The organism is Streptomyces guryensis, assembly GCF_021261325.1.
Classification (GTDB): domain Bacteria; phylum Actinomycetota; class Actinomycetes; order Streptomycetales; family Streptomycetaceae; genus Streptomyces; species Streptomyces guryensis.
On the sequence record NZ_JAJSBI010000008.1, the window covers coordinates 1 to 113,086 of the forward strand.

General features: G+C 70.8%; 98 protein-coding genes, 1 tRNA gene, 3 pseudogenes and 1 riboswitch (1 of these 103 cut by a window edge). Of the genes and pseudogenes, 47 read left to right on the plus strand and 55 right to left on the minus strand.

The features are described 5' to 3' along the window. A partial coding sequence (locus LJ657_RS17550; protein WP_232649564.1) for a hypothetical protein occupies positions 1-358 on the plus strand: 358 nt, incomplete at its 5' end. Positions 359-463: 105 nt separating this feature from the next. Here LJ657_RS17550 and LJ657_RS17555 read toward each other — a convergent pair. Next, positions 464-1,471: a stage II sporulation protein M gene (locus tag LJ657_RS17555; protein WP_232649565.1), complete on the minus strand. Its 1,008-nt coding sequence runs from the start codon at positions 1,469-1,471 to the stop codon at positions 464-466. 128 nt (positions 1,472-1,599) lie between these two features. On the opposite strand from LJ657_RS17555, the gene LJ657_RS17560 reads away from it, so the two are divergent. Continuing rightward, a complete protein-coding gene (locus LJ657_RS17560; RefSeq protein WP_232649566.1) occupies positions 1,600-2,529 on the plus strand; it encodes an RDD family protein in 930 nt (309 codons plus the stop codon). Positions 2,530-2,621: 92 nt separating this feature from the next. On the opposite strand, the gene LJ657_RS17565 is transcribed toward LJ657_RS17560, so the two are convergent. Both LJ657_RS17565 and ahcY read right to left on the minus strand, forming a co-directional pair. Then, on the minus strand, positions 2,622-3,236 hold the full coding sequence (locus tag LJ657_RS17565; protein WP_232649567.1) for a hypothetical protein: 615 nt from the start codon (positions 3,234-3,236) through the stop codon (positions 2,622-2,624). A 157-nt stretch (positions 3,237-3,393) separates the two neighbouring features. Continuing rightward, positions 3,394-4,851 carry an adenosylhomocysteinase gene (gene ahcY, locus LJ657_RS17570; protein ID WP_232649568.1) on the minus strand — a complete coding sequence of 486 codons (1,458 nt, stop codon included), beginning with the start codon at positions 4,849-4,851 and terminating at the stop codon, positions 3,394-3,396. A 549-nt stretch (positions 4,852-5,400) separates the two neighbouring features. Between ahcY and LJ657_RS17575 the strand changes: the two genes are divergently transcribed. Both LJ657_RS17575 and LJ657_RS17580 read left to right on the plus strand, forming a co-directional pair. Next, positions 5,401-7,431 (plus strand): fructose-specific PTS transporter subunit EIIC, encoded by a 2,031-nt coding sequence (locus LJ657_RS17575; RefSeq protein WP_308117058.1) that lies wholly within the window; start codon positions 5,401-5,403, stop codon positions 7,429-7,431. An 80-nt stretch (positions 7,432-7,511) separates the two neighbouring features. After that, positions 7,512-7,925, plus strand: coding sequence for a S26 family signal peptidase (locus LJ657_RS17580; protein WP_308117059.1), 414 nt, complete (start codon positions 7,512-7,514; stop codon positions 7,923-7,925). Here the strand turns inward: LJ657_RS17580 and LJ657_RS17585 are convergent. From LJ657_RS17585 to LJ657_RS17615, 7 genes are all read right to left on the minus strand, one after another. Then, positions 7,822-8,802: a cation diffusion facilitator family transporter gene (locus LJ657_RS17585; RefSeq protein ID WP_232649569.1), complete on the minus strand. Its 981-nt coding sequence runs from the start codon at positions 8,800-8,802 to the stop codon at positions 7,822-7,824. The two genes, LJ657_RS17580 and LJ657_RS17585, sit on opposite strands and share 104 nt — an antisense overlap. 136 nt (positions 8,803-8,938) lie before the next feature. Next, positions 8,939-10,090: a mannose-6-phosphate isomerase, class I gene (gene manA, locus LJ657_RS17590; protein ID WP_232649570.1), complete on the minus strand. Its 1,152-nt coding sequence runs from the start codon at positions 10,088-10,090 to the stop codon at positions 8,939-8,941. A gap of 87 nt (positions 10,091-10,177) precedes the next feature. Continuing rightward, positions 10,178-11,311, minus strand: a complete 1,134-nt coding sequence (locus LJ657_RS17595) for an SIS domain-containing protein (RefSeq protein WP_232649571.1) — start codon at positions 11,309-11,311, stop codon at positions 10,178-10,180. Between the two features lie 139 nt (positions 11,312-11,450). Then, positions 11,451-11,636 carry a Trm112 family protein gene (locus tag LJ657_RS17600; RefSeq protein ID WP_232649572.1) on the minus strand — a complete coding sequence of 62 codons (186 nt, stop codon included), beginning with the start codon at positions 11,634-11,636 and terminating at the stop codon, positions 11,451-11,453. A gap of 302 nt (positions 11,637-11,938) precedes the next feature. Next, positions 11,939-13,303, minus strand: coding sequence for a phosphomannomutase/phosphoglucomutase (locus tag LJ657_RS17605; protein ID WP_232649573.1), 1,365 nt, complete (start codon positions 13,301-13,303; stop codon positions 11,939-11,941). Between the two features lie 170 nt (positions 13,304-13,473). Further along, positions 13,474-15,090, minus strand: a complete 1,617-nt coding sequence (locus LJ657_RS17610) for an L-lactate permease (RefSeq protein WP_232649840.1) — start codon at positions 15,088-15,090, stop codon at positions 13,474-13,476. 132 nt (positions 15,091-15,222) lie between these two features. Next, positions 15,223-15,600, minus strand: a complete 378-nt coding sequence (locus LJ657_RS17615) for a DUF3499 domain-containing protein (RefSeq protein WP_030941657.1) — start codon at positions 15,598-15,600, stop codon at positions 15,223-15,225. A 343-nt stretch (positions 15,601-15,943) separates the two neighbouring features. On the opposite strand from LJ657_RS17615, the gene LJ657_RS17620 reads away from it, so the two are divergent. After that, a complete protein-coding gene (locus LJ657_RS17620) occupies positions 15,944-16,393 on the plus strand; it encodes a metallopeptidase family protein (protein WP_232649841.1) in 450 nt (149 codons plus the stop codon). 115 nt (positions 16,394-16,508) lie between these two features. Here LJ657_RS17620 and LJ657_RS17625 read toward each other — a convergent pair whose 3' ends face one another. The 3 genes from LJ657_RS17625 to LJ657_RS17635 all read right to left on the minus strand — a co-directional run bounded on the left by LJ657_RS17625 (position 16,509) and on the right by LJ657_RS17635 (position 22,140). Next, positions 16,509-18,041, minus strand: coding sequence for a DUF5719 family protein (locus LJ657_RS17625; RefSeq protein WP_232649574.1), 1,533 nt, complete (start codon positions 18,039-18,041; stop codon positions 16,509-16,511). Next, the gene (locus tag LJ657_RS17630; protein WP_232649575.1) at positions 18,038-21,691 is read right to left on the minus strand and encodes a glycosyltransferase family 2 protein; all 3,654 of its coding nucleotides are present in this window, start codon (positions 21,689-21,691) and stop codon (positions 18,038-18,040) included. Before LJ657_RS17630 ends, LJ657_RS17625 begins: the two co-directional genes overlap by 4 nt. Positions 21,692-21,876: 185 nt before the next feature. Beyond that, a complete protein-coding gene (locus LJ657_RS17635) occupies positions 21,877-22,140 on the minus strand; it encodes a WhiB family transcriptional regulator (RefSeq protein ID WP_010986447.1) in 264 nt (87 codons plus the stop codon). Between the two features lie 638 nt (positions 22,141-22,778). Here LJ657_RS17635 and LJ657_RS17640 point away from each other — a divergent pair. The 4 genes from LJ657_RS17640 to LJ657_RS17655 all read left to right on the plus strand — a co-directional run bounded on the left by LJ657_RS17640 (position 22,779) and on the right by LJ657_RS17655 (position 26,907). Then, positions 22,779-23,291: a cysteine dioxygenase gene (locus LJ657_RS17640; protein ID WP_232649576.1), complete on the plus strand. Its 513-nt coding sequence runs from the start codon at positions 22,779-22,781 to the stop codon at positions 23,289-23,291. Between the two features lie 33 nt (positions 23,292-23,324). Further along, on the plus strand, positions 23,325-24,284 hold the full coding sequence (gene cofD, locus LJ657_RS17645; protein ID WP_232649577.1) for a 2-phospho-L-lactate transferase: 960 nt from the start codon (positions 23,325-23,327) through the stop codon (positions 24,282-24,284). Between the two features lie 140 nt (positions 24,285-24,424). After that, on the plus strand, positions 24,425-25,723 hold the full coding sequence (locus tag LJ657_RS17650) for a coenzyme F420-0:L-glutamate ligase (protein WP_232649842.1): 1,299 nt from the start codon (positions 24,425-24,427) through the stop codon (positions 25,721-25,723). Between the two features lie 173 nt (positions 25,724-25,896). Further along, on the plus strand, positions 25,897-26,907 hold the full coding sequence (locus tag LJ657_RS17655) for a DNA-3-methyladenine glycosylase family protein (protein ID WP_232649578.1): 1,011 nt from the start codon (positions 25,897-25,899) through the stop codon (positions 26,905-26,907). Positions 26,908-27,228: 321 nt separating this feature from the next. Here LJ657_RS17655 and manB read toward each other — a convergent pair whose 3' ends face one another. Together manB and LJ657_RS17665 are read right to left on the minus strand one after the other, a co-directional pair. Next, entirely contained in the window at positions 27,229-28,311 is a 1,083-nt protein-coding gene (gene manB, locus LJ657_RS17660; protein ID WP_232649579.1) for a mannose-1-phosphate guanylyltransferase, read from the minus strand. A 175-nt stretch (positions 28,312-28,486) separates the two neighbouring features. After that, positions 28,487-29,962 carry a peptidoglycan recognition protein family protein gene (locus tag LJ657_RS17665; protein ID WP_232649580.1) on the minus strand — a complete coding sequence of 492 codons (1,476 nt, stop codon included), beginning with the start codon at positions 29,960-29,962 and terminating at the stop codon, positions 28,487-28,489. A gap of 129 nt (positions 29,963-30,091) precedes the next feature. Between LJ657_RS17665 and LJ657_RS17670 the strand changes: the two genes are divergently transcribed. The 5 genes from LJ657_RS17670 (at position 30,092) to LJ657_RS17690 (ending at position 37,746) form a co-directional block, all read left to right on the plus strand. Continuing rightward, positions 30,092-30,847, plus strand: a complete 756-nt coding sequence (locus LJ657_RS17670) for a TIGR03089 family protein (protein WP_232649581.1) — start codon at positions 30,092-30,094, stop codon at positions 30,845-30,847. A 180-nt stretch (positions 30,848-31,027) separates the two neighbouring features. Next, a complete protein-coding gene (locus LJ657_RS17675; RefSeq protein ID WP_232649582.1) occupies positions 31,028-32,266 on the plus strand; it encodes an LCP family protein in 1,239 nt (412 codons plus the stop codon). A 241-nt stretch (positions 32,267-32,507) separates the two neighbouring features. Beyond that, positions 32,508-34,232: an LCP family protein gene (locus LJ657_RS17680; protein WP_232649583.1), complete on the plus strand. Its 1,725-nt coding sequence runs from the start codon at positions 32,508-32,510 to the stop codon at positions 34,230-34,232. Positions 34,233-34,312: 80 nt separating this feature from the next. Continuing rightward, a complete protein-coding gene (locus LJ657_RS17685) occupies positions 34,313-35,953 on the plus strand; it encodes an LCP family protein (RefSeq protein ID WP_232649584.1) in 1,641 nt (546 codons plus the stop codon). A gap of 206 nt (positions 35,954-36,159) precedes the next feature. After that, positions 36,160-37,746, plus strand: a complete 1,587-nt coding sequence (locus tag LJ657_RS17690; protein WP_232649585.1) for an LCP family protein — start codon at positions 36,160-36,162, stop codon at positions 37,744-37,746. Positions 37,747-37,782: 36 nt separating this feature from the next. Here the strand turns inward: LJ657_RS17690 and LJ657_RS17695 are convergent, their stop codons facing one another. Next, positions 37,783-38,811: a glycosyltransferase family 2 protein gene (locus LJ657_RS17695; protein WP_232649586.1), complete on the minus strand. Its 1,029-nt coding sequence runs from the start codon at positions 38,809-38,811 to the stop codon at positions 37,783-37,785. Positions 38,812-38,938: 127 nt separating this feature from the next. Between LJ657_RS17695 and LJ657_RS17700 the strand changes: the two genes are divergently transcribed. Both LJ657_RS17700 and LJ657_RS17705 read left to right on the plus strand, forming a co-directional pair. Then, positions 38,939-40,420, plus strand: a complete 1,482-nt coding sequence (locus LJ657_RS17700) for an LCP family protein (protein ID WP_443735558.1) — start codon at positions 38,939-38,941, stop codon at positions 40,418-40,420. A gap of 169 nt (positions 40,421-40,589) precedes the next feature. Beyond that, the gene (locus LJ657_RS17705; RefSeq protein WP_232649587.1) at positions 40,590-40,952 is read left to right on the plus strand and encodes a four-helix bundle copper-binding protein; all 363 of its coding nucleotides are present in this window, start codon (positions 40,590-40,592) and stop codon (positions 40,950-40,952) included. Between the two features lie 224 nt (positions 40,953-41,176). Here the strand turns inward: LJ657_RS17705 and LJ657_RS17710 are convergent, their stop codons facing one another. Together LJ657_RS17710 and LJ657_RS17715 are read right to left on the minus strand one after the other, a co-directional pair. Further along, positions 41,177-41,809, minus strand: coding sequence for an HAD family hydrolase (locus tag LJ657_RS17710; protein WP_232649588.1), 633 nt, complete (start codon positions 41,807-41,809; stop codon positions 41,177-41,179). Beyond that, positions 41,802-43,100, minus strand: a complete 1,299-nt coding sequence (locus LJ657_RS17715; protein WP_232649589.1) for an LCP family protein — start codon at positions 43,098-43,100, stop codon at positions 41,802-41,804. Before LJ657_RS17715 ends, LJ657_RS17710 begins: the two co-directional genes overlap by 8 nt. Before the next feature lie 119 nt (positions 43,101-43,219). Between LJ657_RS17715 and LJ657_RS17720 the strand changes: the two genes are divergently transcribed. After that, on the plus strand, positions 43,220-43,786 hold the full coding sequence (locus LJ657_RS17720) for an acyl-CoA thioesterase (protein WP_232649590.1): 567 nt from the start codon (positions 43,220-43,222) through the stop codon (positions 43,784-43,786). Positions 43,787-43,867: 81 nt separating this feature from the next. Here the strand turns inward: LJ657_RS17720 and LJ657_RS17725 are convergent, their stop codons facing one another. Next, complete coding sequence (locus LJ657_RS17725; protein ID WP_269786610.1) at positions 43,868-45,025, minus strand: acyl-CoA dehydrogenase; 1,158 nt, start codon at positions 45,023-45,025, stop codon at positions 43,868-43,870. Positions 45,026-45,214: 189 nt separating this feature from the next. Between LJ657_RS17725 and LJ657_RS17730 the strand changes: the two genes are divergently transcribed. Next, complete coding sequence (locus tag LJ657_RS17730) at positions 45,215-46,558, plus strand: UDP-glucose dehydrogenase family protein (RefSeq protein WP_232649591.1); 1,344 nt, start codon at positions 45,215-45,217, stop codon at positions 46,556-46,558. A 112-nt stretch (positions 46,559-46,670) separates the two neighbouring features. Here the strand turns inward: LJ657_RS17730 and LJ657_RS17735 are convergent, their stop codons facing one another. Continuing rightward, positions 46,671-47,171 carry a CGNR zinc finger domain-containing protein gene (locus LJ657_RS17735; RefSeq protein WP_232649592.1) on the minus strand — a complete coding sequence of 167 codons (501 nt, stop codon included), beginning with the start codon at positions 47,169-47,171 and terminating at the stop codon, positions 46,671-46,673. A gap of 105 nt (positions 47,172-47,276) precedes the next feature. Between LJ657_RS17735 and LJ657_RS17740 the strand changes: the two genes are divergently transcribed. Both LJ657_RS17740 and LJ657_RS17745 read left to right on the plus strand, forming a co-directional pair. Beyond that, positions 47,277-47,636 (plus strand): VOC family protein, encoded by a 360-nt coding sequence (locus LJ657_RS17740; RefSeq protein WP_232649593.1) that lies wholly within the window; start codon positions 47,277-47,279, stop codon positions 47,634-47,636. Between the two features lie 14 nt (positions 47,637-47,650). Further along, positions 47,651-48,040, plus strand: coding sequence for a VOC family protein (locus LJ657_RS17745; RefSeq protein ID WP_232649594.1), 390 nt, complete (start codon positions 47,651-47,653; stop codon positions 48,038-48,040). Here LJ657_RS17745 and LJ657_RS17750 read toward each other — a convergent pair. The 4 genes from LJ657_RS17750 to LJ657_RS17770 form a co-directional block, all read right to left on the minus strand. Continuing rightward, positions 48,027-49,157, minus strand: coding sequence for a dipeptidase (locus tag LJ657_RS17750; protein WP_232649595.1), 1,131 nt, complete (start codon positions 49,155-49,157; stop codon positions 48,027-48,029). The two genes, LJ657_RS17745 and LJ657_RS17750, sit on opposite strands and share 14 nt — an antisense overlap. Positions 49,158-49,463: 306 nt before the next feature. Further along, positions 49,464-50,645: a dipeptidase gene (locus tag LJ657_RS17755; protein ID WP_232649596.1), complete on the minus strand. Its 1,182-nt coding sequence runs from the start codon at positions 50,643-50,645 to the stop codon at positions 49,464-49,466. A gap of 5 nt (positions 50,646-50,650) precedes the next feature. Continuing rightward, positions 50,651-51,178 (minus strand): 5-(carboxyamino)imidazole ribonucleotide mutase, encoded by a 528-nt coding sequence (purE, locus tag LJ657_RS17760; protein ID WP_232649597.1) that lies wholly within the window; start codon positions 51,176-51,178, stop codon positions 50,651-50,653. 388 nt (positions 51,179-51,566) lie between these two features. Further along, complete coding sequence (locus tag LJ657_RS17770; RefSeq protein WP_232649598.1) at positions 51,567-52,706, minus strand: 5-(carboxyamino)imidazole ribonucleotide synthase; 1,140 nt, start codon at positions 52,704-52,706, stop codon at positions 51,567-51,569. Between the two features lie 196 nt (positions 52,707-52,902). Between LJ657_RS17770 and LJ657_RS17775 the strand changes: the two genes are divergently transcribed. After that, positions 52,903-53,418 (plus strand): GtrA family protein, encoded by a 516-nt coding sequence (locus LJ657_RS17775; RefSeq protein WP_232649599.1) that lies wholly within the window; start codon positions 52,903-52,905, stop codon positions 53,416-53,418. 305 nt (positions 53,419-53,723) lie between these two features. Here LJ657_RS17775 and LJ657_RS17780 read toward each other — a convergent pair whose 3' ends face one another. Together LJ657_RS17780 and LJ657_RS17785 are read right to left on the minus strand one after the other, a co-directional pair. Next, positions 53,724-54,998, minus strand: coding sequence for a sensor histidine kinase (locus LJ657_RS17780; protein WP_232649600.1), 1,275 nt, complete (start codon positions 54,996-54,998; stop codon positions 53,724-53,726). A 95-nt stretch (positions 54,999-55,093) separates the two neighbouring features. After that, complete coding sequence (locus LJ657_RS17785; protein WP_030941720.1) at positions 55,094-55,771, minus strand: response regulator transcription factor; 678 nt, start codon at positions 55,769-55,771, stop codon at positions 55,094-55,096. A gap of 301 nt (positions 55,772-56,072) precedes the next feature. Between LJ657_RS17785 and LJ657_RS17790 the strand changes: the two genes are divergently transcribed. After that, positions 56,073-57,578 (plus strand): peptide MFS transporter, encoded by a 1,506-nt coding sequence (locus LJ657_RS17790; protein ID WP_232649601.1) that lies wholly within the window; start codon positions 56,073-56,075, stop codon positions 57,576-57,578. Positions 57,579-57,713: 135 nt separating this feature from the next. Here LJ657_RS17790 and LJ657_RS17795 read toward each other — a convergent pair whose 3' ends face one another. The 6 genes from LJ657_RS17795 to LJ657_RS17820 all read right to left on the minus strand — a co-directional run bounded on the left by LJ657_RS17795 (position 57,714) and on the right by LJ657_RS17820 (position 63,352). Further along, on the minus strand, positions 57,714-59,024 hold the full coding sequence (locus LJ657_RS17795) for a hypothetical protein (RefSeq protein ID WP_232649602.1): 1,311 nt from the start codon (positions 59,022-59,024) through the stop codon (positions 57,714-57,716). Further along, positions 59,021-60,100 carry a hypothetical protein gene (locus LJ657_RS17800; protein WP_232649603.1) on the minus strand — a complete coding sequence of 360 codons (1,080 nt, stop codon included), beginning with the start codon at positions 60,098-60,100 and terminating at the stop codon, positions 59,021-59,023. The genes LJ657_RS17795 and LJ657_RS17800 overlap by 4 nt, the downstream gene beginning before the upstream one ends. Further along, a complete protein-coding gene (locus LJ657_RS17805) occupies positions 60,097-60,933 on the minus strand; it encodes a hypothetical protein (protein ID WP_232649604.1) in 837 nt (278 codons plus the stop codon). Before LJ657_RS17805 ends, LJ657_RS17800 begins: the two co-directional genes overlap by 4 nt. A 183-nt stretch (positions 60,934-61,116) precedes the next feature. After that, positions 61,117-61,800, minus strand: coding sequence for an LPXTG cell wall anchor domain-containing protein (locus LJ657_RS17810; RefSeq protein ID WP_232649605.1), 684 nt, complete (start codon positions 61,798-61,800; stop codon positions 61,117-61,119). Positions 61,801-62,180: 380 nt separating this feature from the next. Beyond that, positions 62,181-62,708: an ATP-binding protein gene (locus tag LJ657_RS17815; RefSeq protein ID WP_232649606.1), complete on the minus strand. Its 528-nt coding sequence runs from the start codon at positions 62,706-62,708 to the stop codon at positions 62,181-62,183. 266 nt (positions 62,709-62,974) lie between these two features. Then, positions 62,975-63,352 (minus strand): STAS domain-containing protein, encoded by a 378-nt coding sequence (locus LJ657_RS17820; RefSeq protein ID WP_232649845.1) that lies wholly within the window; start codon positions 63,350-63,352, stop codon positions 62,975-62,977. A gap of 237 nt (positions 63,353-63,589) precedes the next feature. Here LJ657_RS17820 and LJ657_RS17825 point away from each other — a divergent pair, with 237 nt between their 5' ends. Together LJ657_RS17825 and LJ657_RS17830 are read left to right on the plus strand one after the other, a co-directional pair. After that, positions 63,590-64,528 carry an RNA polymerase sigma factor SigF gene (locus tag LJ657_RS17825; protein WP_232649607.1) on the plus strand — a complete coding sequence of 313 codons (939 nt, stop codon included), beginning with the start codon at positions 63,590-63,592 and terminating at the stop codon, positions 64,526-64,528. Between the two features lie 181 nt (positions 64,529-64,709). Continuing rightward, complete coding sequence (locus LJ657_RS17830; RefSeq protein ID WP_232649608.1) at positions 64,710-66,341, plus strand: ricin-type beta-trefoil lectin domain protein; 1,632 nt, start codon at positions 64,710-64,712, stop codon at positions 66,339-66,341. A 13-nt stretch (positions 66,342-66,354) separates the two neighbouring features. Here the strand turns inward: LJ657_RS17830 and hutI are convergent, their stop codons facing one another. From hutI to hutU, 4 genes are all read right to left on the minus strand, one after another. After that, entirely contained in the window at positions 66,355-67,527 is a 1,173-nt protein-coding gene (gene hutI, locus LJ657_RS17835) for an imidazolonepropionase (protein ID WP_232649609.1), read from the minus strand. Between the two features lie 38 nt (positions 67,528-67,565). After that, positions 67,566-68,927 carry a formimidoylglutamate deiminase gene (locus LJ657_RS17840; RefSeq protein WP_232649610.1) on the minus strand — a complete coding sequence of 454 codons (1,362 nt, stop codon included), beginning with the start codon at positions 68,925-68,927 and terminating at the stop codon, positions 67,566-67,568. Beyond that, positions 68,924-70,150 (minus strand): allantoate amidohydrolase, encoded by a 1,227-nt coding sequence (locus tag LJ657_RS17845; RefSeq protein WP_232649611.1) that lies wholly within the window; start codon positions 70,148-70,150, stop codon positions 68,924-68,926. The genes LJ657_RS17840 and LJ657_RS17845 overlap by 4 nt, the downstream gene beginning before the upstream one ends. Before the next feature lie 158 nt (positions 70,151-70,308). Then, the gene (hutU, locus tag LJ657_RS17850; RefSeq protein ID WP_232649612.1) at positions 70,309-71,973 is read right to left on the minus strand and encodes a urocanate hydratase; all 1,665 of its coding nucleotides are present in this window, start codon (positions 71,971-71,973) and stop codon (positions 70,309-70,311) included. Positions 71,974-72,120: 147 nt separating this feature from the next. Between hutU and LJ657_RS17855 the strand changes: the two genes are divergently transcribed. From LJ657_RS17855 to LJ657_RS17875, 5 genes are all read left to right on the plus strand, one after another. Further along, positions 72,121-73,497 carry a type III PLP-dependent enzyme domain-containing protein gene (locus LJ657_RS17855; RefSeq protein WP_232649613.1) on the plus strand — a complete coding sequence of 459 codons (1,377 nt, stop codon included), beginning with the start codon at positions 72,121-72,123 and terminating at the stop codon, positions 73,495-73,497. Positions 73,498-73,666: 169 nt separating this feature from the next. After that, positions 73,667-74,074, plus strand: a complete 408-nt coding sequence (locus LJ657_RS17860; RefSeq protein WP_232649614.1) for a hypothetical protein — start codon at positions 73,667-73,669, stop codon at positions 74,072-74,074. Further along, positions 74,071-74,964 (plus strand): transcriptional regulator, encoded by an 894-nt coding sequence (locus tag LJ657_RS17865; RefSeq protein WP_232649615.1) that lies wholly within the window; start codon positions 74,071-74,073, stop codon positions 74,962-74,964. The genes LJ657_RS17860 and LJ657_RS17865 overlap by 4 nt, the downstream gene beginning before the upstream one ends. A 22-nt stretch (positions 74,965-74,986) precedes the next feature. After that, the gene (locus LJ657_RS17870) at positions 74,987-75,505 is read left to right on the plus strand and encodes a roadblock/LC7 domain-containing protein (RefSeq protein ID WP_232649616.1); all 519 of its coding nucleotides are present in this window, start codon (positions 74,987-74,989) and stop codon (positions 75,503-75,505) included. Between the two features lie 20 nt (positions 75,506-75,525). Further along, entirely contained in the window at positions 75,526-75,900 is a 375-nt protein-coding gene (locus LJ657_RS17875) for a roadblock/LC7 domain-containing protein (protein WP_232649617.1), read from the plus strand. A gap of 26 nt (positions 75,901-75,926) precedes the next feature. On the opposite strand, the pseudogene LJ657_RS17880 reads toward LJ657_RS17875, so the two are convergent. From LJ657_RS17880 to LJ657_RS17890, 3 genes and pseudogenes are all read right to left on the minus strand, one after another. Further along, a pseudogene (locus LJ657_RS17880) lies at positions 75,927-76,481 on the minus strand (hypothetical protein). Positions 76,482-76,605: 124 nt separating this feature from the next. Next, positions 76,606-77,466 (minus strand): MurR/RpiR family transcriptional regulator, encoded by an 861-nt coding sequence (locus tag LJ657_RS17885; RefSeq protein WP_232649618.1) that lies wholly within the window; start codon positions 77,464-77,466, stop codon positions 76,606-76,608. Continuing rightward, complete coding sequence (locus tag LJ657_RS17890; RefSeq protein ID WP_232649619.1) at positions 77,463-78,980, minus strand: aromatic amino acid ammonia-lyase; 1,518 nt, start codon at positions 78,978-78,980, stop codon at positions 77,463-77,465. The genes LJ657_RS17885 and LJ657_RS17890 overlap by 4 nt, the downstream gene beginning before the upstream one ends. Positions 78,981-79,121: 141 nt before the next feature. Here LJ657_RS17890 and LJ657_RS17895 point away from each other — a divergent pair. The 7 genes and pseudogenes from LJ657_RS17895 to LJ657_RS17925 all read left to right on the plus strand — a co-directional run bounded on the left by LJ657_RS17895 (position 79,122) and on the right by LJ657_RS17925 (position 85,356). Beyond that, positions 79,122-80,197 (plus strand): annotated as a pseudogene (locus tag LJ657_RS17895) (ABC transporter ATP-binding protein). Further along, positions 80,194-80,835 carry an ABC transporter permease gene (locus LJ657_RS17900; RefSeq protein WP_232649620.1) on the plus strand — a complete coding sequence of 214 codons (642 nt, stop codon included), beginning with the start codon at positions 80,194-80,196 and terminating at the stop codon, positions 80,833-80,835. Before LJ657_RS17895 ends, LJ657_RS17900 begins: the two are co-directional and overlap by 4 nt. A gap of 1 nt (position 80,836) precedes the next feature. Then, positions 80,837-81,499, plus strand: coding sequence for an ABC transporter permease (locus LJ657_RS17905; RefSeq protein ID WP_232649621.1), 663 nt, complete (start codon positions 80,837-80,839; stop codon positions 81,497-81,499). A gap of 10 nt (positions 81,500-81,509) precedes the next feature. Continuing rightward, complete coding sequence (locus LJ657_RS17910; RefSeq protein ID WP_232649622.1) at positions 81,510-82,439, plus strand: ABC transporter substrate-binding protein; 930 nt, start codon at positions 81,510-81,512, stop codon at positions 82,437-82,439. Between the two features lie 130 nt (positions 82,440-82,569). Beyond that, a complete protein-coding gene (locus tag LJ657_RS17915; protein WP_232649623.1) occupies positions 82,570-83,253 on the plus strand; it encodes a carbonic anhydrase in 684 nt (227 codons plus the stop codon). 28 nt (positions 83,254-83,281) lie between these two features. Continuing rightward, complete coding sequence (locus LJ657_RS17920) at positions 83,282-84,892, plus strand: SulP family inorganic anion transporter (RefSeq protein ID WP_232649624.1); 1,611 nt, start codon at positions 83,282-83,284, stop codon at positions 84,890-84,892. Positions 84,893-84,924: 32 nt separating this feature from the next. Beyond that, positions 84,925-85,356, plus strand: coding sequence for a hypothetical protein (locus LJ657_RS17925; RefSeq protein WP_232649846.1), 432 nt, complete (start codon positions 84,925-84,927; stop codon positions 85,354-85,356). A gap of 2 nt (positions 85,357-85,358) precedes the next feature. On the opposite strand, the gene LJ657_RS17930 is transcribed toward LJ657_RS17925, so the two are convergent. Next, positions 85,359-86,120, minus strand: coding sequence for an SDR family oxidoreductase (locus LJ657_RS17930; protein WP_232649625.1), 762 nt, complete (start codon positions 86,118-86,120; stop codon positions 85,359-85,361). 147 nt (positions 86,121-86,267) lie between these two features. On the opposite strand from LJ657_RS17930, the gene LJ657_RS17935 reads away from it, so the two are divergent. Then, positions 86,268-87,095 carry a helix-turn-helix transcriptional regulator gene (locus LJ657_RS17935; protein ID WP_232649626.1) on the plus strand — a complete coding sequence of 276 codons (828 nt, stop codon included), beginning with the start codon at positions 86,268-86,270 and terminating at the stop codon, positions 87,093-87,095. Between the two features lie 337 nt (positions 87,096-87,432). Here LJ657_RS17935 and LJ657_RS17940 read toward each other — a convergent pair whose 3' ends face one another. Beyond that, the gene (locus LJ657_RS17940; RefSeq protein ID WP_232649627.1) at positions 87,433-88,821 is read right to left on the minus strand and encodes a cystathionine beta-synthase; all 1,389 of its coding nucleotides are present in this window, start codon (positions 88,819-88,821) and stop codon (positions 87,433-87,435) included. Between the two features lie 146 nt (positions 88,822-88,967). Between LJ657_RS17940 and LJ657_RS17945 the strand changes: the two genes are divergently transcribed. The 3 genes from LJ657_RS17945 to LJ657_RS17955 all read left to right on the plus strand — a co-directional run bounded on the left by LJ657_RS17945 (position 88,968) and on the right by LJ657_RS17955 (position 92,651). After that, positions 88,968-89,996, plus strand: coding sequence for an SGNH/GDSL hydrolase family protein (locus tag LJ657_RS17945; RefSeq protein ID WP_232649628.1), 1,029 nt, complete (start codon positions 88,968-88,970; stop codon positions 89,994-89,996). 373 nt (positions 89,997-90,369) lie between these two features. Further along, positions 90,370-91,590, plus strand: a complete 1,221-nt coding sequence (locus LJ657_RS17950) for an acetyl-CoA C-acetyltransferase (RefSeq protein WP_232649629.1) — start codon at positions 90,370-90,372, stop codon at positions 91,588-91,590. A 284-nt stretch (positions 91,591-91,874) separates the two neighbouring features. Continuing rightward, positions 91,875-92,651: a hypothetical protein gene (locus tag LJ657_RS17955; RefSeq protein ID WP_232649630.1), complete on the plus strand. Its 777-nt coding sequence runs from the start codon at positions 91,875-91,877 to the stop codon at positions 92,649-92,651. A gap of 3 nt (positions 92,652-92,654) precedes the next feature. Here the strand turns inward: LJ657_RS17955 and LJ657_RS17960 are convergent, their stop codons facing one another. Continuing rightward, complete coding sequence (locus LJ657_RS17960; RefSeq protein WP_232649631.1) at positions 92,655-92,966, minus strand: hypothetical protein; 312 nt, start codon at positions 92,964-92,966, stop codon at positions 92,655-92,657. A gap of 105 nt (positions 92,967-93,071) precedes the next feature. Between LJ657_RS17960 and LJ657_RS17965 the strand changes: the two genes are divergently transcribed. Continuing rightward, positions 93,072-93,302, plus strand: coding sequence for a DUF4287 domain-containing protein (locus LJ657_RS17965; RefSeq protein ID WP_030941790.1), 231 nt, complete (start codon positions 93,072-93,074; stop codon positions 93,300-93,302). 80 nt (positions 93,303-93,382) lie between these two features. Here LJ657_RS17965 and LJ657_RS17970 read toward each other — a convergent pair whose 3' ends face one another. The 3 genes from LJ657_RS17970 to LJ657_RS17980 all read right to left on the minus strand — a co-directional run bounded on the left by LJ657_RS17970 (position 93,383) and on the right by LJ657_RS17980 (position 95,953). Next, positions 93,383-94,276 (minus strand): Bax inhibitor-1/YccA family protein, encoded by an 894-nt coding sequence (locus LJ657_RS17970; RefSeq protein WP_232649632.1) that lies wholly within the window; start codon positions 94,274-94,276, stop codon positions 93,383-93,385. Positions 94,277-94,506: 230 nt separating this feature from the next. Further along, complete coding sequence (locus tag LJ657_RS17975; protein WP_232649633.1) at positions 94,507-95,682, minus strand: 4-hydroxybenzoate 3-monooxygenase; 1,176 nt, start codon at positions 95,680-95,682, stop codon at positions 94,507-94,509. A gap of 184 nt (positions 95,683-95,866) precedes the next feature. Continuing rightward, a tRNA-Leu gene (locus LJ657_RS17980) sits at positions 95,867-95,953 on the minus strand. Positions 95,954-96,365: 412 nt separating this feature from the next. Here LJ657_RS17980 and LJ657_RS17985 point away from each other — a divergent pair. Both LJ657_RS17985 and LJ657_RS17990 read left to right on the plus strand, forming a co-directional pair. After that, positions 96,366-97,139 carry an ABC transporter ATP-binding protein gene (locus LJ657_RS17985; protein ID WP_232649634.1) on the plus strand — a complete coding sequence of 258 codons (774 nt, stop codon included), beginning with the start codon at positions 96,366-96,368 and terminating at the stop codon, positions 97,137-97,139. Continuing rightward, positions 97,139-99,667: an ABC transporter permease gene (locus tag LJ657_RS17990; RefSeq protein WP_232649635.1), complete on the plus strand. Its 2,529-nt coding sequence runs from the start codon at positions 97,139-97,141 to the stop codon at positions 99,665-99,667. The genes LJ657_RS17985 and LJ657_RS17990 overlap by 1 nt, the downstream gene beginning before the upstream one ends. Positions 99,668-99,727: 60 nt before the next feature. Here LJ657_RS17990 and LJ657_RS17995 read toward each other — a convergent pair whose 3' ends face one another. Both LJ657_RS17995 and LJ657_RS18000 read right to left on the minus strand, forming a co-directional pair. After that, positions 99,728-101,023: an SAM-dependent methyltransferase gene (locus LJ657_RS17995; protein WP_232649636.1), complete on the minus strand. Its 1,296-nt coding sequence runs from the start codon at positions 101,021-101,023 to the stop codon at positions 99,728-99,730. A gap of 270 nt (positions 101,024-101,293) precedes the next feature. After that, a complete protein-coding gene (locus LJ657_RS18000) occupies positions 101,294-102,676 on the minus strand; it encodes an NAD(P)/FAD-dependent oxidoreductase (RefSeq protein ID WP_232649637.1) in 1,383 nt (460 codons plus the stop codon). Between the two features lie 566 nt (positions 102,677-103,242). On the opposite strand from LJ657_RS18000, the gene LJ657_RS18005 reads away from it, so the two are divergent. From LJ657_RS18005 to LJ657_RS18015, 3 genes are all read left to right on the plus strand, one after another. Continuing rightward, positions 103,243-103,512, plus strand: coding sequence for a DUF3761 domain-containing protein (locus LJ657_RS18005; RefSeq protein ID WP_232649638.1), 270 nt, complete (start codon positions 103,243-103,245; stop codon positions 103,510-103,512). 118 nt (positions 103,513-103,630) lie between these two features. Beyond that, the gene (locus tag LJ657_RS18010) at positions 103,631-103,903 is read left to right on the plus strand and encodes a type II toxin-antitoxin system Phd/YefM family antitoxin (protein ID WP_232649639.1); all 273 of its coding nucleotides are present in this window, start codon (positions 103,631-103,633) and stop codon (positions 103,901-103,903) included. Then, complete coding sequence (locus LJ657_RS18015) at positions 103,900-104,169, plus strand: type II toxin-antitoxin system RelE family toxin (RefSeq protein ID WP_232649640.1); 270 nt, start codon at positions 103,900-103,902, stop codon at positions 104,167-104,169. Before LJ657_RS18010 ends, LJ657_RS18015 begins: the two co-directional genes overlap by 4 nt. 4 nt (positions 104,170-104,173) lie before the next feature. Here the strand turns inward: LJ657_RS18015 and LJ657_RS48620 are convergent, their stop codons facing one another. The 6 genes and pseudogenes from LJ657_RS48620 to LJ657_RS18045 all read right to left on the minus strand — a co-directional run bounded on the left by LJ657_RS48620 (position 104,174) and on the right by LJ657_RS18045 (position 110,093). Beyond that, positions 104,174-105,076: a Ppx/GppA phosphatase family protein gene (locus LJ657_RS48620; RefSeq protein ID WP_232649847.1), complete on the minus strand. Its 903-nt coding sequence runs from the start codon at positions 105,074-105,076 to the stop codon at positions 104,174-104,176. A gap of 333 nt (positions 105,077-105,409) precedes the next feature. Beyond that, a pseudogene (locus tag LJ657_RS48625) lies at positions 105,410-105,811 on the minus strand (DUF501 domain-containing protein); the annotation flags it as partial. Positions 105,812-105,857: 46 nt separating this feature from the next. Next, positions 105,858-106,334 (minus strand): FtsB family cell division protein, encoded by a 477-nt coding sequence (locus LJ657_RS18030; protein WP_232649641.1) that lies wholly within the window; start codon positions 106,332-106,334, stop codon positions 105,858-105,860. A gap of 118 nt (positions 106,335-106,452) precedes the next feature. Beyond that, a complete protein-coding gene (gene eno, locus LJ657_RS18035) occupies positions 106,453-107,739 on the minus strand; it encodes a phosphopyruvate hydratase (RefSeq protein ID WP_030941810.1) in 1,287 nt (428 codons plus the stop codon). Between the two features lie 294 nt (positions 107,740-108,033). Continuing rightward, positions 108,034-108,723, minus strand: a complete 690-nt coding sequence (locus LJ657_RS18040) for a LysM peptidoglycan-binding domain-containing protein (RefSeq protein WP_232649642.1) — start codon at positions 108,721-108,723, stop codon at positions 108,034-108,036. A 4-nt stretch (positions 108,724-108,727) separates the two neighbouring features. Continuing rightward, a riboswitch (cyclic di-AMP (ydaO/yuaA leader) is annotated at positions 108,728-108,896 on the minus strand. A 195-nt stretch (positions 108,897-109,091) separates the two neighbouring features. Further along, entirely contained in the window at positions 109,092-110,093 is a 1,002-nt protein-coding gene (locus LJ657_RS18045) for a LysM peptidoglycan-binding domain-containing protein (protein ID WP_232649643.1), read from the minus strand. A 218-nt stretch (positions 110,094-110,311) separates the two neighbouring features. Here LJ657_RS18045 and LJ657_RS18050 point away from each other — a divergent pair, with 218 nt between their 5' ends. Then, the gene (locus LJ657_RS18050; RefSeq protein WP_232649644.1) at positions 110,312-111,550 is read left to right on the plus strand and encodes a cytochrome P450 family protein; all 1,239 of its coding nucleotides are present in this window, start codon (positions 110,312-110,314) and stop codon (positions 111,548-111,550) included. On the opposite strand, the gene LJ657_RS18055 is transcribed toward LJ657_RS18050, so the two are convergent. Both LJ657_RS18055 and LJ657_RS18060 read right to left on the minus strand, forming a co-directional pair. Beyond that, entirely contained in the window at positions 111,515-112,525 is a 1,011-nt protein-coding gene (locus LJ657_RS18055; protein WP_232649645.1) for a nucleoside triphosphate pyrophosphohydrolase, read from the minus strand. The two genes, LJ657_RS18050 and LJ657_RS18055, sit on opposite strands and share 36 nt — an antisense overlap. A gap of 105 nt (positions 112,526-112,630) precedes the next feature. Next, positions 112,631-113,086 carry the 3' portion of a SurA N-terminal domain-containing protein gene (locus tag LJ657_RS18060; RefSeq protein ID WP_232649646.1) on the minus strand. The gene runs 192 nt beyond the window's last position, so only the last 456 of its 648 coding nucleotides appear in the window; its start codon lies off the right edge, out of view — the gene reads right to left on this strand; the stop codon is at positions 112,631-112,633.

Genomic DNA, 113,086 nt, shown 5'->3' on the forward strand with positions numbered 1-113,086 from the left:
CTCGCCCCGACCGAAACCGGCCGAGAACGGGGTATCAACATATCTGGCGTTGATTTTTGGCACGCTGTTGAGTTCTCAAGGAACGGACGCTTCCTTTGTACTCACCCTCTCGGGCTTTCCTCCGGGCAGTTTCCCTTCGGTCTTGCGTTTCCGACTCTATCAGACCGTTTCCCGATCCGATTTCCTCGGCGCTTTCCAGGTTCCCGCTTTCGCGTTTCCCTTTCCGGCGGCTCCGACTTTATCAGAAGTTTCGAGCCGGACTGGCCGGCCGCTCGTTTCCGATTCATCGGGAGTGGCTTCTTCTGAAATCGATGTTTCCGAGAAGCAGACAGATGCTCACCGCTGCCGACCGGACTAGATCCAGTTCCAGGCAACTGTTCGAATCTACCTCCCCGCTTGGTCCGTGTCAACGGCTCCTGTGGGGCGAAGGAGAGACTAACAGGTCAGGAGGTGTGGCCGCACATCAGGCAGCCGTGGGCACCGTGGCGCTGCGCTCAGCTGTCTCGACGTCACCCGTGGCTCCGGCACGGGCCGCTCGGCCGCCCAGGACGAAGACGTACACGAGGAAGGCGAGCTCTACGGCGACACCTATGCCTATTCGCGTCCAGGTGGGCAGGCCCGACGGGGTGACGAAGCCTTCGATGGCGCCTGAGACGAAGAGGACGAGCGCGAGACCGATCGCCATGCCCACAGCGGCACGGCCTTCCTCGGCTAGAGCCGTGCGACGGGCGCGCGGGCCAGGGTCTATGAGAGTCCAGCCGAGGCGGAGCCCGGTTCCGGCAGCCACGAAGACAGCGGTCAGTTCGAGAAGGCCGTGTGGGAGGACGAGGCCCAGGAAGGTGTCGAGCCTGCCGGCCGAGGACATGAGCCCGAAGCCGACCCCGAGGTTCAGCATGTTCTGGAGGAGGATCCAGAGGACGGGCAGTCCGAGGAAGATGCCGAGGATCAGGCACTGAGCGGCGGCCCAGGCGTTGTTCGTCCAGACCTGGGCCGCGAAGGACGCCGCAGGGTGGCTTGAGTAGTACGTCTCGTACTGTCCCCCGGGACGGGTGAGTTCTCGCAGCTGGCTGGGGGCGGCAATCGTGGCCTGCACCTCGGGGTGGGTGCCGATCCACCAGCCCAGGAGGACGGCGACAACGGTGGACAGAAGCGCGGTGGGGATCCACCAGTGCCGCGATCGGTAGACCGCGGCAGGGAAGCCCTGGGTCAGGAAGCGTGAGACGTCTCGCCAGGATGCGCGTCGGGTGCCTGTCACTGCGCCACGCGCGCGTGCCACGAGCTGGCTGAGGCGTCCGGTCAGCTGGGGGTCCGGGGCGCTGGACTGGATCAGAGAGAGGTGGGTGGCCGTGCGCTGGTAGAGCGCGACGAGTTCGTCGGCCTCGGTGCCGGTGAGGCGGCGTTGACCCTTGAGGAGGGCGTCGAGGCGATCCCATTCCGCTCGGTGGGCAGTGACGAAGACGTCGAGGTCCATGATTTGCCTGCTCCTCGGCTGTTCGTCGGCGGCTCGTCGCGGTGTCAGCTTTTCGTACTGCGGCGCGATGCGCCCTCAGCTTGGCAGACTGACCGTTCAAGGGGCAGGCCAGGGGAAGGACTACGGGCGTGAGTGAGCTTGTGACGGGCGAGGCGGTGGCGCTGGAGTTGCGCCCCGCGAGGCTGCCCAGCAGGGCTCTTGCATTGTTGCTCGACCTGGCCGTGGCCATGGTCGTCTACGTAGTCCTGACCATCGCTCTGGTCGCTGCCACGGCTTCGCTGGACGACGCGGCGCAGATCGCGGTGTCGATCGCGACGTTCGTTCTGGTGCTTGTGGGAGGGCCGATCGCGGTCGAGACGCTCAGCCATGGGCGGTCGCTCGGAAAGTTGGCGTGCGGGCTGCGGGTGGTGCGGGACGACGGAGGGCCGATCCGGTTCCGGCATGCGCTGGTTCGGGGTGCGATCGGTGTGGTCGAGATCCTCATGACGTTCGGGGTCGTCGCCTGCATCGCATCCCTTGTGTCGGCTCGGGGGCGGCGGCTCGGCGACGTGTTCGCCGGGACTCTCGTCGTTCGGGAAAGGGTTCCTGTGGTGCGGACGGGCTTTCTGCCTCCCCCACCGCCCTGGCTGGCCGGGAGGTTCTCGGGGCTGGATCTGTCGGCGGTTCCCGACGGGCTGTGGCTCGCCGTCCGTCAGTATCTGTCGCGGATGCAGCAGCTGGACCCTCAGGTCAGCTGGGCCATGGCGAAGCGGCTCGCCTCGGACCTCTCGGCTGGGACGGGGACGCCCGTTCCACAGGGGGTTTCTCCGGCAGCGTATCTGGCGGCTGTGCTGCAGGAGCGGCAGGCCCGGGAGGCACGACGGGCCTTCGGGAACGGACCTGCGGTCGGGCGGCAGGGTGAGGCACCGACGCAGGTGGCTCCGGCACACGAGACTCCACAGGCCGCGCAGGCATCCCAGGCCGCCGGGGCTGCCCGACCGGATGCCTCATCGAACGATGGTCCCGCCGGCAGCGTGAGCGGAGCCACCGAGTCCACCGGCTTCGTACCGCCGGCGTAACCCCGTCGCGGCCGCTGTCGGCCGCGACGAGCCGTGTCGTCCAGGCAGCCTGGCCCGCGCGTTCTCCCGCACTGCTTCGGCCAACGGCTCGCTCAGGTGAATGTGGACGGCGCCGATTCGAGGTCTTCCAGCTCGATGCCGGGCGCGGCGAGCACCACGTCGCCGGCGACGTGTACGGCGTGCTGCCCACCCGTGTCGAGCGCTGTGACCTGGTATTCGTCCACGGTGAGGGGGCCGTTGTCAGTGGCGTGTGTTTCTCTTTTCACCAAGGCCCAGGACTGGTCCACGGTGCGCGGGGCGAGGACGGGGTCGGTGAAGGCGACGAGGCGTACGCGGGTGGCTGTGGCGGAGGGGGTGAGGCGCAGGAGACGGGTGGTCGCGATGAGGAACGCGGGGGATGTGCCGGTGAAGGCATGGGCGCGGACGTTGCCTTCGGTGGCATGAGCTCCGGTGGGGTCCGTACGGACCCAGGTGACGCCGTCGAGGGCGGCACCGCGGACCTGCCAGCCCGCGGCGTGCAGTTCGAGGCGGATGGGGCGGCCCAGTTCGTCGAGGGCCAGATCGACGGAACCCCGGTGATCGCCCGAGGTGGTGGTGAGTTGGGAGACATAGCGCCAGCCGGAGGGGCCGGGGGCGCAGTGGAAGTGCTCTTCTGCGAGGGGGGTGTGATCGTGCGGATCGTGGAGCGAATAACGGCCGCGGGGCATGGGAGTCCTGGGTCTTGACGGGCTGGTCCGGCCAACGGGCCACAGAGCCAAAGGGGCAGGCCCCCGGCACGGGGGTGCGGGGGCCTGCCTCTGAGGAACTGCTGGTGGTGAGCGTGTCAGCGCACCGACGCGCTCACCGTGGGCTTCGCCGAGCCGCTCAGTAGCGGTAGTGGTCCGACTTGTACGGGCCCTCGACCGGGACGCCGATGTAGGAGGCCTGCTCGGGGCGGAGCGTGGTCAGCTTCACGCCGAGCGAGTCCAGGTGGAGACGGGCGACCTTCTCGTCGAGGTGCTTGGGCAGCGTGTACACGCCGGTCGGGTACTCCTCCTGCTTGGTGAACAGCTCGATCTGGGCCAGGGTCTGGTCCGCGAAGGAGTTGGACATCACGAAGGACGGGTGGCCGGTGGCGTTGCCCAGGTTCAGCAGGCGGCCCTCGGAGAGGACGATCAGCACCTTGCCGTCGGGGAAGGTCCACGTGTGGACCTGCGGCTTGACCTCGTCCTTGACGATGCCCGGGATCTTGGCCAGGCCGGCCATGTCGATCTCGTTGTCGAAGTGGCCGATGTTGCCGACGATCGCCTGGTGCTTCATCTTGGCCATGTCCGAGGCCATGATGATGTCCTTGTTGCCGGTCGTGGTGACGAAGATGTCGGCCTTGTCGATGACCTCGTCGAGGGTCGTGACCTGGTAGCCGTCCATCGCCGCCTGCAGCGCGCAGATCGGGTCGATCTCGGTGACGATCACGCGGGCGCCCTGGCCGCGCAGGGACTCCGCGCAGCCCTTGCCCACGTCGCCGTAGCCGCAGACGACCGCGGTCTTGCCGCCGATGAGGACGTCGGTGGCGCGGTTGATGCCGTCGATCAGGGAGTGGCGGCAGCCGTACTTGTTGTCGAACTTCGACTTGGTCACGGCGTCGTTCACGTTGATCGCCGGGAACAGGAGGACGCCGTCGCGCTGCATCTCGTACAGGCGGTGGACGCCGGTGGTGGTCTCCTCGGTCACGCCGCGGATCTCCGAGGCGAGCTGCGTCCACTTCTGCGAGCCGTTGGTGATGGTGCGGTGCAGGAGTTCGAGGATGACGCGGTGCTCGTCGGACTCGGCGGTGTCGACGGAGGGGACCTTGCCGTCCTTCTCGTACTCGACGCCCTTGTGGACGAGGAGGGTGGCGTCGCCGCCGTCGTCGAGGATCATGTTGGGGCCGCCGGTGGGGCTGTCCGGCCAGGTCAGCGCCTGCTCCGTGCACCACCAGTACTCCTCCAGGGTCTCGCCCTTCCAGGCGAAGACCGGGACGCCCTGCGGGTTCTCGGGCGTGCCCTTGGGGCCGACGGCGATGGCGGCGGCCGCGTGGTCCTGGGTGGAGAAGATGTTGCAGGACGCCCAGCGGACCTCGGCGCCCAGGGCGACCAGGGTCTCGATGAGGACGGCGGTCTGCACGGTCATGTGCAGGGAGCCGGTGACACGCGCGCCGGCCAGCGGCTGGGTCTCGGCGTATTCCTTGCGGATCGCCATCAGGCCGGGCATCTCGTGCTCGGCGAGAGTGATCTCCTTGCGGCCGAAGTCGGCCAGGGAGAGGTCGGCGACCTTGAAGTCCTGTCGGTTGTCGACAGTCGTCATTGCTAGCTGCTCCTCGGGGTTGGGGCGAGGTGGGTACGGCTGGTCTGCGCGGCGGCGGACACAGGGGTGCCCGAAGAGGACACGAACATGCCCGCGTACGCACAGCGCAGTCCGTCGGAGGCCCTCTCTCCCTCGGTCGGTCCGCGGTGGGACCGCCCGACCGCCATCAGCAGCGACGTCTGGCTCGGTTCCAAGCTACACCGGCCGCCCGGCGGCCCCCAGTCCGCCTTCGAACACATCGCGCCGATCGGGAGGTGCAGCGGGTGCCGGTTGGGAGGGCTGGGAGGGCAGTAACAGGACACCTACGAACGACAGGACGGGGGGACGGGAGGCGCCGGACCAGGGCGAACAGGGACTTTCGCAACTTTGAGTCGAGCTGCGGATGCTGCAGGATGCCAGAAGATCGGAAACCGCTGATCGATCTTGCGGGGCGTCCGGGACGGCGCTTCGTGCGACAAAGGCGTTAGGAGATCGATGTGACCAATCCGGCCGGCTCTCCCCCCCACGGGCGGCGGCAATGTCGAGCGGGGGCGGCTGAAGCTGCTCGCAGTGACCGCATGCCCGACCGGCATCGCACACACGTATATGGCTGCGGAGAGGCTCGCGCAGGCTGCCGAGAGCCGTGGCATCGACATGAAGGTGGAGACCCAGGGATCCATCGGGGCTGAAAATGTCCTCCAAGACAACGATGTCAGAACTGCGGACGGGATCATCGTGGCCGCGGACAAGGACGTGGATCTGAGTCGTTTCGCGGGCAAGCGGGTTCTCAAGGTCGGAGTGGCCGAGGGGATTCACCACCCCGAGCAGTTGATCGAGCAGGTGCGGTCGGCGCCGGTCCATGAGCCCGGTGGCGCCGCGGTGGCTTCGTCGGCGGGCGGTGGCAGGGAGCGGAGCGTCACGTACAAGGCGCTGATGAACGGGGTCAGTTACATGATCCCGTTCGTGGTGGTCGGCGGGTTGCTGATCGCTGTCTCGCTCTCGCTCGGCGGGCATACGGACCCTTCCGGGGGCCTGGTCATCCCGAAGGGCTCCTTCTGGATGGACGTGAACAACATCGGGGTCATCGGCTTCACGCTGATGGTGCCGATTCTGTCCGGGTACATCGCGTACGCCATCGCCGACCGGCCCGCGCTCGTGCCGGGCATGATCGGTGGCTGGATCGCGAACACCGGGTCGCTGTACGACTCCAAGGCGGGGGCGGGGTTCATCGGGGCGATCGTGACCGGGTTCCTCGCCGGGTATCTGGTGCTGTGGATCAAGAAGGTCCGGGTCCCCAGGTTCGTACAGCCGATCATGCCGATCATCGTGATCCCGATTGTCGCGACGACGGTGCTCGGGATGTGCTTCATCTACGTCATCGGGAAGCCGATCGCGTGGGTTTTCGAGCATCTGACCAGCTGGCTCGGTGGATTGACGGGCACGAGTGCGGTCCTGCTCGGCACGATTCTGGGACTCATGATCGCGTTCGACATGGGCGGGCCGGTGAACAAGACGGCGTTCCTGTTCGGCGCCGGGCTCATCGCGACCGGCAACCAGACGGTCATGGGTATGTGCGCCGCCGCGATCCCGGTCATGCCTCTGGGGCAGGGGCTGGCGACGCTGATGCGGAAGCGGCTCTACACCGGGCAGGAGCGGGAGACCGGGCTCGCCTCCCTGTTCATGGGCTGTTTCGGTATCTCCGAGGGTGCGATCCCGTTCGCGGCGGCGCGGCCCGCGCAGGTCATCCCGGCCAACATGCTCGGTGGCGCGGTGGCCGGCGCGGTCGCCGGGGTCGCGGGAGTGAAGGACGCGGTGCCGCACGGTGGACCGATCGTGGCCGTGCTGGGCGCGGTGAGCGGCGTACCGATGTTCTTCGTCGCGGTGGTGATCGGCACGGTCGTCACGGCGTTGACCACGGTGACGCTGGTCGACATCGCTGAGCGCAGGCGGCGCGGTGTGCCGGTGGTCGGTGCGGGTGTGGCGGACGCCGAGCCCGCGCTGGTCCCGGTGGGCGCCGGTGTGTCTTCGGGGTCGGGCGAGCACGCCGTCGTGGCGCCACGGGCCGAGCGTGGGTCCACGCCGCCCGCTTCCGGCTCGGCGGATGCGGGCCCTGCGCCCGAGGACGCCCCCGCCGATGCCGGTGCCGATATCCTCTCCGGCTACCTCACCGAGCGGACCGTCAAGATACGGCTCGACGCACCGGAGAAAGAGGCCGCCATCCGGGAGATGGCGGAGCTGCTGGCCCGGAGCGGTGAGGTGGCGGACGTGGACGAGCTCGTGCGGACGGCGCTGCGACGCGAGGGGCAGGGCACCACCGGGCTCGGCGAGGAGATCGCGATTCCGCATGCGAAGACGGATGCGGTGATGGCGCCGGTGGTCGGGTTCGCCCGCTCCGACGAGGGCGTCGAGTGGGGCTCCATGGACGGTACGAAGGCGCGGCTGGTGTTCATGATCGCCGTACCGCAGGCCGCCGCGGGCGATGAGCACCTGCGGATTCTGGCGCTGCTGTCGCGGAAGTTGATGGACGCCGGGTTCCGGGAGCGGCTGACGATGGCCGAGGACGAGCGGGCCGTCCTCGGGGTGCTGAGCGAGATCCGGTAGTCGGCCCAGGGCCCGCGCCGTCGAGGGCGCGGGCCCGCACAGCCGGTTCACAGCGGGCCGCTGCCCTCTGCACGGCGCGGATGTTCCGCGTCGGGCGGGTCGTCGAGGTGGGCGGCGATCACATCGCCTGCTGCGTGGGGGAGGCCGAGAAGGTGCCCGAGGGTCGGCTTTTCGTGCTCGGCGGTCGCCGGTCGAACTCGCGGGACTCACGGGCCTTCCCCGACGATCACGGAGGCACGGTGCCCGTGAGCGCGGTCCAGGGCCGTGGGACGGACGACTGCACCGGTCTGGCTCTACTCGGGGTGGCCGCGTTGATGGGTGGCGGTGCAGGTATGACGACGGGGCCCACCGAGCGTTCGGCGGGCCCCTTGGCCGTATGGCGAAGTGGTGTCAGTGACCGGCGGGGTGGGGTGCCGGTCCGCCGGGCGTGGCCTCGCGGTCGGGGCCCTTGGCGGCCTCGGCCTCGCTGTAGATGTCCGGTTCTAGGTAGATGACGCGGGCGATGGGGACGGCGGCGCGGATGCGGGCCTCTGCGGCGTTGATGGCGGAGGCGACCTCGGCGGCCGTGTCGTCGTGCTGGACGGCGATCTTCGCGGCGATCAGCAGTTCCTCGGGACCGAGGTGGAGGGTGCGCATGTGGATGATGCCGGTGACCGTGTCGCCGTCCACGATGGCCGCCTCGATCTGCTTGACCTCGTCGATCCCGGCGGCCTCGCCGAGCAGGAGCGACTTGGTCTCGGCGGCGAGGACGAGGGCGATCAGGACGAGCAGGACGCCGATGCAGACCGTGCCGATGCCGTCCCAGACGCCGTCGCCGGTGAGCAGGGCGAGGCCGACACCGCCGAGCGCGAGGACCAGACCGATCAGTGCGCCGAAGTCCTCCAGGAGGACCACGGGCAGCTCCGGCGCCTTGGCGCGGCGGATGAACTGCGACCAGGACAGCTTGCCGCGCAGCTCGTTCGACTCCTTGATGGCCGTCTTGAAGGAGTAGCCCTCGGCGATGACCGCGAAGACGAGGACGCCCACCGGCCAGTACCAGTGCTCCACCTCGTGCGGGTGGCGGATCTTCTCGTAGCCCTCGTAGATGGCGAACATGCCGCCGACCGAGAAGAGGACGATCGAGACGAGGAAGGCGTAGATGTACCGCTCGCGGCCGTAGCCGAAGGGGTGCTGCGGGGTCGCCTCGCGCTGGGCCTTCTTGCCGCCGATCAGCAGCAGGAACTGATTGCCCGAGTCGGCGAGCGAGTGGACGCCCTCGGCGAGCAACGACGAGGAACCGCTGAACGCGAACGCCACGAACTTCGATACCGCGATCGCGAGGTTGGCTCCGAGTGCCGCCACGATCGCCCTGGTGCCGCCTGACGCGCTCATGTGTCCGCGTTGTCCCTTCGCCTTCGTACGTACGCCGTCCGGGGTCCCGCCTCGTCGTGGCTTTGCCCGTCCTTTGCCGGTGGGCCATTCTTGCAGCCCTGCCCGGCGACAGCGCGTCAGGTATCCACAACCCCGGTCATACGATCACAGTGGCCCGGAAGACCGTACCCGCTCCGGACACTTCGGCCTTCTCGCCCGCCGGGACGAAGACCGACTGGCCGGGGCGCAGTTCGTGTTCGCCCGCCTGCACGGAACCGGCCGTGCAGAGCAGGATCTGCGGGGTGGCGCGGGTGAGGTCGTGGGCGGAGCCGCCCTCGGGCAGGACGTATCGCGACAGCCGGAACTCGTCGATCGGGGTCTCGTAGACCTGCTCGCCGTCCGGGGACGCCTCGGGGCGCAGCACTCCGGGGTCGCTCGCCTCGAAGCGGACGATGCGCAGGAGTTCGGGGACGTCGACGTGCTTGGGGGTCAGGCCGCAGCGCAGGACGTTGTCGGAGTTGGCCATGATCTCGACGCCGAGGCCGTTCAGGTACGCGTGCGGGATGCCCGCTCCGAGGAAGAGTGCCTCGCCGGGCTGCAGGCGCACGTAGTTGAGGAGCATGGCGGCGATGACGCCCGGGTCGCCCGGGTAGTGGTGGGCGATGTCGGCGTAGGGCGCGTACGCGCCGCCGAGACGCGTGCAGGCGGCCGTGGCCGCGGCGACCGTGTGGTGCATCTCCTCCGGGTCGGCGGTGAGTATCGCCGTGAGGACCTCGCGCAGGGCCGCGTCCTCGGGGTGGGCGTGCAGCAGGTCGACGTACGGCTTGAGGGAGTCGACGCCCAGGCCCGCCAGCAGGTCGGCGGCCTGGCGGGGGTCGCGGAAGCCGCACAGGCCGTCGAACTCGGTGAGCGCGCAGATCAGTTCGGGCTTGTGGTTGGCGTCCTTGTAGTTGCGGTGCGGGGCGTCGACCGGGATCTTCCGGCGTTCCTCGTCCTCGTAACCCTCCTTCGCCTGCGCCAGGTTGGGGTGCACTTGGAGGGAGAGCGGGGCGCCGGCGGCGAGGATCTTGAGGAGGAAGGGCAGGCGGGTGCCGAACCTGGCGACGGCGGCCGGGCCGAGTTCCTTCTCCGGGTCCGCGTCGACGACCTCGACGAGCGTGCCGCGTCCGGTGCGCGAGGGGGCGCCGGGGTGGGCGCCCATCCACATCTCCGCCTGGGGTTCACCGGTCGGTTCGACACCGAGCAGGTGCGGGATCGCGGTGGTCGAACCCCAGGCGTAGGGGCGGATGGTGTTGTCGAGGCGGTCCATGCGGTTGCGTTTCTTTCTGCCGGTTCTTCGGGCGTACGACTGCTCGTCTTCGCGTGGCGTACGGCGGTCAGGGCGTCGGCGTCAAGATCAGGCCCCCGAAGCGAGCGCCAGGTAAACGGCGGCGAAATCCGTGATGGCGATCAGTTCGGCGAGGGTCTCCAGTTCGCCGCCGGGTTCCGGTTCCAGTTCGCTGATCGGCGTGTCGTGGCTGAGGGCCAGATCACGAGCGGTGGGAGCGGCGGTGAGGCCTTCGCTCGGGCGGTCGCGGAGCAGCACCACGCGCGCGTGCAGGGCGGGTGCCTCCTCTACGCGGTCGCGGAAGAAGTCGTCCGGGTCGGCGCTGGCGGCGAGCGGGCCGGCCAGCAGGGCGCTGTGCGCGGCGAGTGCCTCGGGGAGTTCGGCGACGACCGCCGGGCGGCCGGCGAGTTCGGCGAGGGCTGCCGCGAAACGGCGGCCCGCGGGGCCTGCCGAGACGCCCTCGGTCCATACGACGGGCAGCGTGTCGGCGAGTTCGGCGGCGAGCGTCTTGGCGGGGTTGCTGTAGGTCGCGATGGCGGGGCCGCAGCGTTCGGCGATGAGGTCGAGACGGTCGGCGATCTTCTCGACGGCCTCCGGCGGGGCGGTGACCAGGCCGGTGCGGTCGAGGAGGGCGAGGAGGGGCGTGAGCAGCGCCCACAGGACGCCGGGGGCGGACGCGGCGAGTTCCTGCTCGTCCTGCTCCTCGTACGGGGCTGTCGCCATCGGCACGAAGAGGCCGTGAGCACCCTCCACCGCCTCGGTGAGCGGGGTGTGGGCGGGAGCGACGGCGACGACCGTGCAGCCGCGGCGGTAGGCCGCGTCGGCGAGCAGGGACAGGCCCGGTTCGGTGCCGTCGGGGGTGGTGATCAGGAGCAGGTCGACGCTCCCGGCCCAGCCCGGGAGTTCCCAGCGCAGGGCGCCCGCGGCTGGGGCGACGCCGGTGGGGGCGAGCCGGATGACGGGGCTGCCGGGGCCGGCGAGCGAGCCGAGGAGGTCGGCGGCACAGATGGCTGCGGCGCCGGGGCCCGCGATGAGGACCGCGCGGGGGCGGCCGTCGGGCTTGAGGTCACCCACGCCGGCCTCTGCGGCGTGCCGGGCGGCTGTGCGGACGCGGGCGCCTGCCTCGGCGGCGCCGCGGAGCAGGCCGCGGCGGTCGGCCTCCGAGAGGGCCTCGGGGGTGTCTAGCAGCGACTCGTCGAGCATGGGCGGCAGCCTCCGATCGCCGGGGTTCTTTGTGTGCGCGCCAGGGTCGTACGCGCGGCCGGGGCTTCTTGCGCGGGTGCCTTGGTGCGCGGGTGCCTTCCTGCGCGGTGCCTTTTCGCGCCGGGGGCGGGGCTCGGCGTTACGCGGGGCGGCGGGCCTCGTCGACGAGCAGGACGGGGATGCCGTCGCGGACGGGGTAGGCCAGGCCGCAGTCCTCGCCCGTGCAGATCAGCTCGGTTTCCTGCTCCTTCGTCTCCTGCTCCTTGAGCGGGGCGTGGCAGGCCGGGCAGGCGAGGATCTCCAGGAGGCCGGCTTCGAGCGGCATGGCTGTGTCCCTTCGGGGGCGGGTGCGTGTGCGTTTGTTCGGGCGGGCGTGTGCGGATGTGCCTGGTCAGCGTACCGCCGTGGGGGGCGGGGTGCCGGGGTTGGGGCGGGGTCGGGTCGGGTGGCTGCGGGAGGGGTTCGCCCCCGCCGCCCCCGCCCTTCCCATCCCCAGGGGCGCTGCCCCTTCGGCCCCGCCGGCAGGCTGTGCCCCCCAGGGCCCCACATCGGGGCCTGAACGGCCTCGTCCTCAAACGCCGGACGGGCTGCATTTCGCCGGCCGGGGCCCAAGAGGTGCAGCCCTGGTCAGGCTCGGATGATGGCCAGGGCCTCGTCGCGGATCTTCGTCATCGTCGCCTCGTCCCTCGCCTCCGCGTTGAGGCGGAGCAGGGGTTCCGTGTTGGAGGGGCGGACGTTGAACCACCAGTCGGTGGAGGTGACCGTCAGGCCGTCGAGTTCGTCCAGGGCCACGTCCTCGCGGGAGCCGTATGCCGCCTTGATGGCCGCCAGGCGGTCGGCCTGGTCGGCGACCGTGGAGTTGATCTCTCCGGAGCCGATGTAGCGGTCGTACTCGGCGACCAGCCCGGAGAGGGGGCCGTCCTGGCCGCCGAGGGCCGCGAGGACGTGGAGGGCGGCCAGCATGCCGGTGTCGGCGTTCCAGAAGTCCTTGAAGTAGTAGTGGGCCGAGTGTTCGCCGCCGAAGATCGCGCCCGACTTCGCCATCTCGGCCTTGATGAAGGAGTGGCCGACGCGGGTACGGGCCGGGGTGCCGCCGTGTTCGCGAACCACCTCGGGGACCGACCAGGAGGTGATCAGGTTGTGGATGATCACGCCCTTGCCGCCGTTCCTCGCCAGCTCGCGCGCGGCCACCAGCGCTGTGACGGCCGACGGCGAGACCGGGTCGCCGTGCTCGTCGACGACGAAGCAGCGGTCCGCGTCGCCGTCGAAGGCGATACCGAGGTCGGCGGACTCCTCGCGCACGCGCTGCTGCAGGTCGACGAGGTTCGCCGGGTCCAGCGGGTTCGCCTCGTGGTTCGGGAAGGTGCCGTCGAGTTCGAAGTACATCGGGACGAGGGTCAGGGGCAGGCCCGCGAAGACCGTGGGGACCGTGTGGCCGCCCATGCCGTTGCCCGCGTCGACGACGACCTTCAGGGGGCGGAGGGAGGTCAGGTCGACGAGGGAGCGGAGGTGGGCCGCGTAGTCCGACAACGTGTCGCGTGAGGTGATGGTTCCCGGCTCGGCGACCGGCTCGGGGGCGCCCGACTCGCTCCACCGCTCGGCCAGTTCACGGATCTGGGACAGGCCCGTGTCCTGGCCCACCGGAGCCGCGCCCGCGCGGCACAGCTTGATGCCGTTGTACTGCGCGGGGTTGTGCGAGGCCGTGAACATCGCGCCGGGCAGGTTCAGGGCACCCGAGGCGTAGTACAGCTGGTCGGTCGAGCACAGGCCGATCTCGGTCACGTCCACGCCCTGTGCGGCCGCCCCGCGCGCGAAGGCACGCGACAGACCCGGCGACGACGGCCGCATGTCGTGGCCGATCACGATCGCGTCCGCTCCGGTCACGTGGACGAAGGCCGCCCCGAAGAGTTCGGCCAGCGGCTCGTCCCACTGGTCCGGGACCACCCCGCGTACGTCGTACGCCTTCACGATCTGCGACAGATCAGCAGCCACGGCCAACCCTCCTGGAGTCCTATCGGTCGCCTCAAACTACCCGTAGCGTCCGGCCGTGCGCCCTGCGGACTCCGAGTGGACACCCAACCGTGGCCTCAGGTCGGAGTCGGGTGAGAAACCGGGAAGAACCGGGACAGGATCCGGGAAGAGCGGGCTGGTTTCGCGACGGGTCAGGGCAGCATCCAGTCCAGGACCGGTGAGCTCTGGCCCACCACGATCAGGCACATCACCAGCAGCAGGCCCACGCTCCAGGGCAGCACCTTGCGCAGCAGATCCCCCTCGCGGCCCGCGAGACCCACGGCCGCGCACGCGATGGTGAGGTTCTGCGGCGAGATCATCTTGCCCAGGACACCACCCGAACTGTTGGCGGCGGCCAGGAGTTCGGGCGACAGGCCGGACTGGCGGGCCGCAGTCACCTGCAGCGCCCCGAAGAGCGCGTTGGCCGATGTGTCCGAGCCGGAGACCGCCACCCCGAACCAGCCCAGGACGGGTGACAGGAAGCCCAGCCCGGCTCCCGCAGCCGCCACGAAGTGGCCGATCGTGCCCGCCTGCCCGGAGAGGTTCATGACGTACGCGAGTGCCAGCACGGACGTCACGGTCAGGATCGCGAACCTCAGCTCGTGCACGGTCGCGAGCCATTCCCTGACCGCCACGCGTGCGTGCACGCCGAGTACGACCGCCGTGCAGACTCCGGCGAGCAGCACGAGCGTGCCCCCGGTCGACACGACCGGCCAGGTGAAGACATTGCCGCCGACCGGCTTCCCGTCGGGCCCCGCGACATCCAGGAACGGCCAGTCGTACGTCTGGGTCGCCTCGGCCAGCCAGTCCTTGACCGCCGGGACCTGCGCTGCCGAGAAGATCGCGACGATGAGTGCGTAGGGGGCGTAGGCGCGCAGGACTTCGCGCCGCGGGTCCGCCTCGTCCAGTTCCTCGCTGCGTACGCCGGTCAGCACGGACGCGCGTACCGACTCGGTGGCGGGCACGCGCGCGTGCGGTACGGCGACCAGGGCGCCCGCGCCCGCCAGGGACGCGCCGATGTCCGCGAGTTGGGCGGAGACGTAGTTGGAGGCGGCGAACTGGACGACGGCGAAGGCGACTCCGCACACCAGGGCGGGCACCCAGGTCTCGCGCAGGCCGCGCCGCCCGTCCACCAGCCAGACCAGGAGGAGCGGCACCACCAGTGCCAGCAGCGGGGTTTGACGCCCCACCACGGAGGCCACGGAGTCCAACGGCAGCCCCGTCACCTGTGCGAGTGTCACGACCGGTGTGCCCATCGCCCCGAAGGCGACCGGTGCGGTGTTGGCGACGAGCGCGACGACCGCGGCGCGCACCGGGTCGAAGCCGAGGGCGACGAGCATGACCGAGCAGATCGCGACCGGCGCACCGAATCCGGCGAGGGCCTCCAGGAGCGCGCCGAAGCAGAAAGCGACCACGAGCGCCTGGATGCGCGGGTCGTCCGACAGGCGTCCGAAGGAGCGTCGCAGGATGTCGAAGTGCCGGGTGCGCACCGTCATCCGGTACACCCACAGGGCGTTGGCCACGATCCACAGGATGGGGAAGAGACCGAAGACGGCTCCCTGGGCGGCGCTGGAGAGCGTCTGGCCGAGCGGCATGCCGTAGGCGAGCCAGGCGACCAGAACGGCCGCCAGAAGCCCTGTCAGGCCCGCCAGGTGCGCTTTCATGCGCGCTCCGCCGAGGAGGATGAGAACGATCAGCAGGGGCAGGGCCGCGACGAGGGCGGACAGGCCGAGCGAGTGGGCGACGGGTTCCAGATCCTGGACGTACACGGGCGCCTCCCCGGATTCCGGCATGCGGAAAGCGATTTCCCGCCGGTTGCATCACCGGAATGATCGTGTCCGCAACAAGGGCCCGTCAATGGGCGTGCGTCGCCGGATGGAACGGGGGCGGGCGGGAGGTGCTCAGTTGTCCGGGGACCGCAGTACCCGCAGATGCCCGCGCCGCGCGACCTCCATCGGGTCCGCCGTACGCGCCCCGCCACCGCCCGCGCCTGCCGCCCGCTCCTGGGGGCGGGCCGCCTCGCGCACCGCGTTGGCAAGCGCTTCCAGATCGTCGCCGCTGGGGCGGGCCGGAGCGGAGCCGTCGAGCAGCCGGACGACCTCCCAGCCGCGCGGGGCGGTGAGGCGCTCGGAGTGCTCGGCGCACAGGTCGTAGCAGTGGGGTTCGGCGTAGGTGGCGAGCGGGCCGAGGACCGCGGTCGAGTCGGCGTAGACGTACGTCAGCGTCGCGACGGCGGGACGGCCGCAAGCGGTGCGCGAACAGCGACGTACAGGGCTCACGACGTTGGACGGTACCGCACTCTTGAGCGGGCCGCGACGACTCTCCCCCAGGTCACCCCACCGTGTCGTGCTGTGAAACACCCCACACACCTCCCGCGGAGCACCTCGCTGACCTGCACGGACGCACATTCACACGGCCTCGCGCACCTCTTCGCCCGATCAACACACCGTACAAACACCGTCAATTGCCCCACGATCGTCGGTCTCGGAGAGATACGGAAACGAGCCCAACCTTGGCTGGAATGGTCATCCTGCGACATGCCGTCCAGGGGGGTCCGAGGCGCTTCGGCCGGCCGCGTGGGGCACGGCGCGCGGTCCCGGCGGGGACTAGGCTTCACCAGTGATGGACAACCCCGTACCGCCCCGAGCCGCCCGCCCCGGGCCCCGCCGTCGTGATCGCCACGGCCGGGGCATGCGCGGCCCGATCGCGCCGCCCCAGGTACCGCTTGCCGCGAGCCGCGCCGAGGCGTTCGCGGATCTGGTGCAGGACTCCGTGGAGCGGCTGGAACGGCGGTGGCCGCAGCTCGCCGAGATCGATTTCCTCGTCCTCGAGGTGCCACGTCTGGACGGCCCCGCCGAGGCCTGGATCGACGAGGCGGTGCCGCTGGGCGGCACGATTCCCTCGCGGGAAGGGAGGCCGGCCCGGGTGGTCGTCTACCGGCGGCCGGTCGAGATCCGCACGAAGGGGCGCGACGAGCGGGCCGCGCTGGTGCACGAAGTTGTCGTCGAGCAGGTCGCCGAGTTGCTGGGGCTGACTCCGGAGACGGTGGATCCGCGGTACGGGGAGGACTGACCGCGGTTCCAGCGGCACCCGGCGCTGGTGCGGCCGTGCCGGGGGCAGCAGCCCCCAGACCCCCGCTGTCGGCCTGAACGGCCTCGTCCTCAAACGCCGGACGGGCTGAGAACAGCTACCGCTGCAGTACCGACAGGTCCTGGTCCGCCTCCGGTACCGCCACCGTCCCCCGGTCGTCCGGCAGTGTCTGGACCGTGAAGCCCGGGACTCCCTCCTCCGTCGCCGCCAGGGTGCGAGCCGCGTACACCGGACCGCCGGACAGTGGTTCGACCGTCAGTGCGTAAGTGCCGTTCAGGCCGTTCGGGACCGGGGCGGCGATGTCCTGGGTGGTGCCGGCCTTGATCGTGTACGTCCTCGAGACCTCGGTGCCGCCGTCGCTGCCCGCGGACGCGGTGACCTTGACCTGGGCGGTGCGGGTGGGGGCCGCGAGGGACAGCGTGGAGCCCTTCCCGCTGTTGTCGGCGGACGTCGCGCGTGTGCCCACCGGGCTGGTGGCCGGGATGAACGCAGTCTCCTGCTTGTCGCCCTTGCCCCGCACGACGCGCAGCGCGGCGACCACCGGCACGGACTTGTCGGTGGGCGTGAGGACAAGGGAGCCCGCCTCGCCGCGGGTGACCGGGCCGAGGTCGACGCCGGTGGTCATGCCGGCTTTCACGTGCAGCGTCTCGTTCCCGGCGGGAGTGATCTGGCCGGCCGGGGAGGCGAGCCGCACCTTCAGGTCGGCGTCCGCGTCACCGGGCGTGAAGGCGATCAGGCGCACGGACGTGGCGTCCTTGGGGATGCCGGGCAGCACGAGGCTGCCTGCCGGGTCCGTGGACGCGGCCAGCCAGTCCCCGCCGAGCTTGTCGTCGAGGGCCTGCACGGCGGCGCCGACGCGTCCGCTGCGGACGTTCACGTGCACGGTGAGGTCGGTCTGCTTCTCGTCGGTGAGCGTGGACAGCAGGACCGGGTCGCTGGAGTGCGGTGCGACCGTGATGCCCTCCCCCACGGTCGACTTGAGGGCGCCGTTCTTGCCGTAGAGCTCGATGTCGACGACGGCGGCGGAGTCGTCCGGGTTGGTGAGGTGGACGTAGTCGGTGCGGGCGGCGTCCGTGCTGGCGCCCGGGAACCAGAACTCGGTGTCCGGCGCGGTGCAGTTGACGCCCTGGAGGCCGCGGCCGGTGCCCGCGGCGACCTCGGTCGTCTCCTGCAGCGCCCAGCCGGGCGCGAACCTGCCCTCGGCGGTGCCGACGAGCGCGGGCGCGTCGGCACCGGAGGTGTCGCCCGTGACGGGCTTGCCGGGCTCCTTGGGTGTGAGGACCGGCTGGTCGGCCTTCTTCTTGTCCACCTTCTTCTTGCCGCTCTTCGTTCCGCCCGTCTTGCCGCTGCCGCTCGTCCCGTCGGCCGACTGCTCTGCGGCCGACTGGAGTTGGGCCGTGCCGTCGCTTCCCGTGCCCTTCGTGACGGGCGTGAAGGACGTGTACGACGTGTCGGCGAGGTCGGAGGTACTGGGCTGCGGGCACAGCAACGTCGTGCGTTCCACGGGCAGTTCAGCGGCGGCCTTGGCGGTGTCCGCGCCGGAGGTGCCCGGCGCGGTGAGCGAGGCGAAGCCCGTGATGGCGGCGAGCGCGGCCGTGCCGGCGATCAGGGAGATGGTGGTGCGGTTCACTGCTGACTCCCGTCGGGGCGCTCAGGGGCGGGCGGGGGCGGCTGCGCCGGGTCGTACGTCGGGTCGTAGCCCTGCTGGTACGAGGGGTCGTACGCGGTCTGGTCGTACGTCCCCTGGGAGGAGCCGCCGTACGCGTACGGGTCGTACTGGCCGCCCTGGTACGGGTCCGCCTGGTACGTCTGGTCGTACGTGCCCGCCGGGTACTGCTGGGTGCCCTGGTACTGCTCGTTGCCGTAGCTGCCGTACTCGGCGCCCTGGTAGCCGGCGGCATCCCAGTCGCCGTAGGACTGCTGATGGGGGACGGCGACCGGTGTCTCCTGCGGCGCGGGAGACGGGAACTCCTCGCTCTGGCCCGCCTCTTCGGCCTCGGACTCCGCCTGGGCGCGCAGACGGCGGGCGCGGCGGCCCTCGCCTGCGACGGCCTCGGCGGGCACGACCTGCTCCTCGGGGAGGTCGTCGTCCACGTCGCGGCGCCGGCCGGGCAGGGCCAGGACGACGAGGACGACGGCCAGGAAGCCCTGAGCCCACAGCCAGGCGGTGTGCGTGATCGGGTCGTCGTAGGTGACGTCCAGCCTGCCGCCGGAGGCGGGGAGTTGGAAGCCCTGGGCCCAGCCGTCGACCGTGGTGCGGGTGAGCGGTTTGCCGTCCAGGGTGGCCGTCCAGCCCTCGGCGGCGGTGTCGGCGAGGCGCAGGACGCGGCTGCCGGAGCCGGACGGGACCGTGGTGTGGATCTCGACGGGTCCGGCGGCGACGGGCTGCGCCGCACCGGAGCCGGACGCGGGGAGGATGGTGGCGCGTGCGACCTCCTGGTCGACCCGCCACAGGGCGCTGCCGCCCTGCTGGCTGAGGCGGGAGAGGCCGGGGGTGGCGTCCAGGACGCGGGTGACCTCGCGGGGCGCGCCCTTGTGGACGAGAACGTAGCGGACGGCGAACTTGCCGAGCTGGTCGGCCTGGTCGGCGCCGGAGCCGGCGACGAGGTTGGCGACGACCTTGTCGAGCCTGGCGTTCTCGCCGTCGGCCGCGGCGCTCTCGGCGTCGCCCAGGCGGGCGCCGGAGCCGCGGACCAGGGTGTAGCCGACGCGGGCCGTGGAGTCGCTGTCGAGCACGAGCGTGCGTGCCTGGTCGCGGGTTCCGCTCTCCTCGGCGACGAACGCGGGGACCTGTACGGGGTCCTGCCGCTCGACCGGTCCGTCGGCGCCGCGGATCATCCAGCCGAAGGCGATGACCAGCGGGCCCGCGAGGGCGGCGAAGGCTATGAGCGCGGCGAGCGGCTGGCGCCAGCCGAAACTCTGCTCGGCCACGCGCGCGCGTGCACCGTCGGCGCCGAGGACGGCGGCCGTCAGGAGAGCCAGGCCGTAGACCAAAGTCGCCGGGCCGGCCCACGTCGAGCCGTTGGACAGGACCGAGAAGACGAGGCCCACCAGGGCGACCGCCCAGGCCGTCCAGATTCCGAACTGACGCTCCGAGCGCAGCAGGGCGGCCAGCGCGGCCAGGACGACGCCGATGAGCATCAGCCCGCTGACCGTGCCCGGGCCGCCAGGGCTCACGCCGAGCAGGTCGAGGGCGGAGGCGGCCGAGGGGCCGTAGTCGAGCCCGGCCTCCTTGAAGAAGCCGAACGGGAGCAGCGACAGCGACCAGGGTGCGAGGACCAGCAGGGGCGTGCCGAGCTGGGCCAGGAAGCGCAGGCCGTGCGCGGTGATGTCGGTGCGCCGCACGGCGAGCGGCGTGAGGCCGAGGACCAGCGCGAGGGGCCACACGATGGGCGTGAACGCCGTGGTGATCGTCAACAGCAGCGTGTACGCCCAGGTGGCGCGCCAGCTGCCAGGTGCGCCCGAGGGGTTCGCGAGGCCGCCGGCCGCGATGCCCGCGCGCGCGATGAGCGGCAGCAGCACGGCCAGTACGGCGGTGCCGATGCGGCCGCCCGCGAGCGCGCCCGTGGCGGCGGGCAGGAAGGCGTAGACGACGGCCGCCCACGCCCTCAGGAGGCGCGACTCGACGAGCGGGCGGGAGGCGAAGTACGCGGTGACGCCGGCCAGCGGCACCGAGCACACGAGCAGGACCGTGACCGCGAGCCCGGTCGAGCCGAACAGCACGGAGGCCAGCATCGCCACGATCGCGAGGTACGGGGGCGCTGACGGGGTGCCGCCCGCGCCCACGGCGTGCCAGGAGTCGAGGTAGCGCGACCACAGCTCGCTGGAGTCGGCCGGGGCGGGCAGCAGGGCGCCGCCCGCGAGCGCGCCGCCGCCGAGCAGTGCGCGGCAGGCGACCAACGAGACGAACAGCAGCACCAGGAACAGCATCGGGCCGGGCTTGCGGCCGATGCGCTTGAGGCGGGCGAAGTGCTCGATCTCCAGGAAGTCGGCGTCGTCGCCGCCGGGCCCGGACTCGACCGCGCCGCCGTGCCGTCCGGCGCCCGAGGTCACCTCGGGGTCGGAGCTGCCGACGAGGTTGCCCGCGGCCTGCTCGACGGTGGCCCGTATGGTCGCGCCGGGCGGCGGAAACAGGGCGCGCAGTTCGCCCTTGTCGATCTGGGGGCTGCCGCGCCTGCGCCGGCCGGCGATGATCCGCTCGGGTCGCAGCAGCGTGCCCAGCAGACCGCGGATCTCGTCGAGGGCCTGCCCGGGGACCTTGCCGACGAGGTAGGCGACGGTCCGCAGGAGCGTGCCGAGCACGACCCGCACCAGCACCCAGGGCAGCGCGGCCGTACGCGTGTTGACCAGGAGGGTGTAGACGGCGCCGGCCTTGTCGACCTTGTGCGGGGAGGCGACGGTGCGGCCCGAGCAGTCGACGGTGCGGCGCTCGCGGGAGGCGGCCTCGGCGTGTCGTACGACCGCCTCGGGGGCGACGAGGACGCGGTGGCCGGCGGCGGTGGCGCGCCAGCACAGGTCGACGTCGTCACGCATCAGCGGCAGCCGGTTGTCGAAGCCGCCGAGCTGCTCGAAGACGTCGCGCCGGATCAGCATGCCGGCGGTGGACACGGACAGCACGGTCCGGACGTGGTCGTGCTGCCCCTGGTCCTGTTCGCGGCGGTCCAGGCCGGTCCAGCGACGGCCGGAGTGGGCGATGGTGACGCCGACCTCCAGCAGCTGTCGGCGGTCGTACCAGCCACGGAGCTTGGGGCCCACGACGGCCACGTCGTCGCGGCCGAGTTCGAGTTCGTTCTCCACGACGCGCAGCAGCTGGGCCAGGGCGTCGGGTTCGGGGGCGCAGTCGTCGTGCAGCAGCCACAGCCACTGGACCGGCTCGCCGTGCGGGAGTTCCGGCAGGTCGTACGCGTCGTCGCGCCAGCTGCGCGTGACCGGGTCCCAGCCGCTGGGCCGCTTCAGATAGGGCAGCTCGTCCGGGGTCAGGACAGGCGCGCTGCGTTCCGCCTCCTCGACGGCCTGGCCGAAGCCGGTGCGCCGGGCGAGGTGCAGCACGCGGTCGGCGCCGAGGGCGTCGGTGATCAGCTGGGCGGAGGCGTCCGCGCTGCCGGTGTCGGCGGCCACGGCGTACTGAACGGGGCGCTCCTGGCCGAGCAGCCCGGCGAGCGCGTCGGGCAGCCAGCGGGCGCCGTCGTGGGAGACGACAACCGCCGTCACCACGTGACGCGGAAACTCTGGCGTGGCAGCGAGGTCTTGGTGGGCTGCCGTGTGGCTGTGCACGGACATCGAGGTACGGGCCCCGGTTCGATGGACTGCGGTGGACGTCTGTGCCGCCTGGGGGCAGCGAGGCGTCTCGGACGAGCGACCACACTATCGGCTGGGCATCACGGCGGCCCGCCGCCTGTGGATAACTCCACCCGCGACGGGCCGTTCGAATCTGTTTCGGTTGTACGGGGGTGTCGGCCGCGTGGTCAGATCGCGGCCTTCTTCAGACGGCGTCGTTCACGCTCGGACAGGCCGCCCCAGATACCGAAGCGCTCGTCGTTGGCGAGGGCGTACTCGAGGCACTCGGAGCGGACTTCACAGGCCAGGCAGACCTTCTTGGCCTCACGGGTGGAGCCGCCCTTCTCGGGGAAGAAGGACTCGGGATCGGTCTGGGCGCACAGCGCGCGCTCCTGCCAGCCGAGTTCCTCGTCCGCGTCGTCGACCAGCAGTTGCTGCACCAGCTCGGTCATGTGCGCCCCTCGTCTGTCTTTCGCGTCCCCGTGATGTAGCCGTTACCGATTCCGGCTGAACGACACGAGTGAAATTACAAGTGTGCTGCTCCGGGCGAGTCAAGCCGAGATCTGCTATTGAGCCCCTTATTCACTCTGCGGAACCAAGGCCATGCGGAAAGTGTTCAAATCGGCATAAACCTTGACACGCAGACGAAGCCCGGACGGGCCTTCGCCCCCGCGCAGAGCCTGTACGGGGAAGGACGCCCGCAGATCCGATCTCGTTCCACGCGCACCTCGAAGCAAACCGGATCACAGTCGGATCACAGGACCGCAACGAGGTTTGAGCGCGATGTGTCCCGGACGGCGCCTGCACAAACCTTTCGCCTCCGACATGAACCGGATGAGGTGAACCATGTCCCACATACCGGGCGTCGAGTTGACAGTGAGGGTGTGAACCGCTGTCCTTGTGGGCATGCTCGCGAACTTGGCGCTCACCTCGACCCGCACCGCCGGGTCCCACGGTGCTGCCCGCGCTCGCTGTAGCTGTTGTTGCTGTTCCAGCTGTTGAGCCCACCTGCTCCGGCTGTAGGCCCTGTCGTCCGTGACGGGGCTCCCGTTCCCTCTGACCTTCTTTCACTGAGGAACCACGCACCCCTATGAACAGCGACAACGACCTCCAGATCGCCGGCGACATCCTCGAAGTCCAGCACCTGCTGCAGCCCCCGCGGGAGCACCCGGCCACCGTCGCCGAGTTCGTGGGCCTGGCCCGCTCCATCGCCGCCGACCGCTCCCAGTGGGAGCACCTCGTGGAGTACGACGCGACGACACGCTGGTACCACCGGCTGCGCACCGGCCCGGGCTACGAGGTGTGGCTGCTGTCCTGGGTGCCGGGTCAGGGCAGCGGGCTGCACGACCACGGGCCCTCCTCCGGTGTACTGACCGTCCTGGAAGGCACGCTGACCGAGCGGACCGAGCGGGGCACGCGTGCGTTGGACGCGGGCGCGCAGCGGGTGTTCGCTCCGGGGTACGTGCACGAAGTGGTCAACGACGCGCTGGAGCCGGCGGTCAGTCTGCACGTCTACTACCCGGGCCTGACGCAGATGCCGATGTACTCCGCCTGCACCGCGGCCCCCGCCGCGTACGACGAAGTGGACGTCGTGACCGCCTGACGTGTTGTCGTACCCGCCTGTAAGACTTGGCCCATGCGCATTGTGGTTCTGGCAGGCGGCATCGGTGGTGCCCGGTTCCTGCGCGGTCTGAAGAAGGCCGTGCCGAACGCGGACATCACCGTCATCGGCAACACCGGGGACGACATCCACCTCTTCGGACTGAAGGTCTGCCCGGACCTCGACACGGTGATGTACACGCTCGGCGGCGGCATCAACGAGGAGCAGGGCTGGGGGCGGGCCGACGAGACCTTCCACCTCAAGGAGGAGCTCGCGGCGTACGGCGTGGGACCGGAGTGGTTCGGGCTCGGCGACCGGGACTTCGCCACGCACATCGTGCGGACGCAGATGATCGGCGCCGGATATCCGCTGAGCGCGGTGACGGAGGCGCTGTGCGACCGGTGGAAGCCGGGCGTGCGGCTGCTCCCCATGACGGACGACCGGGTCGAGACCCATGTGGCCGTCGAGATCGACGGCGAGCGCAGGGCGGTGCACTTCCAGGAGTACTGGGTGCGGCTGCGGGCCTCGGTGCCGGCCGAGGCCGTCGTGCCCGTCGGGGCGGAACAGGCGAAGCCGGCGCCGGGGGTGCTGGAGGCGATCGCGGAGGCGGACGTGGTGCTGTTCCCGCCGTCCAACCCGGTGGTCTCCGTCGGCACGATCCTCGCCGTGCCCGGCATCCGCGAGGCGATCGCCGAGGCCGGGGTGCCGGTCGTCGGCCTCTCCCCCATCGTCGGGGACGCTCCCGTGCGGGGAATGGCCGACAAGGTGCTCGCGGCGGTCGGCGTGGAGTCGACGGCCGCGGCGGTCGCCGAGCACTACGGCTCGGGTCTGCTCGACGGCTGGCTCGTCGACACCGTGGACGCGGGCGTGGTGGACCGGGTCGAGACCGCCGGGATCCGCTGCCGGGCCGTACCCCTGATGATGACCGACCTCGACGCGACCGCACAGATGGCACGCGAGGCGCTGGCACTGGCGGAGGAGGTGCGGGTGCCTTGAGCGACGGAATCCCGGTGGGCGCGGGCACGGGCGTGCGAAGCGGTGAGGATGCGGCAGCCAGGGGCGGTACGTCCGAGGTGGCCGGGGGGCCGGCGGGCCGGCATGTCTCGGGGGGCGGTCCTGCGGCAGGGGGTGACGTCCTGGCCCGTGAGTACCGGGTCTGGGCTGTGCCCGGGCTTCCCGAGGTCGTGGCGGGGGACGACGTCGCCAAGTTGATCGCCGCCGCCGAGCCCGGGCTGATCGACGGGGACGTGGTGCTCGTCACCTCGAAGATCGTGTCCAAGGCGGAGGGGCGAGTCGTCGAGGCGGGCGACCGGGAGGCCGCGATCGACGCCGAGACCGTGCGGGTCGTGGCGCGGCGCGGAGCCCTGCGGATCGTCGAGAACCGGCAGGGGCTGGTGATGGCCGCGGCAGGGGTCGACGCATCCAACACGCCTTCCGGCACGGTGCTGTTGCTGCCCGAGGATCCCGACGCGTCCGCCCGGACGATCCGGGACGGGCTGCGGGACGCCCTCGGCGTCAACGTCGGGGTCGTCGTCACCGACACCTTCGGGCGGCCCTGGCGCTCGGGGCTCACGGACGTCGCGATCGGCGCCGCCGGGGTGCGCGTGCTCGACGATCTGCGCGGGGGCAGGGACGCGTACGGCAATCCGCTCAGCGCGACGGTCGTGGCGACGGCGGACGAGCTGGCCGCCGCCGGTGATCTGGTCAAGGGCAAGGCCGCCGGGCTGCCCGTCGCCGTCGTGCGCGGGCTGCCGCACGTGGTGGCCGAGGACGACGGCGAGGGTGCGCGGGCCATGGTGCGCGGCGGGCGCGACGACATGTTCCGGCTGGGGACGTCCGAGGCGATACGGGCCGCGGTGACCCAGCGGCGTACCGTGCGGGCGTTCACCGACGAACCCGTCGACCCCGGCGCCGTACGGCGGGCGGTCGCCGCGGCCGTGACGGCGCCGGCGCCGCATCACACCACGCCGTGGCGGTTCGTGCTGCTGGAGTCGCAGGACGCGCGGGCCGGGTTGCTGGACGCCATGCGTGACGCCTGGATCGCCGATCTGCGGCGGGACGGGAAGAGCGAGGAGTCCATCGCCAAGCGGGTGCGGCGGGGGGATGTGCTGCGGAACGCGCCGTACCTGGTGGTGCCGTGTCTGGTGATGGACGGGTCGCACACGTACGGGGACGCTCGGCGGGACGGGGCGGAGCGGGAGATGTTCGTGGTCGCCGCGGGAGCGGGGGTGCAGAACTTTCTGGTCGCGCTGGCCGGCGAGCGGTTGGGGTCCGCGTGGGTTTCTTCGACGATGTTCTGCCGGGATGTCGTGAGGGATGTGCTGGGGCTGCCGGAGGGGTGGGATCCGATGGGGGCGGTGGCTGTGGGGCATGCGGCGGAGGAGCCGCGGGCTCGGCCTGAGCGGGACGCTGCCGCGTTCATCGAGGTGCGGTGACGCTCTGCTGGGTGCGCCGGATGCCTACGGTTCGGGGGGTCCGGGATTCGTGCGCGGCTGGGGTGAATGGGGGCTGGTCGCGCAGTTCCCCGCGCCCTGTGAAAGCGCGCACCGGCGCTCGTATGTACGGCCTAGTCTCATAAGGCAATCCCCGACATCCCAGGAACTCATCCGTGGCCGGACGATTCGCTCCCCGACCCACCCGTACGACCGTGCGCGGTGGTCATGTTGCCGTGCCCGCGCGCGGGGGTGTGCCTCGGCAGGCCGAGGCGCCGGGGCGGGTGCGGACCGTCCTACCGGACGGGCCGCTTGATCTCGGGCTTGTGCTGGGGCCGCTGCGGCGTGGTGGCGGGGACCCGACGTTTCGGGCCATGCCCGACGGGTCCGTGTGGCGGGCCAGTCTGACTCCTGTCGGGCCCGGCACGCTGCGGGTCTCCGTGTGCGGGGGTGAGGTGCGGGGGGAGGCCTGGGGGCCGGGGGCCGAGTGGTTGCTGGAGCGGTTGCCAGAGCTGCTCGGGGGCGCGGACGAGCCCGATGCGTTCGTGCCGCGGCACCGGTTGGTGGCGCACACGGCGCATCGGCGGCCGGGGCTGCGGCTGACGCGGACCGGGCTGGTGCTGGAGTCGCTGATTCCGTCGGTTCTGGAGCAGAAGGTCACGACCGGCGAGGCGTACCGGGCCTGGCGGCTGCTGGTGCGGAAGTTCGGGGAGCCGGCGCCGGGGCCCGCGGCGGGCGGGCGGCTGTGGGTGATGCCGGGGCCGCGGACGTGGGCGTTGATTCCGTCGTGGGAGTGGCACCGGGCCGGGGTCGACAACAAGCGGGCGTCGACGATTCTTCGGGCCGTGAAGGTCGCCGCGCGGCTGGAGGAAGCGGTCGGGATGGAGCCGGCGGCCGCGCAGGCGCGGTTGGAGGTCGTGCCGGGGATCGGGCCGTGGACGTCGGCGGAGACCGTGCAGCGCAGTCATGGGGCGCCGGATGCGGTGACCGTCGGGGATCTGCATCTGCCGGGCATCGTGGGGTGGGCGCTTGCCGGGCACCGGGATGCGGACGATGCGGCGATGCTGGAGCTGTTGGAGCCGTATGCGGGGCAGCGGCATCGGGCTGCGCGGTTGATTCTGCTGAGTGGGCGTACGCCGGCGCGGCGGATGCCGAAGATGCCGAAAACCGACATCGGGCGGCTGTAGGGGCCCGGAGCTGCGGCTTGGCGGCGGGTGGGTGCGCTCGCCCGCGCTTGCGGGGCGCCGCCTTTGGGTCGGGATCCGCCCCTAGATGGCACGATCGCCCGCAGGCTACGCAGGGCTGCCCCGGCCTGCACGCCTGCCCGCAGGCCGGGCAGATCGCAGCCCAGCACCACCCCCACCCGCAGGCCGAGCAAATCGCAGCCCACCCCCACCCGCAGCCTGAGCAGACCTCAGCCCGGCGCCCCGCCCGCCCGCAGGCCGAGCAAATCGCAGCCCACCCCCACCCACAGCCTGAGCAGACCTCAGCCCGGTGCCCCACCCGCCCTACTGGTCCGAGGAGAACCGCACCGAGCCCGCCGGGATTCGGGCGTCGCACCACACCCGTACGCCGTCGCGCAGTTCGTTGTCGGCGCCGATGACCGCGCCGTCGCCGATGACCGTGCCGGTCAGGACGGAGCGTTCGCCGACGCGGGCGCGGGTGCCGATGAGGGAGTCAGTGATGACGGCGCCGGGTTCGATGACGGCGCCGGGAAGGATGGTCGAGCCGAAGACTCGCGCGCCCTCCGCCACGAACGCGCCCTCGCCCACCACCGTGCCGCCCGTCAGCTTGGCGTCGGGGGCGACCCTCGCCGTCGGCAGGATCAGGCGGTCACCGCAGCGGCCGGGGACCGCGGGGGACGGGGCGCGGCCCAGGACGAGGTCCGCCGAGCCGCGGACGAAGGCCGCCGGGGTGCCCAGGTCGAGCCAGTACGTCGAGTCGACCATGCCTTGTAGATGGGCGCCGGCCGCGAGGAGGTCGGGGAAGGTCTCGCGCTCGACCGAGACCGGGCGGCCGGCCGGGATCGTGTCGATGACCGAGCGGCGGAAGACGTACGCCCCCGCGTTGATCTGGTCGGTGACGATCTCCTCGGGGGTCTGCGGCTTTTCGAGGAAGGCGAGGACCCTGCCGGTCTCGTCCGTGGGGACCAGGCCGTAGGCGCGCGGGTCCGTGACCTTGGTGAGGTGGAGGGAGACGTCGGCGCCCGTCTTCTCGTGGGTGTCGACCAGGGCCCGGATGTTCAGGCCGGTCAGGATGTCACCGTTGAAGACCAGGATCGGTTCGTCGGGGCCGGAGTGCAGCCGGGACGCGACGTTGCGGATGGCGCCGCCCGTACCGAGGGGTTCCTCCTCCGTCACGTACTCGAGGTGCAGACCCAGGGACGAGCCGTCGCCGAAGTGCGGTTCGAAGACCTCGGCCAGATAGGACGTGGCCAGGACGATGTGGTCCACTCCCGCCGCTCTCGCTCTCGCCAGCTGGTGGGTCAGGAACGGGACGCCGGCCGCGCGGACCATGGGCTTCGGTGTGTGGACCGTGAGCGGGCGCAACCGCGTGCCCTTGCCGCCGACCAGGAGGATCGCTTCTGTCACCTGTCGTCTCTGCTTCCTGCCGGGACCGGCCGAACTGTCTTTCGGCCGGCCAGTTTGTGCAGACCTTCGTGTGGTGATTTGGACGGCCGTGCGGCGTTCCGCGTTCCGCCCGGTGCCCCGCTATGACGTAGATAACCCCTCCGTGGCCAACCCCGGTGCGGGGCCCGGCAGTCTCTCAGCGGCGGCCCTGGTAGTGCGCCGCGGTGGAGCGGATCGTGCCGAGCTTGCGGTAGAGCTGCCAGCCCGGGCATGCCGTGGGGTAGCCGTCGCGGTGGCCGGAGATCACATTCATTCGGACGTTCTTCCCCTTTCGGTAGAGATTGCCACCGCTCGACTTCAGATATGTCTTTCCTCGCGGATTGGCACCGTAGAGGCCCAGCTTCCAGGCCGTGAGCCGGGCGATGGCCTTCAGCACGGCCGCGGGCGGCTTGCTCTTGCTGAAGCTGCCGAGGACGGCGATGCCCATGCTGTTGTTGTTGAAACCGAGGGTGTGAGCGCCCCTGACCGCTTTCGCCACTCCCCCGGCGCGCCCTTCGTAGATGGTTCCGCACTTGTCGACGAGGAAGTTGTAGCCGATGTCGCGCCAGCCCATGCTCACGACGTGGTAGCGGTAGATGGCACGGATGACGGAGGCGGCCTGCGAACAGCGGTAGGTGTTGCCGGACGACGTGTGGTGCACGAACGCCGCCTTGACCTTCTTCGTGTACGCGAACCCCCTCTCGCGCAGGTCCTCGTCCGCACCCCAGCCCCGGCGGGTGACGATGCGGGGGCGGGGGCCGATGTGCGGCTTCTTCCGCTGACCCGCCGTCAACTCGAGTCCGCGCAGGGTCCGCATCTCCCGCACGGTCGCGGACCGGCTCAGCGCGGGGATCACGGTGGCGCCGAGCGGGACGAGATCGGCGTTGGCGGTGGACGAGGCCAGGGCTTCGGCCGACTCGGAGTTGCCGGCCCCGGCACCGGGTGGTCCGGCCTGGCTGCCGTGCGCCACGCCCGGTGCCGTACCCCGCATCGGGACCTCGTCGCCCGCCTCGTCCGGGTCGCCCGGGTCCACGAGTTCCAGACGCAGCCCCGAGGGGAGACCGGAGGCGGCCGGGAGGGCGCGGGTGCTCGGAGCGCGGCCTTCGGTGCGGCGATCGCCCTCGACCCGGACCTCCACCCCGTCCGAGTCGCCCACCCACAAAGGCGCGGTGGAGCCGCGGACGCGGCCCGAGGTGCGCTCGTCGGTGCCGGGGTCGGCCGCGTCGTCGTTGTGCGTCTCCAGGCTCCGCCAGCCGGACCAGACGCCGGTGCCCGCCGCGCGGGTGCGGACCTGGACCTGCCCGTGCAGTGCGGTGTCCGGGTTGTTCCAGATGACGCCGACCATCGAGAACCGCCGTACGTCCCGGCGGGTCAGGCCCTCCTCCGCGAGGGCCATGGAGGCCGTGGAGGCCGTCGAGCCGATGGCGCGGGTCAGGGGTGCGAGCGGGGCGAGGGGCAGCGACTGGGTGCTGCCGCGAACGTCGGACCGGGCGGGCGCCGGCGCGGACCCCGCTGCGCCGAGCCCGGCCCTGGCCGTCGCCGCGGGCGCGGGCAGGGTCAGAGGAAGGGCGAGGGCGGCCGCGCAGGCGACGCCGATCGAGGAGGCGATCGAGGAGGCAAGGAATCCACGCATGCTCCTGATGTTGGACATAGTCATACATATCTGTCCATCCCGGAATTGACGGACCGTCGGTTTTCGTTCGTCCGAACCGGTGGCCCCATCAAGGGGTGTGCGAGCGGCCGCCCGCGTACCCTTGCGCGGGTGAACTCCACCGACCACACCCCTGCCGACCTGCTGCGTTCCGCGCTCGCCGCGGACCCCGGACGCCCCCTGGTGACCTTCTACGACGACGCCACGGGTGAGCGTGTCGAACTCTCCGTGGCCACCTTCGCCAATTGGGTGGCCAAGACCGCCAATCTCCTCCAGGGCGACCTCTCCGCGACCCCCGGCGACCGGGTCGCGCTGCTGCTGCCGGCGCACTGGCAGACCGCGGTGTGGCTGATCGCCTGCGCGTCGGTGGGGGCGGTCGCCGATGTCGGCGGGGATCCGGCGGCGGCGGATGTGGTGGTGAGCGGGCCGGACACGCTGTCCGCCGCGAGGGCCTGCCGGGGGGAGCGGGTCGCCCTTGCGTTGCGGCCGTTGGGGGGCCGGTTCCCGCAGGTGCCGGACGGCTTCGCCGACTACGCCGTGGAGGTGCCGAGCCAGGGGGACCGGTTCGTACCGTTCGCGGCGGTGGGCCCTGAGGAGGCCGGGCTGATCGTGGCCGGGCGGGAGTTCAGCGGGGCGGAGGTTGTCGAGCGGGCTCGGGCGGAGGCGGCGGGGCTGGGCCTTACCGGGCCGGGGTCACGGATTCTGTCCGGGTTGTCGTACGACACCTGGGAGGGACTGAATGCCGGTTTGTACGGGCCGCTTGCCACCGGGGGGTCCGTGGTGTTGTGCCGGCATCTGGAGCAGTTGGGAGAAGAGGGGCTGGCCAAGCGGGTCGAGAGTGAGCGGGTGAGTGTTGTGCGCCGGTGAGGCGGTCGCTTTCCGGGTGCGGGCCGGTGGGGGCTGATCGCGCAGTTCCCGGCGCCCCTTGAGAGCCGCTGCGGTCACCCGGATGGATCAGCATCGGACGCCTCCACCGGCCCTGCTGGGCCATGGTCGTAAGAGCCGCAGGTCGGAGCTGCGCGTTCCTACGCCGTGAGGGGGTGGAGCATGGCCTCGGTAGGTCGTCGGCGGCGGTGGGTGCGGTTCGGGGGGCTTGCGGTCGCCGCTGTGGTCGTGGGGGCCGTCGGGGGTGGGTGGGTGGTGTACGCGAAGCTCGACGGCAACATCAGGTCCGACAACGCGGCCGCCCGGGAGCTCGCCCGGTACGAGAAGGAGCGGCCCACCTCGCTCGTCAAGGACGCGCAGAACATCCTGCTGATCGGGTCGGACACGCGGTCCGGGGACGGGAACGCGCGGTACGGGCGGGACTCGGGGACCGAGCGGTCCGACACGACGATCCTGCTGCATCTGTCCGCGGGGCGGCACACCGCCACCGCGATCTCCCTTCCCCGTGACCTGATGGTGGACATCCCCTCCTGTCTGATGCGCGACGGGGGCCGCTCGGAGCCGATGTTCGCGATGTTCAACTCGGCCTTCGAGACCGGCGGTTCGGCCTGCACCATCCGAACCGTCGAGAAGCTGACGAACGTCCGCGTCGACCACCACGTCGTCCTCGACTTCCACGGCTTCAAGAAGATGGTCGACGCGGTCGACGGCGTCCAGGTGTGCCTGACGAAGCCGATCGACGACAAGGCCGCCAGGCTGAAGCTGCCCGCGGGACGGGTCACGCTCGACGGTGAGCAGGCCCTCGGCTACGTGCGCGCCCGCAAGTCGCTCGGCGACGGCAGCGACACCGACCGGATGGACCGTCAGCAGCGGTTCCTCGGGGCGCTCGTCAACAAGGTCCAGAGCAACGACGTACTGCTGAATCCGGTGAAGCTCTATCCCGTGCTGGACGCCGCGACGTCGTCCCTCACCACCGACCCTGGGCTGGCGAGCCTGCGCGGGCTGTACGAACTCGTGCGCGGGCTTCGCGACATCCCCACGAAAGCGGTGCAATTCCTCACGGTTCCAAGGGAGTCGTACGTCTACAACGCCAATCGCGACCAGCTCGTGGAGCCGGAGGCGCAGAAGTTGTTCGAACGGCTGCGCAGGGACGCGCCGTTGACGGTCGCGAAGGAAGTTCCGCGGGATTCCGACTCAAAGGGCCGTAATTCGGCCGGCGGTATCGAGGCGAACTCGCACGGGGATTCGGGCGGGGATTCATATGAGCAGTCGCACGACTACGGTGCGTACGGATACGGCGACGGGAAGTCGGGCGCAGAGCGGTACGGCGAGGCCTCGGCGCCCGGTTCACCCGCGCCGACGTTCCGCGGGAACACCGCAGCGGAGGACGGCTGCAGGTAGGGCGAGCATCAACGCGACGAACAGCCGTCCCAAGAAAACCCAAGGAAATGGGTGGATTGCCCAGTTGTAGGGACGTGGAATTTGTCACCGGCGTCGCTCCAGGCTGAACTGGGCGGCTAGTGTGAGCGATCCGGTGCCCCCGTCCGCCAGGTCCTTCCTGGGGTCGCGCACTGTGTGACCGAGACCCGAGCGTCTTTGAGGGGGAAGGCGCCGCGTGGCCCAGACGGAGGATTCGGAAACCGTGGACGCGCAAAGCCGTGGGCGGGCGGAGAACATCGACCCCGCCGACCAGTGGGTGCTCAATCCGAACACCGGCGAATACGAACTGCGACTGACCCCTTCCACACCGCAGTCAGCGGTGCCCCGGCCGCGCAGATCCGCGCCCCGTGGCGCGAACGGCGCGGCCCGCGACCGTACGGCGACTCCGCAGGCCCCGGGCCGCGGGGTACCGCCGCAGCGCCGTCGCCGCGGCGCGCCCGAGGAGCCGCCGCCGGGGCGGCGCGGGCGCCGGCCGGTGCAGAAGAAGTCGAAGGCGAAGAAGGCCCTGCTGTGGACCGGCGGCACCATGGCGTTCGTGCTGGTCGCCGCGGCCGGCGCCGGGTACCTCTACATCAAGCACCTCAACGACAACATCACGTCCGTCTCCGACGACGGCGCGAGCACCGGTGGCTTCAGCAAGGGCAAGGCGATCAACATCCTGCTGATCGGCACCGACAAGCGCACCGGCAAGGGCAACGACAAGTACGGGGACAAGAACAGCGTCGGTCACGCCGACACCACGATCCTGCTGCACGTCTCCAAGGACCGCTCGAACGCGACGGCGCTGAGCATCCCGCGCGACCTGATCACCGACATCCCGGACTGCCCGACCACACAGGCCGACGGCTCCCAGAAGGTCATCGCGGGCACCAGCAACGTCCGCTTCAACACCAGCCTCGGCCAGGACGACCGTACGCCCAGCTGTGTCGCGCGCACGGTCACGGAGCTGACCGGCATCAAGCCGGACAACTTCATGGTGGCCGACTTCAACGCGGTCAAGACGCTGACCACGGCGGTCGGCGGCGTCGACGTCTGCCTCGGCAAGGACATCAACGACCCGGACTCGCACCTGAACCTGAAGAAGGGCATGCAGCACATCCAGGGCGAGACCGCGCTCGCCTTCGTGCGCACCCGGCACGCGGTGGGCTTCGGCGGTGACCTGAGCCGGATCACGCTGCAGCAGCAGTTCCTCAGCGCGCTGATGCGCAAGCTGAAGTCGAACGACACGCTCACCGACCCGACGAAGATGATCAAGATCGCCGAGGCGGGCACCAAGGCGCTGACCGTCGACTCCAACCTCGACAGCATCGGCAAGCTGAAGGACCTCGGCCTGGAGCTGGGCAAGCTCAACCCGAAGAACCTGACGTTCACCACGGTCCCGGTGATCGACAACCCGGCCGAGAAGGTGCACGCGACCGTCGTCCTCAAGCCGGGCGCGACCCAGCCGGTCTTCGACGCGATCAAGAACGACGTCTCCTTCACCGCGGTGAAGGCGCAGAAGAAGAAGGAGGCGGCCGCCGTGGCCGCCCGCCTCAAGGGCACCAAGTCGGCCGCCTCCGCGGTGCGGGTGCGGGTCCTGAACGGTGGCGCCGAACCCGGCAGTGCGCAGGCGGAGCTCGAGTACCTGCAGAACCAGGCGGGCGTGCTGAAGTCCGAGAACGCCGGCAACGCGGGCGTGCAGCTGAGCAGGACGACGCTGGAGTACGCCCCGGACCAGGCCGACCAGGCGCGCCGGCTGGCCGCCATCCTGGGCCTGTCCGGCTCGGCGCTGAAGCCCGGCAAGAGTGTGACCAACTCCCAGGGCCTGCCGGCCATCACCCTGACGCTCGGCAAGGACTTCCCGGGTGCCGGGGACTCGTTCACCGCGGCGACCAAGGCGCCGGACGTGGACAAGACCACGGCCGACAAGGTTGAGTGCGCCAAGTAGTGACCTGACAGGCCTGTCGTACGTCTAACAGGACGTACGACAGGCCTGATGCATGGGCGCAGGGTGGGGAGGACGGGGAGATGGCGCAGAGCAGCGTGCAGGGGGAAGGGACGTTCCGGGGCGTTCCGCACACGCGTGAATCCGAGCGGGGCGGACGGCGCGACGGTGGCGGACCTGGCGGCGTCCGGCGCGGCAGGCGGGGCAGTGGCGGGCCGCGGCGGGGGCGCCGGGTGCTCAGATGGTCCGCGACCACGCTGTCGGTGCTGATACTCGGCACGGCCGGCGCCGGATACCTGTACTACCAGCACCTCAACGGCAACATCCAGAAGGGCGAGCGCAGCAGCGGCGACGCCAAGGCGCGGAAGACCGCACCGAACGCGGCCGGGCAGACGCCGCTGAACATCCTGCTGATCGGCTCGGACAGCCGTAACTCCGACGAGAACGTGAAGCTCGGCGGCGCGAAGTACGACCGCGGCACCCCGCCGCTGGGCGATGTGCAGATGCTGATCCACCTCTCCGCGGACCGCAAGAGCGCCGCCATGGTGAGCATTCCGCGTGACACCCGGGTCGAGATCCCCCAGTGCAGGGACCCGAAGACCGGCAAGACGTATCCCGAGACGAACAAGATCATCAACGAGTCGCTGGCCCGCGGCGGCGCCGGCTGCACGCTGGCCACCTGGGAGAAGCTCACCGGGGTCTACATCGACCACTGGATGACGATCGACTTCTCGGGTGTGGTGCGGATGGCCGACGCCATCGGCGGAGTCGACGTCTGTGTGAAGCAGAACGTGTGGGACCACCCGACGGCCGCCGTGCCGGGCGGCTCCGGCCTGAAGATGACGGCCGGCACGCACAAGGTCGAGGGCAGGCAGGCCCTGCAGTGGCTGCGCACCCGGCACGCCTGGGGCAGTGACCTGATGCGGGCCCGGGCCCAGCACATGTATCTGAACTCCATGATCCGCACCCTGAAGGGCCAGAACGTCTTCACCGACACCGGGCGGCTGACCGACCTCGCCGAGGCCGCCACGAAGTCCCTGAAGGTCTCCGAGGAGATCGGCACGGTCAAGAAGCTGTACGACCTGGGCATGCAGCTCAAGTCGGTGCCGACGGACCGCATCACCTCGGTGACGATGCCCAACGTCACGGACCCGCAGAACTCCGATCACGTCATACCGGACGGCGCGGGCGCCGAGCAGCTCTGGCAGATGCTCCGCGACGACGTGCCCCTCGACAACAAGGGCAAGGCCACGGGCGAGAAGAAGACGACCGCCGACGAAGAGGCCACGAAGGCTCCTTCGGCGCCGGACGGCGAGATCGGTGTCGTGGTGCAGAACGCCACCGGGACGTCCGCCCTCGGCCCGGCCGCCGGACGCGCGGGCACGGTCGCCCAGGAGCTCGTGCAGAAGGGGTTCAGCAAGGCGTCCAAGGACACGACGGCGGGGCTCTCCGAGGACCGGACCCTGGTGCGCTACCCGAGCGCGGAACTGGAGGGCGACGCCCAGCGCATCGCCAAGTCCCTCGGGATTCCGCTGAGTTCGGTGCAGAGGTCGACGGACGTCTCCGGGGTCACTGTCGTCGTGGGCGCCGACTGGCGCACCGGCACGACGTATCCGAAGCAGTCCAAGCCCAGGGCCGGCGAACTGCCCGGCAACTCCGACGCCATCAACGGCTCGGACAAGAGCCAGTGCATGGACGTGTACGCACCGTACCGCTGGACCTGATCTTCACCGATCCCCACAGCTGACTCCCAACTGACTGCACAATGATGAGGCGCGCTCACGTTCGAGGGGCTTCAGGGGGCGGCGCGCCCTCTCTCACCCGATCCGGGGGCACGGGCAACGGAGAGGTTCGGCATGTCCAGGGGTGGGAGGGCAGGGAGTTGGCGCGGAGCAGTGTGCGCAGAAAGGTTCCCGCGGTCGAGGACACGATGTCCCCGACACCGCGGGACCGGGACGCGACGACCGAGCACGGCCGACACGGCGGCGGCAGACGCAGGAAGGGCCCGGACGGCGGCGGGAAGCGCCGCAGACGGCGCGTCCTGCGCTGGGCGGCGATCGTCCTGGCGGTGGTGATACTCGGCACGGCGGGGGCCGGCTATCTCTACTACCAGCACCTCAACGCCAACATCAAGAAGGACGCCCTCAACCTCGGCGACGAGAAGGACAGGGCGGCCGAGTCGAAGGCCAACGCGGCCGGCCAGACACCGCTGAACATCCTGCTGATCGGCTCCGACGCCCGGGACTCCAAGGAGAACCAGAAGCTGGGCGGCGCCAAGGACACCTTCAACACCGCGCCGCGCGCCGATGTCCAGATGCTGCTGCACGTCTCGGCGGACCGCACCAACATGTCGGTGGTCAGCATGCCGCGCGACACGCTCGTGAACATCCCCAGGTGCACGGACCCCGGCAACGGCAAGGTCTACGGGGCACTCACCTCGACGATCACCAACGACTCCCTGGGCCGCGGCGGACCCGGCTGCACGGTGGCGACCTGGGAGAAGCTGACCGACATCCACATCGACCACTTCATGATGATCGACTTCGCGGGCGTGGTGTCGATGGCGGACGCCATCGGCGGCGTACCGGTCTGTGTGGACGCCAACGTCTACTCCAAGTCCTCCGACGGCCACGGCTCGGGCCTGAAGCTGAAGAAGGGCACCACATACGTCAAGGGCGTCCAGGCCCTGCAGTGGCTGCGCACGCGGTACGGCTTCGAGGACAACACGGACATAGCGCGGGCCAAGGCCCAGCACCAGTACATGAACGCGATGGTCCGCCAGCTGCGCGAGAACGCCACGCTCGGCAGTCCGAACAGGCTCCGCAAGCTGGCCGAGACGGCCACCAGCGCGCTCACCGTCGACGACGGCCTCGGCACCGTGGCCAAGCTGTTCGACCTGAGCAAGGAGCTCAAGAAGGTCCCCACCAAGCGCATCACGATGACGACGATGCCCTGGCAGTACTCCACGACGAACAGCGGCCGGGTCGTGCCGAAGCCGGGTGACGCCGAGAAGCTGTTCCGGCTGGTCCGCGAGGACATCGCGCTGGACGGCAAGGACAAGAAGAAGTCCACGAAGACGGCGGCGTCCTCGGACCCGGCCGCGGCGAACGACAAGATCGCCGTACAGGTGCAGAACGGCACCAGGTCCGGCACGCAGCTCGCCGCCACCGGACGGGCGCGTACGATCGCCCGGCTGCTCGTCGGCAAGGGGTTCACGGAGGCGGCGGCGGACAGCACCCCGGTCCTCAACGAGAAGAAGACGGTGGTCCGCTACCCGAGCGCGGACCTGGAGGGCGACGCCCAGCGCATCGCCAGGTCACTGGGGATTCCACTGAGTTCGGTGAAGAAGTCGACCGCGGTCTCCGGGGTCACGCTGGTCGTCGGCGCCGACTGGCGCTCCGGTACGACGTACACGGCCCCGGCGGACGACGACGGGACGCCGGCGTCCGCGCAGGTCATCAACGGCTCGGACAAGAAGCAGTGCATGCACGTCAACCCGGACTACATCTGGAAGTAGTACCTGGTGGTCCGGGGCGACAGGGGCCCGCGGTGCTCAGTGGGAGGCGAGCACCGCGGGGCGCCGGGAGGCGATGACGCGCTTCGCCAGCGCCCTGGGGCTGGTCAGGAAGCCCCAGCCCCAGGACATGTGCATGGTGGCGAGAGCCACCGGGATCTGCAGCCGTGCCTTCGGCGGCAGTCCCTTGCCCGCCGGGACGGAACCCAGGGTTATCGCCGCGAGGTAGCCGCCGGGGATAACGAAGGCCCAGGGCGTCAGCGCCGCACCGGCCACGAGGCCGGCCGCGATCGCCAGGACCGCCGTCGGCGGCGCGAGGTAGCGCAGGTTGATGGAGCCCTCATGGTAGCGGGCGACGACGTGCCGCCAGCGGCCGTAGTCCTTGTACTGCTTGGCCAGCGCCTTGACCGACGGGCGCGGCCGGTACGACACCTTCAGCTCCGGCGAGAACCAGATCAGGCCGCCGGCCTCGCGGATCCGGAAGTTCAGCTCCCAGTCCTGGGCGCGGATGAACTCCTCGTTGTACCCGCCCTGCTGCTCCAGCGCCTCGCGCCGGAAGACCCCGAGGTACACGGTCTCGGCCGACTGGGCCTCGCCACCGGTGTGGAACGCGGCGTTGCCGACCCCGATCTTCGAGGTCATGGCGGCGGCGACCGCGTGCTCCCAGTCGTTCTCGCCCTCGGCGTGCATGATGCCGCCGACGTTCTGCGCGCCGGTCTCCTCCAGGAGCCGTACAGCCGTCGCGATGTAGTTCGGCGAGAGCATGCCGTGCCCGTCGACGCGAACGACGATCGGGTGCCGGGAGGCCTTGATCGCGGCGTTCAGGGCGGCGGGCGTACGCCCCGCCGGGTTGGGGACGGTGTGGACGCGCGGGTCGGCGGCAACGAGCTCGGCGGCGATCTCGTCCGTGCGGTCCGTGGACGGACCGAGGGCGAGGACGACCTCCATCTCGCCGGCGTACTCCTGCGCGAGGATCGCTTGGACGGCTCCGCGCAGATGCCGCTCCTCATCGAGGACAGGCATGATCACAGAAACGGCGGGGAGCGGCGCGTCGGGGTTGGCGTTCATCGCCCGTTACGTTACCGCGAACGGGGGACACCTTTGCGCCCCGCCGGGGCGGTGGCCCGGTCCACAGATCGTATCGGCCTACGGTGCTCACGGTCCCACGTACGGCCGTCGCCCGGAGGTGTCCCCCTTGCCCACGCAGCCTCGGTCCGCCGCGCCCGCTCCTCCGCAGCGCCGCCCCCAGCCCGCGGGCACCCCACCGCCCCGCGGGCCGCGGCCGCCCGTGCCACGGAGGAAGCCGCGCTGGGTGATGCGGGCGGCGACGACCCTCTCCGTGGTCGTCCTCGCCTCCGCCGGGATCGGGCATGCGGTGGTCACCAGCCTGGACGCGGGCATCGCCCGGGTCGACCCGTTCAAGGACATGAAGAACCGCCCCAAGGCCGGTCACGGCATGAACGTCCTGCTGGTGGGCACGGACGGCCGCGACCGGATCAGCGAGGAGGAGCGGCACCGCTACCACCTGGGCGGCGAACCCTGCCACTGCACCGACACCATGATGATCGTGCACATCTCGGCGGACCGGGAGCGGGCGACCGTGGTGAGCCTGCCGCGCGACTCGTACGCCATGACGCCCGAGCACACCGACGAGAAGACCGGGAAGCGGATCCCCGGCCACCCCATCAAGATCAACGCGGCGTACGCGGAGGGCGGCCCGAACCTCACCGTCCAGACCGTCGAGGACATGACGCATGTGAAGATCGACCACTATCTGGAGGTCGACTTCACCAGTTTCATGAAGACGGTGGACGTGCTCGGCGGAGTGTCGGTCTGCACCGCCCTCCCCCTGAAGGACACGTACACCGGGCTGGACCTCCCCGCCGGGACGCACGTCCTCAACGGCGGGCAGGCCCTGCAGTTCGTCCGTGCCAGGCACCTCGACGCGGACTCCGACCTCGGCCGGATGAAGCGCCAGCAGCGGTTCCTCGCGGCGCTCATCGAGCGGGCCACCTCCTCCGGGATCCTGCTGAACCCGATGAAGTTCCGGGATGTGACGCGGGCCGTGCTGGGGTCGGTGCGCGCGGACAAGGGCTTCGGCACGGACGAGCTGCTCGACCTCGGCCGGGCGATGCGCAACTTCTCCCCCTCGTCCTCCGAGTTCACGACCGTGCCCATCGGACAGATGGGGTACGTCGTGCCGGGCGTCGGCGAGACGCTGAAATGGGACACCGCCAAGGCCGACCGGCTCTTCCAGTCGCTGCGTGACGACAAGCCGCTGGCCGCCCGCCCGTCCCGCCCCCAGCCGGTGCCGGTCGAGGTGGACCCGCAGCAGATCCACGTCCAGGTCGAGAACGGCACGCCCACCCAGGGGCTCGGCAAGCGCGTGGACGCCGCCCTGGCGGCGACGGGCTTCCGGACGACCCGGATGCCGGCGGACGCCGACGACCACACCCAGAAGCGGACGGTCATCGCCTACGACCCCGGGTGGGACCGCTCGGCGAGAGCGCTGGCCGCCGCGCTGCCCGGGAGCGAGCTGCGGGAGGTGCCGGGGCTCGGGCCGACGCTGAAGGTGATCGCGGGGACCGACTTCAGGCAGGTGCGGGGGGTACGGGCGGAGGCCACGGACCAGGGGGAGCCCGGGGTGATGACCGGGGGCCAGGAGATGTGCTCGTAACCCGAACGGACCTGTGCCACGACCCCTGACGGAATGTCGGGGGTCGTGCACTGTGCGGCACAAGGTGCGGATTATGGGCTTCCGTCCGATGGCGCCCGGCGCCCGGCAGGCGTAGGAACAGAAGGGCACGGGGCCCACCCCCGGGCCCCTCTGCCTCTCAGGAGGAGCCATGACCCAGCCCGGAACCATGACCGCCATGAGCAAGGAGATGCAGGACTGCGTCCAGGCGTGCATGTCCTGCCACGCCGTCTGCGAGGAGACCATGAGCTCCTGCATGCAGATGGGCGGCCAGGGCCAGATGCAGATCATGCGTGCGCTCATGGACTGCTCCGAGACGACCCGGATGTGCGCGGACATGATGATGCGCCGCTCGCCCATGTCGGCCGAGATGTGCGCGATGTGCGCCAAGGCGTGCGACATGTGCGCCGAGGCGTGTATGGCCATGCCGGACGACCCTCAGATGATGCGGTGCGCGGAGGCGTGTCGGCGGTGCGCCGAGATGTGCCGTGCGATGTCGGGCGCCACGATGTGACGGCTGTCTGAGCGTGGATCAAGGGCACCCGTGCTTGGGGTGCCCTTGATCATGGGCGGGGCGTTGCGTTGCACGGTGCCCGGCGTTGGTGCCGGCCGGGGGGTGGGTGCGCGGCCCGGCGGTGCGGGTTGCCGCGGGTCGGGAGCCGCCCCAGGCGGCACGAATGCCCGCGGGCTACCGGGGCGCGAGTCTCCGCAGGCTACCGGGGGCGCGAGGCCCGTGGGCTACAGCGTGAACAGCGGTTCCAGGGCCCGCTCCAGGTCCGCCGCCGTGCGGAAGTGCACCGGCTGCATTCCGAGGGTGGCTGCCGCCTCTGTGTTCTCCTCGGTGTCGTCGATGAACAGGCAGCGGTCGGGGCGGGCGCCGACCAGGTCGGTCGCGAGGCGGTAGATGCGCGGGTCCGGCTTGGCGAGGCCGACGCGGGCGCTGTTGACGACCTCGTCCGCGAGGTCGGCGAGACCGAGCGCGGTGAGGTCGTCCTCCAGGCGGACGGTGGCGTTGCTGACGAGGACGAGCGGCACCCGGGTGCGGGCCCGGCGCAGCAGCGAGACCACCGTCTCGTCGGCCGAGAAGGGGGACTCCAGCAGGGCCGTGCCCAGCTCCCAGGCCGTCGACTCCTCCGGGACCAGCCCGGACAGGCCCTCGGCGATCGCCTGCACCCACTCCTGGAGGTCGACCCGGCCCAGCAGCACCGGCAGACCGGTCTCCGGCGCGAAGGCGACCTTCGCGGTGGTGCCCTCGGCGAGTCCGGCGGCCCGCTCCAGGTTGTGCAGCCCGGAGGGGTCGTAGAACCGGATCACGTTGTCCACGTCGCAGAGCACCGCGTCGAACGGTGCTCTGCCTGACTGGTCAGCCACCCGAGACCGTGACCTTCTGGTCGTTGTTCAGCTCGTCCACCAGGGTCTTGACCTTCGCCTTGTCCCAGACGAGGTTGCCGCCCGTGGAGCCTGAGATCGGCATGTTCATCGACGTGCCGTCACCGCCGCTGACACCCTTCATCGCCCAGAACATGGACGCCAGGTCCCACAGGCTCATGTCCTTGTCGACGGTGAGCGAGTCCAGACCGGCGCCCATCGTCGGGTACAGCTTGAACGGGTTGAGGACCGTCGACGGGGTCGCCACCTGGTGCGCCAGCGCGGAGAGGAACTTCTGCTGGTTCTTCGTGCGCTGAAGGTCGGAGGCGGCGAAGGCGTGCCGGGTACGGACGAAGGCCAGGGCCTGCTCGCCGTTCAGCGTCTGGCTGCCCGCCTTGAAGTCGGCACCCGAGTACTTGTCCTTGAAGCCCTTGTCGATGTTGATCGTGACGCCGCCGACGGCGTCCACGATGTTCGCGAAGCCGGCGAAGCCGATCTCCACGTAGTGGTCGATGTGCAGGCCCATGTTGGCCTCGACCGTGCGGACGAGCAGCGTCGGGCCGTCCTCCGCGTAGGCCGCGTTCAGCTTCGTCTGCCGGCCCGTGGCCGGGTAGGTCTTGCCGGAGGTCGACCCCTTGTACGAGGGGATCGTCACGTTCGAGTCGCGGGGCAGCGAGACCAGTGTGTCGCCGCTGCTGCCGACGTGCAGGATCATCATCGAGTCGGTCCGCTTGCCCTCCGCGGAGCCGGTGTGCAGCTTCTTCTTGTCCGCGGCCGTCAGCCCGGCCCGGCTGTCGGAGCCGACGATCAGGTAGTTCGTGCCGTCGCCCGACGCCGGCCGGTCGATGACCTGGGACAGGTCGACGTCCCGGTGCAGCTTGCCGTCGGCCCAGAAGTACGTGGCGACCGACGTCACAGCCAGCACCGTGACCAGGGTTATCGCCGTCCACTTGATACGGCGCCGCCAGTTGGGCCGCGGCCGGTACTCGCCCGGGTCACCGGGACCGCCCGGCCCTCCGCCGCCGGGCGAGCCGTAGACCTGGCCGGTGTTGTAGCCGCTGTCGTAGCCGTCGCCGGCGGGATCGGCGCCGCCGTACCCCTGGCCGTTGACGTACGACGGCTGCTGGGGCACCCCGCCGTACGGCGGGGCGGACGGGCCGGAAGCCCCGTACGCGCCCGGGGCGGGCCGGCGGACCTGCCGCATCGCGCGGGCGCCCTCAGGGTTTGCGCTCGCGCTGCCGCGTCCGTACCGGTTGCGGTTGTCGTCGGACCATGCCTCGGGCCAATCGTTCATGGGGCCCAGTGTGCAGGGAGCAGCCATGCCCTTCACAAGGGTCGTAGGAAAATCAGGGCACTGCTGTTGCGAAGCCAACACAAAGTCCGCAGATGACGCCTCGGCATAAGGTGGAGGCCATGACAGACCAGGCCCCTGCCATGGAATCGGACACTCCGGATATACCGAATGTCCCTGGCAAGCCCACCTCGGCGTCCCGGACCACGCTCAGTCACATCATGACCCACAACGACACGAATCTTCTGGGCACGGTGCACGGCGGCGTGATCATGAAGCTGGTGGACGACGCGGCGGGCGCGGTGGCCGGCCGGCACAGCGGCGGCCCCGCGGTCACGGCGTCGATGGACGAGATGGCGTTCCTGGAGCCGGTCCGGGTGGGCGACCTGGTCCATGTGAAGGCGCAGGTCAACTGGACCGGCCGGACGTCGATGGAGGTCGGGGTCCGGGTCCTGGCCGAGCGCTGGAACGAGTCGACCCCGCCCACCCAGGTCGGCTCCGCCTATCTGGTCTTCGCCGCGGTGGACGCCGACGGCAGGCCCCGCCGGGTGCCGCCGGTGCTGCCGGAGACGGAGAAGGACCGGCGCCGCTACCAGGAGGCCCAGATCCGCCGCACTCACCGGCTGGCACGGCGGCGGGCGATCGTGGAACTGCGGGAGAAGCGAGCGGCCGAGGGGCTCGACGACTGACCCCGGAACGCGGCATGAGAACGCACGACAGCCCCCGGCAGGACGCCGGGGGCTGTGGCATGTGCGTGGAGTCCCCGCGGGTTACGGCAGGTTCCGCGCCATCACGATCCGCTGGACCTGGTTCGTGCCTTCGTATATCTGCGTGATCTTCGCGTCGCGCATCATGCGCTCCACCGGGTAGTCACGGGTGTAGCCGTACCCGCCCAGCAGCTGCACGGCGTCCGTGGTGACCTCCATGGCCACGTCCGACGCGAAGCACTTGGCGGCGGCGCCCTGGAAGGTCAGGTCCTTGTCGCCGCGCTCCGAGGCGGCCGCGGCCTGGTACGTCAGGGAGCGGGCCGCGGCGATCTTCATGGCCATGTCGGCCAGCATGAACTGGATGCCCTGGAAGTCGGCGATCGCCTTGCCGAACTGCTTGCGCTCCTGGACGTAGCCCTTGGCGTAGTCGAGGGCGCCCTGCGCGACGCCCAGCGCCTGAGCGGCGATGGTGATGCGGGTGTGGTCGAGGGTCTTCATCGCCGTGGCGAAGCCGGTGCCCTCCTCGCCGATCATGCGGTCGGCGGGGATGCGGACGTTGTCGAGGTAGACCTCGCGGGTCGGGGAGCCCTTGATGCCGAGCTTCTTCTCCGGGGCGCCGAAGGAGACGCCCTCGTCGGACTTCTCGACGACGAAGGCCGAGATGCCCTTCGAGCGCTTGGCGGGGTCGGTGACCGCCATGACCGTGTAGTAGTCGGAGACGCCCGCGTTGGTGATCCAGCGCTTCACGCCGTTGAGCACCCAGTAGTCGCCGTCGCGGACGGCCTTCGTCTTCATACCGGCCGCGTCGGAGCCGGCGTCGGGCTCGGAGAGGCAGTACGAGAACATCCCGTCGCCCTTTGCGAGCGGGGTCATGTACTTCTTCTTCAGCTCCTCGGAGCCGGAGAGGATCACGGGGAGCGAGCCCAGCTTGTTCACGGCCGGGATCAGGGAGGAGGAGACGCAGACGCGCGCGACCTCCTCGATCACGATGACCGTCGCCAGCGCGTCCGCGCCCGCGCCGCCGTACTCCTCGGGGACGTGCACCGCGTGCAGGTCGTTCGCGACCAGCGCCTCCAGCGCTTCCTGCGGGAAGCGGGCCTCCTCGTCCACGACGGCGGCGTACGGCGCGATCTTCGCCTCGGCCAGTGAACGGATCGCGTCGCGGAGCATGTCGTGCTCCTCGGACGGGCGGTACAGGTCGAAGTCAGCCGATCCGGCCAAGGTTTCTCACGCTCCAAGGACGCTTCTGACGCACTGTGGTGATGGCGCTAATTACCGTTAAGTAACTCAAATTTTAGGGGGCCGCCCACGGGAGTGATACGTGACCTTGGCGACAGCGGGAAAAGTGCCCGGGGAACGGCCCGACTATGCTCGGCTCGGCACCAACCACGTCCCTCTTCTGGAGCACCCATGGCCCTCAGGATCACCGTGATCGGCACTGGCTATCTCGGCGCGACACACGCCGCCGCGATGGCGGAGCTGGGCTTCGAGGTGCTCGCCCTGGACGTCGTACCGGAGAAGATCGAGAAGCTGGCCCGGGGCGAGGCCCCGATGTTCGAGCCCGGACTCGACGAGCTGCTGCGCAAGCATGTCGCGGGCATCGAGGGCTCCACCGGCCGGCTCCGCGTCACGATGGACTGGGCCGAGGTGGGCGCCTTCGGCGACGTCCACTTCCTGTGCATCAACACCCCGCAGAAGCACGGCGAGTACGCCTGCGACATGTCGTACGTCGACTCCGCCCTCGCCTCCCTCGCCCCGCATCTGACCGGGCCCACGCTGGTCGTCGGCAAGTCGACCGTGCCGGTGGGGTCCGCCGACCGGCTGGCCCGCTTCCTCGTGGAGAACTCCCCGGCCGGCGAGGACGCCGAGCTGGCCTGGAACCCCGAGTTCCTGCGCGAGGGCTTCGCCGTCGACGACACCCTGCACCCCGACCGGATCGTGGTCGGGGTACGGAGCGAGCGGGCGGAGAAGCTGCTGCGCGAGGTGTACGCGACGCCGTTGTCGGAGGGCACGCCCTTCGTCGTCACGGACTTCCCGACCGCCGAGCTGGTGAAGACCTCCGCGAACTCCTTCCTCGCCACCAAGATCTCGTTCATCAACGCGATGGCGGAGATGTGCGAGGCCTCCGGCGGCGATGTCACCAAGCTCGCCGAGGCGATCGGGTACGACGACAGGATCGGCAAGAAGTTCCTGCGGGCGGGGATCGGGTTCGGCGGCGGCTGTCTGCCCAAGGACATCCGGGCCTTCATGGCGCGCGCCGGTGAGCTCGGCGCCGACCAGGCACTGACCTTCCTGCGCGAGATCGACTCGATCAACATGCGGCAGCGGGGGCAGATGGTGGAGCTGGCCCGGCAGGCCCTCGGCGGCGGGCCCTTCCTGGGCAAGCGGGTCGCGGTGCTCGGTGCCACCTTCAAGCCCGACTCGGACGACGTACGCGACTCCCCCGCGCTGAACGTCGCCGGCCAGATCCACCTCCAGGGCGGCCAGGTCACCGTGTACGACCCGAAGGGCATGGACAACGCCCGCAAGGTCTTTCCGACACTCGGCTACGCCGACACGGCGCTGAAGGCCGTGCGGGGCGCCGACGTGGTGCTGCACCTGACCGAGTGGCGGGAGTTCCGCGAGCTGGACCCGGCCCAGCTGGGAGAGGTCACGGCCGCCAAGGTGATCCTGGACGGCCGCAACGCCCTCGACCCGGAGCTGTGGCGGAAGGCCGGCTGGACGTACCGGGCGATGGGGCGTCCCACCGCGTAGCCGCCGGACTCCGGCTCACAGACGTGAACGACGCCGGTTCGGCCGAGGCTCAGTCGGCCGAACCGGCGTCTTGTTGCATTCTGCACCACCGGCCCCCGGCGCGGTCGCCGAACTACTTCGCCCGGTACCGGCGCATCTTCGCGCGCGCCCCGCACACCTGCATGGAGCACCAGCGCCCGCGGCCGGCCGGGCTGCGGTCGTAGTAGGCCCAGTGGCAGGTGCCCGACTCGCAGGCCTTCAGCCTGGTCCAGGTGCCCGCCACCAGCGCCTCGGCGACGGCGGCCGCGACGCGGGAGAGCAGGGGGCCCGCGTCGGCGGGGGCGAGCGCCGCCGAGCCGTCCGCGGCGTCGACGGTCACGCGTAGGGGCGCCGAGGCCAGCAGATCGCTCAGCGGCGTCACCGGGGCGTGCGGCGGATGGCCGGCGTGGGCGAGCAGCACGGCGCGCAGTGACTCGCGCAGCTCGCGCGCATCCGCCACCTCACCCTCCGGGAGCCCGAACGGCGCCCGGCCTTCCGCCGTGTCCAGCGAGTCGGCGCCGGACTCGATGTCCAGGGTGTTCACCAGGGACTCGACGAGGACCAGGCTCCCCGGCGCGGCCGATCTCTCACTCATGCTGCGGCCGATCTCTCACTCATGCTTGCGACGTTACCTCCAATGAGGCAGCATGCAGTAACCGTTACTGCATGACCGCATCTAGAGGTAACGCAGGAGGAAGTCATGGCTCTCGCCAAACTGAGCGTCGTCGTCCTGGACTGTCCCGACCCGAGCGCGCTGGCCGGTTTCTACGCCGAGGTGCTGGGCGGCACCGTCGAGGTGGAGGACGGCTGGGCGGACCTCACCACCCCCGACGGCCGGGCGCTGGCCTTCCAGGCCTCCCCCGGCTTCACCGCCCCCGGGTGGCCCGCGCCCGACCACTCGCAGCAGTTCCACCTGGACCTGACCGTCGACGACCTGGACGCGGCCGAGGCGGGTGTGCTGGCGCTCGGCGCAAAGCCCCTGGACGCCGACGACCGCTCGCGCACCTGGCGGGTTTACGCGGACCCGGCCGGGCACCCGTTCTGCCTCTGCGCCTGCTGAACCGGGAGGACACCATGCCAGCGGCCCGCTTCCGCTCCGTCGTCCTCGACTGCCCCGATCCGCGCGCACTCGCCCGCTTCTACGCCGGCGTGGCGGGCGGTACGCCCGAGGAGGAGGACGCCGACTGGGTCGTACTCCACATCCCCGGCGGGCCGCGGCTCGCCTTCCAACGGGCGGAGGGCCTCACCCCGCCCGAGTGGCCGCGCGCGGACCGCAACTCGCAGCAGTTCCACCTCGACTTCGACGCGGGGTCGACGTGGCAGGAGATCGACGCGGCGCACGAGCGGGTGCTGGCGCTGGGGGCGCGGCCGCTGGACCTGGAGGACCGGGAGAAGAAGGACTTCCAGGTGTACGCCGACCCGGCCGGGCACCCCTTCTGCCTGTGCCGGATCAGCGAGCCGTAGGCCGGCCGTCGAGGTCCGCGATCCGCGCCGTCGACGGCTCCCGGCGCTGCTGGAACGCGCGGGCCGTGAAGTCGGCGGTGCGCAGGACGCGTTGGACGTTCCCCCAGGTCAGCAGGGCGATGTCGGGCTCGGACCAGCCGCGGTGCAGGAGTTCGGCGATGAGGTGCGGGTAGCAGGACGCGTCGCCCAGGTCCTGGGGGTGGGCGGTGCCGGCGTCGTAGGTGCCGGACAGCCCTACGCACTCCGGGCCGGCGACCTCGCGCACATGGTCGAGGTGGTCGGCGACGTCGTGGACGGACGGGCCCGTCTGTTCCGGCGTCAGCGGCACCATGCACAGCCCCTTGGCGGCACCCAGCCGGCCGAGCAGGTCGTCGGGGAGGTTGTCGGGGTGGGGACGCAGGGTGTGCGCGGCGGAGCGGGTGAACAGGACCGGCGCCCTGGAGACCGCCAGGGTGCGGCGGACGGTGCCGTCGGACGCGCCGGAGAGGTCGGCGAGCACACCGAGCCGGTTCATCTCGCGCACGACCTCCTCGCCGAACCGGGTGAGCCCGGCCTCGCTCGCCCAGGACACGCCGGACAGGGTGAGGACGCGCAGGCCGAGGGTGTACAGGCCGCGCAGGATGCCGAGGGAGTCGCCGAGCGCGGCGGCCCCGGCGGGTCCGAGCAGCACGGCGATACGGCCGCAGTTGCAGGCGTCGGTGGCCTCTCCGGCGGTGCAGACGAGGCGCAGCCCGTTAGGGTGGGCCCGCATCACGGTGTTGACGAGGTCCAGCTGCTCCAGGGTCTCGACGACGGTCCGCTCCCCGGTGATGCCCTCCGGCAGGTGCAGCGAGCAGAACAGCATGCCGACGTGCCCCTCCCGCAGCCGCGGCACGTCTGTGTCGACATCGCTCTCGCCGAGCTCCAGGTCGTACCAGGACAGATGCCTGAGGGCCCAGGGAAGCCCGCTGTAGCCGTCGGCGACGGGATGAGCGGCGAGGATGGCGTGGGCGCGCTCCACGGGGGCGGCGCCCGGATCGGAGACGGGCTTGTAGGGCCCGGGCTGGAAGGGGTCCGGCAGGCCTATGCCGTCGAGCTCCCCGATGGTCTGCAGTTCGTCGTCCTGGAGGTCTGCCATGGCGGGCTCCGTACGTCGTGAATCGTCCCCAAGGGGTACGGTCACCGTCGCACGGGGGCGCGGGGGGCTTCCTGGTGAGTGGGGCGTTCGGGGGTACCGGGCCCGGTTCGGTGCTCCTGAGGCGCCGGGGAGGGGCGCCCGCCGTCCTGGTCGCGCACGGCGTCGGCCGGCCGATCGCGCGTCCGCTGCAACAGCCCGTCCGGCGTTCGAGGACGAGGCCCGTTCAGGGCCGGCAGCGGGGGGCTGGGGCGGCAGCCGCGGAGAGGGCGGAACGGACGGCCGTACCGGCCGCCCCGCCCTGGACGGTCAGCCGTCCAGCGACTCGATCGTCGCGTTGGACGCCGGGCGGGTGGCCCGGAGCTCGCGGGACACGTCCTCCGCCGCGCCCAGGACCCGTACCGAGTTCTGCCAGGTCAGCTTCGCCAGGTCGGGCTTCGACCAGCCCCGGTCCAGCAGCTCGGCGATCAGGTTCGGGTAGCCGGAGACGTCGTTCAGGCCGTCCGGGGTGAAGGCCGTGCCGTCGTAGTCGCCGCCGATGCCGAGGTGGTCGATGCCGGCGACCTCGCGCATGTGGTCCAGGTGGTCGGCGACCGTCGAGACGGTGGCGACCGGGCGCGGGCTGCGCTCCTCGAAGGCGCGGTGCAGCTTCATCGCCTCGGGGGACGTGTCGAGGTGGTGGAAGCCGTGGGAACGCAGGTTCTCGTCCGCGGCGGCCGTCCAGTCCACGGCCGCCTGGAGCACGAACTTCGGCACGAACGTCACCATCGCGACGCCCCCGTTGCCCGGCAGGCGCTCCAGGACGTCGTCCGGGATGTTGCGCGGGTGGTCGCAGACGGCACGCGACGAGGAGTGGGAGAAGATCACCGGCGCGGACGTGGCGTCCAGCGCGTCCCGCATCGTCGTCGCCGCCACGTGCGAGAGGTCGACCAGCATGCCGAGGCGGTTCATCTCCCGGACCACCTCGCGGCCGAAGGCCGACAGACCGCCGACGTTCGGCTCGTCGGTGGCCGAGTCCGCCCACGGGTTGTTGTCGTTGTGGGTGAGCGTCATGTAGCGCACGCCCAGCCCGTACAGACCGCGCAGCGTGCCGAGCGAGCAGGCGATGGAGTGGCCGCCCTCCGCACCCATGAGGGAGGCGATACGGCCGTCCGCGCGCGCCGCCTCCATGTCCGCGGCCGTCAGCGCCGGCGCCAGGTCCGCCGGGTACCGCGCCAGCAACTGCCGTACGCAGTCGATCTGTTCGAGCGTCGCGGGCACCGCGTCCGGCAGGTCCGAGCGGACGTACACCGACCAGTACTGCGCACCGACGCCGCCCTCGCGCAGGCGCGGGATGTCGGTGTGCAGATGGGCGTTCTGGTGTACGGCGATGTCGCGGGCGTCGAGGTCGTAGCGAACCTTGCGCAGCGCCCAGGGAAGGTCGTTGTGGCCGTCGACGACCGGGAACTCGCGCAGGAGCTCCCGGGCCGCCTCCAGCGGGGCGGAGGTCATCGCCCTCACTTCCCCGAGCCGAAGCCGAAGCCGCTCGACCCCTCGACCTTGGTGCGCAGGCGCTTGCCCTTCTCGGTGGCCTGGTCGTTCAGTTCCTGCTGGAACTCCCGCATACGGCCGAGGAGTTCGTCGTCCTGGGTGGCCAGGATGCGGGCCGCGAGCAGGCCCGCGTTGCGGGCGCCGGCAACGGAGACGGTCGCGACGGGCACACCGGCCGGCATCTGCACGATCGAGAGGAGGGAGTCCATGCCGTCGAGGTACTTCAGCGGCACCGGGACGCCGATCACCGGCAGCGGGGTGACGGAGGCCAGCATGCCCGGCAGGTGGGCCGCTCCCCCGGCGCCCGCGATGATCACCTTGAGTCCCCGTTCGGCGGCCTGCTCGCCGTACGTGATCATCTCGCGCGGCATGCGGTGCGCGGAGACGACGTCGACCTCGTAGTCGATCTCGAACTCGTCGAGGGCCTGGGCGGCTGCCTCCATGACGGGCCAGTCGGAGTCCGACCCCATGACGATGCCAACAACGGGGCTCATCTCATTCTCCTTGCATACCTCCTCGGCCTTGGCCGAGTGGTTCGGGTAGGTGCCCCGCTCATGCGCGGGAGCAGTTCATCAACGTTGCCGCACACCAAGATTCCCAGACTGCCAGACGGCTCACATTGAATGCGCTGGTGAGACGTGGGGGCCAGGTGCGTGCAGGCGTTGCGCCATCTGCCGGCTGCCCACGCCGCGGGCTGCGGCACCCAGCACGACCGGGACCACAACGCCGCGAAGAGCATTCTGGCCGCCGGGCCGGCGGTGCCGGCCTGTGGAGCGGGTGCAAGACCCCAACGGAGCTCCTCCGGGCGGGCAGTCGGCGATGAAGCAGGAAGCGTCATGGCGCGAGCCGTGACAGGCCCCTCCCGAAAGGGAGGAGCCGAGGTCACTCGGTGATCGTGCCTCTCAGGTAGCCGGCAGCGTGACGTGCGCGTTCGAGAACGTCGTCCACGTCGTCGCCGTAGGTGTTGACGTGGCCCACCTTGCGGCCGGGCTTCACGTCCTTGCCATACATGTGGATCTTCAGCTGGGGGTCACGCGCCATGCAGTGCAGATACGCGGAGTACATGTCCGGGTAGTCGCCCCCGAGGACGTTGACCATGACGGTCCACCTGGCGCGCGGGCGCGGGTCGCCGAGGGGGAGGTCGAGGACCGCGCGGACGTGGTTGGCGAACTGGCTCGTGATCGCACCGTCCTGGGTCCAGTGGCCCGAGTTGTGCGGGCGCATCGCCAGCTCGTTGACGAGGATGCGGCCGTCGCGGGTCTGGAACAGCTCGACGGCGAGGTGACCGACGACGTCCAGTTCCTTGGCGATGCGCAGCGCCATCTCCTCCGCCTGCAGGGCGAGGCCCTCGTCGAGGCCGGGGGCGGGCGCGATCACGGTGTCACAGACGCCGTTCACCTGCTGGGACTCGACGACCGGGTAGGCGACCGCCTGGCCGTGCGGGGAGCGCACGACGTTCGCCGCCAGCTCCCGGACGTAGTCGACCTTCTCCTCGGCGAGCACCGGGACGCCGGCACGGAACGGGTCCGCAGCCTCCTCCGCGGTCTCGACGACCCACACGCCCTTGCCGTCGTAGCCGCCGCGGACGGTCTTGAGGACGACCGGGAAGCCGTCACCCTCCGCCGCGAAGGCCACCACGTCCGCCGGGTCGCTCACGATCCGGTGCCGCGGGCACGGCACACCGATCGCGTCGAGCCGCGCACGCATCACGCCCTTGTCCTGGGCGTGCACGAGCGCGTCGGGGCCAGGGCGGACCGGGATGCCGTCCGCCTCCAGCGCCCGTAGATGCTCGGTGGGTACGTGTTCGTGATCGAAGGTGATCACATCGCAGCCCCTCGCGAACTCGCGCAGCGTGTCGAGGTCGCGATAGTCGCCGATGACGACATCGCCGACGACCTGCGCCGCGGAGTCCTGAGGGGTGTCACTGAGGAGCTTGAACCTGATGCCGAGCGGGATGCCTGCCTCGTGTGTCATACGAGCGAGCTGGCCTCCGCCGACCATGCCGACTACCGGGAACGTCACACCCCTAGGGTATCGGCCGCGCCACACTGGCCGGTTTCCGGCCGTTTCCGGGGCCTCTTACCCCCACCTTCCCGGGCTTTTCCGGTCCTCTTCCCGACCTCTATCCAGCCTGTGAACCCAACCACACGCGTTTGAGAAGGGGGGTGGTTAGCATGGCGGGGTTGACGAAACCGACCGAACGGGGGCCTGCACGGCCATGGGACATGGTTCCGCCGGGCTGCGAAGGCTCGCACACGAGGTTGCCAAGTTCGGTGCGGTGGGTGCCCTGGGCACCGTCGTGAACTTCGGAGTCTCCAATCTGCTCTGGCACCTCACGAGCCTGCAGGCCGTGCGCGCCAACGTGATCGCCACCGTGGTCGCGATCGGCGTCAACTACCTGGGCTTCCGCTACTTCACCTACCGGGACCGCGACAAGGGCGCCCGGACGAAGGAGCTCACCCTCTTCCTGGCCTTCAGCGCGGTCGGCCTGGTGATCGAGAACGGCATCCTTTACGCGGCCATCTACGGCTTCGGCTGGGAGAGCTCGCTGGAGCGCAACGTCTTCAAGGTCGTCGGTATCGGTATCGGCACGCTGTTCCGGTTCTGGTCGTACCGCACGTGGGTGTTCAAGGCACTGCCCGCCCACGAGGCCGTCGCCGACGCCGAATCGTTCCTGGAAGAGGCCGAGGCAGCCGAAGCCGAACGCCCGAAGCCCAAGGCCCACGCCGGCTGAACGCTCCGCGGACCGCGCCGGAGTGCGATCCACCGCAGGGCCGGCGAACCGACTGCCACTCCGCCCCCGGGCACCGGAAGAAGCCGATGCGGCCGAGGCCGAAAGCTCGAAGCCCAGACACACGCCAGCTCCGCGGACCGCGCCGGAGTGCGATCCACCGCAGGGCCGGCGAACCGACTGCCACTCCGCCCCCGGGCACCGGGCTTCGCCAGGGCGCTGAGAGCCTCTCCGAGGCGCCCGACCCGCGTGGGACGGACCGTCCGGCCGCAGCAGCCGGGCCTCGGTGCGTTTCGGGCGAGGTGTCGCTACCGGACCGTCGGCTCCTCGTCCTCGGCCGGCGGCCGCTTCAGCGGCGTACGGGACAGGAACAGGCCGAAGACCGGCGGCTGAGTCTGCAGCATCTCCAGGCGCCCGCCGTCCGCCTCCGCCAGGTCCCGCGCCACCGCCAGCCCGATGCCGGTCGAGTTCCGTCCGCTGATCGTGCGCTCGAAGATGCGCGCACCGAGGTCGGCGGGCACGCCCGGCCCCTCGTCGGTGACCTCCACGACCGCCTGGTTGCCGGTCACCCGGGTCCGCAGCGCCACCGTGCCCCCGCCGTGCATCAGCGAGTTCTCGATCAGCGCCGCCAGCACCTGCGCGACCGCGCCCGGCGTGGCGACCGCCTGCAGATGCCGTTTGCCGGAGCTCACGATCGCCCGCCCGGCCTGGCGGTAGGCGGGCCGCCACTCGGCGAGCTGCTGCTGGATGACCTCGTCGAGGTCGAAGGAGACGGCGTTGCCGGTGCGGGGGTCGCGGGAGTTGGTGAGCAGCCGCTCCACCACGTCCGTCAGCCGCTCGACCTGGGTGAGCGCGACATTGGCCTCCTCCTTCACCGTGTCCGGGTCGTCGGTGAGGGTGATCTCCTCCAGCCGCATCGACAGCGCGGTCAGCGGCGTACGCAGTTGGTGGGAGGCGTCGGCGGCCAGCCGCCGCTCGGCGGTGAGCATGCGGCCGATGCGCTCGGCGGAGGAGTCCAGCACGTCCGCCACCCGGTCCAGCTCGGGAACGCCGTACCGCTTGTGGCGGGGCCGCGGGTCGCCGGACCCCAGCCGCTCGGCGGTCTCCGCGAGGTCGGTGAGCGGGGAGGCGAGCCGGTTGGCCTGCCGGATGGCCAGCAGGACTGCGGCCACCACGGCGAGCAGCGCGACCAGCCCGATGATCAGCAGCGTCCGGCCGACCTCCTGGCTCACGGTCGAGCGCGGCTCCTCGACGACGACCCGCTCGCCCTCCTCGCCCATGGCCCGCCCGCGGATGACCTCACCCTCCGGCTTGGTCCCGACCTCGATGGCCGACTGCCCCGGGATCTCGATCACGGCGAACCGCTCCCCGGTGACCTGCCCCTTGAGCACCTCCGCGCTGACGGTCCCGGCCCCGATGAGCCGGCTGTCCACGATGCTGGCCAGTCGCTGCGCCTCGGAACTCACCCGTTCCTGGGCGCTGTTGCTGATGGTCCGTGTCTCGACGATGACGAGAGACACGCCGAAGACGGCGATGACCACGAGCACGACGGCAAGCGTGGACTGGATGAGACGACGACGCACGGGGCCCTCCGGGCAGTGGCTTTACGACGACCAGTGTGCCTCGGGCGCCCGACCGACTCCGACCGGCTCCAGCCGGCGTCTTCGCCGGCTCTTCGCTAGCTCTTCTCGAACCGGAAGCCCACACCGCGCACGGTGGCGATGTACCGGGGGTTCGCCGCGTCGTCGCCCAGCTTCTTGCGCAGCCAGGAGATGTGCATGTCGAGGGTCTTGGTGGACGACCACCAGGTGGTGTCCCACACCTCGCGCATCAGCTGGTCCCGGGTGACGACCCGCCCCGCGTCCCGCACCAGCACCCGCAGCAGGTCGAACTCCTTGGCGGTGAGCTGGAGTTCCTCGTCGCCCATCCACGCCCGGTGCGACTCGACGTCGATCCGCACGCCGTGCGTGGCAGGCGGCTGCGCCGGCTCGGCCGCACCGCGCCGCAGCAGGGCCCGGACACGGGCGAGCAGTTCGGCGAGCCGGAAGGGCTTGGTGACGTAGTCGTCGGCGCCGGCGTCGAGACCGACGACGGTGTCCACCTCGTCGGCACGCGCGGTCAGGATGAGGATCGGCACGGTGTGGCCTTCGGCCCGCAGCCGGCGGGCGACCTCGAGGCCGTCCATGCCGGGCAGGCCGAGGTCCAGCACGACCAGGTCGATGCCGCCGGCGTTTCCGGCGTCGAGCGCGGTCGGTCCGTCCTCGCGCACCTCGACCTCGTAACCTTCCCGGCGCAGGGCACGGGCCAGCGGCTCCGAGATGGACGCGTCGTCCTCGGCGAGCAGTACACGGGTCATGAGGTGATGGTAGTCCGCTCTTGACAGGTGCTGTGGTGTGATCGGCACCAGTGATTCTTACCTTTGGACACGCCGAGGCGAACCTGTGTCTGTGTGGCGTGCTCGTCGAAGAGACCTTGGAAAAGGTGCGTATGGTTCCACCTCCGCCTGTGATACGTGTCTCAAGTCCTTCCATATCCGGCACTGTCCTGCCGTATGGTGAAACAACGCCTGTAGCACTGCAGGGACCTTTGGCAACCACTTGACGCCGAAGGTCTCTTTTGTGTGCGGTAAACCCCCACCAGCACAGCAAGGAACGACCATGGCGTCCAGCCTGACGAAGGCCTCGGTCCGCCCGGGAACCCCCGGCTCCGAGAAGACCTTCTTCGGCCACCCTCGCGGTCTGGCCACCCTCTTCATGACCGAGATGTGGGAGCGATTCTCCTACTACGGCATGAGGGCCCTGCTCCCGCTCTACCTCGTGGCCCCGGGCGGCCTGCACCTGAACGCGGGCACGGCGACTGCGATCTACTCGGTGTACGTGTCGCTCGTCTACCTGCTCGCCCTGCCCGGCGGCTGGTTCGCCGACCGCGTGCTCGGCCCCCGCAAGACGGTCGCCGTCGCGGGCCTGATCATCATGCTCGGCCACCTGTGCCTCGCGCTGCCCGCGGCCGCCGGCTTCTTCGTCGGCCTGGGTCTCGTCGCCATCGGCTCGGGTCTGCTGAAGGCCAACATCTCCACGATGGTCGGCCATCTGTACAAGGGTCCGGACGACCCGCGCCGGGACGGTGGCTTCACGCTCTTCTACATCGGCATCAACATGGGCGCCTTCGTCGCGCCGTTCGCCATCGGCACCGTCGGTGAGAACGTCAACTGGCACCTGGGCTTCGCGCTGGCCGCGCTCGGCATGGCGCTGGGTCTGGCCCAGTACCTGCTGGGCAGCCGCCACCTGAGCGAGCAGAGCAGCGTGGTCCCGACCCCGCTCACGGCCCAGGAGAAGGCCGCCACGCTGCGCAAGGGCCTGATCTGGCTGGCCGTCGCGGCCGTCTTCTACGGCGTCGTCGGCGGCACCGGCCACTTCACCCTGAACTGGGCGCTGATCCCGCTCACCGTCATCGGCCTGATCGTGCCGATCTTCGTCATCGGCCGGATGCTGCGGGACAAGGACCTGGAACCGGCCGAGAAGTCGAAGGTGCGGGCGTACATCTGGTTCTTCGCCGCCGCCGCCGTCTTCTGGATGATCTACGACCAGGGTGGCTCGACCCTGTCGCTGTTCGCGAGCGGCTCGGCCAAGAACACGATCTTCGGCTGGGGCTTCCCGGTCTCCTGGTACCAGTCGGTCAACCCGGTCATGGTCATGACTCTGGCGCCGCTCTTCGCCTGGCTGTGGCTCTGGCTGAACCGGCGCGGCAACGAGCCGAGCACGATCGTGAAGTTCGCCTCCGGTCTGGTTCTGATCGGTGCGTCCTTCTTCGTCTTCCTCGCCCCGCTGTCGATCGCCGACGGCGGCCACAAGGCCGCGGCGATGTGGCTGGCCGCGATCTACTTCGTGCAGACCGTCGGCGAGCTGACGCTGTCCCCGGTGGGTCTGTCCGTGACGACGAAGATGGCGCCGAAGAAGTACGCCTCCCAGATGATGGGCGTCTGGTTCCTCGCGGTCACCGCGGGCGACTCGATCACGGCCCTGCTGTCGAACCCGGCCGTCGGTGGAGTCAACCTCGACAAGACGGGCTTCGTCGCCCTGGAGGCGGTGCTCGCCGTGATCGCGGGTGTCGCGGTGTGGATGTTCCGCAACAAGGTCAACAAGCTGATGGGCGACGTGCACTGACGTGGTCCTGGCCGAGGGCCGTTGCACCCGGTGGTGCAGCGGCCCTCTTTGTTGTCGACTCACAGTTGAGTGTGGCTGGTCGCGCCCAGGTGGCGGAGCCGCGTACCCGACCCAGCCCCGCGCCCCTCGAAGCCGCTACCGGCCCCGGCGGCCCGGCATGAACGTGAAGACTGCTGCGCCCGACAACACCGCCGTGCCCGCCACCAGGCCCAGGGCCTTCAGGGCGCCGTGGTCGCTGGAACCGGTCTCCGCCAGGCCCCCGCCGGACGAGGAGGACGACGTACCGCCCGAGCTGGACGACGAACCGCCCGACGCCCCGCTCGCCTGCTGCGTCGTGTCCAGGGTGAGGGAGGCCTCGGTCCTGTCGGGCTTGCAGGTGGTCGTCGTGCCCAGGGCGTTGATGGTCAGGACGCCCGGGGAAAGGGTCGACCTGCCGTCCGCGCCCGGCTTGTAGGTGCCCGTCAGGTCGGGGATGTCGATCGGGTCGCCGGACTTGATGTCCTTGGAGTTGGTCGGGCCCTCGACGTGCACCGTGCCCTTGTCGGCGCCGCCCAGGACGACCTCCATCGACGGCTTCACCGAGCCCTTGGGGATGTCGGCCGGGCTGTTCATCACGGACTTCTTGAACTGCACGGTGAGGTCGAAACCTCCGCCGTTCTTCCTGGCGTCGATCTGGATGGGCGAGGTCGCCTTCTTCTCGCCGATGGGCGACTGGCAGGTGTACGGGATCTCGACCTCCTTGCCGGTGAAGTCGGTCTGGTCGCCGCCGGTGCCGTCACTGGCGGAAGCCGAGGCCGAGGCGCTCGCCGTGTCGGAGGGCGAGGAGGACGGTGGCTGCGAGGCCGAGTCCGTCGGGTCCGGTGTCGTGCTCGACGTGCTGCCGTCGCCCGGCGTCACCGCGATCGTCGCCGCCTTCTGCACCGTCTCCTTCGGCGTGCACTTGGTGTCCGTCGACATGGCGTTGACGGTGTACGCGTCCGGAGTCAGCGTCACCTCGCCCGGTGCCGTCAGCTTCAGCGTGCCCTTCATGTCGGACAGCACCATGGGGGCGCCCTTGGGAATGGCCGGGTTCGTGCGCGTGCCCTGCATCGCGATGTCGGCGGCCTGAGCGCCGGCCGCCTTCAGCACCCCGGACGGCTGGACCGAGTTGGCGGGCAGGTCGATGATGTCCGGGTTCTTGGACGCGGCCTGGACGAACTTCCATACGACGTCCACCGTGTCGCCCACCTTCGCCGTGGCCGGCGCGGTGATCTCGACCTTCGTGGTGCCGTCGACGGGAGTGATGCCCGCGGGCGGCACGCAGTGCGTCGCGAACGACACCTCCGCGGCCTGCGCGGGCCCGGCGGCCAGGCCCAGCAGGATGCCTGCCGAGCCCAGTACCAGCGCGGCGCCCGCCGCACCCGCTCTCCCGCTGCCGACCGGTGTGACTCTCCTGCGCTTTCTCACGGGGGTCCCTTCCTGGTGGGAGTCGTAGGACTCGTCGGGCTGTCGTCGTGGTGCGGTGCGGAGAGCCGACCGGCCGTGCCCGGATCGGAGTCCGGGGTGAACCACGGCAGAGTCGAGTTCGAGGGGGGCTCGGGAGCCGCCCTGGTGGTGAACTTCGGGATGCGCAGGGTGAGTTCGGGCAGGTGGAGACCCCGGTGCCGGAGGCCGCCCGCGCGGCGCGGCCGTACCCGGTCCACGATCGCCATCCCGGCGCGGAACACCGCGGCCGGCACGACCACGCAGACCAGGAGCCAGAACAGGGTCACGCCCCAGGGGCGGCCCACGCCCCAGGGCTGCTCGGCGAGGACCTTCCCGTCGTACTTGAGCGAGACGGTGTAGTCGCCGTGCGCGCCCGCCGTGAGTTCGACGGGGAGCTTGAGCTGTGCCCTCTTGCCGGGCGCGATGGTGCCGCGCCACTCCTGGTCCTCCCACTGCGGGGCGAACACACCGTGGGAGGTGCCGAGTTGGAACACCGGGTTCCTGATCGCGGTGGTGCCGGCGTTGCCGACGGTGAGGACGAGGGTGCGGGAGGCCGGTGCGCCGAACCAGGTGAGAAGGCCGCTCGACCCGTCGAGCCGGGGGTCCGTGAGAACCGACAGACGCCCGCCGGACGGTTCGGCGGGGAGCGGTTCGACCGCGTGCCCGGCCACCTGGAAGACCGCGTCGGCCTGCGCCTTCGCGCCCTCGACGGTCGCCACGTGCACCACGCACGGGCACGGCACGGGCGGCTCGGCGACCGGCAGTTTCTTGCTGAAGGACCCCTTGGCGTCGGTGGTGACGGCCCTTCCGTCCGAGTTGGCGCAGGAGTTGGTGCCGCCGATCACGCCCCGGGACGGCGTCGACTGTCCGCAGACCAGCATCATCAGCAGGGCGTGCGCCCGCCAGCCGCTGCCGCTGACGGTGACCGAACCGCCGGTGCCGGCCTGGGACTTGGAGATCTCGACGGTCGGCCCGTCCGCCGAAGCGGTGCCCGCCAGGGGCAGCAGGAGCAGCGCGAGCACCGTCGACAACGCCACGATCCGCAGCTTGCCGTTCACGTCACCGCTCCCGTCAACTCGACTTCCGCACGCGGGGTTTCGGGCGCCTCGTCGTCGGCGGTACGGCGCCCGCGACGCCGTGGACGTCGTACGAGAAGCAGCGCGCCCCCTGCCGCCACCGCACCCGCGGCCCCCGTCACCGCTCCCCACGGCACGAACCGCGCCGCTGCCACGGCCGAATCGTGTGCGCCGCCCGTTGCCGTCACGGTCAGCCGCACGTCGACCGAGTCCAGGGCTGGGCGGTCGGGCCAGGGTTCGGTGAGACGGAGCCGGTGGCCGGGGCGGAGACGGACCGGCAGGGCCCGTGGGGCACGGTCGAGGACCGGCCCGAGGACACCGTCCGCGTGCACGGCGAGGCTCGGCACCAGGACCGTGGTGCCGCGGTTGACCAGGTCGTACGTGATGCGGTCGGCGCCCACGGCCAGGTGCTCGACGGTCAGCGCGGACAGCGCCGGTCCGCCCACCCGCAGCCGGACCGGGACCGTGGCCCTGCGGCCGTCCTGGTCACGGGCGACGATCTCGCCCGCGCGGTCGTCGTGCGCACTCACCGTGAACGGGACGTCGGCGCGAGTCCGGGCGGGCACCCGTACCCGGTCGGCGGCGAAGACGACCGGAACGCCGCTGCCACTCAGCCGCACCGTGACCACCCGCCCACTCCGGTTGACCACGGACACCGTGTCCTGCAGAACCGCCCCGGGCACACCCTCGGCGTAGAACGACGGCCGCGCCCCGCCGGAGGGCACGAGCACCCAGCCGTCGGCGGCCGAGGCCGACGGGGCAGCGGTCATCACCAGCAGCAGGGACACAAGCAGGACGCGGGCAGCAGACGACATCCGGCGGCTCCAGTGGTCTTATGACAGAGGTCTCAGCAGGTCGGGCGAAGCCGGCTGCGGGACCGGCAGCGCCCCTCAGGGGCGCGGGGCCGTGTTGATTTGCGGCTCCGCCGCGTGGGCGCGACCAGCCACGATGAAGCCGCGGACAACCGACGACGTATCGCGGCACAACCAGCGGAGCACCTAGCGGCGAACCGTCTGATTCCGCCGGCTCAGCCACAGCGCGCCGCCCGCTCCGGCAAGGAGAACCGTGCCGCCAAGCGTCCCAAGCGCGACCGCGGAGTCGTCCGGCCCGGTCTGCGGAAGGGAGCCCCCGGAATCCGTACCGCCCTGACTGCTCCCGGAGGAGCCCCCACCCGCAGCCGTCACGTCGAGGCTGAGCGCCGGCCCCGGGCTGTTCGACGGCGTGCACGTGGTCGTCGTACCGAGCGCCTTGATGGTGAGGATGCCCGGCGTGAAGGTGACCGTGCCGGTCTTCTTCGGCGTGTACGTGCCCGTCAAGTCGTTGATCTTGATGGGGGTGTTGGCGGGGATCGCCGCCTGGTTGGCGGGCCCGGAGACGGACACCGTGCCAGTGCCGGCGCCGCCCAGCACGATGGTGGCGCTCGGGCTCATCGCGCCCTTGCCCAGTTCGACCGGGCTGGACGAGACGCCCTTCTGCCAGGACATGGTGAGCCGGTAGCCGCTGCCGCTCTTGACGCCCTTGATGTCGATGGGCGAGACGGCGCTCTTGTTGCCGATCGGTGTCCTGCACTGGTAGTTGACGTCGACGACCTTGGCCTCGGCCGCGGGGGCGGCGAGCAGCACCGCCGAGCCGGCCAGGGCCGCGGCGGACGCGAGCGCGGCGGTTCGATTCCGGTACGACACGGTTCCGCTCCCTCTTCGAGATCCTCGAGTTCCTCTGCCATTTCCTGACGGCACATCAGATTCGGCCGTCAAGGTACGCCCGGGGCCTTGAGGAGGGAAGAGACGGTGCGCGCCGGAGTTGTGGGGATCCGGCGCACGGGGGAGGGGGTTCGAGTGGAGGGGGTGACCGTGAGTAACACGGGGCTGGTGTACGCGCGGCATCTCCGGCACGCCCGGCAGGCAGCGGGCGACTGGTGGCGGGCGCCGAGGCGTCGAGGGTGTGCACCTGGGGGCGGTTCGCGGCGTGGCCGGAGCGGCACGCTCCGCCGCGGGCCGGTTGCCCGGCCCCTTCAGCGCGTCGCAGGCGAGCCTGGAGGGCGTGCCCGCCCGGCGGAAACCGATTACGCCGGGGCGCCCAGCTCCGCCCACACGGTCTTGCCGGCCGCTCCGGGTGTCCGTACGACACCCCAGTCCAGGCAGAGCCGCTGGACGATGAACATGCCGTGCCCGCCAGGGCGGCCCGCGCGGTGCGGGGTGCGGGGCGCGGGCTGGCCCGCCCCCTTGTCGGAGACCTCGATGCGGATGACCTTGTTGTCGCAGGCGATCCACAGCTCGTCCGGGCCGTCGGCGTGCAGACAGGCGTTGGTGACCAGCTCGGAGACGACGAGCAGCACGTCCTCGGCGGCGGCCCGCTGGTCGGCGGTGGCGGCGGGCAGCCAGCCCCACGCGTACAGCGCCTGGCGCGTGAAGTCGCGGGCGAGCGGCACGACGCCGCTCTCGCCGTCGAAGTTCAGCCTGCGGACCTGACCGCCACCCGCGGACGACACGGGCGCAGCCGACGACGGGGCGTCGTCGCCCTCGGACGCCCCGGAAGCGCCGCTGGGCTCCGGGCCGCGGTCGCCCGGCGAGTAAGGCCGGGTGGTGCTCATCAGCGCTTCACCTCACCGATTCACCGATTCACCAGTTCACGATTCAAGAGTCGGTACCGCACCTCGACGGTGGATCCGTCGCTGTGCCGCCGACACGTTGCTGCCGACATGTTCAGGTTGTCCCTGCCGACAGGATGTCTCCTGCCCGGCCGAACCGGCAGAACACCCCCCTATTCGGCCCGGAGGCCGTGGCGCCCGGAAAGTGCCGGTCACACAGGGGTGAGTGGGACAGGACACAGGGTCGCGGGCGGCGGCCGGGCTCAGCCTCAGCCGGCCTCATCGGCCAGGGCCGCCTCGAGCGTGTCATGGACGGTGAAGACCGCTTCCGCCCCGGTGATCTCGAAGACGCGCGCCACCACGGGCTGCATCCCCGCGAGATGCACCCCGCCCCCCGCGGCCTCCGCCTTGAGGCGCGCGCCCAGCAGCACATTGAGTCCGGTGGAGTCGCAGAACTCCAGCCGCGAGCAGTCCACCACCAGCCGGCTGAACCCCTTGGCGAGGCAATCCTCGAGTGGCTCACGCAACAGATCGGCGGTGTGGTGATCCAACTCACCCACCGGGGTCACGACGGCGCTGGAGCCCTCTTCCCCGACCTCCACCAGTAGCCGGCCAGACTGTGCGCTGCCGACCGTCCCGCGGTCCATGCCGTCTTTCTCCCGACGTCGTGGCTGCTGACTCACGCCCTCGAACACTACGCCTTCCTCACACTCTCCGACACCCGAACAACCGCACGCAAACGGACATATACCCACAGAACGCACTTGCGGCGAGCGTGGGAAAGCGGGTAGGGCTAGTAGGGATACGTAACCGACACGGCCGGCTTTGGAGGCGCCGCACACCGCAGTGCACGCACTGGCTTCGGCAGCCATATGCCGAGAACGATGGAGGACATCATGTCACCCCGGCTCGACGCATCGCATACCCAGGAGGCGACGTCGGCATCCCCTCCGGAACATCTGGATCCCATCGAGAGCATCGAGAGCAACGACCCAGACGCATCTGCCGGGCTCACCGGGCTGGCAGGCCTTCCGGAGATCCCCCCGTACGACGAAGTGGGACCGGTAGACGCACGAGCGCTCTCCAAGACCCTCTTCGAGCGCCTTGAGTCCCTTGAGGAAGGCACGCACGAATACTCGTACGTCCGTAACACCCTCGTCGAGCTCAACCTCGCGCTGGTCAAGTTCGCCGCCTCCCGTTTCCGCTCACGGAGCGAGCCGATGGAGGACATCATCCAGGTCGGAACGATCGGCCTGATCAAGGCGATCGACCGGTTCGAACTGGCCCGGGGCGTCGAGTTCCCCACGTTCGCCATGCCGACCATCGTCGGGGAGATCAAGCGCTTCTTCCGCGACACCTCGTGGTCCGTGCGCGTACCGCGCAGGCTGCAGGAGCTCCGGCTCGACCTGGCCAAGGCCGGCGACGAGCTGGCCCAGAAGCTCGACCGGGCGCCGACGGTGGCGGAGCTCGCGGAGCGCCTGGAGCTGACCAAGGACGAGGTCGTCGAGGGCATGGCGGCGTCGAACGCGTACACCGCCTCCTCGCTGGACGCCCAGCCCGAGGAGGACGACGCCGAGGGCGCGCTCGCGGACCGGATCGGGTACGAGGACCACGGACTCGAAGGCATCGAGTACGTGGAGTCGTTGAAACCGCTGATCGCCGAACTCCCGCCCCGGGACCGGCAGATCCTCTCCCTGCGTTTCGTCGCGGGCCTGACCCAGTCGGAGATAGGCGAAGAGCTCGGCATCTCGCAGATGCATGTGTCGCGGTTGCTGTCGCGGACACTGGTGCGGTTGCGCAAGGGCCTGACGCTCGAGGAGTGACGGCCTCCCCTGCCTCTTTCTGAGCGCGGTACGTCCGGTCGCCGGGCGTGCCGCGCTCAGACGTTCTCTGGGTTACCCACAGAAACTCTTTCCCCAGAGGTTGCCATCCATCACTATGGGCCCCCATACCCGCCGGTAGGTCGAATCCCGGCGGGCTGCAAGGGTGCAAGGAGGCGGGTGGATGGCTCGGGCCGACGGGACCGGCAACGGAGTCGAGACCGGGGGCGGCCGGGGTTCTGGGGGTGTCCCCCGGCAAGAGGTGCATGCGGGCGCGTCCGACGCGCGGCTGACGGAACTGCTGCGCAGCAGCACCCCCACCGTCTATCCGGCCCTGCAGGAACTCCGCGCCCGGCACCAGCCCTCGGTCCTCGCCTACGCCCGGCTGTGCACGGCGAGCGAGTCCGCCGCACGGCAACTGGCGGCGCAGGCGTTCACCCTGGCGGCCCGGCAGACGGCGCGCGGCACCGAACCCCTGGTCCCCCTCCGTCTTCAACTCCTCCTGCTGACCGGCCGGACGGCCACCTCCTGGGTGACCGGTGAACGGGCGGGCGGGCTCGACCCCGGCCTGCTGCTCCTCCTGACCACGGCGGGCCCGGACGCCCCCGTACCGCCCATGCTGACCGCCTTCCGGTCCCTCCCGTCCCGCGCCCAGGGCCTCGTCTGGTACGGCGTCGTGGAACAGGAGTCGCAGGACAGAACGGCCGCCCTCCTCGGCCTGACCCGTGAGGACGTGGGCCACGAGACCGCGTCCGCACTCCAGGCCATGGGGCAGGCATGTCTGCGCTCCCGGCTGGCCGCGTCGGCCGACCCCCGCTGCGGCAACTTCGGCCGGCTCATCGAGGAGTCGGTACGGCCCGACAGCCCGCGCACCAGCACCGATCTGCGGGCCCACATGGTGCACTGCGTCCACTGCACGGCGGCCTACGAGGAACTGTCGGCCCTGCGCGACGCCCCACGCACCGCGCTGGCCGAGGGCCTGCTGCCCTGGGCGGGCGAGGCGTACACCACGTCCGACGCACCGCGTCCCGAGGCCCGTGCGGACGTCACGCCCGACGCAACGCGCGCCAAGGCCCGTGCGGACGGCTCGCCCTGGCCGCCCTCCCCGCGCCTCCTGCTGACCTCGATCGCCGTCGGCGTGGCCCTGGCGCCCCTGCTCGTCTTCCTTCTCTCCCAGGCCGCTTCACCGGCCTCGCCGCCTCAGGAGGCGGCGGGAGCGGTGCGCACGCCGACGATCCCGCCGCAGGTCACGGTGACGGCGACGGTCTCCGCTGTGCCCTCGCCGTCACCCTCGGCATCGGCGACGAGCAGGTCGCCGTCACCGACGAGGAGCAGGAGTTCCTCCCCCTCCAAGTCGCCCTCGAAGGCGCCTTCGAAGTCACCGAAGCCTTCCGCCTCCCCCACCCACGCCCCGAACGGCACGTTCGCGCAGATCGTGAACGTCGCCTCGGGCCGGTGCCTGGACGTCCGCGACGGCGACTTCGAGAACGGCACGGACGTCATCACGGCCCCCTGCTCCTCGTCCCGCACCCAGCGCTGGCGCGTCGACTCCGCGCGCGCAGTGGTGCAGTCGTCCGCCGACCCGGAATTCTGCCTGGACAGCCGGGGTGATGTGGACAGGGGTGTGGGCATCTGGGAGTGCGGCTCGGTGTACGGCGGCAACGGCCAGAACCTCATGTTCACCGTCGATGAAGACGGGGTGATCCGCCCCGCGGTCGCCATCGAGACCGCGCTGACTCCGCACTGGGGCGACGGGCTGTCGCTGCGACCGCTGGACGGGGGCGCCGAGCAGCGATGGCGGGCGGGGGCTTCCTGACCAGGGAGCCTTCTCAGACCTCCCGCACACCCCGGCGCCACACCCCGGTGACCAGCGGCACGCCCGGCCGGTAGGCGAGGTGTACGTGGCTCGGGGCGTCGAGGGTGACGAGGTCCGCGCGGGAGCCGGGGCTCAGCCGGCCGATGTCGTCCCGGCGCAGGGCCCGGGCACCGCCCGCCGTGGCCGACCAGACCGCCTCGTCCGGGGTCATCCCCATGTCCCGTACCGCGAGGGCGATGCAGAAGGGGACGGAGGAGGTGAAGGACGAGCCGGGGTTGCAGTCGGTGGAGAGGGCGACGGTGGCGCCGGCGTCGAGGAGACGGCGGGCGTCGGGCCACTCGGCGCGGGTGGAGAACTCGGCGCCGGGGAGGAGGGTGGCGACCGTCGCGCCGTTGGCGAGCGCGTCCACATCCGCGTCCGTGAGGTGGGTGCAGTGGTCGGCGCTTGCCGCATCGAGCTCGACCGCCAACTGCACGCCGGGGCCGTAGGAGAGCTGGTTGGCGTGGATGCGCGGGTGCAGGCCCTTTGCCTTGCCCGCGGTGAGGACCGCGCGGGCCTGGTCGCCGTCGAAGGCGCCCTTCTCGCAGAAGACGTCGACCCAACGGGCGTACGGCGCACAGGCGTCGAGCATCTCGCCGGTGACCAGGGCGACGTAGCCGGCGGGGTCGTCGGCGTAGTCGGGGGAGACGATGTGGGCGCCGAGGTAGGTGACCTCGTCGGTGTGGGCGGCGGCGATGCGCAGGGCGCGGGACTCGTCTTCGGTGGTCAGGCCGTAGCCGGACTTGGTCTCGAAGGTCGTCGTGCCCTGGCGCAGGGCCTCGGCGAGGTAGCGGGTGAGGTTGGCCTCCAGCTCCTCGTCGCTCGCGGCGCGGGTGGCGGCGACGGTGGTGCGGATGCCGCCCGCGCTGTACGACCGCCCGGACATCCGGGCGTTGAACTCCTGGGTCCGGTCGCCCGCGAAGACCAGGTGGGAGTGCGAGTCGACGAAGCCGGGGAGGACCGCCCGGCCGCCGGCGTCGACCCGGTTGTCAGTGGCGGGTGCTTTGCTTGATTCACCGGTCCACGCGACACGGTCGCCGTCGATGACGAGCGCCGCGTCCTGGATCAGGCCGAGGGGGGAGCCGTCACCGAGGGAGGGGTCGTTGGTGACCAGCGTGGCGATGTTGGTGATGACGGTGCTGCTCATCGTCGTGTCCTCATGGGTGGCCGGACGGGGAAGTGTGGTCAGCCGCGAAGGGCTTCGACGGCTTGTGCCAGGGCCTGCGGCACATCCGGTACGAGCGCGTGCGCGCCGTCGCGTACGACGTGGCGGCCGCCGACGATCGTGTGCCGTACGTCCGCCGCGGTCGCGGCGAATACGGCGGTCTCGGCGCCGAGCCTGGGCAGCGGCCCCGCTGTCCTGACGGAGTCGAGCGCGATCGTGGTGAGGTCGGCGAGGGAGCCCTGTTCGATCCTGCCCGCCTCGTCCCAGCCGAGGGCGGCGTGGCCGTCGGCCGAGGCCGCGCGCAGCAGTGCGGCGGCGGTCCAGTGGCCGCGGCTGCGGGTGCGCAGGCGTTCGTTGAGCTCCATCGCGCGTGCCTCTTCGAGCAGGTCGACGACGGCGTGGCTGTCGGAGCCGAGACAGAGCGGGGAGCCCTCGTTCTGCAGGGCGACGGCCGGTCCGATGCCGTCCGCGAGGTCCCGCTCGGTCGTCGGGCACATGCAGGTGCCGGTGCCGGAACCGCCGATGAGGGAGATGTCCTCGGCGGTGAGGTGGGTGTTGTGGACGCCGGTGGTGCGCGGGCCGAGCACGCCGTGCAGGGCGAGGAGCTGGGTCGGGGTGCACCCGTGGACCTCCAGGCAGGCCTCGTTCTCGGCGGTCTGCTCCGACAGGTGCACATGGAGCGGGGCCCGCCGTTCCTCGGCCCATCGCGCCACGGTCGCCAACTGGTCGGCGGGCACGGCCCGTACGGAGTGGATCGCCGCACCGATCCGCGCGTGATCCCGTTCCTTGAGAACTGAACAGCGTTCGGCCCAGGCCTCCGCGCCGCCGTCGGAGAAGCGCAGCTGGTGGGTGTTGGGCGGCTCGCCGCCGGGCCGGTTCGAGAGGCCGGAGGAGAGGTAGACGGTGTCGAGGAGGGTGATGCGGATGCCGGCGTCGGCGGCAGCCGCGATGAGGGCCTCGCCCATGGCGTTGGGGTCGGCGTAGGGGGTGCCGCCGCGTGCGTGGTGGACGTAGTGGAACTCGCCGACGGAGGTGACGCCTGCCAGCGCCATCTCGGCGTACACGGCGCGGGCGAGCGCGTGGTACGTGTCCGGGGTCAGCCTGTCGGCGATCGAGTACATGACCTCGCGCCAGGTCCAGAAGGTGCCGGAGCCGACCTGGACGGTGGAGCGCAGGGCACGGTGGAAGGCGTGCGAGTGGGCGTTCGCCAGTCCCGGCAGTGTGAGTCCGCGCAGGATCTCGGCGCCGGGGGGCGGGGTGGGCACGTCGGTGCGGACGCCTGCGATGCGGCCGTCGCTCACGTCGAGGGCGACTCCCGGCTCGACGTGGGTGTCGAGCCAGGCGTGCTCCAGCCAGTACGTCCGCGTGTGGGGGTGCGTCACCTGCAGGCCAGCCCTTCCAGTACGTCGGCGAGTGCGAGCACCCCGGCCACGCAGTCGTCCTCGGCGGCGAACTCGGCCGGGGAGTGCGAGACGCCCGTGGGGTTGCGCACGAACAGCATGGCGGTCGGGATGCTCCCGGAGAGGATTCCGGCGTCGTGTCCGGCACCGGTACCCAGGACGGGGACCGTGATGTCGGTGTCCTTGCCGAGGATGCGGGCCAGTTCATCGCGCAGGGCGTGGTCGAACTCGACGACGGGCGTGAAGGACTCACGGACCACGTCGAGCTCGATGCCGTGTGCGGCGGCGTACTCGCGGGCCGCGTTCTCGATCCCGCCGACCACGGCGTCGAGGCGCTCCTGGTCCTCGGCGCGGGAGTCGAGCCAGCCGCGTACGAGCGAGGGGATGGCGTTGACGCCGTTCGGCTCGACGGTGATCTTGCCGAAGGTGGCGACGGCACCGGCGAGTTCGGCCTCCCGACGGGCGGCGAGCACGGTCTCGGCGTACGACAGCATGGGGTCGCGCCGGTCGACGAGACGGGTCGTGCCGGCGTGGTTGGCCTCGCCCCGGAAGTCGAACCGCCAGCGCCCGTGCGGCCAGATGGCACTGGCGATGCCGATCCGGTCGCCGGACCCCGCGGCGGAGCCGCTATCGGACAGCGCCAGCGCCCGCCCCTGCTCGACGTGCAGTTCGACGAAGGCGCCGATGCGCCCGAGCCGATCCGGGTCCGCCCCGATGGCGTCGGGGTCGTATCCGGCGGCCTCCATGGCACGCGGGAGGCTGATCCCGTCGCCGTCGGTCAGCTTGTGGGCCTTCTCGACGGTGAGCTGTCCGGCGGTCAGCCGCGACCCGACACAGGCCAGTCCGAACCGGGCGCCCTCCTCGTCACCGAAGTTGACGATGGCGAGGGGCTTGCTGAACTCCACTCCCCTCCCGCGGAGTTCGTCGAGCGCGGCGAAGGAGGACACGACGCCCAGGGGCCCGTCGAAGGCACCCCCGTCGGGCACGGAGTCGAGATGCGACCCCGTGACGACGGCGTCCCCGGCGCCCGGATCCCCGAGCCAGGCCCACTGATTCCCGTTCCGGTCGACCTCGTACGCCAACCCGCGTGCCTCGGCCTGCTCCTTGAACCAGGCCCGGCACTCGGCATCGGCACCGGTCCACGCGAAGCGCCGGTAACCACGGGAGTCGGGGTGCCGCCCGATGGGGAGCAGCTCGCGCCACATCGAGTGAAAGGAACTGCCGGCCGGCACAGGCCCTGAGCCGCCAGGCTGTGGGCAGTCGTTCCGCAGGGCGGAACGGGTGGGCAGAGCCGAACCCGCAGGCGGCGACGAGTCCGCGGCCTCCACCGGAGGGTTGCCGCGCCGCTCATCTCCCGGAAGGGTCACGCGTCGTCACCCTCACCCATAGGCACCCGCACACCCCGCTCGTCGGCGACCGACTCGGCGATGTCGTACCCGGCGTCGACATGCCGGATGACACCCATGCCGGGGTCGTTCGTCAGCACCCGGCGGATCTTCTCCCCGGCGAGCTTGGTGCCGTCGGCGACCGAGACCTGCCCCGCGTGGATGGACCGCCCCATACCCACACCGCCACCGTGGTGGATGGACACCCAAGACGCCCCGGACGCGACGTTCACCATGGCGTTCAGCAGCGGCCAGTCGGCGATCGCGTCGGATCCGTCGAGCATGGCCTCGGTCTCGCGATACGGGGACGCCACGGACCCGCAGTCCAGATGATCCCGCCCGATGGCCAGCGGAGCCGCCAGCTCACCGCTCGCGACCATGTCGTTGAACCGCTCGCCCGCCTTGTCCCGCTCGCCGTAGCCGAGCCAGCAGATACGCGCGGGCAGGCCCTGGAAGTGGACCCGCTCCCCCGCCATCTTGATCCAGCGGGCGAGGGACTCGTTCTCGGGGAACAGGTCCAGGATCGCCTTGTCGGTCTTCGCGATGTCGGACGCCTCACCCGACAGGGCGGCCCACCGGAAGGGCCCCTTGCCCTCGCAGAACAGCGGCCGGATGTACGCGGGCACAAAACCCGGGAACGCGAACGCCCGCTCGTATCCAGCGAGTTGGGCCTCGCCGCGGATCGAGTTGCCGTAGTCGAAGACCTCCGCACCGGCATCCATGAAGCCGACCATCGCCTCGACATGCTTGGCCATCGACTCCCGCGCGCGCACCGTGAACCCGGCCGGGTCCTTGGCCGCCGCGTCCGCCATGTCGTCGAAGTCGACGCCCAGCGGCAGGTACGCAAGCGGGTCGTGGGCCGAGGTCTGGTCAGTGACGATGTCGATGGGGGCGCCCTCGGCGAGCATGCGGGGCAGCAGTTCGGCGGCGTTGCCCAGCAGGCCGATGGAGAGCGGGCGGCGGGCGTCGCGGGCCTCGACCGCGAGCTGGAGGGCGTGCTCCAGGCTGTCGGCCCTGACGTCCAGGTACCGGTGCTCGATACGGCGCTCGATGGCGCGCGGGTCGCAGTCGATGCAGAGGGCGACGCCGTCGTTCATGGTCACGGCGAGGGGCTGGGCGCCGCCCATGCCGCCGAGGCCGGCGGTGAGGGTGATCGTCCCGGCGAGGGTGCCGCCGAACTTCTTCGCGGCGACGGCGGCGAAGGTCTCGTAGGTGCCCTGGAGGATACCCTGGGTGCCGATGTAGATCCAGGAGCCGGCGGTCATCTGGCCGTACATGGTCAGGCCGAGGGCCTCCAGGCGGCGGAACTCCTCCCAGTTGGCCCAGTCGCCGACCAGGTTGGAGTTGGCGATGAGGACGCGCGGGGCCCACTCGTGGGTCTGCATGACGCCGACCGGGCGGCCGGACTGGACCAGCATGGTCTCGTCCTGCTTCAGCCCCTTCAGCGTCCGCACCATCGCGTCGAAGGAGCGCCAGTCGCGGGCCGCCTTGCCCGTGCCGCCGTAGACGACGAGCTTGTCGGGGTGCTCGGCGACCTCCGGGTCGAGGTTGTTCTGCAGCATCCGCAGGGCGGCTTCCTGCTGCCATCCCAGGGCGCTCAGTTCCGTACCGCGCGGCGCTCGTACGGGGCGGGGTCCTGACATGGTCTGCCTCCTAGCGGATTGTTGCTGCCGTTATTCACATCCTGACCTTCTGAATAGAACTAGTCAATACATCCGCGGGCCAGCGTGGGCCCACCGCAGATGTTTGGCTGGATACACGGGCACAGAAGACGAGGAACGGGGGATGTCATGGACGGCAGGTACGGGGACGGGGACGGGGCCGAGCGGACGACCCGGCGTGACGACGCGGTACGGGCCGCCGTGGAGCAGGGACTGCTGGGGCCCGGCACCCCCATCGTGGGGCTGCTCGACGTCACCGGCATCCGGGAGGCGACCGCCGAGCTGCGGGCCGCGTTCGACGCGGTCACGGCGCCCGGCACACCCGTGCTGCACGCCTTCGCGGTGAAGGCGACCCCGCTGGTGCCGGTGCTGCGGCTGCTGCGCGCGGAGGGGATCGGCGCGGAGGTGGCGAGCCCGGGCGAGCTGGCGCTGGCGCGGGCGGCCGGGGTGGCGCCGAACCGTACGGTTTTGGACTCGCCCGCGAAGACACCGGCCGAACTGCGGGAGGCGCTGGCGCTGGGGATCGCCGTCAACGCGGACAACCCGCAGGAGCTGGCGCGCATCGACGGCCTGATGCGGTCGGCCACCAGCCGCTCCCCGCTCGGGATCCGGGTGAACCCGCAGGTCGGCGGGGGCTCCATCGAGGCGACGTCGACCGCGACGACGACTTCGAAGTTCGGGGTGGCGCTGCGCGACGAAGGGGCGCGCGAGTGGGTCGTACGGGCGTACGCGGACCGCCCGTGGCTGACACGGCTGCACGCGCACACCGGGTCCCAGGGCATTCCGCTCTCGCTGATGGTGCGGGGCGCGGCCGAGGCGTATGCGCTCGCGGAGGAGATCAACCGGCGGCTCGGGCGCCCGCAGATCGACACGCTCGACATCGGCGGCGGGCTGCCGGTGAACTTCGGCTCGGACGGCACGACACCGACGTACGCGCAGTACGCGCGGCTGCTGAGCGAGGCGGTGCCGGGATTGTTCGGCGGGCGGTACGGGCTGGTGACCGAGTTCGGGCGGTCGCTGCTGGCCAAGCACGGCACGGTGGTGGCCCGGGTGGAGTACGCCAAGAGCGCGGGCGGCCGGCCGGTCGCGGTCACACACGCGGGTGTGCAGGTGGCGACGCGGACGGTGTACGCGCCCGGGGCGTGGCCGCTCAGGATCGCCGCCTACGACGGCAAGGGGCGCGCCAAGGCGGGCCCGGCGGTCGTGCAGGACGTCGCCGGACCCGCCTGCTTCTCGGGCGACCTGCTGGCCGAGGGACGGGCGCTGCCGCTGCTGGAGCAGGGGGACTACGCGGCAGCGCTGGACACGGGGGCGTACTACTTCGCGCACCACTACGCGTACAACTCCCTTGCCCGGCCCGGGATCTACGGCTTCGCGCCGGACGGGGCCGGGGGCATCGCCTTCGCGACCGTCCGGGAGCCGCAGAGCCTCGACGAGATCGTGGCCGAGGCAGGAGGGGCGCACACGGACTCGCTCACCACCCTGCGCGCGCCTGACCACCGTTGACGCACCCCGGTGGATCCGATGGTCAACTATGGGGGAATCAAGGCAAGTTGACCCACCTTAGTCGCCCGCCGCATGTTCCACTGGAAAATGCCAGAATGCTCACCCCTCGCGCACACGTTGCGTAGTTTCGGCGTCACTCAGCCGAACCGCAGGCGGGAGGGGAGCCACGGTGCCCGGAATCGACGAGTGTCTGCTGGAAGCGATGCGACTGCCCGGTGCGCGGGGGGCCGCGCTGATCGACTGGATGAGCGGGCTGGCCCTGGGCGTCGTCGGGGAGTCCCCGGGCGGCGATCAGGAGACGGCCGCGGTGGAGGCCGCCGAGATCGCCCGGCTGGCCGCCGAGCAGCACGCGTTCGCGCCCGCCGCCGATCCGGACGACGGCGCGGCCGCCGACGCGGATCCACCGGTCGAGGACCTGATCGTCAGCAACCGGGACAGCTATCACGTGCTGCGGTTCGTCGGGGCCTCCTTCGACGGCAGCGTCTTCCTGCACCTGTGGCTGGCCCGCGCGGAGGGCAACCTCGCCCTGGCGCGCATCCGGCTGGGCGAGATGGCCGAACGGCTGGTGCTGGCATGACCGCGGTCCGGACGGCGGAACCCCCGCGCCTGCCCGTGCGCAGCAAGACCGCGGCCGGCGAGCGGGGGTGGGGCGGCGTCTCGCCGATGCTGACCCGGCTCGCCGCCGAGCGGGCCACCGGCGTCCTGGTCCGCGAGCGCGGCACCCTTCACCTCGCCGACGGCCTGGTCGTGCACGCCGAGAGCCCGTCCGCACCCGGCCTGGACACCCTCCTCACGGCCCACGGCACGCTGCCCCCCGAGGCCTGGCAGCGGGCGCTCACGGAGGCGGACGACGGTCGCGGAGTCGCCCGCCATCTCGTCGACGGCGGCCATCTCACCCCCGGCGCACTGGAGTTGTGCCACCTGACGGCCGTGTACGACGCCGCGTACTTCGCCCTCGCCCCCAGCAGCACGCCCGGCCGCTTCCGCTACGGCACCGCACACCGGCTCGGCCCGATCCGCCCGGTCCCGGTGGCCGCCCTGGAACACGAGACGCTGCGCCGCCGCGACCTCCTCCACCGCATCTGGCCGGACCCGGGGACGGACGAGGCCCCCCTGATCCGCGCGGACCCCGTGGCGGCCCCCGCCCTCACCCGCCGCCAGCAGACGGTGCTGGACCGGGTGAACGGCGTGCGCACGGCGCCGGACATCGCCCGCGAACTGGGCCGCCTGGCCTTCCACACACTGGTGGACGTGCGGCGGCTGATGGCGGCGGGAGTCGTGTCACCACTGCCCAGGCCCGCACACCCGAAGCCCACCGAGCCGAGGCGCGCCGAGCCGAGGCGCGCCCGCGGCGAGCCGCCGCCGGTGCCGGTTCCGGTGCCGGTGCCGACCGGCCTCGTAGAGCTGCCGCCCGATCCCCACACCACCTTGCTGAAGAGGCTCAGGGATGCGCTGGAGGCCCTTTGACTGGTTCGAGAGGAGACACCGGATGGCTGTCGACCCGCACATCCTTGACGAGCTGCGCCGTCTGAGAGCCCGCGTCCCCCAGCTCACCGGCGCCCTGGCGACCGGCGTCGACGGGCGCGTCCTCGCCCACGACACCCCGGGCGTCGAGCCGAACGGCATGGCCGCGCTCGTCGAGACCGCGCACGGAGCGGCCGCGAAGCTGGCGGACGCGACGGGGCAGGGCGAGTTCCGCGAACTGCTGGTGCGGGGCGTGTACGGCTACGTGGCGACGTACGCGGCGGGCGGCGCAGCCGTGCTGACGCTGCTCGCCCAGGACAGGGTGAACCTCGGCCGGCTCCTCCTGGAGGGCCGCCGGGCAGCCGCCCGCATCGGCGAGCTCGGCGACAGCCGCACGACACCCGCGAACCAGACCAGACCGGCCAGGGAAGCCAAGCCCGACCCCGCACCGGAGACCAAACCGGCCGCCCCGAGGACCAGAACCCCGCGCGCACCCCGCACCACAACCACCAACACCAACGCGCGCACCACCACCGAAAGTTGAGAGGAACCGAGGAGCACGTCATGGCCAACACCGAAACCACACTGAAAGAGGCGCTCGCCTCCATCGAGGGCGCCACGGGCGTCGCGCTCGTCGACTACACCAGCGGCATGGCACTGGGCACGATGGGCGGCAGCAAGGGCTTCGACCTCAATGTCGCCGCCGCCGGCAACACCGACGTCGTCCGCGCCAAGATGCGCACCATGGAGCACCTCGGGCTGAAGGGCCAGATCGAGGACATCCTGATCACACTGAGCGACCAGTACCACCTGATCCGCCTGATCAGCGGGCGCGGCGGCAACGGTCTCTTCCTGTACCTGGTGCTCGACGCCAAGAGGTCCAACCTGGCGATGGCCCGCCACCAGCTGAAGAGGATCGAGGAGGATCTCGAAGTCTGAGTTCGCGAGCACCTCGACGTCCGAGTTCAGACGAGTGCCGCGGTGCGGCGCCGCGCTCCACCCGGAGCCGCGTCGCCGGCCGCGATGCCCGTGCTGCGGTACGCCTTGACGGCCTTGCCGGCCGGGCGGCCGCCGTGCGCGTCGAGCCAGTCGACCCGCACCCACAGCAGGGCGTCATCGGCCCGTTCGCGCCGCCCGAGCCAGGCGGCCTTCAGCCGCAGCCCGGTGCCGCATCCGGCGAGCAGCATGCCCCCGGCGGCAGGCACCGCGAACGCGCTGCCCAGCGCCGCCGCGAACGCCGGCAGCAGCCACCAGCGGTGCCCCCGGCGCCAGTTGCGCACGCTCACCGCGCGGTCCTGGAGCACGTCGTGCCGGCCGGCGCGGGCGGCCTACCGGGCGAGTCCGGCGTACCGCTTGCGGCGGGCGTACGCGACGACGGCCGTCGCGACGATGAACAGCGCCGCTCCCGCCATGACCCCGATCCGCCGGCCCGTGACCCCTGGCACCAGCACCCCGACTCCCGCCGCGAACACCCCGGCCCACCACAGCGGTGCGGCTCCGGCCCGTACGACGACGGCCACCCGAGCCAGACCCTGAGCCCTGCCCTCTCCGTGTGCCACGTCCGTCTCCCGTCTCACGTCTGTGCGGCATCCGTGAGACGCACGCTAGCGAGGCAACGTGAGACGAATCTGAAAACGTGGGGGCCTACTCCACGAACAGGCCCCGCGCCGCCGCCCGTGCGTCGAACTCCTCCAGGCGGGCCTGCGCGTCCGGCAGGTCGTCGCACATCGCCTCCAGCAGGACGCGGCCCAGCAGCATCGGCGCGCAGGCGGTGTCGAAGGCGAGGCCCGTGCCGACGGCGGCGGGCAGGAGCAGGTCGGAGACCTTGGCGACCGGTGCGAAGGCCGAGTCGGCGACCGTCACCACCGTCAGGCCGGCCTCCTTCGCGAAGGCCAGCGTGTCCACGACCTCACGCGGATGCCGGGGCAGCGCGAAGCACAGCAGCGCCGTCGCACCGGCCCGTACGGCGGCCTCGATGCGGTCGTGGATCATCGTGCCGCCCTCGTGCAGCAGCCGTACGTCCGGGTGGACCTTGGCGGCGAAGTAGCCGAAGCCGTAGGCCTGGGAGGCGGCGGCGCGAAGGCCGAGGACGGGCAGCGGGCGGGAGGCCGCCAGCAGCCGGCCCGCCTTCTGCACGGGCCGGGGGTCGGCGAGCAGCTCGGCGAGGTGCCTGAGGTTCTCGATCTCGGCCTCCACGGCCTGCTGGTACTCGTTGTACGAGCCGGCGTCCGCCGTCTGTTCGGCGGGGGCGACCTCGCGCAGGTGCTTGCGCAGCGCCGGGTAGCCGTCGAAGCCGAGGGCGACGGCGAAGCGGGTCACGGACGGCTGGCTGACCCCGGCCAGTTCGGCCAGCTCCACGCTGGACAGGAACGGCACGTCGGCGGCCCGCCGCACCATGCTGTGCGCGATGCGCCGCTGCGTCGGCGTCAGCCGGTGCCCCTCGAAGAGCGCCTGCAGCCGGCCCGCCGGACTGTCCACCACGCTGATGTCCTTCTCCGTGCTCATGATCCGCTCCCCCTCCAGATGTCCGTGAACGGGTCCAGCAGTGCGGCCGCCGCCGTCACGTCGTCCGTGAGCGGCCGGTCGGCCTGGTCGGCCGCCAGTACCGACTCGGCGAGCTCCAGCGCCCGGCCCACCGGGAGGTCCGGTTCGGGCCGCAGGTCGCGCTGGCGCAACGCCCGTACTGCGGCGACGAGTTCGCAGCCGACGACGAGACGGTACGCGCGGCAGGCGCGCAGCGTCTGACGTGCGGCGAGCGAGGCGAAGCTGGCCTGTTCCTCGACGCCCCGGGAGAGTACAGCGTGCCCGAGCGAGGCGGGGGCGGAGAAGGCCCGCAGATCACCGAGGGCGGCCCCGGCGGCGTACTCGAGGATCATCACGCCGGAGGAGGCGGGCACGTCGTCGGCGAGGAAGGGCCGCAGCCGGGTGAAGGCGGGCTCGTTGAGGGTGGACAGCCGGGAGGTCGACAGGCGGGCCACCTGGGTGAGGGCCAGCCTGAAGTGGTCGAGGGCGAGGGCGAGTTGGGCCTGGTAGAAGCCGCCGTGGTGGTAGGCGGCCATGTCCTCGGGTGAGATCAGGGGGTTCTCGGCGGCCGAGTTGACCTCTATCGCGACGACCTCCTCAAGGGCGTCCGCCGCATCCAGGGCGGGGCCGTGGATCTGGGGCAGACAGCGGAAGCCGTACGGGTCCTGGATCCGGCCGAGCGGAGGCGTCGGCCGGTCCGCGGCGCCGATCAGCTCCCGCATCCGGCGGGCGACCTCGCCGGACCCCCGGTGCGGGCGGGCGGCGTGCACGGGGGCGGCGTAGGCCTCGTGCGAGCCGTCGACGGCCAGCAGGGAGAGGGCGGCGACGACCTGGGTGGCCTGCACGAGCCCGCGCAGTTCGTGCAGGGCGAGGGCGGACTGGCCGAGGGTGAGTGCGTTGCTGCTGATGAAGGCCAGCGCGTCGTTGTTGTCGAGCTGGAGCGGCTTGGGCGCGCCGGGCCCGCGCCAGGGGTGCTCCCCGGCGAGTGCGAGGCCGGCCTGGGCGAGGGCGGCGATGTCGCCGGTGCCGACCGAGCCGAACTCGTTGACGGCCGGGTGCGCCCCGCTCTCCAGCGCCTCGCACAGCGCCGTGACGACGGTGGGCCTGAGCCCGGCGCCGCCCGCGAGGAGCTGGTTGGCGCGGACGGCGAGCATCGCCCGCACCTCCCGCGCGGGCAGCTCCTCCCCGATCGCGCCGGCATGGCTGCGCAGCAGCCTGAGGCCGTGCTCGGCGGCCGCCTCGGTGGGCACGTCCTCGTTCCGGTTGGCGCCCACGCCGGTGGAGCGGCCGTAGACGCGCCCGGTCGCGGCGATCTGCCGGGCGGCGTCCCAGGACTCCTCGACGCGTCGCATCGCCTCGCTCCCCGGGACGGGTCGCGCGCTCCCGTCGGCGAGGCGCACGACGTCCGCGACGCCGAGACCGACCCCGTCGAGGACGACGAGACCGGTGCCCCCGGAGAAGGCCGCATGCGCCGTGTCCACGATCCGAGACGACATAAGCCCCAATCTCCCCTCAATCCGGACATTCGATCTTGCTCTTCGGTCATCCGTTACCTCGGATTAACACCAACCCGTTGACAACCTATTCAGCTAACAAGAACTCTGCATGACGTTATACAGCCGGGCAAGGGACAACTCATGATCCAGTTCGACGCGGTCCACAAGCGCTTCCCCAACGGCACGACAGCAGTCCACGACCTCTCCCTGGAAATGCCGGAAGGGGGCGTGACGGTCCTCGTCGGATCTTCCGGTTGCGGCAAGACGACCACCCTGCGGATGGTCAACCGCATGGTAGAGCCGACCTCCGGGACCATCCGGGTCGGCGGCAAGGACGTCACGCGGCAGGACGCCGCCGAGCTGCGCCGCTCCATCGGGTACGTCATCCAGCAGTCGGGGCTGTTCCCGCACCGCACGGTGCTGGACAACATCGCCACCGTGCCGCTCCTGCTCGGCTGGGGCCGCCGCAAGGCCCGCGCCCGGGCCGCCGAGCTGCTGGAGACCGTCGGTCTCGCCGCCGACGCCGGCAAGCGCTACCCGCACCAGCTCTCCGGCGGCCAGCAGCTGGGGGTCCCCCCACGCCCTTGAGGCAGTGGGGGAGCGTGGGCGTGGCCCGCGCCCTGGCCGCCGACCCGCCCGTCCTGCTGATGGACGAGCCGTTCGGCGCGGTCGACCCGGTGGTGCGCACCCAGCTCCAGGACGAACTGCTGCGCCTGCAGAAGGAGTTGAGCAAGACCATCGTCTTCGTCACGCACGACGTCGACGAGGCCGTGCGGCTCGGCGACCAGATCGCGATCTTCCGCACCGGCGGCCATCTGGTGCAGTGCGCGGCGCCCGCCGAGCTCCTCGCCCGCCCGGCCGACGACTTCGTGGCCGACTTCCTCGGCGCCGAGCGCGGCCTCAAACTGCTCTCGCTGACGACCCTCGCGAACGTCCCGCAGGGCCCGGCCCCCGAGGGGGGCGCCTGGACCCTCGCACTCGACGAAGCACGCAAGCCCCTGCACTGGGCGCCGAAAGACGCGAAGGACGCCGAACTCCCCGTACGCCCGCTCAAGGACACCGACTCCCTCCTGTCGGCCCTCAACGAGTCGGTCGCCTCCCCCACCGGCCAGATCGCCCGCGTCGACGCGGACGGCGTCCTCACCGGCGTCTCGTCCCGCGACGACATCCACGAGCACGCCGGCCAGGCGCACACGGAAGCCCGGGTGGCCGCATGACCATCGACTGGTCGTGGACAGGCGACCACACCGACGATCTCACCAGCCTCACGGTCTCCCACCTCCAGGCAGCCCTGACCGCCGTCTTCTTCGGCCTGCTGATCTCGCTGCCGCTCGCGGTCGTCGCACACCGGATCCGCCCCCTGCGCGGCTTCCTGCTCGGCTTCTCGAACGTCCTGTTCACCATCCCGTCGATCGCGATCTTCGTGCTCCTGCTGCCGATCAGCGGCCTGACCCGCACCACCACGGTCATCGGGCTGACCGTCTACACCCTGGTCGTGCTGCTGCGGAACACGGTCGAGGGCCTCGACTCGGTGCCCGCCAAGACCAAGGAGGCGGCGAAGGCGATGGGCACGCGCCCCCTGCGCACGCTCCTCACCGTCGAGTTCCCGCTCGCGCTCCCCGTGATCATGGCGGGCGTCCGCATCGCGACGGTCATGTCGATCTCCCTGGTCTCGGTCGCGACCTACATCGGCGACGGCGGCCTCGGCCAGCTCTTCACCGACGGCTTCCAGCGCAACTTCCCGACCCCGGTGATCGTGGGCGTGGTCCTCACGATCCTGCTCGCCGTGGTCGCGGACGCCCTGCTGGCGGCCCTCCAGTACGCCCTCACCCCGTGGAAGAGGCGGCGAGTCTGAGATGTACGAACTCCTCAAGAACCTCGGCGGCTGGCTGACCAGCGGATCGCAGTGGACCGGCCCCGACGGCATCGCCCACCGCCTCGCCGAGCACCTCCAGTACTCGCTCCTCGCGACCCTCATCGCGGCCGCGATCGGTCTCCCCCTCGGCCTGCTGATCGGCCACACCGGCAAGGGCGCCTTCGTCGCGATCAACCTCGCGTCCTTCGGCCGCGCACTGCCGACCGTCGGCCTGGTCGTGCTGGTCTTCCTGGCCGGCGGCCTGTCGATGCTGCCGGTGTACGTCGCCCTGGTCGCCCTCGCGGTCCCGGCGATCGTCACCAACACCTACGCGGGCATGACGGCCGTCGACCCGGACGTCCGCGACGCCGCCCGCGGCCAGGGCATGCGCGGCCACCAGGTCCTGTTCCAGGTCGAGCTGCCCCTCGCCCTCCCCCTGATCATGACGGGCCTGCGCCTGGCGCTGATCCAGGTCGTCGCCACGGCCACGATCGCCGCGTACGTCTCCTTCGGCGGCCTCGGGCGGTACGTCTTCGACGGCCTCGCCCAGCGCGACCTCGTCCAGGTACTGGGCGGCGCGGTGCTGGTCGCCGTGATCGCCGTACTCCTCGACCTGCTGCTCAGCACCCTCCAGCGCTTCCTCTTCCGCCACCGCACCGCCTAGGGACTTTCCGATGAACCGACGCACCCTCCTCGGCGGCCTCTTCGCAGCGGCCTCCGTCCCCGCCCTCTCCGCCTGCGCGAGCGGCATCACCTCCCTCGACAGCCAGGGCTCCGCCTCCGGAGGCGGCGGCTCCAGCAAGGGCGGAGTCACCATCGGCACCGCCAACTTCACCGAGAACCAGGTACTCGGCTACCTCTACGCGGCCACACTCCAGCAGGCCGGCGTGAAGGTGAAGGTCCGCCCCAACCTCGGCACCCGCGAGATCGTGATCCCCGCCCTCAGGAGCGGCGACATCGACCTCCTCCCCGAGTACCAGGGCGCTCTCCTCAACTACCTCGCCCCGAAGGACAGTTCGGCGGAGCCCGGCGCCATGCAGAACGCGCTCACCCTGGCGATGCCGAGCGGCCTCCAGGTCCTGCCGTACGGCCAGGCCGCCGACTCCGACTGTTTCGTCGTCACCCGGGAGACGGCCCGGAAGTACGGCCTGACCACCCTCGCCGACCTGGCGAAGCAGAACGGCAGGCTGGTCATCGGCGCCGCGCCCGAGGTGAAGAAGCGCCGGGTGGGCGCGATCGGCCTGAAGGATGTCTACGGCGTGGAGTTCAAGGAGTTCAAGTCGCTCGACTCCGACGGCCCGCTGGTCAAGGGCGCCCTGAAGAAGGGCGACGTGGACGTGGCGAACCTCTTCACCACCGACACGGACATCGCCGCCAACGGCTGGGTGGTGCTGTCCGACCCGAAGAACCTCGTCCCCAGCCAGCACATCGTCCCGCTCATCGCCGACCGCAAGGCCGACGACACGGTCCGCAAGGCCCTCGCCAGGCTCGGCAACGTCCTGACCACGGCCCAGCTCACCCAGCTCAACAGCCAGGTCGACAACGACAAGAAGGACCCGGAGGACGTGGCGAACGCGTACGCCAGGCAGCACGGGCTGACCTGATCAAGCAGGGGTATCGCGGCGGCGATGATCTGACGACGAATCGGCCAAGTGTCGTTAAACGGGTACTCAGGGTGACTGATCGAATGCATACGGTGATATGCGCTACTGGCACCCCACCTGAGGAACCGTCATGGCCTCGAACCGCAGGGCCTTCCTGACCGCAACAGCCGCCGCCGGCGCGCTGGCCACCGCCCCCGCGTCGGCGGCCCCCGCCGACCCCATGGAAACCGGCGCCCGCCCCCGCCCGGCCGACGCCCGCGCCGCCCTGGCCGAACTGCTCGACGGGAACCGACGCTACGCCACCGGCCGCTCCCGCCACCCCGACGAAGGCCTCTTCCGGCGGCACACGCTGGCGGCCGGGCAGCACCCCTTCGCGGTGGTCGTCGGCTGCATCGACTCCCGCGTACCGCCCGAGCTGGTCTTCGACCAGGGCCTCGGGGACCTGATCTGCATAAGGACAGCCGGCCAGGTACTGGACGAGGCGGTGCTCGGCTCCATCCAGTACGGCGTCCAGGAACTGCGCATCCCGCTGGTGCTGGTGCTCGGCCACGAGCGCTGCGGGGCGATCGCGGCGACCCTGGACCATCTGCGCACGGGCGCCCCCGTCCCCGGCCATCTGGAGCTGCTGGTCGACGAGATCGCCCCGGCCGCCCGCCGCACCCGGGCGCTGCCCGGCGACTGGGCCGAGCACACCATGCGGGCGAACACGGTCTGGGTACGGGACGCGATCCGCGCCGACCCCAGCTTCACAGCTGCCCATGTGACGGCGGCCCGCTTCGACCTCGACACCGGCCTGGTCTCCCTGCTGCCCTGAACCACCCCTCTCCCCGGACGAAGAGCCCATGAACCCCCCTCGCTCCGCCCTGCCCTCCCTGTCCGTCCTGCCCTCCCTCTCCGACCTCCGCTCCATGACCCGCGCCCCGCGGCGCGACCTCCTGTGCGGCCTCACCGTCGCCGTGGTCGCCCTGCCCCTCGCCCTCGGCTTCGGGGTCACCTCCGGACTCGGTGCCGCCTCCGGGCTGGTCACCGCGATCGTCGCCGGGTCGCTCGCCGCGCTGTTCGGCGGCAGCGCCCGCCAGGTCAGCGGCCCCACCGGCGCGATGACCGTCGTCCTCGTGCCGATCGTCCACCACTACGGCGCCGACGGCGTCCTCACCGTCGGCCTGCTCGCCGGGCTCATGCTGCTGGGGCTCGCCTTCGCACGGGCCGGAACCGCCATGGCGTACGTGCCCGCACCCGTGATCGCCGGCTTCACCCTCGGCATCGCGGCGGTGATCTCCCTCCAGCAGGTGCCGAACGCGCTCGGCGTGCGCCTCCCGCACGGCGAGCAGGTCGCCGTCGTCGCGGCGCGGGCGGCCGAGGAGTTCGGGGCCGCCCCGCAGTGGCCGGCCCTGCTCCTCGCCCTCGGCTCGGCGGCGCTGATGCTGGTCGGCGCCCGCTGGAAGCCGACCGTGCCCTTCTCCCTCGCAGCCGTCGCCGCGGCGACGGTCGTGGCCGAGGCCCTGCACCTGCACGTCACCCGCATCGGCTCGCTGCCGCCCTCGCTGCCCGCGCCCTCGCTCGCCTTCCTCGACGTCACCCGGATCCCCACCCTCCTCGCGCCCGCGGCAGCGGTCGCCGCACTCGCGGCCCTGGAGTCCCTGCTGTCCGCGTCCGTGGCCGACGGGATGCGCCCGGGTGAGCGCCACGACCCCGGCAAGGAGCTCTTCGGCCAGGGCATCGCCAACCTCGCGGCCCCGCTCTTCGGCGGCGTCCCGGCGACGGGCGCGATCGCCCGCACCGCGGTCAACGTCCGCACCGGCGCCACCTCCCGGCTGGCCGCCCTCGCGCACGCCGTGATCCTGGCCGGGATCGTCGCGGTCGCCGCCCCGCTGGTGGGCCGCATCCCGCTGGCCGCGCTGGCGGGCGTCCTGCTCGCGACCGCCGTACGGATGGTGGAGACGGACGCCGTACGGGCCATGGCCCGCGCCACCCGCGGCGACGCCCTGGTCCTGGTCCTCACCGCGGCCTCGACGCTCGCCCTGGACCTGGTACGAGCCGTACTGATCGGGCTCGCCGTCTCCGTCCTGCTGGCCCTGCGCGCGGCCGTCCGCGGCACCCGCCTCACGCCCGCCGCGGCCGACGAACTGCCCGGAGGGGCGGGCACGGTGACGTACCGCTTCGACGGCCCGCTCCTGTTCGCCGCCGCCCACCGCTTCCGCCGCAGCCTCGCCGACGTGCAGGGCGCAACGGCCGTCGACCTGCGCCTGTCGGGCCTGACAGCGGTGGACGCGACCGGCGCGATGGCGCTGAAGGACGTGGTCGGCGATCTGCGCGGCCGCGGCATCGAGGTCAGCATCAGCGGCGTCGGCCAGGGCCACCGCAGGATCCTGGAGTCGTTCGGCGTCCTCCCGGGCAACCCCAGTCCCGACAGGGGGGCTATCCCCAGTGCGATGAGCGCCCCGGCTCCCTAACGTGGGTTCCCATGACGGGAATGGAGACGGGGATGGACGCGCGGGACGCCGAGCTCAAGAAGGAACTCAACGCCACCCTGCAGGCGCGCAGGGAACTGGGCGAGGAGTACGAGTCCGCACTGGTCGACTCGTTCCTGGAGAAGGTCGACCAGCGCATCGACGGCGCGGTCGAGCGCCGGGTGCGCCGGCAGCTCGCCGAGCAGCAGATGGTGGTGGCCCGGGGCGCGAAGTCGCCGAGGCCCACGGACACGTGGGGCGAGCGCTTCGGCTTCGGCCTGGTCTCCCTGATCCTGGCGATCCCGCTCTCCGCGATCGGCGGCTCGCTCGGCGACGGCCTGCCCGGCCTGCTCACCGTCTGGGCCGGCATCGTCGGCGTCAACTTCGTCCAGGCCGCCCGCTCCAACCCGGACCTCCTCGGCAACCGCCGCAGGCGCGCCAAGGACGAGGACCGCTGGGAGGACTGACCTCACGCCTGCCGGGTCGGCAGCACCATGATCTGCCGCAGGTTGACGTGCCGGGGACGGCTGCTGACGTAGGCCACGACATCGGCGACCTCCTCGGCCGACAGCGAGCCCAGCGCCTCCGCCATCCCCGCCACCTGCTCCTGCAGCGAGTCGCTGTCGATGTGCTGCGCCAGCTCGGTCTCGGTCAGCCCGGGCTCGATGTTGGTGACGCGCACGTCACGCGGCCCGAACTCGCCCCGCAGGGACTGCGAGAGATAGGTGACGGCGGCCTTGGTCGCCCCGTACACCGCGTAGTTGGGAAACGTGATGTGCGCGCCGATGGACGAGATGTTCACGAGGTCCGCGGTCCGGCCGTCCGCGGCCGCGCCCACCAGGTCACCGGTGAAGGCGCGGATCACCCGCAGCACCCCGCTGACATTGGTGTCGAGCATCCGCTGCCACTCGTCGGCCCGCCCGTCGTCGACGGGGTTCGGCAGCATGACACCGGCCGAGTTCACGACCAGGTCGACGGTCCCGTAGGCGGCGTGGATCCGCTCGACGGCCGCGTCCACCGACCCCCCGTCGGTCACGTCGGCGACCACGGCGAGCGCCTGCCCGCCGTTCGCCCGGATCTTCTCCACGATCCCGTCCAGCCGCTCCCGGCGCCGCGCCAGCAGCGCGACCCTGGCGCCCTGCGCGGCCAGCAGCACGGCGACGGCCTCGCCGATCCCGCTCGCGGCCCCGGTGACGACAGCGGTACGGCCGGCCAGGTTCTCGTACGACATGAGTGCTCCTCCACAAGGAAGCCGCCCGGGCGTTTCCCGGCGACGTCCACCACCCTGCGCCGCCCGGTGGGCCCTACCCAGGGATGAGCTTTTCCTGGGTCTGCCAGTACCAGGTTCGAATCCGGCCCCTCCCCTACGATCGAACCCATGGACGGGGACCTCGGAGATTTCCTGCGCTCGCGCCGTGCACGAATCCAGCCGGAGGAGGTGGGGCTGCCCTCACACGGGCGGCGCCGCGTGCCAGGCCTGCGCCGGGAGGAGGTGGCGCAACTGGCGGGCGTCAGCGTCGACTACTACGTCCGGCTGGAACAGGGCCGCGGCCCGAGCGTGTCGGACGCCGTACTCGACGCCATCGCGCGCGTACTGCGCATGAACGAGACGGAACACGCCTATCTGCGCACGGTGGCGCGACCGCCGAAGAAGGGCGGGCGCCGCCGGTCCGCGCCCCGCGTCCGCCCCGGCATCCAGCTGCTGCTCGACAGCATGGACCGCACCCCGGCATTCGTCCTCGGGCCCCGTATGGACGTCCTGGCCTGGAACGCGCTCGCCGACGCCCTGAGCGGCTTCAGCCGCATGGCCCCCGCGCGACGCAACATCGTCCGCCAGGTGTTCCTGGACCCCGACGGCCGCGACCTCTATCCCGACTGGGCCGCGGTCGCCGCCCAGACCGTGGCCCATCTGCGGCTGAACGCGGGCGCCCGCCCGGACGAACCCGGCCTGCGCGAACTGGTCGGCGAACTCTCCCTCAAGAGCGAGGACTTCCGCCGCCTGTGGGCCGACCACCAGGTCAAGGCGTGCATGTACGGCGTGAAACGCGTCCGCCACCCGGTCGCGGGCCTGCTGACCCTCCCGTACGAGTCCCTGTCGCTCCCGTCGGAACCGGACCAGACGATCGTGGCGTACACACCGGAGCCGGGCTCGGAGACGGCGGAGAGGCTTGCCCTGCTGGGGAGTTGGGCCAGTACGGGCGCATAGCCCCGCCGGAAAAGATATGCGCGGGGACCGCCGCACCCCCGTTGCCGGGGGGCGGGACGACGGCGGTCCCCGCGAAGGACGTTGACCGGGTCAGGCCGGGTCTCACGTCCGGGCGTCCATGGAGGTCCGGGAGCCGCTCCGGAGGTCCTTGGACGTTTCGGTGCCGGCCTGGGCGGGGAGCCGCTCCCGCCCTGCCGACACCCACTAATGTGCCGGACCCGTGTTAAGCGTGTGCTGCGCGGACGTGACGCCCTCGTACCACTTCCGCGAAGTCCACCACTTCGGTAGGCAAACGGAAGTTCGCCGCCGGCACCCGCAGTTCACCGGACGTTTACCGCTACTTCCCGCCCTTGGCGAGGAAGGCCAGCAGGTCCTGCCGGCTGACCACGCCGGTCGGCTTGCCCTCGACGAGGACGATCGCCGCGTCCGCGGCGCCGAGCACGGACATCAGGTCGCCGACCGGCTCACCGGAGCCGACCTGGGGCAGCGGGGAGGACATGTGCTTCTCCAGCGGGTCCTCCAGGGAGGCCCGCTTGGTGAACAGGGCGTCGAGCAGTTCCCGTTCGACGACGGAGCCGACGACCTCGGCGGCCATGACGTCCGGGTGACCGGCGCCCGGCTTCACGATCGGCATCTGCGAGACGCCGTACTCGCGCAGCACCTCGATGGCCTCGCCGACGGTCTCGTCCGGGTGCATGTGCACGAGGGACGGGATGGCGCCGTGCTCCTTGTCGTTGAGGACGTCGGCGACGCGGGCGCTCGTCCCCTCGTCCTCGAGGAAGCCGTAGTCGGCCATCCACTCATCGTTGAAGATCTTGCTGAGGTACCCGCGCCCGCTGTCCGGCAGCAGCACCACCACGACGCCGTTCTCGTCCAGCCGCTCGGCGACCCGCAGGGCCGCCACGACCGCCATGCCGCAGGAGCCGCCGACGAGCAGGCCCTCCTCCTTGGCGAGCCGGCGGGTCATCTGGAAGGAGTCCTTGTCGGAGACCGCGACGATCTCGTCGGCGACGGTCCGGTCATAGGCGGTGGGCCAGAAGTCCTCGCCCACGCCCTCGACGAGGTAGGGCCGCCCGGAGCCGCCCGAATAGACGGACCCCTCGGGGTCGGCACCGACGACCTGGACGCCGCCGTCACTCACGTCCTTGAGGTACCGCCCGGTCCCGGAGATGGTGCCGCCAGTGCCCACACCCGCCACGAAGTGGGTGATCTTCCCCTCCGTCTGCTCCCACAGCTCGGGGCCGGTGGAGTGGTAGTGGGAGAGCGGGTTGTTGGGGTTGGAGTACTGGTCGGGCTTCCACGCCCCCGGGGTCTCCCGCACGAGCCGGTCGGAGACGTTGTAGTACGAGTCCGGGTGCTCGGGATCGACGGCCGTCGGGCACACGACGACCTCCGCGCCGTACGCCCGCAGCACGTTGATCTTGTCCGTGCTCACCTTGTCGGGGCACACGAAGATGCACTTGTACCCCTTCTGCTGCGCCACGATGGCCAGGCCGACCCCGGTGTTCCCGCTGGTCGGCTCCACGATCGTCCCGCCGGGCTTGAGCGCGCCGCTCTCCTCCGCCGCCTCGATCATGCGCAGGGCGATGCGGTCCTTCACGGAGCCGCCGGGGTTGAAGTACTCGACCTTGGCCAGGACGGTCGCCCGGATGCCCTTGGTCACGTTGTTGAGCCTCACCAGCGGGGTGTTGCCGACGAGACTGATCATCGAGTCGTGGAAATGCACCGTTGTCTCCGGATGCTTGCAAAAGAAGTGGTCGTGGTGGGGCCAGCCTACGGCTCAGGGGAGGCGTTCCCCGGCCGTTGAGATTGGCGAACGGTCGGTACGGGGCAAGGAGTGGATGTACGGCTTCGAGGAGGTGGCGGCGACGTATGACGAGCATGTCGAGGGCGAGGGTGGCCCGGCGGATCGCGGCCGGCGCGGCATACGGCGGTGGCGGGATCGGACTGGCCGGGGCAGCCGCCGTCGGTCTGCTGCTGGCGGAGGTCCGGATGGCCAGGCGCCATGTGGGCAACGGCTCCGGCGGTCGGGTCCCCGTGGCGGACGGCCTGTACGGCACCACGTACGCCACCCCCGACGAACCGCCCCTGCGCCTGACGATGCTCGGTGACTCCACTGCCGCGGGCCAGGGCGTGCACCGGGCGGGCCAGACACCGGGCGCGCTGCTCGCCTCCGGGCTGTCCGCGGTGGCGGAACGCCCGGTGGAGCTCCACAACGTGGCCCTCCCGGGGGCCACGTCCGACGACCTGGACCGCCAGGTGGCCCTGGTCCTGGCGAACCCTTCCCTCGTCCCCGACGTCTGCGTGATCATGATCGGCGCGAACGACGTCACCCACCGCATGCCACCGACCCGCTCGGTCCGCCACCTCTCGTCGACGGTACGGCGGCTGCGGACGGCCGGAGCGGAGGTGGTGGTCGGCACCTGCCCCGACCTGGGCACGGTGGAACGGGTCCAGCAGCCCCTGCGCTGGCTGGCCCGTCGGGCCTCCCGCCAACTGGCGGCGGCCCAGACGATCGGCACGGTGGAGCAGGGCGGCCGCACGGTGTCGCTGGGCGACCTGCTCGGCCCGGAGTTCGAGGCGAACCCCCGAGAACTCTTCGGCCCCGACAACTACCACCCCTCGGCCGAGGGCTACGCCACGGCGGCGATGGCGGTGCTGCCGACGGTCTGCGCGGCCCTCGAACTGTGGCCGGCCGAGGAGGAACGCCCCGACGTCACCCGCCGCGAAGGCTTCCTGCCGGTCGCCAAGGCAGCCGCGGAGGCCGCCTCCGAGGCAGGCACAGAGGTCACGGCAGCCATGCCGACGGGCCCCCGGGGCCCCTGGGCCCTGCTCAAGCGGAGGCGCCGCCGCCGGGTCCCGGAGCCGGAACGGGCCCCGGTGCAGCAGCCGTCCCCGTGATCTCGCCCCCGCCGCCCCTACCCGTCCCGTCCCTGGGGGCTGCCGCCCCCAGACCCCCGCTTCGGTCTGAAGGGCCTCGTCCTCGAACGCCGGACGGGCTGAAAGACCAAGCCCCGGCGGGCGAAGATCAGCCCCGGCCGGTGAAAATTCAGCCTCTCCGGCGTTTTCAGCCTCTCCGGCGTTTGAGGAGCGGGGGTCCGCGGGGCCGGCCCCCGGGTCGGGACGGGAAGGGGCGGCGGGGCGTAAAAAAGCAAGCGCTTAGAAAATTGCGGCCAGGGTCACACGGTGACACCCGTGACCCAAGCCATACGTACGGGTAACTTCCCAACCAGCCCTGCCCGGAAGAACACCCCCGTACGCCAATGGAGCCGTGATGCCCGAAGCCGTGATCGTCTCGACCGCCCGCTCCCCCATCGGCCGCGCCTTCAAGGGCTCCCTCAAGGATCTGCGCCCCGACGACCTCACCGCCACCATCATCCAGGCAGCCCTCGCCAAGGTCCCCGAACTGGACCCGCGCGACATCGACGACCTGCACCTCGGCTGCGGCCTCCCCGGCGGCGAGCAGGGCCACAACCTCGGCCGCATCGTCGCGGTACAGATGGGAATGGACCACCTCCCGGGCTGCACCGTCACCCGGTACTGCTCCTCCTCTCTCCAGACGAGCCGCATGGCCCTGCACGCCATCAAGGCCGGCGAGGGCGACGTCTTCATCTCGGCCGGCGTCGAGATGGTCTCCCGCTACGTCAAGGGCAACTCCGACAGCCTCCCGGACACGCACAACCCCCTCTTCGCCGACGCCGAGTCCCGCACCGAGGCCGTCGCCCAGCAGGAGGGCACCACCTGGCACGACCCGCGCGAGGACGGCCTCGTCCCCGACCCCTACATCGCGATGGGTCAGACCGCCGAGAACCTGGCCCGCGTCAAGGGCGTCACCCGCCAGGACATGGACGAGTTCGGCGTCCGCTCGCAGAACCTCGCCGAGGAAGCCATCAAGAACGGCTTCTGGGAGCGCGAGATCACCCCGGTCACCCTCCCCGACGGCAGCGTCGTCTCCAAGGACGACGGCCCCCGCGCGGGCGTGACCATGGAGGGCGTCCAGGGCCTCAAGCCGGTCTTCCGCCCCGACGGCCTGGTCACCGCCGCCAACTGCTGCCCGCTCAACGACGGCGCCGCCGCGGTCGTCATCATGTCCGACACCAAGGCCCGCGAGCTCGGCCTCACCCCGCTCGCCCGCATCGTGTCGACCGGCGTCTCGGGCCTCTCCCCGGAGATCATGGGCCTCGGCCCGGTCGAGGCCTCGCAGCGGGCGCTGCGCCTGGCCGGCCTCACCATCGACGACATCGACCTGGTCGAGATCAACGAGGCGTTCGCCGCCCAGGTGATCCCCTCCTACCGCGACCTCGGCATCGACCTCGACAAGCTGAACGTCAACGGCGGCGCCATCGCCGTCGGCCACCCCTTCGGCATGACCGGCGCCCGCATCACCGGCACGCTCATCAACTCCCTCCAGTTCCACGACAAGCAGTTCGGCCTGGAGACGATGTGCGTCGGCGGCGGCCAGGGCATGGCGATGGTCATCGAGCGCCTCAGCTGAACCCTGACGCCGACCTCTCGGTAGTCAACGCGGCACCCACCGTGAGCCAATGGCCCGGAGTCCGGGAAACCCCGGCCCTCCGGGCCGTTTTGTGATCCAATCTCCCCCAGGATGTGACCTATCTCCCTTAGAAGGGGGATTTACGCAGGTCAAGGCCGCTGCGACACCAAACCCCGGACCCAAAGTCCTGCCCGTTTCGTGACGTTACGCACTGACAGCTGGTTAGTCCGCCCTTCAAGCTGATGTAGGAAGTCGGGGGTCGACTTTGAACCGGGAGTACGTCAGTGAGCGCCATGCCGATCACCTTGCTGGTCATCACGGCCGCCACGGGCGCCGTGGGTGTCGCCGTCCTGCGGACGCTCATGGTGTTGCGCCGTGAGGTCGCGGCACTGCACACCCAGCTCGCCGAGCACCGCACCGCGCGCGGTCTCGTGCCGGCCGCCCGCCTCTCCTCCGAGGCCGACGAAATACGCGCCGCGGTGGCCGAGGCGCTCGCCGAGGAGCGTGAGCGCGAACTGGCCGAGGCGCGCGCCTTCTGGGCCGCCCAGGAGGCCCGTGACGCCTCCGACGCACCGTCGCTGCTGGGCCTGGCGGACAGCGAGCTGTTCCTGCCCCGGCAGGCCGATTTCATGGGCCTTGAGCCGGTGAGCGAGCCGACCGCCGACGCGGACGAGTTCGCGGGGGACTCCCCCGAACTGGCCGCGGCCCGCCGCCGCCACCCCTCCCACCCGGACTTCGTCCCGGTCCAGTCACCGGTCGTGAACGACCACGAGCGCACGGTGGCCACCCTCGAGGAACTCGCGGCCTCCCGCGTGGAGCTGGCCGACGTCCGCCCGGGCCCCCTCGGCACCCTCGACGTCTACGTCTTCGCCGACGGCACCACCCTCTGCATGACCCCGGGCCACCGCGAGACGGCGGAACGTCTCGCCGCGGCCCTGCGCGCCGGCGAGACCCCGGTCCTGCTGGGCGGTTCGGGCATCTCGGGCGCGTACACGCTGACGTTCGAGTGCGGCGAGGAGAACGTCTACATCCTGGCGGACAGGGTCATAGCGTCCCTCTAGGGATCACACCCCGGCGCGCTTCTGCGCCTCCTCCACCAACAGCACAGCTTCCTCCACCTGGCCCTCGTCACTGAGCACGAGGGCCAAGTCATGTACGGCGACGGTGATTTGGTCGGCGGCGGCGAACATCCCGGCGTCGGGCATCTCCCGGGGCTCCGCGCCTGGTTCCTCCACGGCCTGGGCCCGCCGGGCCATCTCCCTGGCCAACTCCAGGGCCTCAGCGGCAGCGCCCCGCTGGAGCCTGCTCTGAGGGGCGGCCCTCAGACGGTCGGCAAAGTGATCAACGGCACGAGTCAAGGGCGTCGTATCAACCACGGAGTGGAGCGTACGCGTCGCATCCCGACTGTTGCCAACGGGCGAACGCTCAGGCACGGTGACCTGAAGGACCGGCTTACATCCCCTTTGCGTCCGGAGGCGCCGATGTCCCAAGTCTTCTCCGAGGAGACCCATCGCAACCTGCTCGCCCGCATCCCCCACTGCACCGGCCGTGAAGTCTCCGACTGGCTTCGCGCCGTCGAAGATGGCCCGGCTCTCTTCAACTTCGAGGAGAAGGTCAGCTGGCTCCGCCACGAGCACAATCTGGCGTACGGCCACGCCAAGGCGATTGTTCATGAGTACGACCTGAGGAGGGCCGCGCGCAAATTCCTCTAGGCGCGCACTGGACGACGGCGAAGGGCCCCGGGCAGGGACCCGGGGCCCTTCGCTGACTACTCGCCTGCGATGGCCGGAGACTAGTCGTTGCTGTTCAGGATCGCGAGGATCCGCAGGAACTCCATGTAGATCCACACCAGCGTCAGCGTCAGGCCGAAGGCCGCCAGCCACGCCTCGTCCTTCGGCGCGCCGTACGCGATGCCGTCCTCGACCTGCTTGAAGTCCAGGGCGAGGAAGCAGGCGCCGAGGATGACGCCGATGACACCGAAGAAGATGCCGAGCCCGCCGCTGCGGAAGCCGAGGCCGTCACCGCCGCCGAAGACGGCGAACAGCATGTTCACCATCATCAGCAGCACGAAGCCGAGCGCGGCCGCCATCACGAAGCCGTAGAAGCGGCGGTTGACGCGGATCCAGCCGGCCTTGTAGGCGACCAGCACCGCGGCGAAGACCGCCATCGTGCCGATCACGGCCTGCATGGCCGCGCCGCTCGCGATGCGCTGGTCGACGATGCTGGAGACGACGCCGAGGAAGACACCCTCGAACGCCGCGTACGACAGGATCAGCGCCGGCGCGGCCGTGCGCTTGAAGGACTGGACGAACGCCAGGACCATGCCGATCAGCGCGGCGCCGATACCGATGCCGTAGGACCGGCTGATGTGGGCGTCGTCGACCGGCAGCAGCGCCCAGGCGAGCGCGGCCGTCACGATCAGCGTGCCGAGCGTGGACGCCGTGCGCAGCACGACGTCGTCCATCGTCATCCGGCCGGTGGTGGCCGGCGCCTGCGGCGGGGCGCCCTGCTGCAGGCCCTGCTGGGCGTAGGGGTTCTGCGCGTACGGGTTGCCGGTCGGCTGGGCGTACGGGTTGCCCTGCGTGGCGACGGCGGGTCCCCCGGCCTGCGGCGCGGTGTTGAAGCCCGCGTAGCCGTTGTCGCGGCTGAACCCCCGTCGCGAGAAGACCGGGTTTCTGCTCCTCATTGCACTCCTCCATGGCCGCCGGGCGCGGCCTTGAGCATCAAGGGTAATGGGTAGGCAAAGGATTGACCCTAGTGCTTGGGGAGGATCTTTCCCTCGTCGTGGTGCGCAACACGCTACGCGGATCCGTGATTCCCCTCACGGCGGGGCCCCATTCATGACCAAGCTGCGACATGGCCGGAACCCGTCGGAGATCAGCTCCTTACGCCGTTCGTACGTCAGCCGTCCGCACGTCAGTCGAGCGGGAAGCCCGTGTACCCCTCGGCGAGGTCGGTCCCGGCCGCCCGCGAGGAGGCGACGCGCTCCAGCCGGGCGAGCTGCAGCCGGTCCTCGAAGGCCGTGGCGTCCGGGGCGCGGTGCAGCATGGTCGTCATGTCGTACGAGAACCGCTCGGCCTGCCAGACCCGGCGCAGACAGGTCTCGGAGTAGGCGTCGAGCAGTTGCGCCGAACCGGTCTCCTTCTGGTGCGTCAGCGCCCGCGCGAACGTCACGACGTCCCCCACGGCCAGGTTCAGCCCCTTCGCTCCGGTCGGCGGCACGATGTGCGCCGCGTCCCCGGCGAGGAAGAGCCGGCCGTACCGCATGGGCTCATGGACGTACGACCGCATGGGGGTCACCGACTTCTGGGTGATCGGCCCGCGCTCCAGCCGCCAGTCGTCCTCGGTCTCGAAGCGGCGCTCCAGCTCGGCCCAGATCTCCTCGTCGCCCCAGCTCTCGGCGTCCGTGCCGTCGGGCACCTGGAGGTAGAGGCGGGAGACGGACGGGGAGCGCATGGAGAGCAGGGCGAAGCCGCGGTCGTGGCGGGCGTAGACGAGTTCGTCGTGCGAGGGCGGTACGTCGGCGAGGATGCCGAGCCAGCCGAAGGGGTACGTCCGCTCGAAGACCCGGGAGAGCGGGGCGGGGACCGCCTGCCGGGCCACGCCCCAGAAGCCGTCGCAGCCGACGACGTAGTCGCACTCCAGGACGGACTCGCGGCCCTCGTGCCGGAACCGGACGGACGGGCCGGTGGTGTCCGCCCCCTCGACGGCCAGCGCCTCCGCCTCGAACAGCAGCGGGCCGCCCTCCTTGAGCTGCAGGGCGATGAGGTCCTTGCACACCTCGGTCTGGGCGTACACCATCACGGACCGGCCGCCGGTGAGGGCGGGGAAGTCGACGCGGTGGCGCTTGCGCGCGTACCGCAGCTCGATGCCGTCGTGGCGCAGCCCCTCGCGGTCCATGCGCTCCGCGGCGCCGGCCGCCCGCAGCACGTCCACCGTGCCCTGCTCCAGGATCCCGGCGCGCTGGCGCTGCTCGACGTAGGCGCGGTCGCGGCTTTCGAGCACGACCGAGTCGATACCGGCGTTGTGGAGCAGCCGGGCGAGGAGGAGGCCGGCGGGGCCGGCTCCGATGATGCCGACGGTGGTGCGCATCCCTGCATCCTTTGGTCGTCGCGGCGAGCGTTCGTGTGCGTCTTCGCGTTCTTGTTCGTCCAGTGAAATTTAGTTCACTGATTTCCTGGCGTGAGTTTCCGTCCGCTCACGCCCGATGTCAACGGGTCGCGCGGTGAAGTCTTCAATGCAGGATGCAGGGATCGCCCCGCGTCGACGAACATGGTGGTGCCCGGAGCCGGACTTGAACCGGCACGCCCGCGTAGGGGCAGCGAGGTTTAAGCTCGCCGTGTCTGCATTCCACCATCCGGGCAGGCCATGGGCTCCGCGTCGAGGTTCCGAGCCTATCGGGATACATCCCCCGAACAGCGGAACGGGGGACCGATGTTGTCTTATTTTATTGACGTCTGAGGGTGCATCAGCCCATGGAACGGGCCATCCGCACTTGCCAATAGCCTTGCGTGCGGCGGTCGGCGGTGCATACGGAATGACGGAATTTCACCGCCCGAACGAGGGTGCTCCACCGGTTCTCGACGCAAGCGCTTGCCGGGGTCGTCGGCGCACGGGGGTCAGGGGTCCCGTCATCCCCAGGTATGACACGGCGGACCCGGGTCCCTCCGAAGTCGCCCCCAGGAACGGGAACAGCGGCTGACTACACGGCGGAGTGCGGCCACCACGATGGAACACGTCCCTTCAAGACGTCGTCCCGCGAGGAGTTCCTTCCCGTGACCACCACACCCGTCGCCGACCGGTCCACCACCACCGTGGCCGCACGAGCCACGGAGCTCTCGAAGATCTACGGACAGGGCGAGACCCAGGTGGTCGCCCTCGACCGGGTCTCCGTCGACTTCCGGCAGGCCGAGTTCACCGCGATCATGGGCCCCTCCGGGTCGGGCAAGTCCACGCTGATGCACTGCGTGGCCGGTCTCGACTCCTTCTCCTCCGGCTCCGTGCGCATCGGCGAGACCGAGTTGGGCTCCCTGAAGGACAAGCAGCTCACCAAGTTGCGCCGGGACAAAATCGGCTTCATCTTCCAGGCCTTCAACCTGCTGCCGACACTGACGGCCCTGGAGAACATCACCCTCCCGATGGACATCGCGGGCCGCAAGGCAGACAAGCAGTGGCTGGAGAGGGTCATCGACATGGTGGGGCTGCGGGACCGTCTCGGTCACCGCCCGGCCCAGCTCTCCGGCGGCCAGCAGCAGCGCGTCGCCGTGGCCCGCGCGCTCGCCTCCCGGCCCGACATCATCTTCGGCGACGAGCCGACCGGAAACCTCGACTCCCGCTCCGGCGCCGAGGTGCTGGGCTTCCTGCGCAACTCCGTACGGGAGTTGGGGCAGACGGTGGTCATGGTGACCCACGACCCGGTGGCGGCGGCGTACGCGGACCGGGTGGTGTTCCTGGCGGACGGCCGGATCGTCGACCACATGCTGCAGCCGACGGCGGAGTCGGTCCTCGACTTCATGAAACAGTTCGACGCGAAGGGCCGCACCAGCTGATGTTCCGCACCGCCCTGCGCAACGTATTCGCGCACAAGGCCAGGCTGCTGATGACCGTGCTCGCCGTGATGCTCGGCGTCGCGTTCGTGTCGGGCACGCTGGTCTTCACCAACACCATCTCCGAGGCCTACCAGAACAGTTCGGCCAAGGGCTTCGACCAGGTCGACGTGGCCGTGTCCGCCAAGTCCCAGGAGGACAAGGGCAACACCATCAGCAGGACGCCCGAGCTGACCCAGGCCATGCTCGACAAGAGCACGAAGGTGCCGGGGGCCGCGTCCGCGGTCGGCGTCGTCAGCGGCTTCACCGCCATCGCCGACAAGGACGGCAAGCTCATCGGCGGCGGCTTCCAGTCGCAGGGCGGGAACTACTGGGGGGACAAGGACCCGCGGTACCCGCTGAAGTCCGGCAGCGCGCCGCGCGGCAAGGACCAGGTCGCCATCGACTCCGAGACGGCCAAGCGCACGGGGTACCAGGTCGGCGACAAGGTCCGGCTCTCCGTGAACGGGCCGGTCCTCACCCCCACCGTCTCCGGCATCTTCACCACCGACGACGGCAATGTCGCCGCGGGCGGCAGCCTCGCCCTCTACGACACGGCCACCGCCCAGCAGCTGTTCGGCAAGCCGGGCACGTACGACGAGATCGACGTGAAGGCCGCCCCGGGCACCTCCCAGAGCGCGCTGAAGGCCGGACTGGACAGCGCCCTCGGGACGAAGCTCGTCGAGACCACCACGGGCAGGAAGCTCGCCGCCGACCAGGCCGAGCAGATCTCCTCGTCGATGAGCGGGCTCAAGCAGGGCCTGCTGGTGTTCGCGGGCATCGCGTTGTTCGTCGGCACGTTCATCATCGCCAACACCTTCACCATGCTGGTCGCCCAGCGCACCAAGGAGCTGGCGCTGCTGCGCGCGGTCGGCGCCTCGCGCCGCCAGGTCACGCGGTCGGTCCTCATCGAGGCGTTCGTCGTCGGCGTGGTCGCCGGCGTGAGCGGCCTCCTCGCGGGCATCGGCATCGGCGCAGGACTGCGCTCCCTGATGAACACGCTGGGCGCGACGGTCCCGGACGGGCCGCTGGTCATCACGCCCGGCACGGTCGCGACGGCCCTCGGGGTCGGTGTCGTCATCACCATGCTGGCGGCCTGGCTGCCGGCCCGCCGGGCGGCGAAGATCCCGCCGGTCGCCGCGATGAGCAGCGTCCACGCGAAGGCGACGACGAAGTCCCTGGTGCTGCGCAACACGCTGGGCGCGCTGTTCGGCGCCGCGGGCGTCGCGACCGTCCTGGCGGCCACGACGATGGACGGCACGGACGGCCAGGCCCCGATGGGCCTGGGCGCGGTCCTGCTCATCATCGGCGTCTTCATCCTCACGCCCCTGCTGTCCCGCCCGCTGATCGCGGCCGCCGCGCCGATCTTGAGGATCTTCGGCGTTTCGGGCAAGCTGGCCCGCCAGAACTCGGTGCGCAACCCGCGCCGTACGGCCGCCACCGCCTCCGCGCTGATGATCGGGCTCACCCTCATCACCGGTATGACGGTGATGGCGGGGAGCCTGCAGAAGTCGATCGACAAGATGGCGTCGTCCGCCATCAAGGCCGACTACGTCGTCTCCATGGCCAACGGCATCGAGCTCTCCCCGGACGTCGACAAGAAGCTGAACGCGACCGCCGGCGTCACCTCCACCAGCCCCCTGCGCAACGTCTATTCACGCGTCGACGGCACGGGCGAGTCCCTGACCGGCGTGAACGGCGCGGCGATCGCCCGGCTGACGGACCTCAAGGTCGCGGGCGGCACCTTCAAGGTGGGCGGAACACAGGTCGTCGTCGACAAGGACACCGCCAAGTCCCATGGCTGGAAGGCCGGTTCGGCCTTCACCGCACACTACGAGGACGGCAGGTCCTCCCGTCTGACGGTCTCCGGCATCTACGAGGGCAACGACCTGATCCGGGGCATCCTGCTCGACAAGAACGTCGTCACCCCGCACATGACCGCCCCCGGCGACATGCGGGTCCTGGTCAAGACCGCTGACGGCGCCTCCGGCACCACCAAGGACAAGCTGGAGAAGGCCCTCGGCACCAACCCGGCCATCAAGGTCCAGAGCAAGCAGGACCTGTCCGACGACGTAGCGAAGATCTTCACCCTGATGCTGAACATGCTCTACGGCCTGCTCGGCATGGCGGTGATCGTCGCGGTCCTCGGTGTCATCAACACGCTGGCCATGTCGGTCTTCGAGCGCTCGCAGGAGATCGGCATGCTCCGCGCGATCGGCCTGGACCGCAAGGGCATCAAGCGGATGGTCCGTCTGGAGTCCCTCGTCATCTCGCTCTTCGGCGGGGTGCTCGGCATCGGCCTGGGCGTGTTCTTCGGCTGGGCGGCCGGCGAACTCCTCGGCACGCAGATGCCGACATACGAACTGGTCCTGCCCTGGATGCGGATGGCCGTCTTCCTCCTCCTGGCGGGGACGGTCGGCGTCCTGGCGGCCCTGTGGCCGGCCCGCCGGGCGGCGCGGCTGAACATGCTGGCGGCCATCAAGTCGGAGTAGCGGTACGACAGTCGGGGCCCCGTTCGCTCGCCGAACGGGGCCCCTTCGTACGTACGGGACTCAGGCCCCCCAGGTACGGGCGCGCAGCGGCATCCCGGAGTCGCCGCCCACCGGGGTCCGGACCGCCAGCACCTGGTTGACGCCGATGCGGTTGCGCTCGAAGGCGAGGGCACAGGCCGCCATGTAGAGCCGCCAGACGCGGGCGCGGGCGGGCCCGGCCAGTCGCGTCGCCCGTGCCCAGTCGGCCTCCAGGTTGGCCACCCAGCGGCGCAGGGTGAGCCCGTAGTGCTCGCGGATCGCCTCCACGTCGCGCACCTCGAACCCGGCGCGCTCCAGCTGCCCGACGGTACTGCCGAGGGGGGCGAGTTCACCGTCGGGGAAGACATAGGCGTCGATGAACCCGTCGACGCTGTACGACGACTCGTCGCGCTGCGGCCGCCGCCCGATCTGGTGGTTGAGCAGCCGCCCGCCGGGCTTCAGGAGGCGGTACAGGTCCTCGGCGTACTCCAGGTACCTCTCGGCGCCCACGTGTTCGGCCATGCCGACGGAGGCGATGGCGTGGTAGGGCCCGTCGGGGACGTCGCGGTAGTCCTGCACCCGGATCTCGACCCGGTCGGTCAGCCCCTCGCCGGCGACGCGCTTACGGGCGTACGCGGCCTGCTCGTGCGACAGCGTGACGCCGACGACGCCGACGCCGTACTCGCGGGCGGCGTGGATGGCCAGGGAGCCCCAGCCGCAGCCGACGTCGAGCAGTCGCTGACCGGGGGTCAGGGCGAGCTTGCGGCAGATGAGTTCGAGCTTGTCGCGCTGGGCTTCCTCAAGGGTGGCGCCGGGGGCGGGCCAGTAGGCGCACGAGTAGACCATCGACGGGCCGAGGACGATCTCGTAGAAGTCGTTGCCGACGTCGTAGTGGTGGCTGATGGCGCGTCGGTCGCTGCGCTTGGTGTGCAGATGGGTGCGGGCCCTGCGGACCTCCTCGCGGGGCGGGGCGGGCGGCAACGGGAGCCCGGCGACCTTCACCAGGCCGCGGGCGGCGGCACGCGCCTCGGGGTCGCGCACCATCTGCAGCAGGCTCCTGGCGTCCTCCCCGCGCTCCCACACGAGCTCCGACATCAGGTCGAGGGCGGCGTAGAGATCCCCCTCGATGTCCAGGTCCCCGGCGACCCAGGCACGGGCCAGCCCCAGCTCCCCCGGCTTGAACAGGAGCCGCCGTACGGCCCGCCGATTCCGCACGACCAGCGCCGGCGCGCCCGGCGGCCCCGCCTGCGAACCGTCCCAGGCGCGGATGCGCACCGGGAGCGGGACCCCCAGCAACTGTTCGACGAGGCTCTTCAGCCGCAGCGCGGCGTCGGCCATGGTGCACACCTCCGTGACAACGATCCCGGAATGTCCAACACCACGTATAAACAAAAAGGGGTGCCTGCACAGTCCCCCGTGCGCGTTACATATTCAGCCTGCCGGTCTTGTCCGGCCCGGGCCGGACACATCCGGCCCGTCCGGCGTTGGAGGACGAGGCAGTTCAGGCCGGAGCGGGGGCGTGGGGGCGGCAGCCTCCAGAAACGCCGAAGGACCTCCCGCACCACGGATGGCGGAAGGTCCTTCGGATGGTTCAGCGACCGGAACCGGTCAGGAGGCCTTGGCCTCGGTCTTCTCCTTGGGCGCGGCAGCGACCGGCGCCGGCTTCGCCGCCTCGTAGAACTCCTCGCGAGGGTGCTCCATCGCACCGAGGGAGACGACCTCGCGCTTGAGGAACATGCCGAGGGTCCAGTCGGCGAAGACGCGCACCTTGCGGTTCCAGGTCGGCATGGCCAGACCGTGGTAGCCGCGGTGCATGTACCAGGCGAGACGGCCCTTGAGCTTGATCTTCATCTTGCCCATGACGATCATCGCGACGCCCTTGTGCAGGCCGAGACCCGCGACGGCGCCCTTGTTGCCGTGGCTGTAGTCCTTCTGCGGGAAGCCCCGCATACCGGAGATCACGTTGTCGCCGAGGACCTTGGCCTGGCGCAGCGCGTGCTGGGCGTTCGGCGGGCACCAGGCGTTCTCGTTGCCCGCCTTGCGGCCGACGAGGTCCGGGACCTGGGCGTTGTCGCCGGCGGCCCAGATGTAGTCGGTGCCCTGGACCTGGAGGGTCGGGGCGCAGTCGACGTGACCGCGGGGGCCGAGCGGCAGGCCGTAGCGGGACAGGACCGGGTTCGGCTTGACGCCGGCGGTCCACACGATGGTGTTGGAGTCGACCTCAAGGCCGTTCTTCAGCACGACGTGGCCGTCGACGCAGGAGTCCATCGAGGTGGAGAGGTAGATCTCCACGCCGCGGCTCTCCAGGTGCTCCTTGCCGTAGGCGCCCAGCTTGGGGCCGACCTCGGGCAGGATCTTGTCGGCGGCGTCGACGAGGATGAAGCGCATGTCCTCGCGGGACACGTTGTTGTAGTACTTGGCCGCGTCGCGGGCCAGGTCCTCGACCTCACCGATGGTCTCCGCGCCCGCGAAGCCACCGCCGACGAAGACGAAGGTGAGCGCCTTGCGGCGGATCTCCTCGTCGTTCGTGGAGTCGGCCTTGTCGAGCTGCTCGAGGACGTGGTTGCGCAGGCCGATGGCCTCCTCGATGCCCTTCATACCGATGCCCTGCTCGGCGAGGCCGGGGATCGGGAAGGTGCGGGAGACCGCGCCGAGCGCGATCACCAGGTAGTCGAAGGGCAGCTCGTACGCCTCGCCGACCAGCGGCGAGATCGTGGCGACCTTGCGGTCCTGGTCGATGGTGGTGACCCGGCCGGTGAGAACCTCCGCCTTCGGCAGCACGCGTCGCAGCGGGACGACGACGTGGCGCGGGGAGATGTTGCCGGCGGCGGCTTCGGGGAGGAAGGGCTGGTAGGTCATGTACGACCGGGGGTCGACGACCGTGACGGTCGCCTCTCCGTAGCGCATCTTCTTGAGGATGCGCCGAGCTGCGTACAGGCCTACGTACCCACCGCCTACTACGAGGATCCTGGGACGCTCCGTGGTGCTCATGCCATCGAGTATCCACCTGCCCCAGGGGGGTCGCTCGTGCGCCCCTTCACAAGCTCTTGCAGGGGATGTGTTATCCTCCGCGACTCGCTGTCGCGGGCCGACTCGCGGCGAGGGCCTCACGGGTCGGTACGTCCCGTTGTCAATGCCGCGTGAGCTGCCTCTCCGTGTCACCGGAGGTGTCGTGAGCCCTCCGCAACACCCCTTCGTGAGCGGACTCCAACGAAGCTTCTCATACCCCTTCTGAACACGTTCAAGGGCCTGTCGGGCCCCCGGACGGCCCAACCGGGCCGTTTTCGTGCTTCCACCGGGCGGAATTCCTTGTGAAGAACTTCACGAACTTTCCTGACGGCGTGTCGCCGAGAGGCCCCGAAAGGCCCCACGGGCACGCTCATACGCTATCCGACCTGCTCGTCCGAGAGCTACCGATCAGTAACAATCGAGACCTACGCCACGGCCCGACGAGCGGGGGCGAAAAGCCGTCTCCATGACTTCTCCAACAAAGACCACAAGTCGTTCACACCGCTATAAGCTCCCGCTGCCACGTACAACAAGGGGGAGGAACTCCTATGCGCGCACGTCTTGCTGCCTCGGCGATCACCGTCGCCCTCGCCGGCGTCCTCATCAGCGCACCGACCGCTTCCGCGGCGACTCTGCCGTCCACCAACACGTCCCACCACTGCGTCAGTCACACCACCGGCGTGTGCGGCTGGACGCACCACCAGCGGCCGAGGGACAAGTACGAGACGGCGAAGTGCAAGGACGCCACCCTGTCCTACTCGCGGCACTCGCAGGGCACCTGTTCGCACCACCACGGCGTCCGGTACTGGTTCAAGTAGGCCGCCACCGGACGTCAGACGCCTTCGGCCGCCTCGAAGGCGATCCCGTCGAGGATCGCTCGCGAACAGTACTCCCCGAACCGGGACATGTGTACACGCGAATGCGTACACTCATGTCATGACTGAGAACACCGTGACCGTGCGGGAGGCCCGCGCGCACCTCGCCGACCACATCAACCGGGCCGAGGAAGGCGTTCCGACCATCATCACGCGCAACGGCGCCCCGGTGGCCGCCGTGGTCCCGATCGCCGACTTCGAAGCGCTGGAGGAAGCGGCCGACGTCATGCTGGCGCGCGAGGCCGAAGCGGTCCTGGCCGAGGGCGGCCCCACCGTGACGATGGCGGAACTGCTGGCCGACCTGTTCACCGAGCAGGACGGCAACGCGGCGTGAAGTACGCCTTCCGGTTCACCACGGCGGCGCACCGGCAGCTCCGGGCCATCAGCCGGCCCGACGCCATGCGCATCCTGACCGCGCTGACCGCGCTCGGTGACGACCCGTACCGCGAGGACGCCGACGTCAAGAAGCTCACCGGCCCGTCCGGGCTCTACCGGCTCCGGGTCGGAAGCTTCCGGGTCGCCTACCAGATCAACGACGGTGAACTCGTCATCCTCGTCGTCAAGGTGGGCGACCGGCGGGACGTGTACCGCAGCCTGTAGGCGGTCAGACCAAAGACCACGCGATCCCGTCGAGGATGTCGTGCTCACTGACCACGACCTCCTCGGCGCCGATCCGCTCCATGATCGACAGCAGTACGAGGGCTCCCGCGGCGATCACGTCGACGCGCCCCGGGTGCATGGAGGGGACGGCCGCGCGGTCGGCGTGGCTGGAGCGCAGCAGCCACTCGGTGATCTCGCGGACCTTGGCGCGGGAGATCCGGGAGTGGTGGATGCGCTCCGAGTCGTACTCGGGCAGCTCCTGCGCGATCGCCGACACGGTCGTGACCGACCCCGCGAGTCCGACCAGCGTGCGCGCCTCGCGCAGCGGGACCGTCTCCTGCGCGAGGTCGAGGGCGCGCTCGATGTCGGCCCGCATGGCCGCGATCTGCTCACCGGTCGGCGGGTCGGTGACCTTGCCGTTCCGGACGAGGTGCCGCTCGGTCATCCGCACGCATCCGACGTCGACGGAGCGCGCCGCCCGCACATGGTCGTCGCCCACGACGAACTCGGTCGAGCCGCCGCCGATGTCGACCACCAGGTAAGGGCGGTCGAGGTCGTCACGCCCCTTCAGTTCCTCGGTCGCGCCCGTGAAGGAGAACTCGGCCTCCTGCTCGCCGGAGATGACCTCGGGCTCGACACCCAGGATGTCCACGACGCCCCGTACGAACTCCTCGCGGTTCGAGGCGTCCCGGGAGGCCGAGGTGGCCACGAACCGCACCTTCTCGGCGCCCAGTTCGCGGATCACCTCCGCGAAGTCGCGGCAGGCCGCGAAGGTCCGCTCCAGCGCCTCGGGGGCCAGCCGCCCGGTCCGGTCCACGTCCTGTCCGAGCCGCACGATGGTCATGCGCCGGTCGAGCTCCAGCAGTTCACCGGTGGCCGGGCTGACGTCCGCGACCAAGAGCCGGATGGAGTTCGTGCCGCAGTCGACGGCGGCGACCCGGCTGAAGCCGGCGGGGACGAGAGGGGCGTACGCGAAGAAGCCGCTGCGGACCTCGGTGGGATCGGTGACCTCGCCCTCCTCGCCGGGGTGCTCGTCCGCCGGGTCGGGGGCCGCGAGCGGCTTGAAGGCGAAGTGGCCCGTGCCGCCCTCGGAGACGTCCGTCTGCCATCCCTCGCCGGCCGGCGGACCGCAGGGCGTCACGCACGGTCCCTTCAGCCACCACTCCGGGAGCATCCCGATCGCCTCGTCGCCGAGCGGGTTGACGCCCGGGCCCGCGGCCAGCGAGTGGCCCACCAGCACGTGCAGGCACTTCACCCGGTCGGGCATGCCGCCCGCGCTCGGGAAGCCCTCCAGGACCTCGATGGCGTCACGGCGCGCGATGTAGTCCTCATGCGCGGCGCGGTACGCGGCGGCGAGTTCCGGGTCGGTCGCCAGCCGCTCCGTCATCTCCTTCATGACGCCGTTCGCCTCCAGCGTGCCGATCGCCGAGGCGGCACGGGGGCACGTCAGGTAGTACGTCGTCGGGAAGGGCGTGCCGTCCGGCAGGCGAGGGGCCGTCTCCACGACGTCCGGCTGCCCGCAGGGGCAGCGGTGCGCGATCGCACGCAGGCCGCGCGGCGGTCGCCCGAGCTGCTGCTTGAATGCCTCGACGTCGGCGTCGGTGGGCTCGGTGCGCGGGGTGGGCGGCGGGGGCGTTTCCATGCCTGAACTGAATTCCTCTGTCGGTATCACTGGTCGGAAGGCCTGATCACTGGTCGGAGGCGTCCGACTTGTCGACCCCGTCCCAGACGTTCGTGTACCAGGGGCGGTGGCCCGCTCCCTGCTCGAAGCGCGACTGCCTGGCCGTGCTCGGGTCGATCACGACGTAACTGGTCTCCCCGGGCAGCACATAGTGCAGCCGCAGCCGGATCTGCTGCTCGGCGTACTCGTCGTCCTGCCAGCGCGCCTTCAGGTCGCGCAGTTGCTCGACCCGCGCCCTGGCCTGCTCCCTCTGCCGCTGGAGATCGGCGATCTGGGAGCGCTGGGAGACGTACTGCCTTATGGGGTACGCGAGGGCCACCACCATCGAGCACAGCACCAGGGCGAGCAGCGCCGCCCGGCCGGTCAGCCGGGACCTGCGGGCCTGCCGCTTGGTCTGGGAGCGGTAGACCCGGGCCGCCGTCTGCTCGCCGAGCAGCCTGATCCTGGTCGCGGTGGAGAACCGGTCCCGGTCCTTCACGGCCATGTTCCCCGCCTCCCGTCATACGTGCGTACGTCCCCGCACACGGTACGGGACCGGTACGGGGACGTACGTACGACTGGCTAGGACTTAGCCCAGGTTGGGTCAGCCCATGAGCCTTTGCTCAGCCCTTGAAGCGGGGGAACGCGCTGCGGCCCGCGTACTCCGCGGCGTCGTCGAGGATCTCCTCGATGCGCAGCAGCTGGTTGTACTTGGCGACGCGGTCCGAGCGGGCCGGGGCGCCGGTCTTGATCTGGCCGCAGTTCACCGCGACGGCGAGGTCGGCGATGGTGACGTCCTCGGTCTCGCCGGAGCGGTGGGACATCATGCACTTGAAGCCGTTGCGCTGGGCCATCTCGACGGCGTCCAGCGTCTCGGTCAGCGAGCCGATCTGGTTCACCTTGACGAGCAGGGCGTTGGCGGAGCCCTCCTCGATGCCGCGGGCCAGGCGCTCAGGGTTGGTGACGAAGAGGTCGTCGCCGACGATCTGGACCTTGTCGCCCAGCTTGTCGGTGATGACCTTCCAGCCGGCCCAGTCGTCCTCGAACAGCGGGTCCTCGATGGAGACGAGCGGGTAGGCCGCCACGAGCTCCTCGTAGTACTCGGTCATCTCGGCGGCCGAGCGGGACTTGCCCTCGAACTCGTACTTGCCGTCCTTGTAGAACTCGGACGCGGCGACGTCGAGCGCGAGCGCGATCTGCTCGCCGGGGACGTAGCCGGCCTGCTTGATGGCCTCGATGATGAGGTCGAGCGCGGCGCGGTTGGACTCCAGGTTCGGGGCGAAGCCGCCCTCGTCGCCGAGGCCGGTGGACAGGCCCTTGGTCTTCAGCACCTTCTTGAGGGTGTGGTACACCTCGGCGCCCCAGCGCAGGGCCTCGGAGAAGGACTCCGCGCCGATCGGGGCGATCATGAACTCCTGGATGTCCACGTTGGAGTCGGCGTGCGAGCCGCCGTTCAGGATGTTCATCATCGGCACCGGAAGCAGGTGCGCGTTCGGGCCGCCCAGGTAGCGGAAGAGCGGGAGGTCGCTGGCCTCGGAGGCGGCGTGGGCGACGGCGAGGGAGACGCCGAGGATGGCGTTGGCGCCGAGGGAGCCCTTGTTGTCGGTGGCGTCCAGGTCGAACATGGCCTGGTCGATCAGGCGCTGCTCGGTGGCGTCGTAGCCGACCAGCTCCGGGCCGATCTGCTCGATGACGGCGAGGACGGCCTTCTCGACACCCTTGCCCTGGTAGCGGTTGGGGTCACCGTCGCGCAGCTCGATGGCCTCGAAGGCGCCCGTGGAGGCGCCGGACGGGACGGCGGCACGACCCGTGCTGCCGTCGTCGAGGCCGACCTCGACCTCGACCGTGGGGTTGCCTCGGGAGTCCAGGATTTCCCGGGCTACGACGACGTCGATGGACGGCACGAGCATCTCCTTCTTGGATGTGACACGGCTACGGCAGTAGCGCGGTGACTCTGCGGGACGAGCCTAACCGCCTGGGGCCGATCGGCCACGCTGCCGACCACCCCTTGGGCAGAACCGAGAGTAAATTGTTTCCGAACGGAACAAAGAGCGGGGGCAAAAAAGAACCCCGCCCCGGTGCGTACGGGGGAACACGCACCGGAGCGGGGAGCCCGTGGGGGACGGGGGTGGCCCTCACGTGCCCTCCACGATGGGGGACACGGCTGTGAGGGCGCTGTGGTCCAGCCTGCCGTCAGCCCTGTGTCACTTCAGGTGCAGCTGCTGGCCCGGGTAGATGAGGTTGGCGTCCTCGACGATGTCCTTGTTCAGCTTGAACAGCTTCTGCCAGCCGCCCTTTACGCCGTGCTTCTCGGCGATCGAGCTGAGGGTGTCGCCCTTGACGACCTTGTACTCGCCGTCGCCCTTCTTGACCTTCTTGCCGGTCGGGGTGGTGACGGTCTTCGTGCTCTTCTGGGTCTTGGTGCTCTCGGTCTTCGCGGCCGGGCGCTCGGCGGAGCGGGAGGCGGCCTGCGAGTCGGTGGAGCGGGAGGTGTTCGACGAGGGGGCGCTGCCGTTGTAGGCGGCGCCGGACAGGCCCGTGCCGCAGACCGGCCAGGCACCCTTGCCCTGCGCGGCGAGGACCTTCTCGGCGACGGCTATCTGCGCGGACTTGCTGGCCTGGTTGGCCTGCGCGGCGTACTGCGTGCCGCCGTACGCGGCCCAGGTGGAGGCGGAGAACTGCAGGCCGCCGTAGTAGCCGTTCCCGGTGTTGATGGCCCAGTTGCCGCCGGACTCGCACTGGGCGACCGTGTCCCACTCGGAGGCGGTGGCGGCGGAGGCGTTGCCGGCCGCCATCAGCGGAGCGGCGATGGCGACACCGGTCACGCCGGCCAGCGCGGCGGCGCGGGTGGCCTTGGACGGACGACGGTGCTTGCCCTTACCGGAAAACAGCATGGTTCGATCCCCTCACCGACGCCTGCGAGGTGAGCTGTCGGGTTCGGGCCGGTTGAGTTGCCCGGCCGTGCCCTCGCTTCCACGAGACACGGCTACACCCCTAGCCGTCCGTCAACTGCCCGGGCCGGCGCCTACCTTGGGTCCCCCGCTCCTGCCTACGGCGCTTGACGCGACGACTGTTCCCGTACGGCCGCTGGCAGGATTCGGCGTTGCGGCAGCCGGGGCTCGTGTTGACGAGCGGTGACGACGGTAGACACGCGATCCGTCGAATTTCAAAGACGATCAGGGCTTCTGAGACTCATCCCACACTTTCACCAAACCGGACATTCAGTGGCGAAGCGTGACGTGAACTCCCGTTGTTTTTCGCCCTATTCGGTACCGAGTTTCAGGGTCTGACCGGCGAAGATGTGGTTCGGGTCGGTGCCGATGGCGTTCTTGTTCTCGGAATAGAGCGCCCGCCACCCGCCGTCCAGGCCAAGGGAGTCGGCGATGGAGGCGAGGGTGTCTCCGGCGCGGACCGTGTACGCGTCCGCCGTGCGGCTGTCAGTCTTGGTCTTCGCCTTGGTCTTGTCGGCGGCTTCGTCGGCGTTGGCGCCGCGGTGGCGGCCGGTGCCGGTCGGACTGGTGTCGACGAGGCTCCAAGAGCCCAGCGCCTGCCCGGAATTGTCCGAGTCGTCACTCTTCGCGTTATCTGTGGGCGAGCTGTCGCCGCCCTGAGTGTTGCCCGTGGCCTTCCCGGACGGGGAGGTGGACGGTGAGGCGGATGTGCCGGATTCGGTGGAGTTGTCCGTCGCGCTCGCGGAAGTCGATGGGGAGGCACTGGAAGAGGAGCCGGAGGACGAATCCGACGAAGAGGACCCATCGGAAGTGTTGCTCGACGAGCCGGACGACGAGTTGGACAGGCCGGTGGAGTCGGACGCCCCGGACGAATCAGACGAGCCGGACGAACCGGAACCACCGCCCAGCACACCCGTGTCGACGTCGGCCGATCCCGAGCTCTTGGTCAGTCCGGAGGTCAGTCCGCAGGTGTGGAAGGCGCCGACGCCCTGGTCGTCCAGGAGCTTCTCGGCGACGGCTATCTGCTGGTTGCGGCTGGCCAGGTCGGCGCTGGGGGCGTAGTCGAGGCCGCCGTACTTCTCCCAGTTCTCCTGGGTCAACTTGAGGCCGCCGTAGAACCCGTTGCCGCTGTTCTCGCTCCAGGAGCCGCCGGTCTCGCACTGCGCCACCTTGTCCCACGTGGTGCCGTCGGCGGCGCTGGCGCCACCCGCGGCGAAGAGCGGGATCGCGATGGCGGAGCCGGTCACTCCGGCGGCGACGAGGAGAGCCGGAGCCTGACGGGGGCGACGGTGTCGACCGTTCCCGGAGAGCATGCGGAGGCCTTTCGCGAGACAGCAGTGACCGCGCGGCGCATGACACCGACAGGCGTTCGATACCACCGCGCTGGTCCGTGAAGGTAGCCGCTGCCGATCACTTGTCACAAGTTAATGCCGCGTAGATCACGTGAAGATCACAGGCTTGAACGCGCGTCATCTTTGACCGGTTCGCTGCGGCGGCGCATTCACCGGCAAGCTCCCGATACGGTCGTCCCGTGAACGTCCCGAACACCGCTCCCGAACTCTTCACCTGGGAATTCGCCGGCGACCCGTATCCGGCCTACGCCTGGTTGCGCGAGCACTCCCCCGTCCACTGGACGACACTTCCCAGCGGCGTCGAGGCATGGCTGGTGACCCGCTACGCCGACGCCCGTCAGGCGCTCGCGGACGGGCGGCTCTCGAAGAACCCCGAGCATCATGCCGAGGACGCGCAGGGCAAGAGCAGGACGGGGATCCCGGGTGAGCGCAGCGCCAATCTGATGACGCATCTGCTCAATATCGACCCGCCGGACCACACCCGGCTGCGCCGCCTCGTCTCCAAGGCGTTCACCCCGCGCCGGGTGGCCGAATTCACGCCGCGTGTGCAGGAGTTGACGGACGATCTCATCGACCGGTTCGCGCCGCACGGTGAGGCCGATCTCATCCACGACTTCGCGTTCCCCCTCCCCATCTATGCGATCTGCGATCTGCTCGGCGTCCCGCGCGAGGATCAGGACGACTTCCGCGACTGGGCGGGGATGATGATCCGGCACGGCGGCGGCCCGCGGGGCGGCGTCGCCCGCTCGGTGAAGAAGATCCGCGGCTATCTCGCCGAACTCATCCACCGCAAACGGGGCGACCTCGGCGACGACCTGATCTCGGGCCTCATCCGCGCCTCCGACCACGGCGAGCACCTCACCGAGAACGAGGCCGCCGCGATGTGCTTCGTACTTCTCTTCGCAGGCTTCGAGACCACCATCAACCTGATCGGCAATGGGACATATGCGCTTTTGCGCAATCCCGGGCAGCGACAGCGGCTCCAGGAGTCCATCGGGCGCGGCGAGACCGCCCTGCTGGACACCGGTATAGAGGAGCTGCTCCGCTACGACGGCCCCGTGGAACTGGCCACCTGGCGCTTCGCCACCGAGCCGCTCACCATCGGCGGGCAGCGCATCGCCACCGGGGACCCCGTCCTGGTCGTCCTGGCCGCGGCGGACCGCGACCCGGCACGCTTCTCGGAGCCCGACACGCTCGATCTCACCCGCCGGGACAACCAGCACCTCGGATACGGCCACGGCATCCACTACTGCCTCGGCGCTCCGCTGGCCCGACTCGAGGGCCGCACCGCCCTGGAGACCCTGCTGCGCCGCCTGCCCGACCTGGAGCTCGCCGCCGACCCGGCCGATCTGCGCTGGCGGGGCGGGCTCATCATGCGCGGACTACGGGACCTGCCCGTGCGGTTCACCGCCACCTGACCGGCTCAGGCCCTCCGTCTCCTTGATCGCGTCCCGGTAGGCCCGGGCCGCCGCCCGCAGCGCGGCCTCCGGGTCCACGCCCGCTGCCTCGGCGCGCACCGCCAGCGCCAGCAACTCGTAACCGAGGCCCTCGGCCTGGGGCAGCGGCACCTGTAGGCCCGCGGTCCGCACCCGCGACCCGAGCTTCGCCGCGAGGGCCAGGCCCGGCTGGCCGAGGGGAATGCCGTCGGTCACCGACTCCCGCTGCTTCTCCACGGCCTTCGTGCGCAGCCAGTGCTCCTTGACCTCCTCCGGCGTCGTCGCCGTCTCGTCGCCGAAGACATGCGGATGGCGGTGGATGAGTTTCGCGACGATGCCGGCCGCCACGTCGTCGATCGAGAACGGCTCGTCCGGGTGCTCCTCCGCGATGCGGGCGTGGAAGACGACCTGGAGCAGCACGTCGCCCAGTTCCTCGCGCAGTTCGTCGCGGTCGCCCTCCTCGATCGCCTCGACGAGTTCGTACGCCTCCTCGATGCCGTACTTCGCCAGGCCCTTGTGGGTCTGCTGGGACGACCACGGGCACTCGGCGCGGATGCGGTCCATGACCTGGACGAGGTCGAGGAGGCGGGCGCCCGGGAGGTCGTAGGAGGCGGGGAGCAGCTCCAGGTCCGGCATCCGCACGCGTCCGGAGCCGGCCAGGCGGGCCAGGCCGTCGGTCAGGGCCGGCTCGCCCTCACCGGTCGCGACCACGACGACCGTACGGCCGCCCGCGCACGCGTCGACCAGCTCCTCGGCGGCGGGGGCCGCCTCGTCGACCGGTATCCCCGCCTCCCGCAGATACGGCAGCTGCGGGTGGGCGCCGTCCGCGCACAGCACGCGGTCGGCGGCGCGCACGGCCTGCCAGGCGGGCCAGGACAGCAGGCCGGGCGCGACGCGGTGGCTGGTGGTGAGCAGGACGATGCGGCCGGGAGCCTGTTCGGAGCTGGTTGCGTTCACGATCCGAACGTAACGCACGCCACCGACAGCCCCGGAGGTTGTCCACAGGTTGTGCTCTCCAGCCCCAGGGCCGCCGTCCACAGGGCGGCCGGCCCTCGAAGACCGTTACGCCGTCTGCTGCGTCCCGTTCGCCGTGACCTCTCGTACCCACGGGGTCTTCGCGTCGACGCGGCTGCTCTTCTGGACGTCCCAGGTGCCGTAGCGCGGGTTGAGGTCGACGTGGAGTTCCTTGGACGCCTTGGTCAGGGCGTTCCAGAAGGCCGGCTTGCTGGTGTCGGCGCCGAGGGCCTGGGCCAGCTTCTGGGCCTCGAGCTGGAGGCGCAGGTTGTCGTCGAGGCGCTGCGGGGCGACTCCGTACTGCTGGAGCCAGGCCGTCTGCAGTGCCTTGGAGCCGCCGACCTGCTGCTCCAGGCCGGTGCGCATCTGCTGGACCTCCTTGGGCGTGACGCTCACGCCCGCGTCCCGGGCGGCCCGGCGCAGCACCTGTTCGATGACCATCCCGTGCAGGGTGTCGCGGGTGAGGCCGGCCGTCTGCGAGACGGCCTGCTTGTACTGCGTGTC

Excerpts from the sequence above, each read along its gene's own strand:
- LJ657_RS17995 (WP_232649636.1), bottom strand. The coding sequence starts at position 101,023 with ATGGCCGACGCCGCGCTGCGGCTGAAGAGCCTCGTCGAACAGTTGCTG.
- LJ657_RS17830 (WP_232649608.1), top strand. The coding sequence starts at position 64,710 with ATGGCTCGGGCCGACGGGACCGGCAACGGAGTCGAGACCGGGGGCGGC.
- LJ657_RS17685 (WP_232649584.1), top strand. The coding sequence starts at position 34,313 with ATGGCGCAGAGCAGCGTGCAGGGGGAAGGGACGTTCCGGGGCGTTCCG.
- LJ657_RS17740 (WP_232649593.1), top strand. The coding sequence starts at position 47,277 with ATGGCTCTCGCCAAACTGAGCGTCGTCGTCCTGGACTGTCCCGACCCG.
- LJ657_RS17635 (WP_010986447.1), bottom strand. The coding sequence starts at position 22,140 with ATGACCGAGCTGGTGCAGCAACTGCTGGTCGACGACGCGGACGAGGAA.
- LJ657_RS18045 (WP_232649643.1), bottom strand. The coding sequence starts at position 110,093 with ATGCTCTCCGGGAACGGTCGACACCGTCGCCCCCGTCAGGCTCCGGCT.
- ahcY (WP_232649568.1), bottom strand. The coding sequence starts at position 4,851 with ATGACGACTGTCGACAACCGACAGGACTTCAAGGTCGCCGACCTCTCC.
- LJ657_RS17820 (WP_232649845.1), bottom strand. The coding sequence starts at position 63,352 with ATGGACCGCGGGACGGTCGGCAGCGCACAGTCTGGCCGGCTACTGGTG.
- LJ657_RS17785 (WP_030941720.1), bottom strand. The coding sequence starts at position 55,771 with ATGACCCGTGTACTGCTCGCCGAGGACGACGCGTCCATCTCGGAGCCG.
- LJ657_RS17595 (WP_232649571.1), bottom strand. The coding sequence starts at position 11,311 with ATGCTCGACGAGTCGCTGCTAGACACCCCCGAGGCCCTCTCGGAGGCC.
- LJ657_RS17580 (WP_308117059.1), top strand. The coding sequence starts at position 7,512 with ATGTTCCGCGTCGGGCGGGTCGTCGAGGTGGGCGGCGATCACATCGCC.
- LJ657_RS17885 (WP_232649618.1), bottom strand. The coding sequence starts at position 77,466 with ATGAGCACGGAGAAGGACATCAGCGTGGTGGACAGTCCGGCGGGCCGG.
- LJ657_RS17750 (WP_232649595.1), bottom strand. The coding sequence starts at position 49,157 with ATGGCAGACCTCCAGGACGACGAACTGCAGACCATCGGGGAGCTCGAC.
- LJ657_RS17600 (WP_232649572.1), bottom strand. The coding sequence starts at position 11,636 with ATGCCGCTCGAAGCCGGCCTCCTGGAGATCCTCGCCTGCCCGGCCTGC.
- LJ657_RS17805 (WP_232649604.1), bottom strand. The coding sequence starts at position 60,933 with ATGTCGTCTGCTGCCCGCGTCCTGCTTGTGTCCCTGCTGCTGGTGATG.
- LJ657_RS17675 (WP_232649582.1), top strand. The coding sequence starts at position 31,028 with ATGGCCTCGGTAGGTCGTCGGCGGCGGTGGGTGCGGTTCGGGGGGCTT.
- LJ657_RS17910 (WP_232649622.1), top strand. The coding sequence starts at position 81,510 with ATGAACCGACGCACCCTCCTCGGCGGCCTCTTCGCAGCGGCCTCCGTC.
- hutI (WP_232649609.1), bottom strand. The coding sequence starts at position 67,527 with ATGAGCAGCACCGTCATCACCAACATCGCCACGCTGGTCACCAACGAC.
- LJ657_RS18005 (WP_232649638.1), top strand. The coding sequence starts at position 103,243 with ATGCGCGCACGTCTTGCTGCCTCGGCGATCACCGTCGCCCTCGCCGGC.
- LJ657_RS17745 (WP_232649594.1), top strand. The coding sequence starts at position 47,651 with ATGCCAGCGGCCCGCTTCCGCTCCGTCGTCCTCGACTGCCCCGATCCG.
- LJ657_RS17640 (WP_232649576.1), top strand. The coding sequence starts at position 22,779 with ATGAACAGCGACAACGACCTCCAGATCGCCGGCGACATCCTCGAAGTC.
- LJ657_RS17890 (WP_232649619.1), bottom strand. The coding sequence starts at position 78,980 with ATGTCGTCTCGGATCGTGGACACGGCGCATGCGGCCTTCTCCGGGGGC.
- LJ657_RS17755 (WP_232649596.1), bottom strand. The coding sequence starts at position 50,645 with ATGACCTCCGCCCCGCTGGAGGCGGCCCGGGAGCTCCTGCGCGAGTTC.
- LJ657_RS18010 (WP_232649639.1), top strand. The coding sequence starts at position 103,631 with ATGACTGAGAACACCGTGACCGTGCGGGAGGCCCGCGCGCACCTCGCC.
- LJ657_RS17565 (WP_232649567.1), bottom strand. The coding sequence starts at position 3,236 with ATGCCCCGCGGCCGTTATTCGCTCCACGATCCGCACGATCACACCCCC.
- LJ657_RS17790 (WP_232649601.1), top strand. The coding sequence starts at position 56,073 with ATGGCGTCCAGCCTGACGAAGGCCTCGGTCCGCCCGGGAACCCCCGGC.
- LJ657_RS17945 (WP_232649628.1), top strand. The coding sequence starts at position 88,968 with ATGACGAGCATGTCGAGGGCGAGGGTGGCCCGGCGGATCGCGGCCGGC.
- LJ657_RS17620 (WP_232649841.1), top strand. The coding sequence starts at position 15,944 with ATGGACAACCCCGTACCGCCCCGAGCCGCCCGCCCCGGGCCCCGCCGT.
- LJ657_RS17905 (WP_232649621.1), top strand. The coding sequence starts at position 80,837 with ATGTACGAACTCCTCAAGAACCTCGGCGGCTGGCTGACCAGCGGATCG.
- LJ657_RS17585 (WP_232649569.1), bottom strand. The coding sequence starts at position 8,802 with ATGAGCGCGTCAGGCGGCACCAGGGCGATCGTGGCGGCACTCGGAGCC.
- LJ657_RS17715 (WP_232649589.1), bottom strand. The coding sequence starts at position 43,100 with ATGAACGATTGGCCCGAGGCATGGTCCGACGACAACCGCAACCGGTAC.
- LJ657_RS17825 (WP_232649607.1), top strand. The coding sequence starts at position 63,590 with ATGGAGGACATCATGTCACCCCGGCTCGACGCATCGCATACCCAGGAG.
- LJ657_RS17975 (WP_232649633.1), bottom strand. The coding sequence starts at position 95,682 with ATGCGCACCACCGTCGGCATCATCGGAGCCGGCCCCGCCGGCCTCCTC.
- LJ657_RS17665 (WP_232649580.1), bottom strand. The coding sequence starts at position 29,962 with ATGCGTGGATTCCTTGCCTCCTCGATCGCCTCCTCGATCGGCGTCGCC.
- LJ657_RS17970 (WP_232649632.1), bottom strand. The coding sequence starts at position 94,276 with ATGAGGAGCAGAAACCCGGTCTTCTCGCGACGGGGGTTCAGCCGCGAC.
- LJ657_RS17950 (WP_232649629.1), top strand. The coding sequence starts at position 90,370 with ATGCCCGAAGCCGTGATCGTCTCGACCGCCCGCTCCCCCATCGGCCGC.
- LJ657_RS17870 (WP_232649616.1), top strand. The coding sequence starts at position 74,987 with ATGGCTGTCGACCCGCACATCCTTGACGAGCTGCGCCGTCTGAGAGCC.
- LJ657_RS17630 (WP_232649575.1), bottom strand. The coding sequence starts at position 21,691 with ATGTCCGTGCACAGCCACACGGCAGCCCACCAAGACCTCGCTGCCACG.
- LJ657_RS17865 (WP_232649615.1), top strand. The coding sequence starts at position 74,071 with ATGACCGCGGTCCGGACGGCGGAACCCCCGCGCCTGCCCGTGCGCAGC.
- LJ657_RS17900 (WP_232649620.1), top strand. The coding sequence starts at position 80,194 with ATGACCATCGACTGGTCGTGGACAGGCGACCACACCGACGATCTCACC.
- hutU (WP_232649612.1), bottom strand. The coding sequence starts at position 71,973 with ATGTCAGGACCCCGCCCCGTACGAGCGCCGCGCGGTACGGAACTGAGC.
- LJ657_RS17705 (WP_232649587.1), top strand. The coding sequence starts at position 40,590 with ATGACCCAGCCCGGAACCATGACCGCCATGAGCAAGGAGATGCAGGAC.
- LJ657_RS17965 (WP_030941790.1), top strand. The coding sequence starts at position 93,072 with ATGTCCCAAGTCTTCTCCGAGGAGACCCATCGCAACCTGCTCGCCCGC.
- LJ657_RS18040 (WP_232649642.1), bottom strand. The coding sequence starts at position 108,723 with ATGCTGTTTTCCGGTAAGGGCAAGCACCGTCGTCCGTCCAAGGCCACC.
- manA (WP_232649570.1), bottom strand. The coding sequence starts at position 10,090 with ATGGACCGCCTCGACAACACCATCCGCCCCTACGCCTGGGGTTCGACC.
- LJ657_RS17695 (WP_232649586.1), bottom strand. The coding sequence starts at position 38,811 with ATGAACGCCAACCCCGACGCGCCGCTCCCCGCCGTTTCTGTGATCATG.
- LJ657_RS17555 (WP_232649565.1), bottom strand. The coding sequence starts at position 1,471 with ATGGACCTCGACGTCTTCGTCACTGCCCACCGAGCGGAATGGGATCGC.
- LJ657_RS17930 (WP_232649625.1), bottom strand. The coding sequence starts at position 86,120 with ATGTCGTACGAGAACCTGGCCGGCCGTACCGCTGTCGTCACCGGGGCC.
- LJ657_RS17990 (WP_232649635.1), top strand. The coding sequence starts at position 97,139 with ATGTTCCGCACCGCCCTGCGCAACGTATTCGCGCACAAGGCCAGGCTG.
- LJ657_RS17775 (WP_232649599.1), top strand. The coding sequence starts at position 52,903 with ATGGGACATGGTTCCGCCGGGCTGCGAAGGCTCGCACACGAGGTTGCC.
- LJ657_RS18000 (WP_232649637.1), bottom strand. The coding sequence starts at position 102,676 with ATGAGCACCACGGAGCGTCCCAGGATCCTCGTAGTAGGCGGTGGGTAC.
- LJ657_RS17875 (WP_232649617.1), top strand. The coding sequence starts at position 75,526 with ATGGCCAACACCGAAACCACACTGAAAGAGGCGCTCGCCTCCATCGAG.
- LJ657_RS17915 (WP_232649623.1), top strand. The coding sequence starts at position 82,570 with ATGGCCTCGAACCGCAGGGCCTTCCTGACCGCAACAGCCGCCGCCGGC.
- purE (WP_232649597.1), bottom strand. The coding sequence starts at position 51,178 with ATGAGCCCCGTTGTTGGCATCGTCATGGGGTCGGACTCCGACTGGCCC.
- LJ657_RS17920 (WP_232649624.1), top strand. The coding sequence starts at position 83,282 with ATGAACCCCCCTCGCTCCGCCCTGCCCTCCCTGTCCGTCCTGCCCTCC.
- eno (WP_030941810.1), bottom strand. The coding sequence starts at position 107,739 with ATGCTCGTGCCGTCCATCGACGTCGTCGTAGCCCGGGAAATCCTGGAC.
- LJ657_RS17925 (WP_232649846.1), top strand. The coding sequence starts at position 84,925 with ATGGACGCGCGGGACGCCGAGCTCAAGAAGGAACTCAACGCCACCCTG.
- LJ657_RS17720 (WP_232649590.1), top strand. The coding sequence starts at position 43,220 with ATGACAGACCAGGCCCCTGCCATGGAATCGGACACTCCGGATATACCG.
- LJ657_RS17690 (WP_232649585.1), top strand. The coding sequence starts at position 36,160 with ATGTCCCCGACACCGCGGGACCGGGACGCGACGACCGAGCACGGCCGA.
- LJ657_RS17845 (WP_232649611.1), bottom strand. The coding sequence starts at position 70,150 with ATGTGGCGCGAGCTGCTCCCCATCGGGCGGCACCCCGACTCCCGTGGT.
- LJ657_RS17735 (WP_232649592.1), bottom strand. The coding sequence starts at position 47,171 with ATGAGTGAGAGATCGGCCGCGCCGGGGAGCCTGGTCCTCGTCGAGTCC.
- LJ657_RS17815 (WP_232649606.1), bottom strand. The coding sequence starts at position 62,708 with ATGAGCACCACCCGGCCTTACTCGCCGGGCGACCGCGGCCCGGAGCCC.
- LJ657_RS17855 (WP_232649613.1), top strand. The coding sequence starts at position 72,121 with ATGGACGGCAGGTACGGGGACGGGGACGGGGCCGAGCGGACGACCCGG.
- cofD (WP_232649577.1), top strand. The coding sequence starts at position 23,325 with ATGCGCATTGTGGTTCTGGCAGGCGGCATCGGTGGTGCCCGGTTCCTG.
- LJ657_RS17730 (WP_232649591.1), top strand. The coding sequence starts at position 45,215 with ATGGCCCTCAGGATCACCGTGATCGGCACTGGCTATCTCGGCGCGACA.
- LJ657_RS17935 (WP_232649626.1), top strand. The coding sequence starts at position 86,268 with ATGGACGGGGACCTCGGAGATTTCCTGCGCTCGCGCCGTGCACGAATC.
- LJ657_RS18030 (WP_232649641.1), bottom strand. The coding sequence starts at position 106,334 with ATGGCCGTGAAGGACCGGGACCGGTTCTCCACCGCGACCAGGATCAGG.